The 115,343-nt window shown below is 41.4% G+C and carries 74 protein-coding genes and 6 pseudogenes (1 of these 80 running past the window's edge); 29 read left to right on the top strand and 51 right to left on the bottom strand.

Going from position 1 to position 115,343, the window contains the following annotated elements:
• Positions 1–706, bottom strand: partial view of a sulfite exporter TauE/SafE family protein gene (locus V7L05_RS06175; protein ID WP_335162778.1) — the 5' portion only. The gene continues 131 nt to the left of window position 1, outside the view; 706 of the gene's 837 nt are visible here — the first part of the coding sequence; its start codon is at positions 704–706; its stop codon lies beyond the left edge, outside the window.
• Positions 707–1,268: 562 nt separating this feature from the next.
• Here V7L05_RS06175 and V7L05_RS06170 point away from each other — a divergent pair.
• The 7 genes from V7L05_RS06170 to V7L05_RS06140 all read left to right on the top strand — a co-directional run bounded on the left by V7L05_RS06170 (position 1,269) and on the right by V7L05_RS06140 (position 13,044).
• Positions 1,269–1,979, top strand: a complete 711-nt coding sequence (locus tag V7L05_RS06170; protein ID WP_335162776.1) for a response regulator transcription factor — start codon at positions 1,269–1,271, stop codon at positions 1,977–1,979.
• A gap of 84 nt (positions 1,980–2,063) precedes the next feature.
• Positions 2,064–3,965 carry a sensor histidine kinase gene (locus V7L05_RS06165; RefSeq protein ID WP_335162774.1) on the top strand — a complete coding sequence of 634 codons (1,902 nt, stop codon included), beginning with the start codon at positions 2,064–2,066 and terminating at the stop codon, positions 3,963–3,965.
• Positions 3,966–4,017: 52 nt separating this feature from the next.
• The gene (locus V7L05_RS06160; protein WP_335162772.1) at positions 4,018–4,749 is read left to right on the top strand and encodes a DUF928 domain-containing protein; all 732 of its coding nucleotides are present in this window, start codon (positions 4,018–4,020) and stop codon (positions 4,747–4,749) included.
• A gap of 20 nt (positions 4,750–4,769) precedes the next feature.
• Entirely contained in the window at positions 4,770–8,018 is a 3,249-nt protein-coding gene (locus V7L05_RS06155) for a two-partner secretion domain-containing protein (protein WP_442937839.1), read from the top strand.
• A gap of 123 nt (positions 8,019–8,141) precedes the next feature.
• Positions 8,142–8,897: a DUF928 domain-containing protein gene (locus V7L05_RS06150; RefSeq protein WP_335162768.1), complete on the top strand. Its 756-nt coding sequence runs from the start codon at positions 8,142–8,144 to the stop codon at positions 8,895–8,897.
• Between the two features lie 5 nt (positions 8,898–8,902).
• A complete protein-coding gene (locus V7L05_RS06145) occupies positions 8,903–12,277 on the top strand; it encodes a two-partner secretion domain-containing protein (protein ID WP_335162766.1) in 3,375 nt (1,124 codons plus the stop codon).
• A 143-nt stretch (positions 12,278–12,420) separates the two neighbouring features.
• The gene (locus V7L05_RS06140; protein WP_335162764.1) at positions 12,421–13,044 is read left to right on the top strand and encodes a hypothetical protein; all 624 of its coding nucleotides are present in this window, start codon (positions 12,421–12,423) and stop codon (positions 13,042–13,044) included.
• 373 nt (positions 13,045–13,417) lie between these two features.
• Here the strand turns inward: V7L05_RS06140 and V7L05_RS06135 are convergent, their stop codons facing one another.
• Positions 13,418–16,237 (bottom strand): CHAT domain-containing protein, encoded by a 2,820-nt coding sequence (locus tag V7L05_RS06135; RefSeq protein WP_335162762.1) that lies wholly within the window; start codon positions 16,235–16,237, stop codon positions 13,418–13,420.
• A 756-nt stretch (positions 16,238–16,993) separates the two neighbouring features.
• Between V7L05_RS06135 and V7L05_RS06130 the strand changes: the two genes are divergently transcribed.
• Both V7L05_RS06130 and V7L05_RS06125 read left to right on the top strand, forming a co-directional pair.
• A complete protein-coding gene (locus tag V7L05_RS06130; protein WP_335162760.1) occupies positions 16,994–17,548 on the top strand; it encodes a hypothetical protein in 555 nt (184 codons plus the stop codon).
• A gap of 527 nt (positions 17,549–18,075) precedes the next feature.
• Positions 18,076–19,803 (top strand): ShlB/FhaC/HecB family hemolysin secretion/activation protein, encoded by a 1,728-nt coding sequence (locus V7L05_RS06125; RefSeq protein WP_335162758.1) that lies wholly within the window; start codon positions 18,076–18,078, stop codon positions 19,801–19,803.
• A gap of 354 nt (positions 19,804–20,157) precedes the next feature.
• Here V7L05_RS06125 and panP read toward each other — a convergent pair whose 3' ends face one another.
• The 23 genes and pseudogenes from panP to V7L05_RS06015 form a co-directional block, all read right to left on the bottom strand.
• Entirely contained in the window at positions 20,158–21,795 is a 1,638-nt protein-coding gene (gene panP / locus V7L05_RS06120) for a pyridoxal-dependent aspartate 1-decarboxylase PanP (RefSeq protein WP_335162756.1), read from the bottom strand.
• A gap of 433 nt (positions 21,796–22,228) precedes the next feature.
• Positions 22,229–23,605 (bottom strand): cytochrome P450, encoded by a 1,377-nt coding sequence (locus V7L05_RS06115; protein WP_335162754.1) that lies wholly within the window; start codon positions 23,603–23,605, stop codon positions 22,229–22,231.
• A 415-nt stretch (positions 23,606–24,020) separates the two neighbouring features.
• A complete protein-coding gene (locus V7L05_RS06110; RefSeq protein ID WP_335162752.1) occupies positions 24,021–24,407 on the bottom strand; it encodes a hypothetical protein in 387 nt (128 codons plus the stop codon).
• Between the two features lie 80 nt (positions 24,408–24,487).
• Positions 24,488–25,879, bottom strand: a complete 1,392-nt coding sequence (locus V7L05_RS06105; protein ID WP_335162750.1) for a cytochrome P450 — start codon at positions 25,877–25,879, stop codon at positions 24,488–24,490.
• Positions 25,880–26,058: 179 nt separating this feature from the next.
• A complete protein-coding gene (locus V7L05_RS06100) occupies positions 26,059–27,303 on the bottom strand; it encodes an MFS transporter (protein WP_335162748.1) in 1,245 nt (414 codons plus the stop codon).
• A gap of 367 nt (positions 27,304–27,670) precedes the next feature.
• A complete protein-coding gene (locus V7L05_RS06095) occupies positions 27,671–31,756 on the bottom strand; it encodes an amino acid adenylation domain-containing protein (RefSeq protein WP_335162746.1) in 4,086 nt (1,361 codons plus the stop codon).
• 81 nt (positions 31,757–31,837) lie between these two features.
• Entirely contained in the window at positions 31,838–34,879 is a 3,042-nt protein-coding gene (locus tag V7L05_RS06090) for a beta-ketoacyl synthase N-terminal-like domain-containing protein (RefSeq protein ID WP_442937837.1), read from the bottom strand.
• The gene (locus V7L05_RS34620) at positions 34,872–35,618 is read right to left on the bottom strand and encodes a phosphopantetheine-binding protein (protein ID WP_442937838.1); all 747 of its coding nucleotides are present in this window, start codon (positions 35,616–35,618) and stop codon (positions 34,872–34,874) included. The genes V7L05_RS06090 and V7L05_RS34620 overlap by 8 nt, the downstream gene beginning before the upstream one ends.
• Positions 35,595–37,412, bottom strand: a pseudogene (locus V7L05_RS06085) (zinc-binding dehydrogenase); the annotation flags it as partial. The pseudogene V7L05_RS06085 and the gene V7L05_RS34620, both read right to left, overlap by 24 nt.
• 96 nt (positions 37,413–37,508) lie before the next feature.
• Positions 37,509–42,743 (bottom strand): annotated as a pseudogene (locus tag V7L05_RS06080) (SDR family oxidoreductase); the annotation flags it as partial.
• A gap of 179 nt (positions 42,744–42,922) precedes the next feature.
• Positions 42,923–46,306 carry a non-ribosomal peptide synthetase gene (locus V7L05_RS06075; RefSeq protein ID WP_335162744.1) on the bottom strand — a complete coding sequence of 1,128 codons (3,384 nt, stop codon included), beginning with the start codon at positions 46,304–46,306 and terminating at the stop codon, positions 42,923–42,925.
• 53 nt (positions 46,307–46,359) lie between these two features.
• Positions 46,360–47,430, bottom strand: coding sequence for an HAD-IIIC family phosphatase (locus V7L05_RS06070; RefSeq protein WP_335162742.1), 1,071 nt, complete (start codon positions 47,428–47,430; stop codon positions 46,360–46,362).
• 4 nt (positions 47,431–47,434) lie between these two features.
• Entirely contained in the window at positions 47,435–48,619 is a 1,185-nt protein-coding gene (locus V7L05_RS06065) for an acyl-CoA dehydrogenase family protein (RefSeq protein ID WP_335162740.1), read from the bottom strand.
• A gap of 168 nt (positions 48,620–48,787) precedes the next feature.
• The gene (locus tag V7L05_RS06060) at positions 48,788–49,042 is read right to left on the bottom strand and encodes an acyl carrier protein (protein ID WP_335162738.1); all 255 of its coding nucleotides are present in this window, start codon (positions 49,040–49,042) and stop codon (positions 48,788–48,790) included.
• Between the two features lie 39 nt (positions 49,043–49,081).
• Positions 49,082–49,936 (bottom strand): 3-hydroxyacyl-CoA dehydrogenase family protein, encoded by an 855-nt coding sequence (locus tag V7L05_RS06055; protein WP_335162736.1) that lies wholly within the window; start codon positions 49,934–49,936, stop codon positions 49,082–49,084.
• A gap of 169 nt (positions 49,937–50,105) precedes the next feature.
• Entirely contained in the window at positions 50,106–55,913 is a 5,808-nt protein-coding gene (locus V7L05_RS06050; RefSeq protein WP_335162734.1) for an SDR family oxidoreductase, read from the bottom strand.
• 212 nt (positions 55,914–56,125) lie between these two features.
• A complete protein-coding gene (locus V7L05_RS06045) occupies positions 56,126–60,766 on the bottom strand; it encodes an amino acid adenylation domain-containing protein (RefSeq protein WP_335162732.1) in 4,641 nt (1,546 codons plus the stop codon).
• 56 nt (positions 60,767–60,822) lie between these two features.
• Entirely contained in the window at positions 60,823–62,352 is a 1,530-nt protein-coding gene (locus V7L05_RS06040) for a 3-oxoacyl-[acyl-carrier-protein] synthase III C-terminal domain-containing protein (protein WP_335162730.1), read from the bottom strand.
• A 78-nt stretch (positions 62,353–62,430) separates the two neighbouring features.
• Complete coding sequence (locus tag V7L05_RS06035; protein WP_335162728.1) at positions 62,431–62,868, bottom strand: holo-ACP synthase; 438 nt, start codon at positions 62,866–62,868, stop codon at positions 62,431–62,433.
• 14 nt (positions 62,869–62,882) lie between these two features.
• The gene (locus V7L05_RS06030; protein WP_335162726.1) at positions 62,883–64,205 is read right to left on the bottom strand and encodes an anthranilate synthase component I family protein; all 1,323 of its coding nucleotides are present in this window, start codon (positions 64,203–64,205) and stop codon (positions 62,883–62,885) included.
• Positions 64,206–64,230: 25 nt separating this feature from the next.
• A complete protein-coding gene (locus tag V7L05_RS06025) occupies positions 64,231–65,793 on the bottom strand; it encodes a benzoate-CoA ligase family protein (RefSeq protein ID WP_335162724.1) in 1,563 nt (520 codons plus the stop codon).
• A 24-nt stretch (positions 65,794–65,817) separates the two neighbouring features.
• Positions 65,818–66,216, bottom strand: coding sequence for a holo-ACP synthase (locus tag V7L05_RS06020; RefSeq protein WP_335162722.1), 399 nt, complete (start codon positions 66,214–66,216; stop codon positions 65,818–65,820).
• A 3-nt stretch (positions 66,217–66,219) separates the two neighbouring features.
• A complete protein-coding gene (locus V7L05_RS06015; protein WP_335162720.1) occupies positions 66,220–66,501 on the bottom strand; it encodes an acyl carrier protein in 282 nt (93 codons plus the stop codon).
• An 878-nt stretch (positions 66,502–67,379) separates the two neighbouring features.
• On the opposite strand from V7L05_RS06015, the gene V7L05_RS06010 reads away from it, so the two are divergent.
• The 3 genes from V7L05_RS06010 to V7L05_RS06000 are packed head-to-tail and all read left to right on the top strand — an operon-like array spanning position 67,380 to position 71,859.
• Entirely contained in the window at positions 67,380–68,096 is a 717-nt protein-coding gene (locus V7L05_RS06010; RefSeq protein WP_335162718.1) for an ABC transporter ATP-binding protein, read from the top strand.
• Positions 68,097–68,102: 6 nt separating this feature from the next.
• Positions 68,103–70,478, top strand: coding sequence for an ABC transporter permease (locus tag V7L05_RS06005; protein WP_335162716.1), 2,376 nt, complete (start codon positions 68,103–68,105; stop codon positions 70,476–70,478).
• A 52-nt stretch (positions 70,479–70,530) separates the two neighbouring features.
• The gene (locus V7L05_RS06000) at positions 70,531–71,859 is read left to right on the top strand and encodes an efflux RND transporter periplasmic adaptor subunit (RefSeq protein WP_335162714.1); all 1,329 of its coding nucleotides are present in this window, start codon (positions 70,531–70,533) and stop codon (positions 71,857–71,859) included.
• A 47-nt stretch (positions 71,860–71,906) separates the two neighbouring features.
• On the opposite strand, the gene V7L05_RS05995 is transcribed toward V7L05_RS06000, so the two are convergent.
• From V7L05_RS05995 to V7L05_RS05970, 6 genes and pseudogenes are all read right to left on the bottom strand, one after another.
• Positions 71,907–72,122, bottom strand: a complete 216-nt coding sequence (locus V7L05_RS05995; RefSeq protein ID WP_335162712.1) for a hypothetical protein — start codon at positions 72,120–72,122, stop codon at positions 71,907–71,909.
• A 355-nt stretch (positions 72,123–72,477) separates the two neighbouring features.
• Positions 72,478–75,177, bottom strand: coding sequence for a TonB-dependent siderophore receptor (locus V7L05_RS05990; protein ID WP_335162710.1), 2,700 nt, complete (start codon positions 75,175–75,177; stop codon positions 72,478–72,480).
• Between the two features lie 63 nt (positions 75,178–75,240).
• Positions 75,241–75,414: a hypothetical protein gene (locus V7L05_RS05985; protein ID WP_335162708.1), complete on the bottom strand. Its 174-nt coding sequence runs from the start codon at positions 75,412–75,414 to the stop codon at positions 75,241–75,243.
• Positions 75,399–75,578 carry a hypothetical protein gene (locus V7L05_RS05980; RefSeq protein WP_335162706.1) on the bottom strand — a complete coding sequence of 60 codons (180 nt, stop codon included), beginning with the start codon at positions 75,576–75,578 and terminating at the stop codon, positions 75,399–75,401. Before V7L05_RS05980 ends, V7L05_RS05985 begins: the two co-directional genes overlap by 16 nt.
• Before the next feature lie 92 nt (positions 75,579–75,670).
• Positions 75,671–76,103: pseudogene (locus V7L05_RS05975) on the bottom strand (IS1634 family transposase); the annotation flags it as partial.
• A gap of 126 nt (positions 76,104–76,229) precedes the next feature.
• Positions 76,230–76,439 (bottom strand): annotated as a pseudogene (locus V7L05_RS05970) (IS1634 family transposase); the annotation flags it as partial.
• Positions 76,440–76,494: 55 nt separating this feature from the next.
• Between V7L05_RS05970 and V7L05_RS05965 the strand changes: the two are divergent.
• From V7L05_RS05965 to V7L05_RS05955, 3 genes and pseudogenes are all read left to right on the top strand, one after another.
• Positions 76,495–77,347: pseudogene (locus tag V7L05_RS05965) on the top strand (IS5 family transposase).
• Positions 77,348–77,461: 114 nt separating this feature from the next.
• Positions 77,462–77,887: a GNAT family N-acetyltransferase gene (locus tag V7L05_RS05960; protein ID WP_335162701.1), complete on the top strand. Its 426-nt coding sequence runs from the start codon at positions 77,462–77,464 to the stop codon at positions 77,885–77,887.
• Positions 77,888–78,251: 364 nt separating this feature from the next.
• On the top strand, positions 78,252–78,482 hold the full coding sequence (locus V7L05_RS05955) for a hypothetical protein (protein ID WP_335162699.1): 231 nt from the start codon (positions 78,252–78,254) through the stop codon (positions 78,480–78,482).
• 103 nt (positions 78,483–78,585) lie between these two features.
• On the opposite strand, the gene V7L05_RS05950 is transcribed toward V7L05_RS05955, so the two are convergent.
• From V7L05_RS05950 to V7L05_RS05915, 8 genes are all read right to left on the bottom strand, one after another.
• Positions 78,586–79,266 (bottom strand): ABC transporter ATP-binding protein, encoded by a 681-nt coding sequence (locus V7L05_RS05950; protein WP_335162697.1) that lies wholly within the window; start codon positions 79,264–79,266, stop codon positions 78,586–78,588.
• Positions 79,267–79,365: 99 nt separating this feature from the next.
• Positions 79,366–80,655, bottom strand: coding sequence for an ABC transporter permease (locus tag V7L05_RS05945; RefSeq protein ID WP_442937112.1), 1,290 nt, complete (start codon positions 80,653–80,655; stop codon positions 79,366–79,368).
• Between the two features lie 141 nt (positions 80,656–80,796).
• Positions 80,797–82,383, bottom strand: coding sequence for an efflux RND transporter periplasmic adaptor subunit (locus V7L05_RS05940; protein WP_335162798.1), 1,587 nt, complete (start codon positions 82,381–82,383; stop codon positions 80,797–80,799).
• A 111-nt stretch (positions 82,384–82,494) separates the two neighbouring features.
• Positions 82,495–82,692: a hypothetical protein gene (locus tag V7L05_RS05935; protein ID WP_335162696.1), complete on the bottom strand. Its 198-nt coding sequence runs from the start codon at positions 82,690–82,692 to the stop codon at positions 82,495–82,497.
• Between the two features lie 274 nt (positions 82,693–82,966).
• Entirely contained in the window at positions 82,967–84,832 is a 1,866-nt protein-coding gene (locus tag V7L05_RS05930) for an ATP-binding cassette domain-containing protein (RefSeq protein WP_335162694.1), read from the bottom strand.
• Between the two features lie 58 nt (positions 84,833–84,890).
• Complete coding sequence (locus V7L05_RS05925; RefSeq protein ID WP_335162692.1) at positions 84,891–86,204, bottom strand: type III polyketide synthase; 1,314 nt, start codon at positions 86,202–86,204, stop codon at positions 84,891–84,893.
• A 91-nt stretch (positions 86,205–86,295) separates the two neighbouring features.
• Positions 86,296–88,104: a cytochrome b5 domain-containing protein gene (locus tag V7L05_RS05920; protein ID WP_335162690.1), complete on the bottom strand. Its 1,809-nt coding sequence runs from the start codon at positions 88,102–88,104 to the stop codon at positions 86,296–86,298.
• Between the two features lie 593 nt (positions 88,105–88,697).
• On the bottom strand, positions 88,698–90,110 hold the full coding sequence (locus tag V7L05_RS05915; protein ID WP_335162688.1) for a transposase: 1,413 nt from the start codon (positions 90,108–90,110) through the stop codon (positions 88,698–88,700).
• 365 nt (positions 90,111–90,475) lie between these two features.
• Here V7L05_RS05915 and V7L05_RS05910 point away from each other — a divergent pair, with 365 nt between their 5' ends.
• From V7L05_RS05910 to V7L05_RS05900, 3 genes are all read left to right on the top strand, one after another.
• Positions 90,476–90,967: a GNAT family N-acetyltransferase gene (locus V7L05_RS05910; RefSeq protein ID WP_335162686.1), complete on the top strand. Its 492-nt coding sequence runs from the start codon at positions 90,476–90,478 to the stop codon at positions 90,965–90,967.
• Positions 90,968–91,018: 51 nt separating this feature from the next.
• The gene (locus V7L05_RS05905; RefSeq protein ID WP_335162683.1) at positions 91,019–91,696 is read left to right on the top strand and encodes a ComF family protein; all 678 of its coding nucleotides are present in this window, start codon (positions 91,019–91,021) and stop codon (positions 91,694–91,696) included.
• 86 nt (positions 91,697–91,782) lie between these two features.
• Positions 91,783–92,238 carry a PPC domain-containing protein gene (locus V7L05_RS05900; RefSeq protein WP_335162681.1) on the top strand — a complete coding sequence of 152 codons (456 nt, stop codon included), beginning with the start codon at positions 91,783–91,785 and terminating at the stop codon, positions 92,236–92,238.
• Between the two features lie 111 nt (positions 92,239–92,349).
• On the opposite strand, the gene cobS is transcribed toward V7L05_RS05900, so the two are convergent.
• Positions 92,350–93,123 (bottom strand): adenosylcobinamide-GDP ribazoletransferase, encoded by a 774-nt coding sequence (gene cobS / locus V7L05_RS05895; protein ID WP_335162679.1) that lies wholly within the window; start codon positions 93,121–93,123, stop codon positions 92,350–92,352.
• 374 nt (positions 93,124–93,497) lie between these two features.
• Between cobS and V7L05_RS05890 the strand changes: the two genes are divergently transcribed.
• The 5 genes from V7L05_RS05890 to psbM all read left to right on the top strand — a co-directional run bounded on the left by V7L05_RS05890 (position 93,498) and on the right by psbM (position 96,509).
• Positions 93,498–93,950 carry a hypothetical protein gene (locus V7L05_RS05890; protein WP_335162677.1) on the top strand — a complete coding sequence of 151 codons (453 nt, stop codon included), beginning with the start codon at positions 93,498–93,500 and terminating at the stop codon, positions 93,948–93,950.
• A 225-nt stretch (positions 93,951–94,175) separates the two neighbouring features.
• Entirely contained in the window at positions 94,176–95,348 is a 1,173-nt protein-coding gene (gene tgt / locus V7L05_RS05885) for a tRNA guanosine(34) transglycosylase Tgt (RefSeq protein WP_335162675.1), read from the top strand.
• A 102-nt stretch (positions 95,349–95,450) separates the two neighbouring features.
• A complete protein-coding gene (locus V7L05_RS05880; protein ID WP_006195022.1) occupies positions 95,451–95,588 on the top strand; it encodes a photosystem II reaction center protein K in 138 nt (45 codons plus the stop codon).
• Positions 95,589–95,773: 185 nt separating this feature from the next.
• Complete coding sequence (locus V7L05_RS05875) at positions 95,774–96,070, top strand: 2Fe-2S iron-sulfur cluster-binding protein (RefSeq protein ID WP_334949661.1); 297 nt, start codon at positions 95,774–95,776, stop codon at positions 96,068–96,070.
• A gap of 322 nt (positions 96,071–96,392) precedes the next feature.
• Positions 96,393–96,509, top strand: coding sequence for a photosystem II reaction center protein PsbM (gene psbM, locus V7L05_RS05870; RefSeq protein WP_084227279.1), 117 nt, complete (start codon positions 96,393–96,395; stop codon positions 96,507–96,509).
• Between the two features lie 80 nt (positions 96,510–96,589).
• Here psbM and V7L05_RS05865 read toward each other — a convergent pair whose 3' ends face one another.
• Both V7L05_RS05865 and V7L05_RS05860 read right to left on the bottom strand, forming a co-directional pair.
• On the bottom strand, positions 96,590–97,441 hold the full coding sequence (locus V7L05_RS05865; protein ID WP_335162672.1) for a universal stress protein: 852 nt from the start codon (positions 97,439–97,441) through the stop codon (positions 96,590–96,592).
• Positions 97,442–97,693: 252 nt separating this feature from the next.
• Positions 97,694–98,027: pseudogene (locus V7L05_RS05860) on the bottom strand (hypothetical protein); the annotation flags it as partial.
• A 561-nt stretch (positions 98,028–98,588) separates the two neighbouring features.
• Between V7L05_RS05860 and V7L05_RS05855 the strand changes: the two are divergent.
• Positions 98,589–100,193 (top strand): mechanosensitive ion channel family protein, encoded by a 1,605-nt coding sequence (locus tag V7L05_RS05855; RefSeq protein ID WP_335162670.1) that lies wholly within the window; start codon positions 98,589–98,591, stop codon positions 100,191–100,193.
• A gap of 60 nt (positions 100,194–100,253) precedes the next feature.
• On the opposite strand, the gene V7L05_RS05850 is transcribed toward V7L05_RS05855, so the two are convergent.
• On the bottom strand, positions 100,254–101,027 hold the full coding sequence (locus tag V7L05_RS05850; protein WP_334947696.1) for an AIM24 family protein: 774 nt from the start codon (positions 101,025–101,027) through the stop codon (positions 100,254–100,256).
• 488 nt (positions 101,028–101,515) lie between these two features.
• Between V7L05_RS05850 and V7L05_RS05845 the strand changes: the two genes are divergently transcribed.
• Together V7L05_RS05845 and V7L05_RS05840 are read left to right on the top strand one after the other, a co-directional pair.
• On the top strand, positions 101,516–101,683 hold the full coding sequence (locus tag V7L05_RS05845; RefSeq protein WP_335162668.1) for a hypothetical protein: 168 nt from the start codon (positions 101,516–101,518) through the stop codon (positions 101,681–101,683).
• 129 nt (positions 101,684–101,812) lie between these two features.
• Positions 101,813–102,649: an LssY C-terminal domain-containing protein gene (locus V7L05_RS05840; protein WP_335162666.1), complete on the top strand. Its 837-nt coding sequence runs from the start codon at positions 101,813–101,815 to the stop codon at positions 102,647–102,649.
• Positions 102,650–102,712: 63 nt separating this feature from the next.
• Here the strand turns inward: V7L05_RS05840 and mltA are convergent, their stop codons facing one another.
• Positions 102,713–103,972, bottom strand: a complete 1,260-nt coding sequence (mltA, locus tag V7L05_RS05835) for a murein transglycosylase A (protein WP_335162796.1) — start codon at positions 103,970–103,972, stop codon at positions 102,713–102,715.
• Between the two features lie 3 nt (positions 103,973–103,975).
• Positions 103,976–104,230, bottom strand: a complete 255-nt coding sequence (locus V7L05_RS05830) for a hypothetical protein (protein ID WP_335162663.1) — start codon at positions 104,228–104,230, stop codon at positions 103,976–103,978.
• A gap of 300 nt (positions 104,231–104,530) precedes the next feature.
• On the opposite strand from V7L05_RS05830, the gene V7L05_RS05825 reads away from it, so the two are divergent.
• The 3 genes from V7L05_RS05825 to V7L05_RS05815 all read left to right on the top strand — a co-directional run bounded on the left by V7L05_RS05825 (position 104,531) and on the right by V7L05_RS05815 (position 107,003).
• Entirely contained in the window at positions 104,531–104,854 is a 324-nt protein-coding gene (locus tag V7L05_RS05825; RefSeq protein ID WP_335162661.1) for a hypothetical protein, read from the top strand.
• 593 nt (positions 104,855–105,447) lie between these two features.
• Entirely contained in the window at positions 105,448–105,771 is a 324-nt protein-coding gene (locus V7L05_RS05820) for a DUF4278 domain-containing protein (RefSeq protein WP_335162659.1), read from the top strand.
• Between the two features lie 377 nt (positions 105,772–106,148).
• Positions 106,149–107,003, top strand: coding sequence for a phosphate/phosphite/phosphonate ABC transporter substrate-binding protein (locus tag V7L05_RS05815; protein ID WP_335162657.1), 855 nt, complete (start codon positions 106,149–106,151; stop codon positions 107,001–107,003).
• A gap of 349 nt (positions 107,004–107,352) precedes the next feature.
• Here the strand turns inward: V7L05_RS05815 and V7L05_RS05810 are convergent, their stop codons facing one another.
• The 6 genes from V7L05_RS05810 to V7L05_RS05785 all read right to left on the bottom strand — a co-directional run bounded on the left by V7L05_RS05810 (position 107,353) and on the right by V7L05_RS05785 (position 115,233).
• On the bottom strand, positions 107,353–107,745 hold the full coding sequence (locus V7L05_RS05810) for a hypothetical protein (protein WP_335162655.1): 393 nt from the start codon (positions 107,743–107,745) through the stop codon (positions 107,353–107,355).
• Positions 107,746–107,799: 54 nt separating this feature from the next.
• Entirely contained in the window at positions 107,800–108,579 is a 780-nt protein-coding gene (locus V7L05_RS05805; protein WP_335162653.1) for an ABC transporter ATP-binding protein, read from the bottom strand.
• A gap of 24 nt (positions 108,580–108,603) precedes the next feature.
• Entirely contained in the window at positions 108,604–109,440 is an 837-nt protein-coding gene (locus V7L05_RS05800) for an ABC transporter permease (RefSeq protein WP_335162651.1), read from the bottom strand.
• Between the two features lie 57 nt (positions 109,441–109,497).
• A complete protein-coding gene (locus tag V7L05_RS05795) occupies positions 109,498–110,535 on the bottom strand; it encodes an ABC transporter substrate-binding protein (RefSeq protein WP_335162649.1) in 1,038 nt (345 codons plus the stop codon).
• An 89-nt stretch (positions 110,536–110,624) separates the two neighbouring features.
• Positions 110,625–112,283 carry a phosphate ABC transporter substrate-binding/OmpA family protein gene (locus tag V7L05_RS05790; RefSeq protein ID WP_335162647.1) on the bottom strand — a complete coding sequence of 553 codons (1,659 nt, stop codon included), beginning with the start codon at positions 112,281–112,283 and terminating at the stop codon, positions 110,625–110,627.
• A complete protein-coding gene (locus V7L05_RS05785) occupies positions 112,273–115,233 on the bottom strand; it encodes a tubulin-like doman-containing protein (RefSeq protein WP_335162794.1) in 2,961 nt (986 codons plus the stop codon). Before V7L05_RS05785 ends, V7L05_RS05790 begins: the two co-directional genes overlap by 11 nt.
• Between the last annotated feature and the right edge of the window lie 110 nt (positions 115,234–115,343).

The raw sequence follows: 115,343 nt of genomic DNA, 5'->3' as shown, positions 1-115,343 counted from the left end.
ATACGCCTAACATTACAGGCATTGTTAATCCGGGATCGATGTAACCTCGGTTTAAGTAGATTCCAGCGCTAGCCGCCGCCGTCACTCCAATCATGAAATTGCTGGTGGTTGTAGAAACCTTGAACGGGATACGCATAATTTGATCCATTGCCAAGACCTTGAAAGCTCCAGAACCAATGCCCAGCAATCCAGAAATTACACCAGCCACCAACATTAATCCAAATCCAGAGGTAATATTACCTACGTTGTAAGGCTGTTCTCCCGTTGGTGTCGGATATGTACTACTGAGCTTCAGTCGAATGGTTAAAGGATTAGACGGTAAACTGTTGAGGTCTTCATTCCTGGTTTGACGCGACAAATATGCCGAGTAGAGCAAAACAAACCCAAAGACAACAGTGAGCATTCCAGTAGAAATTTTTGCTGCTATAGTTGCCCCGAATATTGCGCCAAAAGTTGTAGCTATTTCTAGGAACATTCCCAACCGCAGATTTGTGTAGCCTTCCTTAACGTAGGCAGAAGCCGCTCCACTAGACGTAGCAATTACAGAGACTAAAGAAGCACCAATGGCGTAGTGAATATCTACTCCACAAACTACAGCGAGGAAGGGAACAATCACTACTCCACCACCTAGCCCGGTCAGTGCCCCCAAAAATCCGGCAATCAAAGAACCAAGCCAAACCAATAGAGAAAATTCTAGGATGTTCAAGCTACTTCCTCCGCTACAAACTTTTTAGGTTGAGACTAGAAAGGGAAACTCAAATTTTTAGTGGCTGATTTGACACCAGCATTTTAAGAACTTTTACTAATAGGAGCAAATATCTTTGTTTTTCCAATTGATAAATTAAATTGATTAATAAAAGTAAACTTACATCTCCAGATTTGCACTTTTCTGCATAGCTTTAAAATTCATCTCCTATTAAAATAAGTCATACTTCAACGAGTAAAGTTGGGGGTAACAAGGCTATGAGTCTCAAAGTAAACCTGACAATTCCGGTCATGTGGAAAAGCTAACGATTAACCTAACCCCCTTCCCAACGCTCTAACGGAGAAAATTCAAAGTCTCTCTCCTTCTAGGAGAGAGATAAAGAAGAGCGAAAAGTTTGAGCGGAGGTTTCCTCCGTTGGCGTAGCCCGCCGCAGGCATCAAAGCTTTTCAAGAGAGAGGTTTTCGAGATACGCGTGAAAAGTCAGCAAAGTAAACACCGTGGAGGACGGGATTTTTCGTGAAGGTTAAGAAAATTTTAATTTGGATGAATATTAGGTGAAAATATGGTAAGGATAAGTTTGCAAGAACATCAAGTTTATGGACGTTTACCAGTGGAAAAAAAGCTGGGTATTCTTGTTGTCGATGACCATCAATTAATTTTGACTGGTACCCTGGATGTATTAAGTCGAGAGTATCCCGAAGCTTCTATTATTAAGGCTCAGACGGGAAAAGAGACACTTTATCAACTTCAATTTCACGAGTTTGACCTGATTGTGATGGATTTATCAATTCCCGATCAGCAAGGAGAGACAGCAGAAATTGATACCGGAATTAAGCTGTTGCAAACTTTGCTTCAAGAATATCCTCGTCAGAATTTCATGGTGCAAACTAGTTATGTGAAGGCGTTAATCCGGATCAAGCACGAGATTGATAATCATCAAGGTGGGTTTGCGATCGCAGACAAAGGATTACCCGAAGATCAAATGCTAATGCGGGTTAATTTAGCACTTCATGGTGCAACTCACACGAAAGACATCAAAAAGGGGATCGAACTCAAACCGGAATGGTTGGAGGTGTTGCGGTTGGCTTTTGAAGAGAGTTTGACAGATAAGGCGATCGCTGACCGAATGTATAAATCAGAACGAGCAGTGCGAACTTACTGGACGAAGATTCAGGATGTTTTGGGGGTATATCCTGAAGACTGCAAGCAAGGTGGTAAGAATATGCGAATCCAAACCGAAGTTCGTTCCCGTGAAGAAGGCTTAATTGATTAAAGAATTCAGGAGTCAGAATTCAGTATTGATTCTGAATTCTGATTGTTAATATGGACGGGGAAAATTAATGCAGAAAAAAACTAGATGAGAAGGAGAATCTGGAATCGCATTTATCAAGAATTTGGGTTGTGGTCTGTTGCTGCACCTCCGGGAATACTGGTATTGGTGTTGGTGATCTTGATCCGTATAGTTGGAGGAATCCAATCTTTAGAATGGATGTTTCTCGATACGATGTTACGTCTGCGTCCCCCAGAAAAACTCGATGAACGTGTAGTAATTGTGGGGATAGACGAAAAAGATATTGAATGGGTTAAGCAATATCCGGTTCCAGATGGAAAGATTGCAGAGTTACTCACCAAGCTGGAAAGCTATAAACCGCTAGCAATTGGGCTGGATATATTCAAAAATGTTCCCGTTGAACCTGGTGGCGAACAACTCGCCAAGGTATGGCGAGAAAATACTAATATTATTAGTATTGAAAAAATATTACCACCAAAAGAGATTTCTCCAGCCCTAAATTTGCCACCAGAACAAATTGGATTTGTTGATTTATTGAATGATGCAGATAGTAAAAATCGACGCTATTTGTTATATACAACGAACCCGAAGAATGACAAAGAAGATAAATATTCTCTAGCGCTACAGTTAGTTACTAGATACTTAAAAACGAAAGGAATTGAGTTAGAAACAGGGAAAAATGACCCGAATACAATCATGATTCAGGGGGCTGAATTGCCCCGAATCACTGATAACTTTGGTGGATATGTGGACATTAATCATGGGGATGGGGGATTGTCAATTTTGATGAACTTCCGCAACAATTATCAGCCTTTTCATGTTATTTCGCTGCGCGATATTCTCAATGATAAAAATAAGAACGTTTATGCAAAATTGTTGCGCGATCGCATTGTCTTAGTTGGCAATCGAAATCTGAGCGTCGGTGATATTTTTTATACATCTGCTTTGCCAACATTAGAATTAAAGGGTCAAATTTACGGTGTTGACTATCATGCTCACGTCATCAGTCAAATTCTGAGTACTGTAATCGATGGTCGCCCAATGTTGCACAGTTGGGGAGATATGGGAGAATATATATGGATAGTTATTTGGGGTTTTCTGCCGATCATTATTGGACGCCTGACCCAATCTGTCTGGAAAAATCTATTTAGTGTTTGTCTAGCGGGAGTTTGTCTATTTAGCTACGGCTATGTGATGCTGTGGTTGTGGGGTATATGGATTCCTGTAGCACCCAGCTTGATGATATTAGCTGTGAATGGGGTTGGCTTGAGTGCTTTTACATTTTACCAACACGATAAATTCTTGCGATCACAAATTAACGAACGTCAAAACACAATTCAACACACTTTTACCGTAATTCATAATGGCCCTCTGCAAACCCTCGCCTATGGATTAAAGCATATGCGTGCTAAAGATGTACCCTATGAACAACTGCTTGGACAATTTGAAAAACTCGATCGAGAAATTCGGGAAATTGGCGAATTTCTCAAACTCGAAACATTAACAAAGGAAGAGAGTTTGCGTTTAGGAAGCGGATTGATCCTTGAATTGAACCGACCGCTTCATGATTTGTTATATGAAGTTTATTCAAGTACATTAGAACGTCACGATTTTGAATATTTTAAAACATTAAAAGTCAAGATTCGCAATTTTGAACCAATTGATGGTAAGTATTTAAGTATGGAACGAAAACGTGAAATCTGTCTTTTTCTGGAAGAAGCTTTGTGTAATGTTGGCAAACATGCCCAAGGAGTAAAACGTGTTCAAGCAACAGGTGTTTATGCTGAAAATAAATATAAGTTGTGCGTCAAAGATAACGGTTCAGGGATTCAATCAAAGCTCGAAAATAAAGGAACAAAACATTCTAAACTACTAGCCAGACAATTAGGAGGAGAGTTCCGACGGGAATCACTTTCTCCTCGCGGAACAATATGCGAACTTAGTTGGAAACCTACGAAGGAAGTTTAGATTTTAAAACTGTTCTTATTAGTAGATAACCATACAATCACCAGCATTTACCATGAGTCATCAACATTTTGGATTTTGGCTACATAGTCGCAGATCTACAAGTTTGATTGTGGGAGTGTTTTTTTTAATTAGCGCAGTCCCCGCCTATGCTGAGTTTAAACCACGCGATCGCAAACCTGCCAGTGGATATTCTCGTGCGGGTGGTTCGCGTGGATGTTCGAGTAACGGTATCCCTGTGACGCAGCTTGCACCTGTGACATTTGTCGGTAAAACCGCTTCCACACGTCCAATGTTTGCTTGGTATATGTCAAGTTCTCAAACCGTGCGATTCCGACTCTTTGAATTTGATTCACCGAAAACCGTTAAACAAATCAGCAAAGTTAAAGAAATATCAACAAGAGTCGGGATCAACAAATTAAAACTTCCCACCGATTATCCTGAACTAACTGTAGGTAAAACATATTTCTGGCAAATCGCAATTGACTGCGAAGTGAGTCCAATTGTGAGCAATGCAGAATTTACCGTCATCAATCCTCAATCACTAGCTAAGAACCGATTTTCTAGCATCCCAGAAAGCGCAAATTATTATGCGGAAAATGAACTGTGGTATGAAGCATTTGAAGAAGCATTGAAAGCAAGTAGTAATGGGAAATTGGGTAAAACTGGATCAATTTTAGTTCAAGAACTCGCACAATCTGAAATCCCCGCAGGAAGCAAAGGCGATATCCAAATCATCAAACAACGCATCGAAGATATCCAGAGAATTTCCAGCGAAAGAATATAGAGGGAGTGGGGAGAATAGAAATGGTGGAAATTTTGCGGTTTGGTGTAGTGGGATTGCTAGGGTGCGTGGGTGCATTAGCGGTTTCTATTCCCCCTACTTTAGCTCAGTTAACTCCTGATAATACCCTTGGAAAAGAGCGATCGCAAGTCATTCCGATTAATACAAACAATGACCGCATCGAGGGCGGTGCGGCTCGTGGCATTAACCTATTTCACAGTTTTCAAGATTTTAACGTCGGTGTTGGGAGAGGTGTTTATTTCGCCAATCCACAGGGGATAACAAATATCTTTTCTCGCGTTACTGGTAGTAACTCATCGAATATTTTCGGGAAATTGGGGGTATTAGGTGATGCGAATTTGTTTTTGCTCAATCCCAATGGGATTTTATTTGGGAAGAATGCCCAGTTAGATATTCGGGGATCATTTATGGGGACGACAGCAAATAGCTTAGTCTTTCCCAATGGCGTAGAATTTAGCGCTACAAATCCCCAAGCGCCGCCGTTGTTGAGTATCAATGTACCAATTGGCTTGCTGTTTGGTTCGCAACCAGGAAGTATTACTAGCCTTGCAGTGATTCGGAATTCTCAGGGAAATGCTGTTAGTGGTTTGAGTGTTGGTACTGGCAGCACTTTAGCACTTATGGGCGGTGAAATTGCCTTGGATGGTAGTTATTTGTCTACTCAAAATGGACAAGTGAAATTGGGAGCAGTCGGGGGAGATACAACCGTTGGGTTGAATGTCAATGGCTCCTCATTGGGTTTTAATTTCCCAGAAAATTTCGGACGCGCACCCATCAACTTAACGAATGCAAGAATTGGCGCTACAGGTGGAAATAGTGGAATTGAGCTATTTGGCGGAAAAATGGGGCTAAACGGAAAGGGTTCGTATATATTGAGTGTGAATGGCGGCTCAATTGTTGTTGATGCAACTCAATTTAATTTAGACAATGGCTTTACCGTTGCGAGCGTTACTTCTGGTGCAGCGAAGGGTGGTGATGTTACTATCAATGGCGGGAAAATCACAATTACCGGAGATGGAACAGTAGAAAATAGTGGCAAAATTGGCACATTGACCAATGGTAAAGGTAATGGAGGGAACCTCATCTTCAATGCTACGGAGTCGGTTAACGTCAATGGTGGCTTGATCGGTGTTAACTCTGGAGATGCAGGCAATGCAGGAAACTTAACCGTGCGAGCAACAGATGCTGTCAATATCACTAACCAAGGTGATTTGGCACTCTACAGCAATAGTTCGGGTTCAACAGGTAATTTGCGGATTGAAACGGGCACTTTGCGAGTTAAAAATAGTTTCTTAACGAATGGAGGGAAATTTGCATCTGATGGTGGAAGTGTCGGTTCTATTTCCATTCAGGCTCGGAATGCGGTTGAGGTGACTCAAGGTGAAATATTTACAGGTGTTTTACCACTCGGAGGTACAACTCCAGCAACAGCAGGAGATATCACCATTCAAACCCAGCGACTCAATCTCAAAGATGGGGGTTCTATCAGAACGGATACTTATAGCAATGTAAATGCAGCCAACATTTTTATTAAAGCTAGTGAATACGTAGACATTAGCGGTACTAGTCAGGTATCAAGCGGCACTTATTTAGGAACAGGAAATGGTGGCAATGTAACAATTGAAACGCCTCGACTCTCCCTAACTCAAGGAGGATATATAAGCACCACATCCACTCAAAGCAGTGGTAATGCCGGGAATATTACTATCCGCGCCAAAGATGTAGAATTGGACGGGTTTGTTTTCGTACCCAATAAACAGTTGACTATACCAAATGATCCTGTTTTAGAAGAAAATTTGTCTCGGTCAGGGGGTATTACTTATACGAGTGACTTATCCTCGGATGTGTTGGGAAGTAATGCAGATGTGCGGGGTGGCACGATAACTATTGACACGGAACGGTTGCGGTTGAGTAATGGTGGAAACATTTCAACCTCAGTGATGGTGGGGCGAGGACAAGGGGGTAATTTGGTGGTTCATGCCACTGATTCTATTGATATTACTGGGGTTGGTGGAGAACGACTAGATGGTTCATTTGCACCATCAGGTTTATTTGCCGAATTGCAAACGGGAGGAATTGGTTCTGGGGGAAGCATTGACGTTACAACAGGACGCTTAAACCTCAGCAATGGCGGAGAAATTTCTGCCTCCACATTCAATCAAGGTAATGCGGGAGATATTGGGATTAATGCCGAGCAAATTGATTTACGCGGAAGTAGTAATATCAGAACTCAGGTTAACCATGAAGCTAAGGGTAACGGAGGCAATATCAGCATCAAAACTCAACTATTAAATGTACAAGAAGAATCGGAGATATCATCAGGAACTTTCGGAAATGGAAACGCGGGTAATTTAACGGTACAAGCTGATAATATTATCCTGACTGGTTCAGACAGTGAGTTTTTAACTGGTATAACATCATCAGTTCAGAAAGGGGCTAACGGTAAAGGTGGTGATATAGATATTACTACCAATAATTTTAATATACGTGATAATGCTGAAATTTTTTCTGGCAGTTTAGCTACGGGTGAGGCTGGAAATATTAGAATTAATGCTAATTTTCTGGAAATTCTTGGTAAAGGCAGTGGAATAGGTTCTTCAACGAATGCGGGTAATGGTGGTAGCATTACCCTCAATATCGCTGATTTATTACTTTTGCGCCGTGGCGGTTTAATTTCAACCACCGCAGGTAGAAGCGAAGCTGGTGGCGATGGCGGTAATATCAATATCAACTCTAAATTCATCGTCGCCATCCCTGAAGAAAACAGCGACATCAGCGCCAACGCATACACCGGCACAGGTGGAAAAGTCCAAATCAACTCGCAAGGTATATTCGGTATCGAGCCGCGTCCAAAGCCAACCGATAAAAGCGATATTACTGCAAGTTCCGCATTAGGCGTTTCAGGTGTAATTAAAATTAATGCACCCGATACCAGTTCTATTCAAAACAGCTTCACCGGATTATCTCCAAACGTCATCGATACTAATGCCCTTATTGCTAATAGTTGCGTTGTTCGCAGTCCGAAGCAAGACGGTACATTCTTCATCACGGGTTCTGGTGCTTTACGTAACAGCCCTAACGATGCTTCAATCTCAATCTATTCGACTGGTGAGGTGCGAAATGTCAATGATAACACATCGCCGACTTGGAAAAAAGGCGATGCCTACGGCGCCAAGCTACGCATAGTTGAACCACAAGGGGTTTATCGACTTGCTGATGGACGCTTAGTACTTAGTCGAGAATGTCATTAAAATAATTTTCAGCTAATTAAACCATAGGTAAGTGAAGATTTCAGTAAATAACCATAGGATGTCTCCAAAAGAGTAATATTCTATGGTAAAAGAATATTAATCATGGGTTTTTGATCCGAAAATATGAGTTCAATACTGAATCACATTGAAGACAATCCTAATTTGGGATTTTGGCTACATAGCCGCAGACTTACAAGTTTGGTTGTGGGGGTGGTGTTTTTAATTAGCGCAGTTCCCGCCTATGCTGAGTTTAAACCACGCGATCGCAAACCTGCCAGTGGATATTCTCGTGCGGGTGGTTCGCGTGGATGTTCGACTCGCGGTATCCCTCTGACGCAGCTTGCACCTAAGACATTTGTCGGTAAAACCGCTTCCACACGTCCAATGCTTGCTTGGTATATGTCAAGTTCCCAAACCGTGCGATTCCGACTCTTTGAATTCGATTCAGAGAAAACCGTTAAACAAATCGGCAAAGTTCAAGAAATACCAACAACAGTCGGGATCAACAAACTAAAACTTCCCAGCGATTATCCTGAACTAACTGTAGGTAAAACATATTTCTGGCAAATCGCAATTAACTGCGAAGATCATCCAATTGTTAGCAATGCAGAATTTACCGTCATCAATCCTCAATCACTAGCTAAGAACCGATTTTCTAGCATCCCAGAAAGCGCAAATTATTATGCGGAAAATGAACTGTGGTATGAAGCATTTGAAGAAGCATTGAAAGCAAGTAGTAATGGGAAATTGGGTAAAACTGGATCAATTTTAGTTCAAGAACTCGCACAGTCTGAAATCCCCACAGGAAACGAAGTCGATATCCAAATCATCAAACAACGCATCGAAGATATCCAGAGAATTTTAAGCGAAAGAATATAAAGGGAATGGGGAGAATAGAAATGGTAGAAATTTTGCGGTTTGGTGTAGTGGGATTGCTAGGGTGCGTGGGTGCGATCGCAGTTTCTATTAGCCCTACTTTAGCTCAGTTAACTCCCGATAACACTCTTGGGATAGAGCGATCGCAAGTCATTCCGATTAATACAAACAATGACCGCATCGGGGGCGGTGCGGCTCGTGGCACTAACCTATTTCACAGTTTTAAAGATTTTAACGTCGGTGTTGGTAGAGGCGTTTATTTCGCCAATCCAGAGGGGATAACAAATATCTTTTCTCGCGTTACTGGTGGGAACTCATCAAATATTTTCGGGAGATTAGGTGTATTAGGTGATGCAAATTTGTTTTTGCTAAATCCAAATGGCATTGTGTTTGGTAAAAATGCCAGTTTAGATATACAAGGTTCTTTTTTGGGAACAACAGCAAATAGTTTAGTCTTTCCCAATGGGGTAGAGTTTAGCGCCATAAATCCCCAAGCACCGCCGTTATTGGCTATCAATGTACCAATTGGTTTACAGTTTGGTTCACAACCTGGAAGTATTACGAGCCTTGCAGCGATTCGGGATTCCCAGGGAAATATTGTTGATGCTTTACGTGTTGGCTCTGGTAGCACACTAGCACTTATGGGGGGTGAAATCACCTTGGATGGTAGTTATTTGTTTAGTCAAAATGGACAAGTGAAATTGGGAGCAGTCACTGGAGACACAACTGTTGGGCTAAATGTCAATGGCTCCTCATTGGGTTTTAAATTACCAGAAAATTTCGGACGCGCACCCATCAACTTAACCAATAGTAGCTTCATCCTTGCAAGTGGCAATAGTGCAATTGAACTATTTGGGGGCGAGATTGGGCTAAATGGTTCGTCTATTTTCGGTAGTAATGGCGGCTCAATTGTTGTTGATGCGACTCAACTTAATTTAGATAACAGTGCTACAATTCTCAGCGCTACTTCTGGTGCAGCAAAGGGTGGTGATATTCAAATTCAAGCCAGCGATGCAGTAACTCTCACTAACGGCAATCAGATTTCATCTGTTAGCACGGCTTCAGCTACAGGTGCGGGCGGTGATCTTACTATCAATGCTGGAAAAATCACAATTACTGGAGATGGAAGAGCAGAAAATAGTGGTATTATCTCTGCATCTAGTCGTGGTAAAGGCAATGGAGGGAACCTTACTTTCAATGCTAGGGAGTCGGTTAACATCAATGGTGGCTTTGTCTCTGTTATATCTACAGATGCAGGTAATGCGGGGAACTTGACAGTGCAAGCCACAGATGCCGTCAATATCACTAACCGAGCTTCTTTAGGACTCGGAAGCTTTGGTTCAGGTTCAACAGGTAATCTGCGGATTGAAACGGGTACTTTCCGAGTCCAAAATAATTTCCCAACAGGGGGAGTGACAGCAAATTCAGCTGGTGGTGGAAATGTCGGTTCTATTTCGATTCAGGCTCGCAATGCGGTTGAGGTGACTCAAAGCAATATATCTACAGGTATTGTTACACCACGAGGAAGTACAACTCAAGCAACAGCAGGGGATATCACCATTGAAACCCAGCGACTCAATCTCAAAGATGCGGGTTATATCAGTACGGATACATTTAGTAGTTCAAATGCAGCTAACATTTTTATTAAAGCTAATGAATACGTAGAGATTAGCGGTTTCTCTAGCTATGTATCAACCAGTACATTTTCTGGCTCAGGAAATGGAGGTAATGTAACGATTGAAACACCGCGAGTCACTGTCAGTCAAGGAGGACATATAGACACTACATCCACTCAAAGCAGTGGTAATGCCGGGAATATTAACATCCGCGCCAAAGATGTACAATTCGATGGGTTTGTTTTGGTACCTAAAGAACAGTTTTTGGCTAGACTAGATCAAGCTGATGCAGAAGAGATTTTGTCTGACCCTCTAACACAAGAATTTCTGTCTCGCTTCGGGGGTGTTCCTTATAGGAGTAACTTATCCTCGGATGTGTTGAAAAGTAATGCAGATGTGCGGGGTGGCACGATAACTATTGACACAGAACGGTTGCGGTTGAGTAATGGTGGAAATATATCAGCCTCAGTTTTAATAGGGGGTAAAGGACAAGGGGGTAATTTGGTGGTTCGTGCCACTAATTCTATTGATATTACTGGGGTTGGTGGAGAACTACTAGATGGCTCATTTGCACCATCAGGTTTATTTGCAGAATTACAAACGGGGGGAATTGGTTCTGGGGGCAGCATTGACGTGACAACCGGACGTTTAAACCTCAGCAATCAGGGAGGAATTTCTGCCTCTACATTCGGTCAAGGTAATGCGGGAAATATTGGGATTAATGCCAGTCAAATTGATTTACGTGGAAGTAGCAGCGTTAGAACTCAGGTTGACGATGAAGCTAAAGGTAACGCAGGTAATATTAGCATCAAAACTCAACTATTAAATTTACAAGAAGAATCCCAGATATCATCAGGAACTCGAGGAAATGGAAACGCGGGGAATTTAACGGTACAAGCTGATAACATTATCTTGACTGGTTCCGACAGTGAGGCTGCAACTGGATTACTATCATCAGTTAACGAAGGGGCTAATGGTAAAGGTGGTGATATAGATATTACTACCAATCGCCTAACTGTACGTGATAATGCCGAAATCGTCTCTGGCAGCCTCGGTACAGGTGACGCTGGAAATATTAGAATTAAGGCTAATTTTCTGGAAATTATTGGAAAAGGCAGCGGAATCGCTTCTTTCACAAATGCAGGTAATGGTGGTGACATCACCCTCGATATCGGTGATTTATTATTTTTGCGCGATCGCGGTTTAATTTCAACCACCGCAGGTAGGGCAAAAGCTGGTGGCAATGGCGGTAATATCAATATCAACTCTAAATTCATCGTCGCCATCCCCGAAGAAAACAGCGACATCAGCGCCAACGCATACACTGGTTCAGGTGGAAAAGTTCAAATCAACTCGCAAGGTATCTTTGGTATCGAATCGCGTCCAAAACTAACCGAAAAAAGCGATATCACTGCAAGTTCCGAATTAGGCATTTCAGGTATAACAAATATTAACGCACCCGATACCACTTCCATTCAAAACAGCTTCACAGGATTATCCCCAAACGTCATCGACACTAACGCCCTGATCGCCAATAGTTGCATTTCTCGCAGTTCCAAGCAAGACGGTACATTCTTGATCACGGGTTCTGGTGCTTTACGTAACAGCCGTAACGATGCTTCAACCTCAATCTATTCGACTGGTGAGGTGCGAAATGTCAATGACAGCACATCGCGGACTTGGAAAAAAGGCGATCTAATTATCGAACCTAATGCTGTTTATCGACTTGCTGATGGACGCTTGGTACTCAGTCGAGAATGTCAGTGAAGGGTATGATTTATTTGTTAGAAACAATATAGGCATAAAAGAGCGCCCTTAAAATGAATCAACATACTTATAATTAAGCTAAGTTGGCTTCATTGTGTGGAAGAGTTAGGACGCTTTCTTATTAGCTATATGTTGAATTTATTATGTCTAAACCAAAAATTTTGCAAGAAGGACAGAGTTACACATTTCGTTCTTACTTCGAGTTACCTTATGAAACAGAAGATATTTTAGCTGAATTGGGTTATAGCTTTTCACGTGCGCGTATGACCTTACCCTCTTCTCAACGTATACCACAACGTTTACCTGAATTACGTCAGCAAATTGAGGAGTTGTTACCACTAGTAACTTTATCTAGCGAAACTGCACGTCGAGAAATTATGGTGGCACCAGTACTTTCGGAACTAGCGCGTTTTTGTAAGTGTCAAATGCGTTTAGAATATCCTCTTCAGGTAAGTTCTCGACTCAAAGGTAATCTAGATTATTTACTGCGAAATATGAACACAGATAAAAGAGGTAAAAATTTTCTGGTAGTTGAGGCTAAAAACGATGATTTGTCAAGAGGTTTTACTCAACTATCAGCAGAGTTAATCGCTTTGGCAATAGCAGAAGAACAAGATATTCTTTATGGTGCAGTCACAGTAGGTGATACTTGGCGTTTTGGTTTATTAGAACAACAGCTTCTTCATATTACTCAAGACATTACTTTGTATCGTGTGCCTGATGATTTAGATGTTTTAATGCAAATATTGATTGGAATTATTGAATAATAGTTACCTTTCGCATAGTTAGCGCAAAAAACCTCACCCTGGTTATGCTACGCAAAACCTGTCCCTCTCCTTACTAAGGAGAGGGATATCTGCTAGGACAGGGTGCAATACGCTTGGGTTAAGCATTTTTTTCTTCTCTCTGTTTCCTCTGCGCCTCTGCGGTACCCTGCGGGAAGCACTCCGGGTTCAGCAGTCGCTCATGGGGGAAACCCCCAAGACCGCGCTGCTTCACCGCTGTCTACTTTAAAAAAATTGACTTTGATAAAGAGTTTTAGCCTTAACCCAAGCGTATTGGGACAGGGTGAAGTTTTCCAAGATCCGAAACGGAGAGAGATTTTTCAGACCCATGAAAAGTCAGGGGGATTTGTGAGTTTCAAAGCCAATTACCGATCGCAATCATTGGCGCCCAATATACTGGGTTATCATACTTGATATTTATACCTTCAGATGACGGTAATTTCTTCGCATTAATCATTCTAATTTGGGCTTTTTGTAGTGCTTCTGCAATACTCATGCCTGCGTTGCGGTAATTGGTGTAAAATGTTTTGACTAGTTCGGCTGTCGATGCATCTGTGACACTCCACAAAGATGCGATCGCACTTTTAACGCCAACTTGTAATGCAACTCCAGCTAATCCTAGTGTGGCCCGGTCGTCGCCAACTGCGGTTTCACATGCAGTAAGTACGAGAAGTTCGACGCTATCTAATTTGCTGTTAAGGTTTCGCAGTGAGTTTTCTAATTGATTGATGGTAAGTTTTTGGCTTTTGCCTGTGACAATGAAGGTGTCTTCGGGAATAATGCCAAATTGAGCGTGACTAGCTATATGGACGATGGGGTATGTTGTTTTCTCAAGTTTTTGTTTAAAACTTTCGGGGACAAAGTTATCGTCGATCAGGTCGGTATAATTGGGAAATAGACTTTTAATTGCACTGACTTCTTCGGGAACTGAAAAAAGCTTATCAAAAGATTTTCCATCAATTGTGGCTTGTTGTGTCAAACCCAAAATTAACGCCTTTTGCGTACTGCGATCGCGTACTTTGGGTGTAGTAAGTCGTAAACTAGGAGTTGTGGCAATTGCGTAGGTTTCAACTAAGTATTTCTGTTGTTGGCGATCGTAAAGTGCTGCCATTGGTACACTACGCAAAAACCCATCCTGAATAAACACAAGGGTTTTGACTGTCTCAGGTTTAATATTTTCAGCAAAGGGGCGAATTATCCAATCATAAAGCTCTGCCGCAATTGTTGTATCGTAGTTAACTTCTTCTTCTCCTCTAACTAATCCAGTACGAAACTCGGCAATTTTTTTCTGTAGCTTATCGCTGCTAACTATCTTACTTGTATCTTTTTGATTGGGGTCTTCAATCCACTTAAATTTGGTTGTCTGATTGGGTAATTGCAATAATATCCCGGTTTTGCCATCTAAAATTATCGAACTCAAAAACCCAGTATTCTTAAACGCTGCACTATTATCTTCGAGAAGTTCGCCCACCTGTTTGGGATTCAACCCACTCAAAATGCAATCATTACCAAAATAATTCTGTAATTCTGCGAGTTTCAACGCATCGATGGTTTCGACTACTTGCGATAATTCCTTCGCACGTTGCTTGTTTGCAATTGCCCCAACTTCCAACAGATCGAGCCGCGATCGCGCCAATGTGCGATACAATGGTCGAACGACATCGCGGAAGTCAAACTGCACATCACGTTCTGCGGTCAAAATATCCTGCCGAATATCTTCCAAGATTTCAAATGCTCTTTGATAGGATGCGATCGCTTCTTCTTTGTGATTTTCCTGATCTAAAATCCGTCCAGCTTGCCATTCCCACAAATACAAGCTATCTTTTGCACTCAGCTTTTTGTCTGCGGCGATGATTGCAGCTTGGGTATATTTTAATGCTTCCTTACTATCTTTGTGGCATTCCCAAAAATGTCCTAAAGCACCATTAGCATAAGATTGTAGACGATTGTCTTGTAAGTTATTACTAGTTAATACTGAGCTTTGGAGTAAATTTAATGCTTCGTTCTTCGATGAAAGCATCTGAGTTTGACAGTAAGTAAAAGGCGAACTTCCTTGAGAATGGCGCTGCAAGTATGCTAAATCAATTGCCCCATAAACTTTTGTTGCTGAATTGGGTAAATCTTCGAGAAGCTTCAAAGCATCCTCATGGGCATTATTAAAGGTTTCATCGCTGATAACTTTCGTCTCATTTGTCTGGGAACCCAACTGAATTAAATTTAATAATCCTCGCATTTCTGCTAAAGGTTCTTTTTGGTTGTGAGCAAGTTTGATACTATTCTGAAAATATTCGCGGGCTTGGTTGTAATCTGCCGCAGACTTGTTGGTAAATTCGTTTTCTTTACTGAAAATACCAGCTTCCTTTGCAGAATTGGCTTCCAACTCATGCAATTGAGCGCGACTTCTGTAAGCGTTACCCAAACTATTTAACACCAAAAAGTCATATTCTGGAGAGACTTGTTGCGCCGCGTGTAAATATTTAATTGCTTGGTCATAATTTCCCATTAACCGATATGCTTCACCGAGAATTCCCAAAGCCGCAATCTTACCGCGTTTGTCGTTGTGTTTGGTGGCGATTTGTTCGGCACTTTCGGGAGTGCATTCTATTTGCTGACTCCCTTGATTTTTTGAGATTTTCGACTTATCAACCAGTTTTCCACATAAAAGTGCGATCGCCTTGCGAGGTTGTCCCAAATTGCTGTAAACTTGGGCGAGTTCTGATTGCATTCGTCCGACTTGCTGGATATTTTCCACCGCCCCATAGTCACGAATTGCCGCCGATAACGACTCAATAGCTTCTTTGTTTTGTCCTAGTTGTTGGTAGACACGCCCCAAATTTTCATTGACAACCGCCGCATCTGACGGATTATTTTTATACTGATTTAATGCCTCTTGCCAGTGTTTTACCGCATTGGTAAAATTTCCGTCATTATAGTCTTTAATTCCTTGTTCAACGAGTAAACTAGCATTTGGAGTTTGTGCGGATACGACTTGTCCAAACAATAAACAGATTAGGAGAGTTGCTAAAAATAATACTTTGATAAATTGATGACGATTTAGCTTTTGGTATTGCTGAGTAAAGAGATGAATTAGCGTCTTGCCAAGATTTCCAACCTTCAGCAAGATGTGCATCAGGCGAGGCACAGAGAGTAATATCTTTTTATTTTTGGTTTTCATATTTAAAATGCGATCGTAACAGTTATTCTTATTCAAATTAATTAAAATCTCACCCCCAGCCCCTCTCCTTAGTAAGGAGAGGGGAGATAAAGCACAGCTTTATCGGGGTGAGGTTAAGCTGTACCTGACTAGATTAGGAAACGCTATAGCTTTTATTGTTTAAATTACCATAAATCAGCAGAAAAAACTGAAAGTTTCAAAAGTGTGCAGTTTTGTGCAATTTATCTAACCTGCTATCTGCTGGTATTATTGAATGATGATCTAACCTGGACTTCTCACAACTGATAAAAAACATTTGCATAAGCAATATCGTGGATTTGATTTTAATTGAGCCAAGGTAAATTATTTATGAATCAAGCACATCATTTGGAAAAAGCTAGTATTAAAAGTATTCTTTATTTATTATGCCTCATATCCACTGCATTCAGCCTTTATTTACTAGCCCAGGCAGAAATCACACCGGATAACAGTTCTATTCAAAACAGCTTCATTGAATTATCACCAAAGGTCATCGATACCACATGGAAAAATATTATGTGCAGTTTTCTGCAAAATGGGATGCACAATCATGCGATCGCACCATACAAATCATGCAACTATATTTGCATAAATGGTGAATGCATTACCTAGTCGTTTCCCTTAATCTGAGTATTAAAGAAACGGTTAATGAATCGAAAAACAACAAAAATCATCAATTTATCAACCGTTCCTGATGAAAATATCATTATTCTTTTAACTTAGATTCAGAGGTTGATTATGTTTGATCAAGTAGTTCGCAACACAGTTTTAAGAACATCTTTGGCATTACCTAATTTTAAACAAACCACTTCGATTGCAATTTTAGTAGCTGGAATTGGATTGTTTAGTATCAAGTCAGTAGAAGCAAGAAATGCCTTAGTCCAAACACCAGATGTTTCTCAATCTTCATCATATACGATCGCGCAACTCTTAGAAGCCAATTCTCCAATTTATGGAACTTGGAATCTCAGATATAGCATTGATGGAATCGTTTATCAAAGCGTGCTAGTGATGGAGGGATATTCAGGAATGATGAGAACTAGATATTTTGACCCTGGGATAAATAAGAAGCAGGTTATAGACCAGGAAATTAGCCTCAAGTCTTCTTCTGAAGGATTAGTTTTTTTGGGATATAACCCTGTCTATGCTGGGACTTCCACAAGACACCCTACTTATATTGCTGATAATTTTTTGTTTTCTGTTGAGCCTGATGGTTCACTAGCAGCGTATACTTGCGACAGTCTCCGACGATGCTCGGCTGTAGATGTGGAAAGAATAGTGTCCCAATCTTAAATAAAGATAGCGTAAATTATCTGTTTTTCAAGTTCCCTGGTGATTAGCGAACTGAGAAGTCAGCGTTTGCGCGATCGCACATTCTTTTTATACTGCATCTATTGTCTTATTTATCAATGCGTAAGTTCTAAATATTAGTATAGCCGACTCGGATCTTGATGATTGCATAAAGGTGCAATCATCAAGCAAACTATTATGGTATTTTAATTAAGTAATAATACTTGTTAAATATCTAATTATTAGTGCAATCGCGCTTCTTTGTTGGTGAGAATAAATAAAAATATGTTACGAAGCATAAATATATCTCAAACCTTATCAATGAAAAATAAGGGAATTCCAAATAAAAAAATATCCCCAAACTGACGCAAAAATCCTCTCTATTTCTCTTCTCTCTGTGTTACGCCAGTTGCTACAAACTCCTCCACCCCCCGCAAGGCACTGGCTTCTCTGTGTCTGGAGTGGTTCGTTTCTTTGAATAATTTATTTCTTGGAAGTCCCTAATGACCATTACATATCATATATAAACAATGGGTTCCTACCTTCGGTTTCAAAAGCTTTTTTTCATATTACTTACCTGCATCAGCATCACTCCACTTGCAGTATTTGCACAATCGACACCCCCACCTGGAGTCACAATTCCCCCTAATACACCGGGGAAAGTCGAAGAAACTCTACCGCAACCATCACCATCGCCAACTCTTCCTCCCACACCAGCGACACCAACTGTTCCCATACTTCCATCATCCTCACAGGAAAATTTACCCAAAACAACCTTTCCTAGTGGTGAAAGTTTCTTTGTCAAAGAAATTCAAGTCAAAGGATACACTGTTTTAGAAGCTGAAATCATCAAGTTAAAACAGCCCTTAGAAAATAAAAAAATCACATTTGAGCAGTTATTGCAACTGCGATCGCAAATCACTGAACTCTATGTTAAAAAGGGCTATATCACCAGTGGTGCATTTATTCCCAACAATCAAAATGTCGCTAGCGGTGTCGTGCAAATTCAAGTTGTGGAAGGCGAACTCGAAGGAATTTCCATTTTAGGGTTACAAAGATTGCAGCCTGTATACGTGCGTTCCCGGATTGAACGGCTTACAGGGAAACCTTTAAACCAAAAACGCATTGAACAAGCACTGCAATTATTACAACTTGACCCTCTAATTAAACGAGTCAATGCCGAGTTAACCGCAGGTAGCACCCCAGGTAGTAATATTTTACAGGTGACAATTACCGAATCACCAGCATTTCACGCTGGTGTGATCTTTGCAAATGACCAATCAACTAGCGTTGGTTCAGAACAAGCGAGTGTTTTTGTTGCTCACGATAATTTATTCGGCTTTGGAGATAAATTCAGTGCCGAATATGGTAGTACTGAAGGTTTAGACAGTTACAATATCAGCTATTCTGTTCCCTTTAACGCTCTAGATGGAACTTTTGGTGTCCGCTACAGCAATAGTGGTAGCCGGATTATTCAAAGCGAATTTCGTGATTTGCACATCCGTAGCGAAGCCGAAACCCTTTCTTTTAACGTCCGTCAACCGCTAATCCATACGCCAAATAGCGAATTTGCTCTCGGTTTAGCATTCGATTTACGGCGCAGTCAAACCTTCATCCTCAATGATATCCCCTTCTCTTTTACCGAAGGTCCCGAAGATGGGAAATCAAAAGTTACAGTAATTCGCTTTTCCCAAGATTGGTTACAACGTAATGCTAACAGTGTTTTAGCGGCGCGATCGCAATTTAGTTTTGGGCTTGATGCAATTGATGCAACCGTCAACAATAGTGGTACTGATGGGCGTTTTTTTAGCTGGCTAGGACAATTTCAATGGGTACAACGGCTATCTCCCCGCATCTTAATGCTAGCCAAAGTTAACACTCAACTTACTCCTGATTCCTTACTTTCGCTAGAAAAAATTACCATTGGGGGAGTTGATACAGTGCGCGGTTATGGTCAAAATCAAATTGTTGCTGACAATGGGGTAGTTGGAGGTGTGGAAGTTCGTATTCCTTTGGCATCAAATGTGGAAACATTACAGCTAATACCCTTTTTTGACATCGGTACAGCTTGGAACAATCGCGGTATTAGTGCTGACCCGCAAACCCTCGCCAGCTTGGGTTTGGGTTTGCACTGGCAACCTTTTAACGGTTTAGTATTGCGTGCAGACTACGGTGTACCATTGATCGGAACAAGCGATCGCGGTAGTTCACTACAAGATAATGGCTTTAATTTTTCAGTGCTATATCAGCCGTTCTGATTTACGTCCGGTCAAAGATTTTTGAAGTAGGTTCTCCTAAACATTAATTATGCCGGGTTGGGGGGACGTGATTTTATTGGGAACCCCAAACAACCTGCTTTTTTTGTGTGTGAAATGTTAAAAATGCTTCCACAACCACCAGAGCCTATTTTATTAACCCAGATTTTTGCCAAGCTTACCTCTCTTGGTCGTATTCATAATGCTTCTACAGCCATTGAACCCTCGTAATTTGGCTAAGGTATTGTCAAACACGAGCGTTTTTTGACTTCGCCAACAGCATCGGTTGCTCATTTGACCCCCTCTACTGAATTTAATTCACTAAAACTGGTCTAGCGTCTCAGTGAAATCTATAAATTATCCTATTGTAATTTCAGAAGCAATCTGAATTTGATCGCTTAAAACCGCCTCAATATCTTCTTTAGTAGTGAGTGGATTAGAGATTACTGCACGCAGAGCAATAATCGGAATTTGCCGATCAAAACAGATAGTAGTTTTTGTTGTTCGTGAGATAAAAGTTCGACCATTTTGGCGCTGGATTTTCTGGATATTTTCATTAACTTGATTAATTAGTTGATTATCGATTTCGGTCAAATTATTTTTAACTACAAGCTCTCTCAATGACTCTGGAATGTAACGATATACCAGTAAATTAGTATCAGGTTTAGCTAACAACTCAAATTCAGGCATAGTACAAATCCTATCTGCCATATATTGAGTTTTCCGAATTCCTTCATCAATCAAAAATTCATATCCCTTAAGTCCAATCAGATTTAGCCCAGCATGTAAGAATAAAGCCATACCTGGTCGAGAACCTTCTAAAGCACGTTTACCTAAATCAAATGACCCTTTACGCATGGTGTAGCTTGCTTGCTTTTCGATTGCTTTCGCCAGATCAGGATCGCGGAAAAAAACCATCCCAATGCCCATCGGCAGATACATTTGTTTATGTCCATCAATGGTTACTGAATCAGCCCGTTCGATACCAGCAAGTTTATGTCGATGTTGTTCAGAAAAAATGAGTGGTCCACCCCAGGCAGCATCTACATGAAAATGAACTTTAGCGGCTTGTGCAATCTCTGCAATCTCCGCGATCGAATCTACTCCACCTGAGTCTGTGGTGCCAGCAACGCCTATAATACCAATAATCAGCAATTTCTGAGCATGACATTCTGTAACAGCTTCGCGTAGTGCTTGTATGTCAACTTGATTATTAGAGTTAGTAGGGATTCTGATCAAACCTTGTATACCAATGCCCATCAAATCCGCAGCTTTATCAAAAGAGAAATGCATCAACTCAGAGCCAATAATTACTGCTCCTTTGTAGCCGTAGAAATCTAGGGCTGCTGTTAAGCCTTCTTTTTCTATGCCACCAAAACTATCTTTTGCTCCCAAAGAAGTATTTCTGGCACACCAGAGGGCTGTAATGTTAGCAGTTGTACCACCAGAAAGCAAGATTCCTAAAGTACTCTGGCTATTTTGAATATGTTGAGCATAGAAATTATCAGAAAAGTTGTAAATCAGTCGATGCATCATTGCTAAAGCCTCTCGTTCACAGAAGCTGAGGGATTTAGCTGTCTCTATTTTAACTGCATTTTGATTCATTGCCGTCATCAGTTTGGCAATAGGAAGTACAAAGCTGGGAAGTGCAGAGGTCATATGACCAATAAATCGAGGCGAAGATGTGTGTATTGAATGATCAATAACATTGTTAGTTAAGTATTTGAGATAGCTTTGAAAATTAGCAGGTTGAGCAGGTATTTTGCTATTAGAAAACCTACCTAATAAAGAATCTATTTCAATATCAGTGTTTGCATCACTTGTGGTTAAGAATTTTTGGGATATTTTATCAACTAAACCATCTATATCGTGAGGATTTGCTTTGCCAGATGAAGTAAATACTTCTATTATTTGTTCTTCAATTTCATATTGCAAAGATTGCTCATTTTCCCAAAAGTAATTTTGTTTTTGGATCTTTTGTTTGCTTATTGTCATTGTTTTACTTAGATTATTTTGGCTTTTTATGGCATTTTTTAGTGAATGCTGTCATTTATTTTTTGAACGATCAATGACTAATTGATAAACTTGCTACAGCTGATTCACTTTATTGAAATTAAGTGTCTTTTGGCTTTGTTACTGCTCGATGTTGTTGGCTGACTTGTTTTCGGCGATATATGCTTGCCTACTTTCAGGTCGATGAGAATATTCTGCAAGATATCCTGGTGTGTAAAAGTTAATCGGAAAATAGGATCATCGGTGACATTCTACTACATAATTATTGGTTCGGAATGGAAGTACTTTAAATTTAGACAAGCTAATCGCCATTCATCTTTTTAGACCTATTCTTTTGTAGTAATTGTTTCAGGACTGGTTTTATGCAACTTAAATGCTCATTAGCTTATGTCAATTAGATAGATGTGTTCGCACACTAAATTAAGTTGGCGAGTAACTCTGGCGATCGCTCTTGTTTTTGACGCTGACCAAGCATTATCATCTTCAACGAAGCCGGAGGAAAATTAGCACCGCGACGTTGTGGTTTTACTGGTTTTTGTGAAGCTATAGATAGTTGATAATGTGACAATATTGTTGCCAATACTAGCTTCATTTCAAACATAGCTAAAGCTTCACCAGGACAGCGACGAGTACCTCCACCAAAAGGTAGAAATTCATAAGCAGAGAATTGTTTTTCTAAGAAGCGTTCGGGCTTAAATTCCTGAGGTTGTGGATACAAGTCTTCGCGTTGATGCGTTGAATAAATACCAACTCTTAACAATGTACCTGAACTTAACTCATAGCCCATTACTTCAATTGGAGATTCCACTAGCCTTGGTAATGTAACTAGCTGAGTGGGATAAAGTCGTAGTACTTCATTACAGACAGCATTTAAGTAAGGCAATTGAACAATGCTCATCGGATCTGGAGATTCACCAAGGCTATCTAGTTCTTGGAGCAATTTCTCACGGACTGTAGGCAGATGATGAGTCCAGTATAATAACCAAGAAATTCCCGTGGCTGCTGCATCTCGGCCACCGAGTAGTAATGTGAGAAAGAGATCCCGCATATCTTGATTTGTTAGCTGTTCACCCGTTTCATCACGAGCCAATATAAGTTCTGAAAGCAGGTTAGTGGGAAGCAGGTCTGATTTTTGGCGACGTTCGTTAATTTCTCCATAGACCAAATCATCCAATTGTCGTTGGAGACTAAGAAAGTATCCCCACGGACTCCATCGACCTAAATCCCGTTGTAGTGAGGGTAAAGATGCAAAGATTTCCCATAAAGGAGTTCTGGCGAAATTTAGCAAAGCTGGAATTGCTTGTGTAAGTTGTTGGTAACGTTCTCCTTCATGCAAACCAGACCAAACTTTTATCAGTACTTCTAGGGTAATATTTTGGATGGTAGGGAATAGTAAAAAAGATTGACCAATAGTTTGCTCTTTAATGATTATTTTTGTTAGTTCACAGATTTGCTGTCCGTAGGAATGGATACGCGCACCATGAAAGGCAGGCATTATCAGTTTCCGTCGATGTTGGTGGCGCAGTCCATCAAGCAGGAGTAATCCATTGTTCCCTATTAAGGGAGCTACAATTTGTTGTAACTTGCCAGGAGCTGTAATCTCTTTCGTTTTGGTAAAAATCTGCTTATTTCCGTCTGGGTTGCTCACTAAAACTGTCGGTGTATGACCAAAATTTATAGTGCAGATATCGCCATAATCCTTGGCAAGAGTATCCATATAGCCTAAAGGATCAGATGCGAATTTAATATTGTTTAAGAAAGCTGAAGTTTTCGGCCCTTGAGGTAGTTTCATGAGTATTCTGAATTGGTAATTTTTTGTAAACTAAGCTGGTGCAAGGTCAATTATTGTTATCTTGAAGCTTACAGAGAGAAAGTTAATACTTTGGCGTTCAGGATTCAGACTAAAGAGAAGACTGAGTGGTAATAGAAAAATAAATCGATATATTCAAACAAAAATAATCTAGAAATAAAATTAGGCATATTAAAACCAGGCTTGGGCAAAATAAAACCTAAAGATTTATAAATTTACATAGATATGCTGGAAATAAATTAGCCTAACTTTTTTCAGTTAATCGCTCATGTAAAAATCCTCTAACCAAAGATGTAATTTTTTTTCTAAACACATACATTTTCAAGCTAGAAATTTGCGCTAACAATCACATAATAATAGCCTGAAAATATCCCTTTCCCAATCCCTATGATTTACTTTAGCTACGAGTCCTAAACCACTCTTCTGCTTTATCCATACTATAGAAAAGTTCGCAATCACATCCAAATAAACGCTTTCCCGCTCCTTTCAAAATTATTCGTTTTAGCAGGGATTCTATACTAGGAGAAGTAACCATAGCTATACCCAAGCAATATTTCTCAAGTTCTTTCTTATGTACACGCAGCCATTCACCCTCCATTTTTTCACCAGCTTTTGATTTTCGAGGTTTACCACCCAGGTATTGAAAAGCAAAGCCTATGCGCTCTTGATGATTGATGAGATTTGTAAAGCAAGCCAGATAATTCTGAGTATCTTGTTCAGTCACTTCCTCACCAATTTGGATTACACAATATGACTGTTCTAGGTTTTCGATGATATTGACCATAGAGTTTTTCTCTTTTATCTTACTGTTGATGGCAATCTAATACTCATAGTAAAATATTAGATGAAAAATGTATTCTCAGGTTAATGATTGACGTTAGTAGCAAACTCTATTGGTAATGAATTGCTATTGCTTCCTGAGCGCTGACCCAGCAAAACCATTTTCAAGCCACTGGCAGGAGGAAAGTTAAGAGTATCGCGCTTGGGTCGTTCTGGTTGCCGAGTCGCTAGTTCTAGTTGGTATCCTAAAAGAATCTTTGCCAATACTAGTTTCATTTCAAATATGACCAAAGCAGCACCCATACAGTAACGCTCACCAACACCAAAGGGTAAAAATTCGTAGGGAGAGAATTGTTTTTCTAGAAATCGCTCTGGTCTAAATTGCTTGGGATCTGGGTATAAATCCTCTCTTTGATGAGTCAGATAAATATTGCCAATTACCACTGTACCAGGACTCAATTCATAGCCCATCAACTCGACTGTTGATTCTACCCGTCGAGGAAAAGTAAATACCTGAGTCGGGTAGAGTCTCAGGGCTTCATTGCAGACAGCACTGAGGTAAGGTAATCGGACGATACTCATAATATCTGGTGACTCTCCCAGGCTATCGAGTTCTTGGAGCAATTTCTCACGAACTGCGGGCAGATGATGAGTCCAGTACAAAGACCAGCTAATTGCTGTTGCGGCTGCATCGCGTCCAGCAAACAGAGGTGCAAGAATGAGGTCGTGTATCTCCTCATTGCTCAGAGGTTCATTGGCTTCATCCTTAGCTGAAACTAGTAATGAGAGGAGATTGTTGCTAGAAAGATTTTCTTGTTGGCGGCATCTATCAATTTCAGCATAAAGCAGTTCCTGTAATCGCTGCTTGATCCGGAGAAAGTATCCCCAAGGACTCCATGAACCAAAATCACGTCGCAGAAACGGTATAGATGCAGATAACTCCCAGAAGGGATACTGTGGACAATTCAGCAAAGAGTGCAGTTCCTTCTCTATTTTTTCGTATTGTTCCCCTTCACGCAAGCCCAACACAGCTGACAAAATTACCTTTAAGGTAAAAATTTTCATCATGTTGTACGCTGAGAAGGGTTTGCCAATTATCTGTTTACTCATAACCTCATCTGTTAGGTCATAAATACGTTGTCCATAAGCTTGTATTCGCGTACCATGAAAGGCAGGCAACATGATCTGACGTCGATTTTTGTGTTTTAAGCCATCGAGTTGAAGTATTCCTTTTTCTCCTGATGTATGAGCCGCATTTCTGTTTAACTCTCCTGGGGATGCAATATTTTTATTGGTGTAAATCTCTTTAATTCCGTCTGGATGGCTAACAAAGACTGTGGGTGCATCAAAAATAAATGACGAGGTGAAGATGTCACCATAAAGTTTACTTGTAGCTTCTAGATACCCAAGAGGGTCAGACATCAATCGAATAATCTGTAATATAGGAGGAATTTTTGGCCCTTGAGGTGGTTTCATGACTATGATGATTTGGTGATTGGTTTTAGATAAAATCTGGTTGATATTGGATGTATCTTCAACAAGATGTCAAATTTACAAAGAGCAATCAAGCATTCAAGTCATACTAATTATTCTTGTTGAATATTTGTTTGATTGAGATTTAAGTAAAAAATCATAAGAAAAACTAAATATAATTTTTATTTAAATACAAGTGGCGATCGCTGTTTAATTTCGTTACTGATAAAGACTTGATTAATTAGGATGATATCGAGGAGAGTAATGCCGATGCCGATGGCAAACACTCCCTTGTAGCTAACTATCTGCGCTAGCAAACCACTAATAGCTGAAGCACCGATGGTACCAAAATAAATGAATGAAGTTTGCACAGTAAAATCTGTGCCAGCAGTTGCTAACTGGCTCTTATCCATGATGATAGTAAACAAAGTAGTACCTGCTGCACCAAGAGTTATTTGCACGCTGATAGCTACCAGGTGAAGTATCGGTAAATTGGTGATGCCAAAGGCTGGTAAAAAGTAAGCGGTCATTGCGATCGCATAAAGTAAGCCAAATAAAATCAGCGATCGCTTCCTTCCTAAAGGTGCAATCAAAAAACCAGCAGCGATCGCACCAATGATTCCCGCACCATGACTCACAACTCCCATTAACCAACCGATATCTGCCAAAGACAGCCCAATATCCACTAATAATGGACGAAACATGGTGTTTGCCATATTGCCACCAGCCAAATACAGCGACAAAATCAGCAACCAACTCCATGTTCTGCGATCGCGGTAGGGGTTGATTAGAGTCCTAAAATAACTCTTAACGATCCCTGAAGTCTGCAATTCTTTCACATCCGGTATTTGTTGCTCTTGATGACGCAGTACAGGAATCAGTGCTAACACCACTATTCCCGCCAAAATCAGCAGACTCGTTCTCCATCCCCAGTAATTGAGCAAGATCAGCATTCCACCACTGCCGATGATTGCACCAAGATAGTGGCCTGAAGTTTGTATTGCATTCCCCAAACCTCGCTCTTGTGGTTCCAACAATCCCACAGCTAAGGCATCTGTAGCGATATCTTGACTAGAACAAAACAGACACATTAGTAATACACAAACTAACAAACCAGTAAAGTTTGTCTCAATATCAAAAAAGGCACAAACAACCGTCAGAGCAGCAACTAAGAGTTGAAAGCAGATAATCCAAAATCGGTAATGTCCCCAACGAGTAAAGCCATAACGATCAATCAGAGGAGACCACAGAAATTTCAGAATCAACGGTAGAGCTATTAGTGAGAGTAAACCGATGGCATCAAGATTCACTCCCTGCTGACGCAGGAACACTGGCAAAGCTTGCAAAAGAAACATAATCGGAATGTACTGTGATATGTACAAACAGGCGAGTAATCCCAGCTTATTCAGACTTTGAGTGTTCTTCATTGGGTGAGATGTATGGTGATGGCTGGGAAAACTGTTGGATAAGATTCTCTTTAGTAGACTCTCTTTGTTGAAAACAGTGTAGGGGAATGACATTTTTATAACCCAGCATGACAATCTCCTTCGCCTATAGCCCTTCTCGTTTGTATTCAATACACTCTGACCTCACTTCTATTCCTCTCTCCTTTTAGGAGAGAGACTTTGAATCTTACCCCTCTTCCCTTGTAGGGAAGGGGCTGGGGGTTAGGTCTGCATTTTACTCAACTGAGAAGCGCTATATTTTCAACACAGGAAAGTAGATATCTGGCAGCCAAAGTCTGATGAGTGCCAAAATTTAAATTTAGTCAACCTTAAGTAAATATCATACAGCTTAAGTGAGCTTATTGATAGCTTTTCTCAATTTTTTCCTCAATTCTTGAATATAAGTGTCATTAAACATCGAAAAATGGTTGCCAGGAACCTCAATCACCTCAATTGGTTGGACAGAACATTTGCCCCAACCTAACAACGGGTCATCACTGTACAACTCTGGACTTTGAAAATCGTGTGGAATTGTCTCTTTAGCTTTAAACAGAGTAATTTTATTGGCATAGACTTGCGGGACATAATCTCGCATAGCTTGGGCATGATTCCGGAAAAGTCTGTAACTACAAAAGTGTTGCTGCATTTCTGTATCACTGATGATCTGAAGTCGTTTTAACAAAAGCTTGAATTGTTCATCTGGTGACAGTGGTAGGACTTCTTCATAGGAGATTCCCAAATCTATGCCAAATAAGTATTTTATCGACTCGGCTGCACGAACTATGTATTTGGCATCATCATCATCTGCTGGTTGGATTGGACTGTCTGGTACTATGGCATCAAACACGGCAAGTAAACTTATTGTCTGGCCTTGCCTTTGTAGTTGTTGCGCCATCTCGAAGGCAACGATCGCACCGTAACACCAACCCCCTAAAAGATAAGGCCCTTCTGGCTGTACGGTACGAATTGCTTCTAAATAATCACTAGCTGTCTGTTCTATAGAAATAACTTCTGGCTGCTGCTGGACAGGGTTTTGTTCCAGAGCGTAAAATGGCTGTTCTGCATCCAGTCCACTGGCTAAGTTTGGATAGGTGATGATAGTACCTCCAGCTGGATGTACGCAAAAGAAAGGATTTTTGCTACCTGAAGACCGAATTGTGACTAGAGGAGAACCGGAACCTGAGCCAAATTGTTGTCGGATAGTCTTAGCCAACTGCTCAATTGTTGCACCTTGGAAAAGGGCAGACAAAGAAAGTTTTTGCCCAAAACGCTCGTTAACTTGAGCCATTAAACGTGCTGCTAACAGCGAATGACCACCCAAGTCAAAAAAGTTGGCTGTGACGCCGATCGGATTTATCTGGAGGAGATTTTCCCAAATCTGCGCCAGAGTAAATTCCCAATGATCGCGGGGAGCAACGAAGGATGCAGTAGAGTTGGGTTGAACATCATCTAGGGATAAAAGCGATCGCCTATCCACTTTCCCACTCGGTGTTAGTGGGAGTGCATCTAAAATCGCTAAGGCTGACGGGATCATGTAATCTGGCAAGTTCTCTTTCAGGTAGCTTTGCAGCGAGGGGATTAAGTTTTGTTCGGTTGTCACCACATATGCCACAAGATAGTCACCACCTTGGGCATGATTGCGGACAATGACAGCCGCTTGTTGAACAGCAGGATGTTGAGCGATCGCCGCTTCAATTTCCCCTAGTTCAATCCGAAAGCCTCTAATTTTTACTTGATTGTCGCTGCGTCCCAAATACTCAAGTTCACCATTATTTAGATAACGTACTAAATCACCAGTTTTGTAGAGCTTACTTCCTGGTATAAAAGGGTGATCGATAAACCGTTCTTGGTTAAGTTCTGGACGCTGCCAATAACCTCTTGATAAAGGAACTCCACTAATATATAGTTCACCGAAAACTCCTACCGGAGTAGGCTGTAAATGACGATCTAACACATAAACCTGTGTATTATTTATCGGACGACCAATGAAGACGCTAGTTGCTTTCTCTGGTAATAAACTTGTGTCACAGCAAATTACATTGGCTGAAACTTCAGATAAACCATAAAAGTTGAGTAGTTTCGCCGACGGCATCAATTGATAGAAAGTTTGTGTTAAGTCCAGAGGTAGTGCTTCTCCACTGATAGTCCAAATTTTGAGGTGCGACAGATTTTTAGTTTGCTCACTGTAAGTCTCTAAAAATAGCCGCAGCAATGATGGCACAAGTATGATGCGCGTCACTTTATATTGAGCAAGGGTTTCTAGAAAAAAGCGAGTATCTTTGACAATCGCATCAGGGATAATTACTGCTGGCAGCCCTTGGATTAAAGGGCTGAAAATCTCCCAAAGAGAATCTGCAAAACTAATGGCAGTCTTATGACAAGCAATTTCATCAGCTGCGGGTGGGTAAGTTTCCCATAGCCAATTCAAACCATTGACTGTACCTCTATGAATGCCAAGGACACCTTTGGGAGTTCCCGTAGAACCTGAAGTATAGAGTATGTATGCTAGATGATCTGGTGTTGTATTGCTAACAGGATTTTCAAGAGATTCTTGTGCCAGAATATCTTGATAAACATCTAGACAAACAGTTCTAGTCGGTATTACAGCAGATTTAGTCAGCTTTTCTAATATTTTTTGTTGAGTTATTAATAGATTTGCTTGGCAATCAGCAAGCATGAAAGCTAGACGGTTACTAGGATAATTTGGGTCAAGGGGAACGTAAGCACCTCCAGCTTTAAAAATAGCTAAAATTCCAATAACAAATTCGATGGAACGTTCTAGGGAAATGGCGACGCGGGTTTCTGTAGTGACTCCTAACTTTTGTAAGTAATGTGCAAGTTGGTTGGCTCTTTGGTTTAGCTGTTCAAAGGTTATCTGTTCTGATTGCTCGATTAACGCCAAAGCATGAGGTGATTGTTGGACTTGCTGTTCAAATAATTCATGCAGAGTCGCTTGAGGATAATTTCTTATAGTATTATTCCACCTGATTAATATTTGCTCTTGTTCATTAGCAGTTAATAAAGGTAGTTCAGAAATCCCCTGATTTGGTTCGAGAACAATGTTTTCTAATAAAGTTTCAAAATTAGCGACTAATCGGGCAATAGTTGCCGAGTCAAATAAATCAGTATTGTACTCTAAAAATCCACTTAATTCCTGCTCATATTCGACTATTGACAACAGTATGTCAAGCATTGCCGTGCCATTATCCACATCCAAAGGACTCAAGGTTAAACCCGAAACCTCGTGTGCTGGCATTGGGATATTTTGCAGGACAAACATCACCTGAAACAGGGGATTTATTCTTAAATCTCGCTTTGGTCGTAATTCCTCCACCAGTTTCTCGAAAGGTAAATCTTGATGGCCATAAGCACCAAGAGTCACTTCGCGTACCCGACTTAAAAGTTCACGAAAGTTAGGGTTATCACTTAAGTCAGTACGTATAATTAATGTATTGATAAAAAAGCCAAGCATCCCTTCTAATTCAGGACGATTGCGGTTAGCAATTGGCGTACCGATGAGGATCTCTTCTTGTTCTGTATAGCGGTAAAGTAATGTGTTAAAAGCTGCCAGCAGAGTCATGAATAAAGAAGCTTCTTCTTCTTTGCTAAATTTGTTGAGTGCTTCTGTTAATTTTTTAGAAAGTTTAAAGTAGTGTTTTTTACCTGCAAAAGTAGCGACATTAGGTCGTGGATGATCCGTTGGCAACCGAAGTACAGGTAGTTCTCCTCCTAGTTGTTGCTTCCAGTAACTCAGTTGCGTTCTCAACAGTTCACCTTGCAAGCGATCGCGCTGCCAAATTGCAAAGTCCCCATACTGAATCGGAAGTTCCGGCAACGGTGAGGGTAAACCTTTAGTAAATGCAGCATACAGCGTTGCTAATTCCTGCACAAATACACCAATAGACCAGCCATCTGAAACAGTGTGGTGCATATTTAACAGGAAAATATGCTCTTGTTCATTAACACGCAGTAAAGTTGCTCTGACAAGTGGTACTTTAGTTAAATCAAAAGATTTTTGAGTTTCTTCAACTGCTAGTCGCTGAACTTCTGCTTCCCAATCTTTGTTAGAGAAATGCTCAAGACTAATAATAGGTAAATCCCAGGTTAATTCAGCTACAATTACCTGCATTGGCTCCTGATCTATTTCGACAAAAATCGTGCGCCATGCTTCATGTCGCCTGAGAATTTCGTTGAGACTTTGTTGGAAAGCTGTGATATTCAGTTCACCTCTTAAATGAATAGCACCTACTAAATTGTAGAAATAACTACCGTAATAAAGTTGGTCAATAAACCATAATCGCTGCTGGCAAAAAGACAATGGAGCGGAGTCTGAATTAGAGCGTTTAGGAATAGTCTGTACTTTAAATTGTCCTGCCTTCAATTTTTGTAGCAGGGCTTGTTTAGCAGATGATAAATTAGAGTATTGCTTATCCATATTTTGACTCCTGAATTTTGATTCTCTGAAGTTTTGATCTAACTAAACCTGATTTAAAAGTTTTTTCGGAATGACGTTCAATTAATTAGCTAAAAGAGATTTTATTTCTTCTTCAGATAACTCTGTAATTTTTTCGAGGAGAAGTTGGTCTAACATTTCTGCTTGTTGAGCTACAGTGGCAGCTTGAAATAAAATTTTTCCCATTGATAACTCTACAGGAAAAGTTGTTTGCAAACGTGAAAATATTCTCGTGGCAATTAAAGAATCTCCTCCCAATTCAAAGAAATCATCATTAATACCAACTTCTTTCACACCAAGAACTTCTTGCCAAATTTCGACAATTTGAATTTCTAACTCGCTATTTGGTGCAACATAAGGATTACCAAGGTTTAATCGAGAGTAGAGTTGACGAGAAGATGTTTTGTCAGTTTCAGTAATATCTGGTTTTTGATCGTCGAGGGCAGACAAGGATCGTGGTTTGCTATCAATCCAATAACGCTGACGCTCAAAGGGATAAGTGGGTAGAGGCAGACGATTACGCTTTTCGTGGGCATAAAAACCCGACCAATCTATCTCTACGCCAGCCATCCAAAGTCGCCCCAATGTATTTAATAAAAAGGCAACATCTGAGTGTTGTTCTTTAGGATGATGCAAGGAAGAAAGCACAAGCTGTTTCGCACCAGGCTCTAAATGCCGTTTGGTCAACGTACTTAGCGATCGCCCTGGGCCAACTTCTATTAAAATGCTTTCAGACTGTTGCAACAATTCGGAAACTCCCAAAGAAAACCTCACGGGTTGGCGTAGATGCTGTGCCCAGTAATCGGGATTGCTAGCTTCATCAGCAGTAATCCACGTACCAGTCAGGTTGGAGATGTAAGGAATTTGCGGTGGCTGAAGCTGTACCTGTTGCAAACGCTGTGTAAATTTTTGCACAATTGGCTCCATCATCGCCGAATGGAAGGCATGAGAGGTGAAAAGAGGCTGAGTATCTATGCCTTGTGCCGCTAATTGCTGTTGTAGTGTTTCAATTGCCGATGTGGAACCGGAAACGATGCAGGATGACAAACTGTTGACAGCAGCTAGAGAAAGTTGTTGACCCAACAATGGTTGTACTTGCTGCTCTGTTAGGGGTACTGCCAACATACTCCCAGTTGGCATCTGTTGCATCAATTTACCCCTCATGGTGACTACAGCCAAAGCATCTTCTAGGGAGAAGACACCTGCAATGGTCGCCGCGACATATTCCCCGATACTATGACCAATCATCGCCACAGGACGGATTCCCCATTCCAGCCATAACTGCGCCAGGGCATATTCAATCACAAACAGTGCGGGTTGAGCAAGTGCAGTTTGTTGTAGTTGTTGTGTGGCAAGTTCAGTTTGGGCAACGCTAGGGTAAAGAATATGACGTAGGTCAACTCCTAAGTGAGGTTGCAGAATCTCTGCACATTTGTCTATTTGGTGTTGGAATGTTGGCTCCAGTTGATAGAGTTCTCGCCCCATATTCACATACTGCGAACCTTGCCCAGAAAACATAAAGGCGATCGGGTGCAGGATGGGCTTTTGGTAGTGAGTCAATACTCGTTGTGAGTTTGCTGCCAGCGCTGACACCGCATCTTTTATGTCTTGACAGACTACGAAGCGATGGTAATCGAAAGTTCGGCGACCTAGTTGAAGGGTATAAGCCACATCAGCTAAATCTAAGCGAGGATATTGCTGGAGGTGGCTTTTCAAATTTTCAGTTGCCACTTCTAGGGCTGAGTCGGTTTTGGCTGAAATGACTAACAATTGCCAAGGTCGAGACTTTTCCGACAGCTTTTGTGCTGGTGCTTCTTCCAGAACGACATGAGCATTAGTACCGCCAAAGCCAAAGGAACTAACACCAGCCCGGCGCGGTGTACCATTGGTTTTCCACTCAGAAAGTTTGGTATTGACGTAGAAAGGGCTGTCCTCAAAGCCAATTTCCGGATTGGGTGTTTCAAAGTGTAGGTTAGGCGGAATAACTTGATGTTTGAGTGCCATAACAGTCTTAATTAGACCCGCTACACCCGAAGCTGTATTTAAATGACCAACATTTGTCTTAACTGAACCAATGGCACAAAAACCCCTTTTTTGAGTACTAGCATTAAATACTTTCTTCAGGGCACTAATTTCTATGGGATCGCCCAAGATAGTACCAGTTCCGTGGGTTTCGATATAGCTAATTGTTTCTGGGTTAACATTAGCGATCGCCTGAGCTTCAGAAATGACTTTCGCTTGTCCACTACTACTAGGAGCGGTAAAGCCTACTTTTGCTGAACCATCATTATTTACAGCTGAACCTTTGATGACAGCATAAATACAGTCTCCCTCTGCTAGAGCATCTTCTAGTCTTTTGAGTACAACAATACCGACTCCGTTACCCATAATTGTTCCTTGGGCATTAGCATCAAAAGCACGGCAGTGACCGTCAGGAGAAGCCATACCTTCTTTTATATACAAATAACCTAGTTGCTGTGGAACTTGGATCGAAACCCCGCCCGCGAGTGCCATATCACACTCATAGTTCAATAATCCTCGACAGGCTATGTGGACTGCTACTAATGAGGTAGAGCAAGTTGTACTAACGTTGAGACTCGGCCCTTTCAGATTTAACTTGTAGGAAACTCGTGTAGGTATATAGTCTTTGTCATTACTAGCAGGAAATTGCCTACTCAAAGATTCTAGGGTGTAAAAATTGGTTAATAACAAGTTTTCTATTAGGTATGTACTGAGGCTCCCCCCTGCATAAACACCTATCCATCCTTTGTAGGCTTCAGAATCATAGCCTGCATTTTCTAGGGCTTCCCAAGCACACTCCAAAAAAATACGTTGTTGTGGATCTGTCGCCTCAGCTTCCTTGGGTGAGAAACCGAAAAAGGAAGCATCAAACATTTCAATATCAGAAATTGGTGCGCCAGCTTTCACATAGCTAGGATTATTTACTAAAGCTTGGTCTACACCCAAAGCCAGCAATTCCTCATCACTGAAAAAGGAAATACACTCCCGTCCAGCGCACAAATTCTGCCAATATTCATCGACATTTTTAGCTCCTGGAAAACGACCAGCCATGCCAACAATAGCTATGCCTTTGGGGTTATTCACGGGCTTTTCTCCTTTTTTCAATCAGTTGTGCGTCTTGGGCGATCGCTTTTTGCAGCTTTTCGGCACGTTCATTAATTGGTTGAGATACTAATTCTTGAGTCTGGTCTTTGCTGAGATATTGAGCTAAGGCACTAATTGTTGAATACTCGAAGGCATCATTAATTGAGAAGTTGATGTTTAATCTTTTTTGGAGTTTGCTACGAACTTGGACTATCAAAAGAGAATCTCCACCCAACTCAAAGAAATTGTCATAGCGTCCAACTTCATTAATACCCAGAACCTCTTGCCAAACTTCAGCGATCGCCTGTTCAATTTCATTTTTAGGTGCGACATATTCATTTTTCAGCTTAGGTCGTGAATATGTCTGTTGAACTGGTTGAGGTAAATTAGCTTTCTCGAAAATCTCGATTAAATTTTCTTGATTATAAGTATTATGTCGCTCGCGCCAACTCAGAAAATCATTAGTCCATATTAAAACTTGTGGTAGTGTACTTCCTAATATTCTGCTAAAAATCTCAATAGTTTCTGATGGTGATAACCCATCTTCCCTAAAAAAGTCTATGTTAAGTTTGTTATTTAGTGGAAGCAAGTCAACACTATTCAAGTCAGGAGTTGCCAGAAAAGCCGCAGTTTTTCTAGCTGTTAGTTCTACTTTGCTTTCTTTAGACACAAGTGTTTTTAAAGATTCTCTTTCCTGTAAAGAAACTACAATCTTACCGATATGTTTCCCTCCAGCCATATATTCAAAAGCATCAGCTACCTTTGTAATGGGAAACACTCGATGGGGAAGATTCGGGAAATTTCCTTGCTCGAAGAATTCTACAACTTCCCTACACCAATCAATGTGTTTAAAGTCTTCCATATCTGGGTGGATAGCAAAGAAGCTTAAATTTTTCTCAAAAGGTCTTAGTCCTAATTGAGTATTATTCAAGATATCCTTTTGACCAATTTCTAAAAAGCGTCCATTGCGTGCCAAAATAGCAAGACTCTTAGGGATGAATTCTCCACCTAATGAATTCAAAACTACGTTTACTCCCTTACCATCAGTAAGTCGCATGACTTCATCAGCAAAAGCAACAGACCTGGAATCCATAACGTGCTTAATACCCTTTGAGCGCAGAAATTCCCGTTTTTCTGCGTTACCTGCTGTGGCAAAGATTTCTGCACCAACCCACTGGGCAATCTCAACAGCTGCCATTCCCACACCACCAGCAGCAGAATGAATCAAAATACTTTCACCCTTGCACAGTCTGCCCACTTTTATCAAAGAATAGTAGGCTGTCCCAAAAGCAACGGGAATTGTTGCTGCTTCTTGTAAAGTGAGATGTTTTGGTTTGAGTGCCACTAAATTAGCAGTAGTTGTCATAAATCGGCTTAAACTAGAACTGCCAATGGCAATTACTTCATCTCCAATTTCAAAACCCTTAACTCCTTCTCCAAGAGAGACTATTTTGCCAGCACATTCAAGACCGAATTCGTAAACAAAATCAGTTGGAGTTGGAAACAAACCCATCGCTACCAACACTTCTTGGAAGTTAAGACCAACCGCAGCTACTTCAATCTCAACTTCGCTAGGTTTTGGTTTTTTACGAGTGGTAGGTTGAAATTTCAAGGTTTCTAAAACCCCAGGAGAGAAAATTCTTAACTGAAAATTCTCACTTTCTGAGATAGCTGGCATGATTTCTCTAGAGACTTGAGATTGCTCAATTTCTGGATTGATTTTCTTAAGGGTATATTCTTCAATTTCAACTAGTTCATTTCCTTGAATATCTAAGATAGAGATATTGAAGCTGAGAGTATCTTGTTCTGAATTAGTCTTTTCTACTAATCTAGCATAACTATATACTCTAGAGGAAATTGAGTTATGAATTGTCAGTCTTTTGTATGAGAATGGGAGGTAATGATTTTGATTTGATAATTGCCTGGTTAAAAAACCAGTAGCTGCATCTAATAGTGCTGGATGTAACTTATAATTATTCAGGTCATTTAGAAAAATTGTTGACAATTCTAAGACTGCTAATCCCTGATTATTTCCGAAGTTTATTTGCTGTAAGTTTTGCCATCTTAATCCAAATTCTAGATTTTCTGATTGAGTTTGATAATTTAGCTGAGAAACAATTATTTCCTGTTGATGGCAGTTATCTAAAATTTCAGAAATTGCATATTTTTTAGGTGATTCTGGCTGAGTCCAGACGATTTCTCCTCTGGCGTGTTCTGTCCATTGCTCTATGGTTGAGTCTACTCGGCTAACAATTACGAATTCAAAGCCATCTTCTTGCTTATTTAAGAGAGTACGAACTTCCTTTTCTGTGTGTTCTTCTACTACTAATGGTTTGAAGAAAGTAACTTCCCGCAGTTCTATTGTTCTATTTTGAGTGTGGTTTTCGCAAGCAGCTACGGCCAACTCTAGATAAGCTGTTCCTGGAAGTGTAGCTTTGCCCATAAGCTTGTGTTCATTAAGAACCCAGTGCTTACTAGCACTCAAGTGAGAAATATATATCTCTTGGTTTGAGTCTTTGATTAAACAGCTATCTATCAGAGGGTGGCTAACTGCTTTTGATTGAGCTTGGAAAATCTTTTGGATATGTTTTGTACCTTCAAAACCCATCCCACCTTCCTGCCAACCATACAAGTTGATAGAAACAGTAAATTGTTTATCTGTGGAGGTTTTGTAATGAGCAAAACTATCAATAAAGTTATTAGCACCAGTATATGCTACTTGACCAGGTAATGGTGCGATCGCAGCCATTGAAGAACAAAGAATTAAGAAATCTAACTCAGCATCTTTGAAGAGGATATCGAGAACTAGTGTACCCTTAACTTTCGCCTCCAAAACACTTTTTACCTGCTCGATAGTTTTTCGCTGAATCGAGCTATCACCCAGAATTCCTGCGGTGTGAATTACACCATTGATTTGTCCAAATTGCCCTTGAGCTTGAGCAATTAATTCTTGCATCTGTTGGAGGTTAGCAACATCAGCACTAGCTACTAAAACCTCAGAGCCTAATTTTTCTAGTTCCTGGACTTTACGAATCTTCCGGCTAATGTCGTCATTATCATCGTGGGTTGCTAGCCATTCAGGCCAATCTTGTCGAAGAGGAAAAGCTGAACGCCCTATCAGTATCAGTTTAGCTTGAAAAGTTTTGGCTAAATGTGGTGCCAGCAATTCTAATCCCAGATATCCGAGTCCACCACTAATCAAGTAAACTCCACCTTGTTTTAAGCGTGGTATTTCTTTGACATCTTTATCTAAACGGACAGACTCAAAAGTTTGTGCCCAACGATGAATACCACGATAAGCAATAATTTCATCAGAAGTGTTAGCACTAGTTTCGTTGAGCAATTGCTCTATAAGTTTTTCTTCTTTCCAACTACCTGAAACTGGGAGGACAATATCAATACTACGGCAACGGATATTAGGATACTCACGCGGAATCACCTTAACGGCTCCGAGTAAAGTTGCCTTTTCTGGGTTGAGCATTTCTTCTCCAGTTAATGCTTGCATCCCATTAGAAATCACCACGATTTCCAACTCATTTGTGAGATTTTGTTTGCCTAGTCCCTGCACAAGAAGTATTAGACTACATAAACCTTGTTCTTGAGCTTTTTCATAGTTATCAAGTCTTGATTCTGAGTAACTTGGCGGTGTAATACTCCATAAATGAGCAATTGTTTTGGGAATTAAACCTAGTGTGCGAAGTTCATTGAGTAAAGCGTCGTAATCATCCCGATTTTGCGGGTTGATAGTATACAGATGTTGTCCAGATTCGCTATTTTTACTAAATCGTTTCCCAAGTTTGATAGTAACTACATCTTGTCCTACTAATGCCAGTTGCTTCACCAATTCGCTACCTATGCCACACTCATCAACAAACACTAACGAGCATCCCAACTGAGCAACCCCTAACTGAGAATTTTTAGGCAGCGGTGAACGTTTCCACGAAGGAATGTAGAACCAATCGGCAATGTCTGCCTTTTTGTCTAATGAGACTTGAGCTTCTTGTTTTAGAGTTGTGGTAAATGCAGCTGGTGCAGTTTTATTCTCTAAAGTTGCAGCCTGAGCTACTATTACATGATGTCCAAAAACTTCAGTTGCAGAAAAAGCTTCCACTTCGATAAATCCATGAGAACTTAGTGCTTCTTGCCACTGTTGTTTAGATAAAAATGGATTCCCCTGGTTGCGTTGTTCATCTTCTGGAGGATTCATCAAAAGACCCCAGGTAATATCGAAATCGAAGCGAGGTTCAGTACATTCCCAAAGCAAGAGTATACCCCCACGAGCTAACAAAGAGCGCACATACTCTAAAGTTGCTTCCATGTTTTTGGTAACGTGTAGCACGTTCGCCGCTACTACTACATCAAAGCTATGAGCCGAATAACCTTGTTCTTGAGGAGGCTTTTCAATATCGAATAAACGATAATCAATAAATGGATAATCGCTAAATTTCTTTTTAGCTGCTTTCAAGAACAAACCACCCACATCAGTAAAGGTGTAATTAGTTTGTTTGGCAGGCAATAAGGGTAACAATTCGCTGGTGGCTAAACCCATTCCCCCACCTACTTCCAAAACTCTTAAATTAACTGCTGACGGCAAGGACTTAACTACTTGCTCCAGACTTGCCCGCATAATATTGTTGTAGTAAGCAATCCAGCGAGGGTAAATATTTAGCTTTTCTGCTTGTTCTTCATCATATATTAAAGTATTAAAAAACTCTAGTGGTGGTTTTTTTCCAGTCAGTATATCAACTAAGTTTTCACCACAAAGCTGGACTAAATCTACCTGTTGAGGTGTATCTGTACATTGCGCTTTGACTGCTGCTAACACTGTGTCAAAAGATTCTGATGAAAATGGCAGTAACTTAGTAAAAATTCCTCCATTTTGTTGCAAGTGACCTTGCTCTACTAATACTTGTAACCACCTAGCAAACAACTGCCGATAGCGAGGAATAACTTGGCATTTCTCGAATAATTCCTCAAAAGTATACTTGTCGTCAGGATTGCTAAAAGCACCATTATGCCTAAGAGTTTTATTGATGTATGCAATACATAAACGATCCAGCCATTGTCTGCTCTCCAGACAGGTTTGCTGATCAAATTCCAAAATACCGCTACTTGCTTGGTACTGACCAGCCTGCACTACAGTTTTCCAAAGCTGTGTAGATGATGAAGAGGGGTTTTCTGGCTCAATCCAATAGCGCTGGCGCTCAAAAGGATATGTAGGTAAGGGAAGGCGACAGCGTTGTTCATGGGCATAAAATCCTGACCAATCTACTTGTGCCCCATTCAGCCAAAGATGACCTAATGTGTTTAACAATAACTCTAAGTCAGATTGAGGCGATGTCTGCGACGGGTTATGCCTACGCGGATGGTGTAATGAAGTTAATACCACCTGTTCAGAATTTTTATTTGGATGTTGCTTAGTTAATTTACTCAACGTCCAACCAGGGCCAACCTCTAATAAAATTTGAGCGGGTTCTTGCAATAACTTTTCTAAACCTTCAGCAAAGCGTACAGTTTGCCGTAGATGCTGTGCCCAGTAATCGGGATTGGTGGCTTCATCAGCAGTAATCCACGTACCAGTCAGGTTGGAGATGTAAGGAATTTGCGCTGGCTGGAGATGTACCTGTTGCAAACGCTGTGTAAATTTTTGCACAACTGGCTCCATCATCGCCGAATGGAAGGCATGAGAGGTGAAAAGAGGCTTAGTATCTATGCCTTGTGCTGCCAATTGCTGTTGTAGTGTTTCAATTGCCGATGTTGGGCCAGAAACGACGCAGGATGACAAACTGTTGACAGCAGCTAGAAAAAGTTGTTGACCCAACAGTGGTTGTACTTGCTGCTCTGTTAGAGGTACTGCCAACATACCCCCAGTTGGCATCTGTTGCATCAATTGACCTCTCATGGCGACTACAGCCAAAGCATCTTCTAGGGAAAATACACCTGCAATCGCCGCAGCCACATATTCCCCGATACTGTGACCAATCATCGCCACAGGGCGGATTCCCCATTCCATCCATAACTGCGCCAGGGCATATTCAATCACAAACAGTGCGGGTTGAGCAAGTGCAGTTTGTTGTAGTTGCTGTGTGGCAAGTTCAGTTTGTTCGGTATTGGGGTAGAGGATATGACGTAGGTCAACTCCTAAGTACGGTTGCAAAATCTCTGCACATTTGTCTATCTGCTCCCGGAATGTTGGCTCTAGCTGATAGAGTTCTCGCCCCATATTCACGTACTGCGAACCTTGTCCAGAAAACATGAAGGTGATTGAGCGATCGCCTGATTCATGAAATTTGCTAGGCTCGACCTCACTCAGTAAGGGCTGTGTCTGTGCAATATCCTGACAAACGAGCATCCGTCTATAGTTGAAAGCCTTACGACCTTTGCTTAAGGTGTAAGCAACATCAGCTAGGTTAAGTTCGGGGTGCTGCTGCAAGTGTTGAGTTAAATTGGCGATCGCTAACTCCAGCGCTGAACTAGTTTTCGCTGAAATGGTTAACAACTGGTAGGGACGGGATTTTCCAGATGCCTGTTGTGGTGGGGCTTCTTCCAACACCACATGAGCATTTGTGCCCCCAATGCCAAAAGAACTGACACCAGCACGACGGGGTGTACTTTTAGTTTGCCACTCAGAAAGTTTGGTATTGACGTAAAAGGGGCTGTTAGCAAAGTCTATTTTGGGATTAGGGCTTTCAAAGTGTAAGCTTGGGGGGATTTGCTGGTGTTTGAGTGCCAAAACGGTTTTAATCAGACCTGCGACACCAGCCGCTGCATCTAAATGACCGACATTGGTTTTAACGGAACCAATCGCGCAAAATCCCTTGTTTTGGGTATTAGTAGAAAAAGCTTGTGTAAGTGCAGTAATTTCAATCGGGTCTCCCAAAGGCGTACCGGTTCCATGCGCCTCCATATAGGTGATTGTTTCTGGAGCAATTCCAGCTACGGTTTGAGCCTCTAAGATCACTGCTGTCTGACCATCTACACTGGGCGCTGTATAACCAACTTTCACCGCACCGTCATTATTTATGGCAGAACCTTTAATCACCGCATGAATAAAATCGCCATCTGCAAGAGCATCTTCTAATCTTTTTAAGACAACAAGACCAACACCGCTACCACTAATCGTCCCCGCTGCTTTGATATCAAAGGCTCGGCAATGTCCATCGGGAGATAAAATCATCCCTTCTTGATACAGATAGCCGGTTTTTTGGGGCACCCTGACTGCAACACCACCAGCCAAGGCAATATCGCACTCACCATTTAACAAACTTTGACTAGCTAAATGTACGGCGACTAATGAAGTAGAACAAGCAGTTTGAACAGTAATACTCGGCCCTTTAAGGTTTAATTGGTAAGAGACGCGAGTAGATAAAAAATCTTTATCATTGCCAATTAGCAGTCTATATTTGTAATCATCTATCGGGTTAGATGTATCAAACTTTTTATAAAGGTTATTAAGTAAATAAGTATTAATACCAGAACCAGCGTAGACACCAATGGAACCCTTGTAAGTTTGAGGGTCATAGCCTGCATTCTCAATCGCTTCCCAAGCTTGTTCTAAGAAAAGCCGATGTTGCGGATCGATCGTTTCAGCTTCTCTAGCGCTGATGTCAAAAAAGAAAGCATCAAACATATCTATGTCTGATAGCACGCTATTACCTTTAACGTAGTTGGGGTTATTCAATAACTCAGGATCTACACCAGAAGAAACTAGTTCTTGAGAGTTAAAAAAGGAAATACACTCTACACCTTCTTGGAGGTTTTGCCAAAATTCTGCGATATTTTTGGCTTTAGGGAAACGACAAGATATGCCAATAATGGCAATTTCTGAATCATTATCTAAATTAGGTAAAGGCTGTTTATTCATGATTATTAAAAAAATGGAGGAATATTTTAAAGCAAGAATTTTAACGTCAGTTCGACAAGTCTTATTTGATCTCTCCCCGACACCCAGAGGGGAGCAAAAAGCTTAATTTTTCGTTGCTCCTCACTTTCCGTTTCGGAGAGGGAGGCTGTCCGGGAGAGGTTCATCGAACTCACGTAATTTTAAGGATTATTTGCTCGATGTTTTTGCCTGAGTTGTCTTTTTTGGATTGTCATAGCTTTGCGAGAGTTGCGATTCTCCGCTTTTTCGTATGCTTGCTGAGAATAAGTGGACTCATTATTATTTTCAGTTAAATATTCAGCTAAAGATTTGATAGTTGGATATTTAAATAATTCTACAATAGGTATTTCTTTATCAAAGATTTCATTTAATTCTACTTGTAATTTGACAATGAGTAATGAATGTCCTCCTAGATGAAAGAAATTATCCTCAACTCCCACCTTTTCGATTTGCAACAACTGTTGCCAAATATTAGTAATAAGTCGCTCTACTTTAGTTTGGGGTCTGATATATGGTGTTTCTAACTGACGGCTTTCTGGTACAGGCAAAGCACGATGGTCGATTTTACCGTTGGGCGTTAGTGGCATTCTTTCTAAGAATACAAAAGCTGATGGCATCATATATTCAGGTAGCTTTTCTTGGAGAAAGTTTCGGAGTTCACTTATGGTTACAACTTTCTCCTGATTGAAGATTTCACTTGTTTTTTGATCGGCGACAACGTAAGCTAATAAACGCTTTTCGCCGAGTTTATCTTCTCTAGCTAAGACCAGAGTTTCTTTGATTTTTGGATGAGTAACGAGTACGGCTTCAATTTCTCCGAGTTCAATGCGATAGCCGCGAATCTTGATTTGATGATCGATACGACCGAGAAATTCAATGTTACCATCTGGTAGATAACGGGCGCGATCGCCAGTTTTGTAAAGACGATCTCCTAATTTATCGCTAAAAGGATTACGGATAAATTTATCTGCTGTCAACTCTGGACGATTCAGGTAGCCGCGAGCAATACCGACACCACCAATGTGTAATTCTCCAGCGACACCGACAGGAACGCGTTGCAGATATTCGTCTAGGATATAAACTTGAGTATTCGCAATTGGGCGACCGATAGGCAGTTGACTAATATCTGGCGTAGATTCAGCTATGGTGGCGCAGACAGTTGATTCAGTTGGCCCGTAAGCGTTGAAAAAACGGCGACCATTAGACCATTGTACCACTAAATCCGATCCACAAGCCTCACCCGCAACTATGATAATTTGCAACGCTGGTAATTCTTTATTGGGTAGAACAGCTAATGCTGATGGAGGGAGTGTTACGTGTGTAATCGCCTGCTCATCCAACAGTTTAAGTAAAGCTGACCCTGGCAGCAACTCCTCTGGAGTTCCCAAAACAATCCTCGCTCCAGAACCCAGAGCCATGAAAATTTCCCAGACAGCAGCATCAAAACTAAAAGATGCGAATTGCAGAATACGGCTGTTTGGCTGCACATCAAAGCTATCAATTTGTGCTTGCGCTAGATTGCACAATCCCTGGTGGGCAATTAAAACTCCTTTCGGTTTTCCTGTAGAACCTGAAGTATAAATCACATAGGCTAAATTCTCAGGTTTAACCCCACTAAGTAAATTTTCTTCACTTTCACGAGAAATTTCTCTATCCAAGTAGACTACAGATGCTTTATGCTCAGGTAGGTTTGCTGCTAACTTCTCTGTAGTTAATAGCACCTTCACCTGTGAATCTGACAACATGTAGGCTAGGCGTTCTTGGGGATAAGCTGAGTCTAGGGGTACATAAGCACCACCAGCTTTCAGAATGCCCAACAGTCCTACGATCATCTCTAGGGAGCGTTCAACACAGATACCCACCAGTACTTCTGGGCCAACCCCTAGCCTTTGCAAGTGATGTGCTAACTGGTTAGCGCGGCTATTCAGTTCTCGATAGGTTAGTTGCTCATCTTTAAACACCACTGCTACAGCATTTGGGGTTTTTTGTACCCATTGTTCAAACACCTGATGAACACACAAATCTTGGGGATAATTTACTTGAGTCTGATTCCACTCTAAAAGCTGCTGTTTTTCTGGGATGGTTAACAGTGGCAAATCATAGAAGTGTTGATCGGGATTGAGGACGATCGCTGTTAATAAAGTTTGGAAATGATTTGCCATTCTAGCGATCGTACTTGGTGCGAACAAGTCGGTGTTGTACTCCCAAGCGCCGATTAATTTCCCATCTGTTTCTCTCACCGCCAGAGTTAAATCAAACTTGGCTGTACTTGTGTCAGTTTCCCAAAGACTGGTATTCAAGCCCAACACCTCTAAAGCCGACAGTGCTGATGTCAACTCATTTTGCAGGAGAAACACCACTTGAAATATAGGTGAATGGCTCAAGTCTCGATGTGGTTGTAGTTCTTTGACAAGTTGTTCAAAGGGCAAATCTTGATAAGTCTGCGCCTCTAACACCATTTGGCGGACTCGACTTAACAGTTCCCGAAAAGTGGGATTACCAGAAAAATCTGTTTGCATAGCGATCGTGTTGGCAAAAAATCCCACGATGCCTTCTGTATTCTTGTCTCGGTTCCGATTGGCAATGGGTGAACCAATGACAATCTTCTCAACCGAAGTATAGCGATACAGCAGTGTTTTGAAGGCTGCTAGCAAAGTAATAAAGAGAGTGAGATTCTCCTGTTTATTCAGATCCTTGAGGGCTTGAGTCAGGTTAGCGCCAAGAGAAAAGTGTTGCCTAGCGCCACGAAAGCTTTGCACTGATGGCCGAGGATAATCTGTTGGTAACTGTAATACAGGTGGATAATTACTTAACTGCTGTTTCCAATAAGTCAGTTGAGACTCTAGCACTTTTCCCTGTAACCACTCCCGTTGCCAAATAGCAAAATCTCCATATTCAAGAGGCATTTCGGGAAGTGGAGCAGGTTTACCTTGAGAAAAAGCTGCATATAATGCTGCCAATTCCCGAAACATCACACCCAATGACCAACCATCAATAATAATATGGTGCATGGTTAGTAACAACACATAATCCTTTTTCCCTAGCTGTAGAAGCATCCATCGCAGCAGAGGGCCTTGAACAAAATTGAAGGAGGGTAGGCGGTGTTCGGCTGACAACCGCAGAATTTCCAGTTTCTGTGCAGCTTGGGGTAACTCACTCAAGTTGACTACAGATAGAGGTACATCCATAGAAGCGGCGATAACTTGTACTGGTTGTCCCGCAACTGTATCAAAGGTAGTCCGCAATGACTCATGGCGGCTTACAAGTTCTCGTAAACACTGTTCTAGTATGCCTATGTCAAGCACACCTTGAAGTTGGATAGCTCCATGTTCATTGTAGAAAGCACTATCGGGGTTTAACTTATGGAGAAACCAAAGACGTTCTTGAGCAAAAGATAAAGGAACAGGGGAAATTGTCGCTCGTCGAGGGACAACATTTAATTTTTGGTCAGATTGAACTTTACCTTGCAAGCGTTTTGCCAAGAGTGCTTGTTTTGCCGGTGAAAGTTGAGACTTTATTTTTAAAATATCTTGCTCTAAAGACATGAATATTATTTTCCATTACTGAATAATTAAGGCTATAAAATGAGCATTCATCGTTAATCGATAATTTCTAGTTTGATATATTCTGGCAAAGGCTGAATTTGGTTGAGCTGATTTTCTAAAATTACTATTTCGCCTTGCTTTTCAACTTCTTTAAACCCTGCAAATTTATAGGCGATATACATCATACGATTACGATTATTAGAAAGAAATTCAGCACACAGACGCACTTTGTTTTCTTGAGCCAGCTTCATGATGTAGTTAAGCATAACTGAACCCACGCCTCTGGACATGACGCGACAAGACATTAGTAAAAGTTTAATTGTCCATATATCATCACGGCATTCCACAAGAGCCAAACCAATTTTTCCGTAACTGCCATATTTATCTTCTAAAGTGGCAATTAGTAGTTTATGTTGCTCTGATTGCCGAAATTGATTGAGGTCATCATAAGAATAAGTGTAACCTGTAGTATTTAACTGGTTGGTTCTAACTGTTAATTCTTCGGCTCGTTGTAAATCATCTTCTTGGGCTGAAGCTAGAGTAAAGTGCATATTCAGAGTTTTTAAGAACTCTTCTTGAACACCGATAAATTTTTCTTCTGCTTGTTTGCGTTCTATATCGCTAATATACATTTGCCTTCTCTTTTGAGAATCCTCTGTAATAAACCGAGGATTCAACTCTGGCATATCTAACAAATGCTCTATTTTAGTTACATTGATACAAAGAACATCGGTAAGGGAAAAATGTACTTCTTCTAGTTCAAATGGCTGATCGTCAATAAAGGCGATCGCATCTAAACCAATATTAATTAATTTAGCAATTTCTTGAATAGAAGCAACTTTAGAATTCCAATTAATTTGGGAGTAGATAAAATACTCAGATAACCCTAGCTCTTGAAGTTTAGCGATCGCTGTATTGTGGTCATTCTTACTGGCGATCGATTGCAAAATACCTCTAGCGTCTAAAGTTTTGATAATCTCAACTATATTTTCTCGCAAATCCACGCGATCGTCTTCTAATAATACACCATGCCAGAGAGTATTATCTAAATCCCAAACAACACATTTAATTGGTTTTTTTGTATCTTGGCTGTTCCGGGTTTGCTCCAAATTTAGACCAATCATGTTTTCATATCCTTGTAACTAATTGTTGAGATATTGCCAAGCGATCGCCCGGAAATATATACTCCTGATAACCATATTCAGCAATGGTCATTTGTTGAATTTGAGTACTACCTTCGATGATTTCCATAATTTTTGCATCTCGCAAATACCTTTCAACGGAGTACTCGCTACTACAACCGTTTGCACCATGAATTTGTACAGCATCATTTGCTACTTGAGTAGCCATTGTGGATGCAAAATACTTGGCAATTGAAGTCTCAATCAGAGAATTAGGATGTCCAATATTTTTTAAATAACCTGCTTGATAGCATAACAATCTTGCTGCTTTCACATTGACAATCATGTTAGTTATCATTTGCCGAATCAATTGATGTTCTTTTAAATAAACACCAAACTGTTGACGTTGACTTGTATACTGAATACAGGCTTCTAAACAAGCTTGGGCAATACCTATACATCCCCATGCGACACTGTATCTGCCGTAATCTAGTGCAGTAGAAGCGACATAAGAGAAACCAAAACCCAATCTCCCTACAAGATTTTCTTGGGGAATCCGACAATCGACTAGGTGTAATTCTGCTAACATCGAAGCCTTAACACCTAACATCCCAACAATCGGTTTGATTGAGAGTCCTGGGCTATCTTTTTCAACTAAAAAAGCAGAAGGTTTACCTTCACACAAACCAAAAACTAAGAAAATATCAGCGATTTGTCCATAAGTAATCCATTTCTTTTGCCCATTTAATACATAAGAATCTCCAGCCAGTTTTGCTGTTGTCTCAACACTTTTAGCATCACTACCTACATTAGGTTCACTCAAACCAAAAGCAGCAATCACCTCACCAGTTGCCAATTTAGGTATCCAATACTGTTTTTGAGATTTACTCCCCCACTTAAGTAGAGCATGAGTAACCATATTATGTACGGTTAGTAAACTCCGCAGCGAAGAACATCCCCGGCCAATTTCTTCATTTAAGAGTCCATAGGTGATGATATCTATAGCATCACCACCATGTTCTTTAGGTACTAAAGCACCTAAGTATCCTTTTTTAGCTAGTTTTTCAATTATCTTTTTTGGAGTAGATTGTTGTTGATCGTATTCATTGGTGAAAGGAATAATTTCTTCATCTACAAAGGCTCGAAACGTAGCTTGAGCATTTTTTTGCTCAGTAGTTAATTCTATCTGCATTGTGATTACTAAATTTGATTTTTTCGAAGTTATGACTCATTAATTATCTAATTAATACCGTGTTAATAAGTACAGGGTTGCAGAAAATAGGGGCGAATTTAAGGTTGGAGTTTAAACGCAGAGGGGCGCAGAGGTAAGCGCAAAAGTACGCGGGGAATTTGCTAGAAATTAATGATAATTAAATGTTTTACTAAGCTTGCGATCGAGGAAACTTGCCATAGCATTGATTGTTCTGAAGTTGTCGAAATCTAGGTCTTCATTTTCAATATTGATTTGAAATTCTTGCTCTAAAAACAAAACAAGTTGCATAGCAAACATAGAATTTACAAAGCCTAAATTGAAGATATCTTCATCTTCTTGCAAGTCATGGATTGTAATAAACCGCGAGATAAAATTTTTGATTTTAGTTTTAGCTTGGTTCATTTTTATGTATTTATTGTGGAGTATCTAATTGAGAATTTTTCAATTGTAGTTATAAAAACCCTTACCGCTTTTACAACCATACAAACCTGCATCTACCATCTTTTTCAGCAAAGAACATGGTCTGTATTTGCTGTCGTTAAAGCTTTCATATAGAACTTCAATGGAGAATAGAATAGTATCTAAACCAATTAAGTCAGCAGTTTCTAAAGGCCCCATTTTATGACCAAAACAGGTTTTAAAGATTCTATCTACATCTGATGCTGAAGCGACTTGATCTTGTAGTAAAAAAATAGCTTCGTTGATAGTTAACATGAGTACCCGATTAGAAACAAAACCAGGTGAATCATTAACTATGATGGCTTCCTTGCCCATTTGAGCTAACAGCTTTTTGGCTATCTCAATTGTTTCCTCAGAAGTATGATAACCACGAATTGTTTCTACTACTGGCTTCATTGGCACTGGGTTCATGAAATGCATTCCAATGACTTGTGCAGCACGTTTTGTTGCTGAAGCTATACGAGTAATGGGAATCGCCGATGTATTGGCAGCAAACACCGTTACTGGCGGACAAATAACATCTATTTTTTCATAAACCCTATTTTTAATTTCCCATTTTTCTGTGACATTTTCAATCACAAATTCTGCTGATTCTAACGATTGGTAATCTGTAGAAATCTTAATTTTTTGGAGGAGGTTTTCAATATTGTCCAATTTATCAGATTTCTGGAGCATTTTTTGAAACCGAAGATTATTTTTAATCTTTTCTTTTGCCTCCTCCAAAATTTTCTCTGACACATCTACTAAAATGACCTGATGACCAGTTTGGGCTAAGTTTTGTGCTAAACCACTCCCCATTACCCCAGCCCCAATAACACCAACTACTTCGATGTTCATGATTGATATCTTCAACTAAATGAGCTTTACTACCAGAGAAAAAATATATGACAAGCCAGACATACCACAATACGGTTTGGTTAAGAATATTTGTAGGTTGGGTTGAGCGTAAGCGTTAACCAACAAAGCCTTGATTGATAATGTTGGGTTTCGTTATTACGAATTGAGATTACCCAACTTTTTCTAAAGTTGCTTGAACTTCTTCATCAGTTAATTCTTCTAACTCCTCTAGAATAATTTTTTCGATAAACAGAGATAATTCAGCAACAGTAGGGGCTTCAAAGAGGGCGCGGACTGGTACTTCTATTTGGAAGTCATCACGCAATTGGTTAATCATTACACTTCCTGTTAATGAGTCTCCTCCTAAAGCAAAGAAACTATCATAAATACCCACTTTATCAAAACCTAAAAACTTTTTAAAGCTTTCAGCAATCTTATTTTCAAGTTCGTTAGTAGGTGCAATGAATTCATTCTTTAAATTTGGTCTGGGACGCAGATAAGAGAAGTCAGCTTCTTGGATATTTACTTTCTGTTTGACGGACTTTAACCTAGTTGCTTGTTCTAACCTAGTGGTGAGATTTCCAGTGGAGACAAATACTTGATTTAATTCCTTCCAAGATAAAATCCGTTCGAGGACATCGATACCTTCTTGTGGTGTCAAAATAAATTCAGCTAAACTGGCATCAACAGATAAAAGCTGTTGTTGAACTTTTCCAACTTGCCAAGTATCCCAATCGACGCTTACCCAAGGAACAGAACTAGTTTGATTGTGTTGATGAACAAAAGCATCCATGAAGAGATTTGCTGCTGAATAAGCTATCAGTCCTCTTCCTCCTAAAACTGAGGATAAAGAAGACATCAATAAGCAAAAATCTAGCTCTTTCGATTCTAAAACTTTTGCCAAAACTAAAAGTCCATGTACTTTAGCTGCAAATTGCTGCTCACACTCGGTTTTAGTTGCTTGTTCGATGGTACACAGTTTGCCAGAAATTCCCGCAGCATGGATGACACCGTTGATTTTACCAAATATTGTTTCAGCTTGGGCGATCGCACTTTGCATTTGTTCCTGGTTGGTGACATCAGCGCCAACTAGTAAAACCTCAGCGCCTAGTGCTTCTAGTTTCAACACTTTTTCTAACAGACTATTTGACCAATCATCACGGTTAGGTAAGATTGAACGTCCTATTAAGATTAGTTTGCCCTTGACAGTCCGTGCTAAATATTCTGCTAAGAGTAGTCCTAAATTTCCTAAGCCACCTGTAATTAAATAAACTCCTCCATCTCGCAATTGTGGTGTTACCGTTGCTACATCCCACTGAATTTTCTCAAAATTTTGTACCCAGCGATGATGATTACGATAGGCAATAATTTGCTCAGTCGATGGTGCAGATATTTCTTTGAGCAAGCTGTCTACAAGTTTATCAACTGTTCCACTAGGAACTACAACATCAATACTACGACAACTAATGTTTGGGTATTCTTGGGGAATGACTTTACAAGCTGCTAATACAGTTGCTTTTTGTGGAGAAAGTATTTCATCTCCTGTCACAGACTGCATATTATTGGAGATTACCATGATTTGCAACTGTTCAGCCAAATTCTGTTGTTCCAGAACTTGAGCTATAAATAGCAAGCTGTAAAATCCTACATCTTGAGCTTGGTTAACTTCATCTACTTCTAATATTGTTTCATTGGGCGGTGTGACACTCCATAAATGAACAATCGTTTTTGGTGTCAAATTTAAGGTAGAAAGCTCTTGAAATAGGGTATGGTAATCATTTTGTTGTTGAGGATTGATTGTATATCCATGCTGTTTTTCATCTACCGCAAATTGCTCTCCAATTCTGACGGTAATCACCTTTTTATCTTGGAGTTCCAATCTTTGAACGATTTGCTCACCCAAGCTACTCTCATCAACAAATATCAAATAACATTCCTGTTGATTTGTCTGCTTTGCTGTCACAGGTGGCAACATTGAACGTTTCCATGATGGAACGTAAAACCAGTCTGCAATTTCAGGCTTTTTACCCGATGGAACTTGACTTGCATCTTCTTGATGAATCAATGCCATCAATGCTGCTGGAACTGATTTTAATGGTGATGCAGAAGCCTGAGCTAAAATAATATGTTCTCCGAATACATCAAATTCCGAGAAAGCTGCAACATTGACAAACCCATGCTCAGTTAAAGCTTCTTGCCACTGCTCTTTTGATAAAAAGGGATTACCCATATTGCGGATACCTGTTTCATCCTCAATGGGATTCATTAGCACTGCATCCATGATGTCAGCTTCTAATCTGGCTTCGGTGATTTCCCAGAGGATTAAAAAACCTCCTGGAGCCAATAAAGAACGAACATGTTCTAAAGTTGCTCCAATATTCCGAGCTACATGCAGCACATTAAAGGCAATAATGACATCAAAATTGTGGGTAGAATATCCTTGCTCTTGTGGCGATTTCTCTATGTCTAGCAAACCGTATTCAACAAATGGATAAGCGCTAAATTTATTTTTGGCTGCTTTCAGGAACAAACTACCTAAATCAGTAAAGGTATATTTGGTTTGCTGTTGCGGTAACAAAGGTAACAATTCCTCTGTGGCCGTACCAGTTCCCGCCCCCAGTTCGAGAATTCTGAGGTTGACATTTGCTGGCAAGGGTTTGACCACCTGTTCAACGATCGCCCGCAAGATGGGTTTATAGTAAGTTTGGGTGGGATAGGTTGGCACTGTATAGTCTTCTTCTTGAAGTTTCACCGAAAAGTGAAATTCTAATGCCCCCCTAGCACCAGTCAAGATGGCTGGTAAGTTTTCGCCATAACGCTGGTAAATATCTACCCATTCAATTATCTCTTGCGATCGCAATCTGGCCTCTTGCAAAAACGTATTCATTGAGTCTGGGGAAACTGGCAGGAGGTTGGTATAAATTCCTGCCTCATCTCGTTGTATATGACCTGCTTCTAGTAGTACATTCAACCAGCGAGTCAACAGTTCTCGATAGCGAGGAATAATTTGGCACTGCTCAAACAATTCTGCAAAAGTATACTTTTCCTCTGGATTGTTAAAAGCACCTAACTGTCTGATGGTCTGATTCATGTACCCAGCACATAAACGAGTCAGCCACAGTTTCCGTTCTTGCTCAAGTTGAGTGTCAATTCCTTTTACACCCTCAACCGCCTGATTTTGACCAGCTTCTACCATAGATTGCCAAAGTGCAGGTAATGTCGGCAATTTTTTGCTAGTAGTTGAAGGTTTTAGTCTGTCAATCCAGTAACGTTGGCGCTCAAAGGGATAGGTTGGTAAAGGAATCCGATGACGACGTTCATGTGCGTAAAATGCCGACCAGTTTATCTGGACTCCTGAGAGCCAGAGTTGCCCTAAAGTGTTCAGCAAGAATGCTAAATCTGATTGTTGCTCGTAGGAATAACGCAGAGATGGCAGCACAACTTTATCTACAACCTGCTCGCTCTCTAAATATTGCAAAGCGAGGCTACTCAAAGTTTGTCCCGGGCCAACTTCCAACAAAATGGGATTCTGCTTTCTCCACAATTGTTTCACTCCTTCACCAAAGCGCACAGGCTGACACAGATGCTTTGTCCAATAGTTGGCATCGGTTGCTTGGTCGGCTGTAATCCATGTACCTGTAACATTAGACAGATAGGGGATTTGCACAGGCTGGCGCTTTACAGTTTTGACTAACTCAGTGAATGGATCTGCGATCGCTTCCATCATGTAAGAATGGAAAGCATGAGAAGTTTGCAAACGGCGACAAGCCAAACCTTTCTCAGTCAATTGACCTGCTAATTCATCAATTGCATCTATATCTCCAGCTACCACACAAAGTTTTGCTCCATTAATAGCTGATAAGGAAAGTTTTTCACTCAACAAAGGACGCACTTCTGCTTCCGAAAGAGGTACAGCCAGCATTGCCCCGCTTGGCAACTCTTGAATCATTTGCGCCCTTTTCGCCACCAGAGTTAGGGCATCTTCTAAAGATAATACCCCGGCTAAAGTCGCAGCCACATATTCCCCAATGCTATAGCCAATCATGGCGACAGGACGAATCCCCCAGGAAATCCACAACTGAGCTAGAGCATATTCAATGACAAAAATAGCTGGTTGCGTGAGATAAGTTTGATTTAGTTTTTCGGCAGCTGCATCGGGTTGTTCAAGGGTACGACCAAGCATTTTACGCAAATCGAAACCCGATTGAGATGAACCGTTTATGGGATTGGGTTGTGAAGAATTTTTGGGATAAATGACATCTCTTAAATCAAGATTTAGTATGGGTTTGAGGATTTCACAACATTGAGCAACTGTTTTTTGAAATGTCGGCTCTAGTTGGTAAAGTTCCTCGGTCATGTTCACGTAGTGTGTACCCAATCCCGTAAACATGAAAGCGACGGGGCGATCGCTAATTTCTTGAATACTGCTCAAAACTCTTTTAGAATCTTGAAGCGCGCTCACAGCATCTGTAAGGTTTTGGCAAACAACCGCTCGGCGATGCTTAAAAGCCTGACGACCAAGTTGGAGTGTGGAAGCGACATCAGCTAGGTTGATATCGGGATGCTGCTTGAGGTGTGCAGCTAAATTCGCCGTTGCTGTGTTTAAGGCAGAGCTAGTTTTCGCAGATAGCAACAATAACTGCCAAGGACGCGAGTTACCAGAAGGTTGGAAACGAGGCGCTTCTTCTAAAATAACGTGGGCGTTAGTTCCCCCCAAACCGAAGGAACTGACACCAGCGCGACGGGGTTTGTCGTTAGTTAGCCATTCAGCAAGCTCTGTGTTGACGTAAAAGGGGCTATTCTCAAAATTAATTTGTGGATTGGGTTCGGCAAAGTTCAGGCTGGGTGGTAATAATTTATGTTTGAGTGACAAGACTGTTTTGATTAACCCAGCCATCCCGGCTGCTACTCCCAAATGTCCAACATTTGTTTTGACTGAGCCGACTGCACAGTACCCTTTTTTATCTGTACTAGCTCGAAAAGCTTGTATCATCGCAGTCATTTCAATTGGGTCGCCCAAGGTAGTACCGCTACCATGAGCCTCGATATAGCTGATTGTATCCGGCTCAACTTCGGCCATTATTTGAGCAGCACGAATAACTTTAGCTTGGGCAATTTCACTAGGTGCAGTGTAGCCAATTTTCCAAGAACCATCATTGTTGATTGCAGAGCCTTTGATTACAGCATAAATCTGATCGCCATCTGCGATCGCACTCTCCAACCGCTTGAGAACAACAACACCCAAACCGTTACCAAAAACTGTACCTTGAGCCTTTGCATCAAAAGCTCGGCAATGTCCATCAGGAGACACCATTCCATCAGCTGGAAATGGGACAAATCCATCTCTGGTGACTGTAATAGTAATGCCACCAGCCAAGGCTATATTACATTCCCCACTCAACAAACTTTGACAAGCTAAATGAGTTGCAACGAGTGAAGTAGAACAAGCTGTGCCAACATTAATACTCGGACCGTTAAGATTTAATTTATATGAAACGCGGGTAGCAACAAAGTCTTTATCATTACCAATGATCGCTTGCAAAGGACTTATTGCTTTTGCTGCCATCAATTCCTCATCAGCATCAAGGTTGAAAGGCAAATAACTGCTTGACCCGGAACCAGCGTAAACTCCTATAGGCTTTTCTTCCTTTTCAGGATCATAGCCAGCATTTTCTAGAGCCTCCCAAGCACACTCTAAAAATAGCCTTTGTTGTGGGTCAATAGTTTCCGCTTCTCTAGGAGTATAACCGAAGAATGAAGCGTCAAATAGCTCTACACCCTCTAGAACAGCAGCAGCTTTAATTGTCTTGTTGGGCTGATTAGATTCATCAAGCCCCATATCTACTTGTGGCAGTTCTGAAACTAACTCCACACCGTTGACGAGATTTTTCCAGAAATCATCAATATTTTTTCCCCCAGGAAAACGCCCAGCCATGCCAATTATTGCTACTTCTAAACCAGTGGGTTCAAGATTCATCGCCTTTATCCTTCCTAAAAAATGTAGTTATTGATTGTTACTCATAACGCAATACAGTTCAGTTAAGCATTTCTTCCTTCTCTTCCTTCTCTCTCTTCCTTCGCGTCCTTTGCGGTTCGTTCAAAAATTGACTTTGACAAAGAGTTAAGCCTTAACTGTCAAAGTCATTAGTAGTTATAACTAGTAAAGACTTGTACAAATTCAATTACGAATTATTTGTTCATAATTGATTTTTTTAACCGTTGTTTTAACCGATTTTTTCCTGCCATTAATTCCTTCTCTAATTCCGGACTTTGTTGCTGTAAAGAAATTCTTGGTTTCTCTTGGCTTAAGTGATTAGCCAAACTCTTAATTGTTGAGTATTTAAACAAATCTATCATCGAAATATTTAGCATTTCTTGAGGTAAAACTTCTTTCAGTTGACTGTAAACTTTTGTGATCAGTAAAGAATCACCACCCACATCAAAAAAGTTATCGTTAACGCCAAATTTTTCTAATTCCAATACTTTTTGCCAAACACCAGCAACAGTTTGCTCAATCTCAGTCTCTGGTGCTATATAACTATCTGAAGTTTGCAGCAAACTTTTTTGCGTTTGCAGTTTACTCCGGTCTATTTTACCATTTGCAGACAGAGGTAAATTTTCTAAAAGCATATATGCAGAAGGTACCATATAATTTGGTAATTTCTGCTGTAAGTAGTTTTGTAACTTACTCGCTTTAAACTTCTTCACAGATAACGGTGCTTGAGCAAGCACAACTTCAAAACCAATGCATTCAGATACAGAATTAGGTCTAGTTAGAAGTACACTATCTTGAAATCCTGAATGAGATAACATTGTTTGCCATTCTGACCCTGAAATCAACGGATGAACTTGCCGCAAATCATGATCTTCAAAGACATCAAACCCTTGCTGCAATCCCATATTTAAATCGAAAAACTGTTGAAATTTAGTTATTTCGACTATTACCAATAAACCCGCAGGAGCCAACAAAGATTTGATATTATCTAAAGTTTGAGTAATGTAACGAGTGTCGTGCAACACAGCTGATGCAATCACTACATCAAAACTATGAAGCTCATAACCTTGTTCTTGAGGAGTTTTTTCTAAATCATATAAATTGTAGCTGACAAATGGATATTGAGCAAGATGATTTTTAGCATTTTGCAAAAAATAATTGGAAATGTCAGTAAATATGTAAGTTGTATCTAATGGTAATTCCGGTAAGACATGAATCGTCGTTACACCCAGACCTGCACCAACTTCTAAAATCCGCAGTGGTTTTTCTGGTAACCGATTTTGCACCACTGATTTCATGATTTTCCCAACAATGTAATTACAGTAAGGAAATAGCTTTTGGTAAATTAATGGCAAGTATTTACTAGCATAAATCTCGGCTGCTTTAATTTTCTCAGTAATGATATCTGCCAAATTTTCTGAGGCAAAATCAAGCCAACTACTTTCAGATTCATTAAACAACAAAACTTCAGCTAGTTTTGCTCGTCCTTCGATTTGTAACTCTGATAAACTTATTTCTGGCAAGGCAACATAACTGGTAAATACTTCACCTTGTTGCTCTAAACAACCTGCTTTTACTAGTGCTGTTAATGCTCGATACAACCAATGTCGATAGCGAGGCGCAATTCCACACTGAGAAATTAATTGATCTAGATCGTATTTCTCGCCAACAGAGTTAAAAACTCCTAGTTTTTGAAATGCTTGACAGACAGAATTAGTATGCAAATGTCCTAAAGTTTGCAATAAATCTAAGACATTTTCAACACTTGCTTGCCAGATAACTTGTTGAGCTTGTTTTTGACCGGCTTCCACAACAGATTGCCAAATTTGCTGAGATTTGGCTGGCTGTGCCTCTTCCACCTCAAAAATATCTGCTGCCTGATTTTGTTCTGGAACTAAATAAGCTAATAATTGCCTTTTCTCCTGTTGTTCTCCCACGGCGGTAACAACAGCAGCACGTACTGCTGGATGCTGTGACAAAGCTGCTTCAATTTCTCCGGTTTCGATGCGGTGTCCCCGAATTTTGATTTGGAAATCTACTCTTCCTAAAAATTGAATATTGCCGTCTGGTAGATAGCAACCAAGGTCTCCTGTTTGGTAGATACGTTCGCCTGTGCGAGGATGAGAAATAAAGTTGGCGGTGGTCTTTTCTTCATTGCACCAGTAACCTTTGGACAACTGCACGCCAGCACAGTACATCTGACCTGGAACCCAAACAGGACAATCTTCTAGGCTTTCTTTCAAAATGTAGTATTTTGAGTTAGCCATTGGTTGACCATAGGGAATACTCTTCCAAGTTGGATCAACTTCTTCTATGAGATAACCAATATTCCAAATCGTAGTTTCAGTAGGGCCGCCAATACTGAGTATTTGTACTTCTGGGACTAAAGCTCTAATTCGTTGGGGAAGAGAAACTGGTAGCCAATCTCCGCCTAAAATTGCCAAACGCAAGCTTTTAGGTAGTTCTACAGATTCCTGTTCGACATAGTTGACCAACATCTCCATCATTGCTGGTACAGTATTCCAAAGTGTCACTTGCGATCGCACCATCAAAGCAGCCCAGTGGCCGGGGTCTTTAATAGCAGAGGCTTCAGGCATGACAATTGCACCGCCAGCACTCAGAAGACCAAATATGTCATAAACAGACAAGTCATGTGCTAGAGAAGTGAGAGCCAAAATCCGGTCTGTGGAACTAACATTAAAGCGTTTGTTTGTATGAATCACGACATTCACAACATTCCGATGAGTAATCATCACCCCTTTGGGTAAACCAGTGGAGCCAGAGGTATAGATGACATAGGCTAAATCATCGGGTGTCTGAACTGGCTGTAATGGTTGTTGACTTTCAACAGCGAGTTCTTCTGTATCGATGCACAATCGTTGAATGTTCGATGGCCACTCCAGTTTTTCATTCAGCCACGATTGCGTCAGAACAATCTGAACCTCACCATTTTCTAGCAGATATTCCCGACGTTGTTGAGGCAATCCTGAATCGATGGGTAAATAGGCGGCTCCGGCAGCTAAAACTCCCAGTACTGCGACGATTTGCTCCCATCCTTTCTCCATAACTATGGCGACAAGCTGGTTCGGACGAATTCCCAAACGGCGCAACCGATGACCCAGTTGATTGGATAGGTTGTATAGTTCTTGGTAAGTCAAGATACCCTGAGATGAAATAACAGCAGGTTCTAATCTGCGATTCTGCACTTGGGCTGCAAATAAAGTGTGCAACATCTCATCAGGAAGTGGTGCTGTGGTGGCGTTGACGGCATCCCGCAGAGCTAATTGGGTAGGAGGTAACAATTGTCTAGTCTTCTCCAACCAGATAGAATCAGAAGTCGCCAACTGTTTGAGGAAAAGACAATAAGCCTCAAACATATCGTTGACAAGATTTTCTGGAAAGAGTTCTTCCACCACATCCCAGTTAAATGTCAATTCCTCTTTTTCTTCCCAGACTTGTATATCCATCCAAGCCTGAGAAGCTTGACTGATGCCATAGACTAGTTCGCCAAAATGGCTGAATGTTAAGGTTTCTTGACCAAGGGAGCTAAAGCCGAGAGTACTGGTAAAGACAATTGGCATGGCGCTGGGGCCTGTGCCTTTTTGCCGAGCTAGTTCTCGTACCACACGCACACCACTATAGTAGCGGTGTTCTAAATCTTGCCAAAGTTGCTTTTGTAAGTGCAGAGAGCGGTCAGTAAATGCTTCGGGGGTGGAGTTATCTACTGTCAACAGAGTAACGGAGGTGAAGTCTCCTAAAATGTCATTTACTTGTTGGTGTAGTGGCAGGCGATTAAACAGGGCTAGATTAATCGTAAATTGGGGGTTCTTACTCCAAAGTGTCAATATTTCGGCAAAAGCAGCCAGTAAGACACCAGACGGAGTTAAACCGATTTGAGAGGCTCGCTGCTTTAATTGCTGCCAAAGGGTTTGTTCTAGTTGGGAATGATAACGTTTACAACGATGTTGTTTGAGTTCTTTGGGATTTTTAGCTAGAGGTAAATCTGGGGCTGGAGGTATGTTTTCTAGACGGTTGAGCCAATATTTTTGCGATCGCTTGTATAATTCTGTTTCTTGCAAAGACTGTTCTGCTAAGGCATAATCCCGAAAGGAAAGCTCTAGCGGTGGCAAGATAATATCAGGATTTTGGTAGAGTTGAAACCACTCATCAAACAGACGAAATAGACTCCAAGCATCAAATACTTGCAAATCGTAGCTGATGTGTAGTCGGACGTGTCCTTCATCCAAACGTGTAGCGCTAAATTCAAATAGGGGCCACTGGTCAGATGGTAGCACTTGATGAGAAAGGCGATCGCGCTGTTCTTCTAGCTGTGCATTGACAATTTCCTCATTCTGTCCCCGCAAATCTAAAACGTTCATTTCATAAGGAGGCACTTTCTCTAAAATCTGCTGCTGTCCGTTTGGCTGCACCACAGCACGCAACATATCATGGCGTTCTATTAACTTTTGCAGTCCCCAGTTCAAGCGTTCTAGGTTGATATCATTACCGGCAATTTCGTAGTAACCATGATTGGATACACTACCTAACTCCAATGCCCCATTGCGCCCTACCCAAAAAGCGTGCTGCATATCAGTCAGGGGAAAAGGTTCGTAGCGATCGCTTGGTGCTGGTACAATTTTCGGTAAATCCGTGAAACTCCCACTGATACTGTTTTCTTGCAGAAATCGCAGAATCTCTAATTTATGTTCAGCTAATGAGTTACGTAATTCTGAGGTTAGTACTCCCTTAGGCGCATCAATATCTAGTAAATCTCCATTAGCAGCTAGTTTTACGCCTTTGTCAGAGAGAGTGGTTAAAAGTGAACGCAAATCCATGATTTTATACCAATTCGTAATTCTAATTCGTAATTAAGAAAATCAGACTTCCTTTTTTATAAACTCAATTTTTCTCTTTCTTTTAGATTGAGGTCAGCAGAGGCGATCGCTTCTGATACAGTTAGGCTGGCTAAGGTTAATTGGTTCAGCAATAGTTCGGCTAGTTGAGCTATATTGTTAACTAAAAATTTTTCTATGGGTACTTGCACTTGTAGATTGGCCTCTATTTTGCGCCTGAGTTCAATAGCCATTAAAGAATCAAGTAATGAAGCAGTAGACTGCTGAGTGTTAAGGCTGGCTAAAGGCAGCTGTAGTGAGGTAGCTAACCATTCCAGAAGATAAGTTTCTACCATTTGCTGTTGTTGCTCTGGTTTAGCAGCCAAGAGTTTTGCTTTTGAAAAAGCGGTTTGTGTTGTAGTGAAGACTTTTTCTTGCGAAAGATGATCTTGTGTTGTTGGTTCAGACCTTTGTTTCTCCTGGGTAATGCTAATTGGAGGGGCTGGAACTTGTCCAAGGGCCACATCACCCCAACGCATAACAACTGCTGCGGCAGTAGCTGCGGCACCGTTAGTATAAACCAGAACTAAATTATTTCCGCTAATTTTTCCCTCTGCTGCTGCATGGTACAAATTGGCGATGGGAAGTACTGGCCCGATATTTGCATATCGCGGGTAGAGATTAATTGTCCGCTCTTTATCGATACCTAATGCTCGTGTACAAACATCGACATACCAAGCAGTAGGAGTATTAAATGCAAAAAAGTCAATATCATTAAGGGTGACACCAGCAGCAGTAGTTGCACCGTAGCAGCAGTTACGGACAAAATCTACTGCTGTTTCTGCAAGCATACTGGCATTGTTTCCCGTGCTAGTACAAATTCGGGGCTTGCCTTGTGCATCTGTTGTCAGTTTATGTGAGTAAGCACCATGTGTGGCGATCGTATTAACGATTTTAGTACCCAGAATTCCCTGGTTAGGTTTAAGCAAATCAACCACAAAGGCTCCAGCACCATCACCCATTGACCATGAGAGTGTGTCTGCTTCCTCTACAGCATTAGATCCAATCTGAGAGATAACTACTAGTACGTTACGGTAGGTTCCAGTTTGTACGAGAGCCTGAGCATTTTGAAGTGCCACTAAAGCACTTGAGCAAGTTGACTCCAAATTCCATGCAGGGCAGCATAGTTTTAATTGTTCAGCTAAGTAGGTTGCATTTCCAGACCCGACTTGTTCGGAGAAAAGCGAAGCGACAATCATGAGTTCGACTTCACTGGGAGAGAGTTTTGCAGCCTCCAGAGCATCTTTAGCGGCGCGATATTCTAACGTTAGGGATGACTCTTGAGAACTAAGTACCCGTCGTTCAACATTACCTCGAAAGGGGTCTGATAAGTATGGTGCTACTGCTATTGACCAAATGTCCAACCCATTGTTGTCGGTAGTGAAGTCATCAGACTTAGACCTCCTTGGGTTTCTGAGTTTTGTTTGTGTAAATAGGTCGGGATACTGGCAAAACCAGTACTCGTTTGTCCGAATGATACTGGGAAAGCTAACTGCAAGTGCGCGAATCCCTACTGGAAGGTTAATCATTTGAAAAAAGGAATAGGGAACAAATCAATTCAAAATTCAAAATTAAAGAACTTCTGCCTCCTGCCTTCTGCCTCTTACTTAGAGAGCGATCGCACTCGCAGTTGCATAAGATGATACATGGCTGATGCTAACTAACCATTTGGTAATCCCAAGTGCTACTGCAATTTCTTGACATTTGCCATCTAGTACTATTGCTGGTTTACCTGTTGGTAATCGTTGTACTTCCAAATCCAGCCAGTAACGATCTCGGTTATATTCAACCCCAAGGATTTGAAGTACAGCTTTTTTGACGCAAAAACGACCGCCTAAATACTGGATACGATCATTACCAAATCCAGATTCACTCAACTCACGTTCTGTAAACCATTGCATCTCAAAAGACTTACCTGCTGATTCTATAAGTTTTTTAATAGAACTTATAGCCACGATATCAATACTATAGCCAATGACTTCGAGAGCATCAGGCTCAAAGGTGAGCAGGTTTACAGGTAAACTTTCAGACTCAATTGCAAACATCAGATTAACTTGGTTTAAGACTGTAAAACTAAATTGGTCAACATCGTATTCATTTTGTTGACAGACTCGATATACTCTTTTTCTGGAACTGATTCAGCCACAATACCAGCGCCAGCATTTAAGTGAATATTATTTCCGTATTGATAAACTGAGCGAATAGCGATCGCAATATCTGATGAACCATTGCTATCTACCCAACCAATACCACCAGCATAAATTCCTCTTGGCTCGTCTTCCAAGCGATTAATCCATTCTAAAGCTTTTTCTTTATCAATCCCAGAGACTGTAATTCCGGGAAACAATACTTTCAATGCATCCCATAGGGTATTTCCGATTTTGAGTTTACCACCTACTCGTGATGATAGATGTTGTACACAACGGTACTTTTTAACTTCCATAAAGTCAAAAATGTGTACAGTTTCTGGTAAACACAAGGAAGCAATCTCACTTTGTGCTAACCAGGCTGAGAGTGAGTGTTCTTTAACTTCTTTAGCATCAGTAAATAATTCATCACTTAAGCGTGTATCTTCTTTGAGATTTTCACTACGAGGGCGAGTTGCAGCTAGGGGATTGGTGATCACAGACCCCTCTCCATTGGTTTCCATCAGAATTTCTGGACTAAAGCCAACTGCACGCACATCTCCGATATCTAAACAATAAGAACGTGCTGCATTATTGGCTCTAGCTCCTACGACATAAGTTCCGATGGCATCTAAATCACCTGGTACTTTGACTGAGCGAGAAATTATCGCTTTGTGCAAATCACCTTCTTTAATTGCTTTGATCAGAGTCTCAATGCGATTTTGATAAACTTCGCGATCGCTAAAATCTAATTCCAAAGATACTGGTGTATAGTTTGGCAGTTGATTATCAATAAATAATTGATTTTTTATTTGTTCTAATGACTTAGTTGTTTTGATATGCACTCCTTCTACTGTACAGCGAAGTTCAGTTTCGGGAATCATAAAATAAAGCAGTTCTTGCTGGATTGCTTTAGAGTATGAAGAGTAAAACCGAGCTATATCAAATGCTACATAACCATAAGCTGTCCAATTTTCAACATTCAAAGACTTAAGTAAATTCTCTACTTGCTTTAAAGGATCGCTGACTGGCTCACAGTCAGAATTCCCTGAACCGTTAATGGAGACAAAATCTTGGTTTACTGCTACCCTAAATAACTCATTACCAGCAATCCGAACCTCATTTTTGCCTTCATACATGACATATTTTGTAATAATACCAGCTTGTAGTAGGTTCTTTAGGATAACGATGGGTTCTCTTTGTCCAGGTACAAATGTTTCTTGATACTTTATTTCGGTCTTTAACTCCGTTACCATCTATTTAATCCTTGTGAATAATTGTTTAGTCAATTGCTTTTGTCGCTAAACTATGCTTTTTTACTAATACTTTGCGGTTAATTTTACCAGTCGAGGTGCGTGGTAAATTTTCTAAAAAGTAAACTTTTTTTGGAGCCTTAAAATGAGTTAATCGCCGTTTAGCAAACTTCCGAATACTATCCTCAACTTCCGGCGAAGGCTTTTCTCCAGGTTTGAGGCTAACATAAACAACTACCTGAATCAATTCTTCCCCATTGTTTGACTCTGGTACTGCTGCTACCTCAAAAATTTGCGGATGCTGATGCAAAATGTCTTCAATTTCTAAAGGTGATAGCCATTGACCATTAACCTTAAAAAGGTCATCCTGACGACCCATAAACCAGAAATATCCTTCTGCGTCGCATAAATATTTATCTCCGGTTCGCATAGTCTTACCATAGATAACTTTTCGCGTTTGTTGCAGTCGGTTCCAGTACCCTAACATGAGGCTTTCTCCACTCACTTGCAGGTCGCCAATGTCGCCAGCACTACAAGGAAAACCATCTTCGTCAATCACCTGAACATCGTAACCAGGAACCGGCCTACCAGAACTACCTGGCTTACATTTTCCTAATTGATTAGTTAGAAAAATGTGCAAAAATTCAGTCGTGCCAATACCTTCACAAATTTCATGATTGTAAGTCAAAAGCCATTTATGCCAGATACTTTTAGGCAATTGTTCAGCAGCTGATACACATAAACGTATAGAAGAAACATCTAGAGGAGAAATATCATGTGCGCTGAGAATACTTGCATAAGCGCTGGGTATACCAAACAAGACTGTAGGTCGATAGTGGTGGATATCAGTAATGATGTCAAAAGCATTATTGGCATCAGATAGTATAGATGCTGCACCAACAGCCATTGGCATATAGAGAGTATTACCTAAACCGTAGGCAAAGGGCATCTTAGCAACTGAATAGATGATGTCATCTTGATGCAAGCCCAGCATGATTTTACTGTACTGCTCTGCACATACCACCATACTTTGATGAAGATGAATCACACCTTTAGGCTGGCCTGTACTCCCAGAGGTGTAAAGCCAGAAAGCTGGTTCATCACGGGATGTTTCAGCGCAAGGTAATGTTTCCTCTTGTTGAGTGAGTAGAGAAATTAAGGGATTTTCACCATCTGCTAACAGAATATGGCGTAAGAACTGAGACTGAATAGGAGCTAGTTTCCCTTGCCATTCTTGGGTAGTTACTAAAAGCTTGGCGCGGGAATTTTGCAGAATATACTGAATTTCATCCAAACTACAAGCAGTATTAATCGGAACTGGTATAGCTCCTAACCAGATCGCACCCCAAAAAGTAAATAGAAATTCTGGAGTGTCGGATAAGAGAATGGCTATGCGATTTTCCCGCTCTAAATCGAGATGAGAAAGTAGTTTAGCTGTGCGTTGGACGAAGTTGTTCAGCTGGACGTAAGTGTATGTTTCACCTTGATAGTAAAAGGCTGTTTTCTCCCTACGTCCTTGTACTAGGTTGCCTTCTAAGAAGTAAGCTGCAACGTTAAAGACCTCTGGTAAGTTTTCTGAAATACTATCCATCCAATTTTCCTGTGAGGCTGATATTTATTGAGCGACGACTTGAACTAGTATGTGTTGATCCCAATAGCACCAAGTAGCCAAGAATTCTCTGATGCCTTGTTGTTTTGCTTGGATACTTGCTTCTCCTTGCAAATTAATTATTAATTTGCTGTGTGTGATATCTACTTCAATTTCATTCCAACCAATGCCAGCTAATCCGGTTCCCAAGGCTTTACCTACGGCTTCTTTGGTGGCAAAGCAGATTGCATAATCCTGGTGGGGATTATTAGCTGCTTGACAACGGTCGATCTCACCAAGAGTAAACAGTAAATTTAAGGTTTGGCGATCGTGTCGGTCAATCAGTCTAGCAATTCTTTGGATAGGTGTGATGTCAATACCAAGACCTTTAATACTGAGAGTTTTACTAGAGAAAAAGGAAGCCATTGCCTAGCCAAAATTTTTCGGTATAGTTGCGCTGTACTCATTTGGACTTACAAGCATTGCAGTCTGTACCAGATGACAAAATTGATCTAGCGTCATATCTTGCCGACCTTGAAGTTTGACACTAACTCCCAACTGACGTTTGAGTTCTAAGGATACTTCTACTGTTTCAGTGGAATCAAGCTGTAAATCTTTACGCAGTAAAGCATCTGGATAAAGTAACTCTTCGGTAATACCTAAATCAGTAAGTATTTTATTGATAGTTTCCATCACTTTTAGAGTATCCATAAAGCAAAATTTCTCAATGCATTTGAACTACAGGATTTATGGCAGTTCTTAATTACCTGCAAAATACTCTCATATCAAGTTTGGCTCATTACTAAGTAATGAGAACTCTTTGCATTAGTTTTAACGACAAGTCTTTGAACTCAACTGTCACTCAGAGGTTGTTTTAAAAGTCATGATTTCATTCAGTTTTACAAATATTTCATGCCCTTGTTTGTGCAAATTTGCACGTTATTGGCTTGAGTGCCGTTACTGAGTCATGGAATGCGCCCTATTTGGAACGAATTTTCAATGGTTTTAACCGTCAATTCATCCCGCATTTATGCAACGCCGTTCAAGTTTGTCTTGAAACTCCTTTTTTAGAACATATATGGTTGGAAAACTAAATCAAATTTCGCTTTATATTAGGAAATATTTTCATTAGCTGTGAGTACTTTATTACAGAAATCATCATCTTAGCAAGTCCTAATTTAAAGTTTTATGTAGTGAAAAAACTTCTCTGACAAGCAAAAAGGTATAAGAATAGGCTGTTTCAGCAGTATATAGCTGGTGAAAATATAATTAAATACATGGCAGAGGTAAGAATACTATAGAAATTATTTATTAATAAGTTAGGGCAGGCGATCGCTAGCCTGGGTTTTGTCCAGTGGTGAGAGATGAGCTACAACTCCCAAATTCTGAAGTTTCCTTGCTTTGCACTGCATCATGCTTCACAAAAACCCCAAGTTTCAGTATACTGCTGGAAATAAATGATAATTTTTATCGTTTATCTGGAAATAAAGATATTTCTATTGCCTATTGTCTTCAGCACTAACAAGCCCCGTCCAAGACAATGAGCAATCTACCCAGTCGTTGACTCAATTCGATTTGGAGTTTTTTAAGTGACAGTCAGACAACCACCAATATTTCAGGTGCGTGAAGTGACTAAAAAGTACCGTATGGGAGAAGTAGAGGTGCAAGCCCTTCGCTCCATAGACCTCGACCTTGACGAAAAAGAGTTTATGGTCATACTCGGTTCTTCTGGCAGTGGTAAGTCAACCTTACTGAATATCTTGGGAGGACTAGACGTGCCCTCAAGTGGCAGTGTGTATTTTCGCGATCGCAACCTAACCAACGCTAATGAGCAAGTCTTGACTCGTTTTCGGCGCGATTGTATCGGCTTTGTCTTCCAATTTTACAACCTGATACCCAGCCTAACGGCGCGGGAGAATGTTTCTCTGGTTACAGAAATTGCGGTTCATCCGATGCGTCCGAGGGAAGCTTTAGAATTGGTAGATTTAGGCGATCGTCTCGACCACTTCCCATCTCAATTATCGGGTGGAGAACAACAACGAGTCGCAATTGCTCGTGCCATTGCCAAGCGACCACAAGTATTGTTGTGTGATGAACCAACAGGGGCACTCGACTTTCAAACAGCTAAGCGGATACTAGAGGTAATTGAGCGAGTTAACCGAGAATTGGGAACAACAATTGCTATAATCACCCACAACGTGGGAATTGCAGCTATGGCCGATCGCGTGCTGACCATGCGTAGCGGTGAGATTATTCAAGAGCATCGTAACCAAACCAAGTTGTCTCCGGCTGAATTAGAGTGGTAAGTCTTAATGTTTAACTCGTCTCTAGATCGAAAACTGTGGCGCGATCTTCTGGGCTTGCGAGGTCAGGTTTTGGCGATCGCTTTAATTGTCGCTTGCGGTATTTCTAGCTTGATCATGATTCAGAGTACTCATGCTTCCCTCGCACTCACCAAGTCCATCTATTACGATAGCTATCGCTTTGCCCATGTTTTTGCTCAGATGAAGCGGGCACCAGAAACTTTAGCTAGTCAGATTGCGGAAATTCCCGGAGTTGCACAGACCCAAACGCGGATTGTAGTTGATGTCACTCTCGATATCCCTAACTTTGATGAACCAGTCATCGGTCGATTAATATCCATACCCCAAGAGCGCGTCCCCATACTGAATGACCTTTATATCCGTAAGGGTCGTTATATCGAGTCAGAACGAGGTGATGAGGTTTTAGTGAGTGAAGCTTTTGCTGAAGCTCACCAACTGGATCTCGGTGACTCTATCGGAGCTGTAATTAATAGTCGCTGGCAGCAGTTACGGATTGTCGGTATCGCTCTCTCACCCGAATATGTTTATGAAGTTCGAGGCGAAGGATCTCTGTTTCCCGATCACAAGCGATTTGGTGTCATCTGGATGGGGCGAAAAGCACTAGCGACGGCCTTCGATCTCGACGATGCCTTTAACAATGTCACTCTCAGACTCATGCCAAGAGTCTTTGAGGAGGATGTGATTGAGCGTCTTGACCAACTTTTAGAGCGCTACGGTAGTTTGGGTGCTTATGGACGGAAAAATCAGCTATCTAACAAGGTTTTCTCTAATGATGTAGACCAACTCAAAGTATCGGGGACGATGATGCCTTGCCTGTTTCTGGCGATCGCAGCTTTTTTGTTAAACTTCGTAATTTCCCGGCTGGTGGGGACACAACGGGAGCAGATTGCTGTACTCAAAGCTTTAGGTTATGGCAATATTGCCATTGGTGGACATTATCTAAAACTTGTTTTGAGCATTGTCAGTTGGGGGACAGTAATTGGTATTGTTGGTGGGTTTTGGTTAGGTAGTGGATATACCCATGTCTACACGGAGATTTTCCGTTTACCAATACTTCACTATGAAGCGAGAACAGATTTAGCGATCGCAGTTATTTGCATCAGTGTTGGCGCAGCTTGCTTGGGAGGCTTTGGATCTGTTCGCAAAGCTATTTCCTTACCCCCTGCTGAAGCTATGCGACCGGAGCCACCAGCTAAGTTTCGACCATCAATCATTGAGCGCCTGAGTATTGGCCGCTTTTTATCGCCAACCGGTCGGATTATTTGCCGTAACTTCGAACGCAAGTCAGTTCAGGCAGGCTTTTCTATTTTGGGGATTGCGATTGCGATCGCCTTACTAGTGGTGGGTCGTTACTTTGAAGATGCCTTAGCTTATTTAATTGATTTTCAATTCAATATTGTCCAACGACAAGATATCACCATTATTTTTAATGAACCGCGTCCTAACCGTGTGCGGTACGAAATCACTCACTTTCCTGGAGTCCTCTCTGCCGAACCATTTCGGACAGTACCTGTAAACCTGATGTTTGAACATCACAAACGCCAAGGTATGGCCATAACCGGAATTGACCCAGCAGGTAGACTTCAGCATTTAGTCGATCGCAACCTCTACCCAGTGAATCTCCCCACCGATGGAGTTGTGCTAACAACTAAGCTGGCACAAATTCTGGGTGTTATTCCAGGGGAAAAGCTCACAGTAGAAGTACTTGAAGGCAGTCATGCTGTGCATCAGGTTGCTGTGATGGGGCTGGTAGATGAATTGATGGGTTTCAATGTCTATATGGACATCTATGCTCTCAACCGACTCATGGAAGAAGGGCAAACAGTATCAGGTGTTTACGCAGCGATCGATTTGAATGCTAGTAGTCAATTGTACTCCTATCTCAAAAAGATTCCCGATGTGACTAACGTCTTTCTCCGAAAGGCATCCATAGAGAGTTTTCAGGAGTCTATGGGTAAAAATATGCAAGTAGCCACTAAGGTACTGCTAGTTTTTGCCACTATTATCACGGTCAGTGTAGTTTATAATGGAGCACAAATTTCTTTGTCAGAACGGCAGAGAGAGTTAGCTAGTCTGCGAATTATCGGTTTCACCCGTGCCGAAATTGCTTTCATCCTACTAGGAGAGCAGGGGATTATCACCTTGGTAGCAATTCCTCTAGGCTTAGTTTTGGGGTCTGGGTTGGCTGCCTTAATGAGTGTTGGTTATGATTCAGAACTTTATCGTTTGCCCTTAATTGTCACTAAGGCAAACTATACTTTCGCCATTATGGTCGTTATCGCAGCAGCAATTAGTTGTGGGCTGATTGTCCAGCGCCAGCTAAATCGTCTCGATCTGATTGCTGTTCTTAAAACCAGGGAATGATCGACAGAGTTGATGGCGGCTACTTAGTAACTTGTAACTGTTAATTTGTTTTATGAAGCATTTACCTAAGCGGATCATTTATATAATCAGTGGGCTAGGACTAATTACACTGACATTCCTAGCATTGCGCCCAAACCCAATTCGGGTTGAGATCAAACAGGTTAAACGCGCTTCTTTGCTAGTTACTGTCGATGCGGAAGCTAAAACCCGTATCCGTTCCCGCTTCGTGATTTCAAATACTGTAGCAGGTAGATTAGCTCGTATCCAACTCAAGGAAGGTGATACTGTTAAGCGTGGTGCAGTGGTTGGTCACATTGACCCTTTACCTCTAGACACTCAGTTAAAAACAGCCCAAGCAAATCTCAAGGAGTTACAAGCACAACGTTCAGGGATCGTAATTCAACGACCAAAACAAGAAGCATTGTCACAAGCCCAAGCGAAGATCGAAGCAGCTAAAGCAGCAGAAAATCAGACTCAGGCAATGGTTCAGCAAGCCAAGGCGGCACTTGAACAGGCAGAACGCGATCGCCTCCGTGCCCAGAAATTAGTAGAAGATGGTGCAATTTCCCGTCAAAATCTCGAAAGTGCCCAGTTATTGCAAACCACCCGCCTTAGAGAATTAGAGGCACAACAACGCCAGGTTGAAAGTGCTGCTGCTGAGGTAGTAGCTGCCAGAAAATCCTTTGATCTGTTACGCGCACAGCAGCGCGATCCCGACTACCTATTCAATGTCTATGATGCCCGGATTGCCAGTGTCAAAGCTGAACTTGCTAATCTAGCTGATAATGCTGCTCGTAGCGATATCCGCTCTCCTTCAGATGGAAGTGTTCTGCGAGTACTGCAAGAGAGTGCCCGATACGTGGAGGCTGGAACTCCTTTGTTAGAGTTAGGTAATCCCTCAAAACTAGAATTGGTAGCTGACATCCTTTCTAGCGATGCTGTCAAGGTAAAGCCAGGAACGAAAATCTTAATTGAACGTTGGGGCGGTGACAAAACTTTAGAAGCAACAGTACGAAAAATTGAGCCTTCAGCATTTACTAAGGTTTCTGCTCTTGGCGTTGAAGAACAACGGGTTAACATCATCGGTGACTTTGTAGATTCTTCAGTGCCCTTGGGTGACAACTACCGTGTAGAAACAAGAATTGTGGTTTGGCAAGGAGAAAATGTTCTCACCGTTCCTCTGAGCGCCCTTTTTCGCTGTCAGCAGTCTTGGTGTACCTTTGTGGTAGAAAAGGGTAGAGCAAAAACACGTGTAGTTGAGATTGACCAGCGCAATAATTTTGAAGCTGCCATCAAAGGTGGGTTGAAGGAAGGAGAAATGGTCATTCTCCATCCAACAGAGGAAATTAAAGAAGGGAGCCAGATTGCAGATCCTGGTTAAGAATTTAGGAGCCAAGCTTTAGAAAGCTCCGCCTTTGCTCAGAATAGCTAGCCTTGTTTTGCCATCAGCGTTGGCATCGCCTGCGTTGCCAAGTGTATCATGCCAGTGATTAATAAAACGGTGGGCATTAAGCCGATGAGCATATAGAGGAGTTCTTCATGGAAAACGATGCTGGCACCACTAAAACTAATCACCATTAGTAGCAATCCCATCACAATGCCAATAGAACTATGCAGCTTTAACACCAAATTACGGAATTTCATGGCTAACCTCAACAATAATTACTAATTCGTAATTCGTAATTCATAATTAAATCAATAGGACAGCTCTCTGACTTTTCACGTTATGTGGAAAAGCTACGAAACACCTAACCCCCTAACCCCCTTCCCGACGCGGGAAGGGGGAAAATTTAAAGTCTCTCTCCTCTTAGGAGAGAGATTTAGAGAGAGGTTTTCCAGATACCGTGAAAAGTCAGGACAGCCTCTTCTCTTCTTAGGCTACGCCAAGGAATAAGCGTGCCATTTAAGAGTAAGAGACCTCTGTCGTACCGTTACAGGTGGGGTCTAAATCCCCCATCCGTAACGTAATTACTAATTGTTAATTCATGAGAGCTTTCAATCAAAATTGAAATGTTACCGAACCAATCACAGTAAATGGTTCGCCGAAATCATTGCCTCTGACTGGGTTATCACTAACGGTTCCAATGTAATTGACATCGAACAGATTCTTAAAATTCAAACCAAATCGCCAATTATTGCGGCGATAAAACAGTCCTGCATTGGTGACAAAGTAACTATCAGCTTGAAAAGTATTTGGTAATCCACCCTCTCGTTCGCCTACATAGTTAAATCCCAGTCCAAAGCCTAACCCCTGCAAATTGCCAGCTTGAATTTCATAAGTTGTCCACAAACCTGCGCTGTGCCTGGGAATACCTGGTAATCTGCTGCCAACGGAATTGAGATTTGTGTCTTTTGTAACTTCAGCATCCGTGTACGCATAGGAGGCAATGATATTCCATCCGGGTAAAATTTCCCCAGTAATATCCAGTTCTACCCCTCGGCTTTGTTGTTCGCCGGTAGCAAGAGAGGAGCCAAAATTAGCGGGATCGGCAACAGCAACATTTTGCTTTTTTATATCAAAGTATGACAAAGTTGCAAAGAGTTTGCTTCTCAGCAAATCTGCTTTCACACCCACTTCGTAACCTTCTCCTGTTTCAGGTTCTAGAGGAGAACCACTTGCTGTTGTTCCTGTGTTGGGATTGAACGATCGCGAATAGCTAGCGTAGAGTGAAAATTCTGGGATCACTCGATAAAGAATTCCGAATCGAGGTGATATGGCATCATTGCTTTGCGATTGCTCGCTACCATTTGTATTATCAGTTACTGTCTGCTCTACGGTGTCATAGCGAAATCCTGCTAGTAAAAACAAGTTATCGAGTAGCGTTATCTGATCTTGTGCGTAGACACCGAGTCTCTTGGTGTTGGTACTAGTGTCACTCAAAACAGCTAATGTACTCGGATCGGGTTCAGGGCCATAAACAGGATTGAAAATATTAATAGTATCCGGGGTACCAAAATTAAACTTAGTCGTACCGCTCTCGTCACTATTATTAAGGTCAACACCTACCACAAGAGTATGCTTAATGGAACCTGTAGTTAATTTTCCAACTACATTCGTCTGAAGTGAGTAATCTTTTATGGTGTCGTCTTGGTCAGCAAAGAAACGAGTCAATAATCCTGTTGTGGCATCAAAATTTAAAGGCAGTGCTAAAGGACTGTAATCGTAGCTGTAAGACATATACCGAAAGGCGTTGCGGATTGTCCAATTGTCGCTAAATTTATGCTCTAAATTGTAACCAACGCTGAGGTAAGTATTCTCGATAGTGTCGTTAGGATTATTACTGACGCGGCTACGAGGAACATCAACAATTCCGTTGTTCGAGGCAACGATACCAAAGTCGGCAGGCCCTGTATCTTTGGTGTATTCCAAGTTGAAAGTTAAATTAGTGCGCTCGCCTATTTTCCAGGTAACAACCGGTGCTATGGAGAAGTGGTCGAGATTGTTGTCGTAGTTCCGAAAGCTCTCACTATATTGGTACAAAGCATTCAGTCGATAAAGAACCTTACCATCGGTTGTTAATGGGCCGGAAATATCAAAGCGAGGACGCACAAATGGTTGACTACCTACTTGCAGTTCAGCTTCATAAAATGGTTCAGCTAGTGGTTGCTTGGAAACTAGGTTAACTACACCCCCTGGATCAATCTCGCCGTAGAGAATAGAAGCTGGCCCTTTGAGAACTTCAACACGCTCCAAATTGGAAAGTTCTGGAAACCCCTGACTTCCATATACCCTAAAGCCATCTCGCAATACAGGAACACTACCTGAATATGCCTGTGCGCCAAACCCTCGCAAACTAAACCGAATACCTCGATTGTCATTATTTCCCGCAAATGTGACACCACTCACATTACGAAGTGCCTCATCCAAGCGAGTAACTTGCTGGTCTTTAATCACCTGTTGGGGAATTACTTGAATAGATGCCGGAATATCCCGGATTGGGGTATCAGTTCTGGTTGCAGAGGTAGCATCGGGGACACGATAACCGTCTTGCTCACCTGTCACTACCAGTTCAATCGGTTCATCAGTTTGTCCCGATGGTTTCTCTGATGGGGTTTGATTTTCTGGTTGTGGTGGAGTGGGTGGCATTTGTGCCGAAGATGTAACAGGTCTCAATCCGAATATCAAGCCTTCATCACTATCAAATAACTCTACAACTGGCACACCCGTTTCACCTGTAACCGTCAGTCGGATAGTATTACTATCTTGATTACTAACTGTTATTTCACTAATCCCAACAACAGGTTTTTGGGAGCGGAATGTGAATGCATCACCATTGGGTAGACGTAGTTGTGCGTTAGGGATATCAGCAATAAAACTATTTCCCTCATTGCGATTCGATACTTGCAACTGCTGACCTTTGGAAGTGACTAAAATCACTTCCACACCTTTATCTGTGCCATTGGCCTTGACCGATGTCACTTCGATGATTTCATTTGCAGGCGGTGAGTTTAGTGTTGGTGACTGCACAAGTGTATCTGCACTCTTGAGCGGCAGATTGACTTCACTCAGTTGCCGAATCTCTCTAGTGGGCTCAATGGGCTGTCCTGCACTCAATAAGCTTGATTGTTGATTAATATTTGCAATTGTACTATTGGTGTGACTAGATATCTGTCTCTCTTCTGCATTAGCAAAATGTGTCAACAAGCTCCAAAAAGAGCCTGTAAGTAAGAAAAATTGAAGTAATAGCCTTAGCTTCATCTGTTCACCCACACGCCTTTTGCCCGTCTGCTGTAATCAAGCGGGCAAGATTTAGTTAAATTCTCAATATTTATACTTTATATGTTCTAGGTTATTAAGAATATCTTTTATTAAAATTCGGTCGGTTTGCATTTCCAAAAATTCGGGTAAGTCCAAATGCCAAACATCCAGACTCACGGTGACAGCACCTGCTCTGCGTCCACCTTGATTAACTGCGTAGTTTACCGCCGTAGGCATTCCTGTATCGATAGTGGGTCTGAGACTACTATTACTTTTCCTGGTAAAGCTTTAGCTGCAAATCGACGAATTGCCTCCAAACGATGGTCTGTGGCAGCCAAACAAGTCCTATCGACTATTCTGAGTTGATATCCTGGTAGTGGATTTGCTTGTTCTCCACCCATTCAAAATGGCGCAAGAGCTACAAAATACAATTTTTTTAACTTTTGACTGATGACTCCCGGTTCGCCCATTTTTTTGGGAGATAGAAAAAAGCCTACTCAGGAGTAAAAGATTGACCACCAAGTTGAGTGTAAATAGTAGTCGGGAACCCAAGCGAAACAAGAATACGCTGCTGTAATGGTGAAAGAGCAGTCAAATGGGCATAAACTTCATTTTTCACCTCAATCAACAGCAGCGTAATTTCTTTAAATGCCGCAAGAACAAGTTCAGCAGTGGGACGTGCAGTTTCTCGTTTAGGATTGCCAACATAAAGTCCAGCAAGCTTTTCTTGATTTTTCTCCAGATGGCGACGAACCTGAAATTCTAAAAGGGTCAACACTCGCTTTCCCAATTGAAAGTAATCGAATCAAACCAGTAACATGGTCTTCACGTTGTAAATAAATCGGTGTCAACGATAGAGGAAAGCCTTTAAGTCGGGCAAATCCTCGCTCGGTTAAATATTCATCTCTATAGGTACGAACAGCTTGCTTTAAGTAGGTGGGCGTTAAAAAGCACAACTAGATTAAGAAGTGTAAATCGCTTAAAAGCCTATATTGCAAGCATTTCTGGTACTTTACATAAGTTCACGTAGTTCAGTTTAATTGTGTCTACTTACTTAAAGAAAGTTGAGCCTGATTTTGATTGGTAACATATACTCGCCAGCCTAATAGTTGAATTTCTCGTGAAACTGCATCTTCATCGATTTTAAAATCTGGGTAGAACGAAATTTCTTCTACTGTTTGAGATGCTCGTTCGAGATATCGTCGTTTCACTTTTTGGACTCGTTTGGTTTGAATATCAATTTGAAATAAACCACTAGGGCGTGTTTTCAAACTGGTTGTATCCTAAAAAATAGGCGATCGCAGGCATAGTGTGTTAATGAATCGAGGCGAGTTAAGTAACGAACAGTGGGAGAAGTTAAAACCGTTACTTCCACCCCAAAAACCCCAAACTGGTAAACCAAATCATGACCACCGCTTGGTTGTCAATGGCATCCTATGGATACTCAGAACTGGGGCACCGTGGCGAGACCCGCCAGAACGCTATGGAAAATGGGAAAGCGTGGCTACACGGTTTTATCGATGGCAAAAAGCTGGGGTTTGGAATCAAATCTTAGAACAGCTTCAAGCGATGCCTGCGGCGGGCTGCGCCTACGCTGATCAGCAAGGAATGCTTGATTGGGAGATTCATTATGTCGATGGAACAGTTGTACGCGCCCACCAACACGCCGCAGGTGGAAAAAAAGGGGCGATGAAGACGAAGCTCTAGGACGAACACGCGAGTGGATTTAGTACAAAAATACACATACGTTGCGAGGGTCAAGGCAAACCAATAACTTTTATTCTTACTCCAGGTCAGCGTAACGAGTCGATTTTTCACAGAAATTTTGATGGAACAAGGAGCAGTCAAGCGTTCTGGTCGGGGTCGCCCACGCATTCGCCCTTTTAGATTAGTCGGAGATAAAGGTTACACAGGTCGTCGAATACGCAATTATTTACGTCGTCGCGGTATCCGTTTGACAATTCCACGACTCTCGAATGAACCACGTCGCGGTTCGTTTAACCGTGAAATCTATCGACAACGCAACATTGTTGAGAGAGCTATCAACCGACTCAAACAATTCCGCCGCATTGCCACCCGATATGAAAAACTTGCAGCAAATTATACAGCTATGATTACGATCGCTCCATTATTTTGTGGTTATAGTTTGAAAACACGCCCTAGGGGATAACAAGATCAGCCCTAGTAATTTAGAAAATAGCCCTAGTAAAGTTGATTTATCCCCTAGTAAAACTAGAAGCCGTGATGTGACTGACTTAGGTTAAATTCTTCTACAACGTAACCCATGACAACTCCTTTTGAACAAATGGAATTAATCTCATACAGTTCCGAATTCCAGGCTAGTTTGGAAGAATTTTTGGAAATAATGTATTCGTACAGAGGATATAAATTTGAGCCAACTGGCTTACAATCGGATATAAGGAATATTGAAAATATCTACCAAATTCAAGGGGGAAATTTCTGGATTATGAGGAAAAATGCCATAGTAATTGGAAGTATTGGATTAAAGATATTAAACAAAATAGATAAAATAGGAGAGATTAAAAGGTACTTTGTTTTACCTTCATATCAGGGTAAAGGAATAGGTACATTATTAATGGAACATTTATTATTGAATGCCAACAAAAACGAATTACATATATTAAGATTGGATACGATGAGAAAATCTATTGTAGCCAGAAAGATTTTTGAAAAATATGGATTTCAATAAATTAATAAATATAATGACAATGAAATAGCCGAAATATTTATGGAACTCAAATTAAAAACTCCCGGTTAGCCCATTTTTTGAGGAGTTAGGAAAAATAGGGAGTCAGAAGTATAGGGAGCGAGATATTCCCAAAAACGCACAGTAGGTATATGTTCAATGTTATGCCTATTTGACTGCTCTTTCACTATTACAGCAGCGTATTCTTGTTTCGCTTGGGTTCCCGACTACTATTTACACTCAACTTGGTGGTCAATCTTTTACTCCTGAGTAGGCTTTTTTCTATCTCCCAAAAAAATGGGCGAACCGGGAGTGATGAACCTGACCCTAAAAGTAAAATAAAACTATTCTCGACTTAAACTCGATCATGGTTATCCAAGAACTCGAACAACAACTCCTTCAGCTTTCACCCAACGATAAACTGTATATTATCCAACTCCTGGCCCAAAGCTTGACTATACACAATAACACCACCCACCTAGAGCAACCCACCAAACTTTCAGAGTTCTTCCGTCAATCTCCCCTGGCTGAACTCACCGAAGAATTAGTAGACCTGAGCCGAGATCGCAACTTACCCCGCGATGCCTTCATCCCATGATCTACCTCCTTGATACTTGCCTGATTTTCGAACTTGTTGCCAAACAACCAAATCAACAAGTTTTAAATTGGCTAGATACCCAAATTCAACACCGGGGCAAAACTCAGGATTGATAGTTCTGAATTAAACCATCTTGAACTCGAATCACTCGTTTTGTTTGGGCAGCGATCGCCGGATCGTGGGTGACAATCATGATCGTCATGCCTTGTTGGTTGAGTTCGGTGAATGAATTCATTAACTGCTGGGATGTTTCAGTATCTAACGCGCCCGTTGGTTCATCTGCTAGCATCAGTGCGGGTCGGTTAACTAGCGATCGAGCGATCGCTACTCTTTGTTGTTGTCCTCCAGAAAGTTGGCTGGGAAAATTGCACAAGCGATCGGCTAATCCCACCCGTGTCAGTGCTTGAATTGCCTGCTGGCGGCGTTTTTGCTTCGGCACATTGGCGTAAATCATCGGCAGCATGACATTCTGAAGCGCGGTGGCACCTGGTAACAGATTGAATTGCTGAAATATAAAGCCAATGCGCTGATTGCGGATATGCGCCAGTTCGTCATTGCCGAAAGTAGTCAAGTTTCTGCCCTCTAAAACGTAGTTTCCGGCGGTTGGACGATCTAGGCAGCCAATAATGTTCATCAGTGTAGACTTTCCTGAACCAGATGTGCCCATAATGGCAACATACTCTCCTTGCTCAATTGCTAAATCAATCCGCTTCAACACGGGTACTGTCACTTCACCCAGGCGATAAGTTTTGGTAATCGCCTGCATCCAGATCATGGTTGCCATATCAAAATAATTCGTAATTCGTAATTCGTAATTCAGTTTTGCAACGTTCGCCGAACGTCTTGATAGTTGCGGGGGACTGTAATGTACCCACGGAACTTGTTAATCACTCCGTAAGGCGGCAATTGGGTCTAACTGAGCGGCATTCCGAGCCGGAATCACCCCAGCTAGCAAGCCGACAATGAACGATAATCCAAACCCACACACAACTGACCACACAGAGACGACAAAGGGAAAATGGAAAATCATGGCAGCGCCAAAGGCAATGCCAATGCCAATGCCCATACCAATGCCGCCTCCGGCGGTAGAAATCACAACGGATTCGGCTAAAAACTGATTCAAAATGGCGGAATTAGTTGCGCCAACGGCTTTGCGAATGCCAATCTCTCGTGTTCGCTCAACAACGGAAACCAGCATAATATTAGCGATGCCAATGCCTCCCACTAACAGAGAAATACTAGCGATCGCTACTACCATCATCGTAAACAAGCCCACCACAGTTGTGAAGGTATTAACAACATCTGTCTGATTTCTAATGCTAAAATCATCAGATTGAGATGAGTTAAGATTGTGACGCAGACGTAGAAGATTGACAACCTGAAATTGAGCCGTTGCTGACTGTTCTTGATTGGCTAGTTTTACATAAATGCCATTGATAGCAAAACCTTTTAAAGCATTATTCCCCACGATTCGACTTGACATATTAGTTAGGGGAATGAAAACTTGATCGTCCCGATCCATCGGGCCTTCTGAACCTTTATTTTCAAATACGCCAATGACTTCGTAAATGTTACGTTGAATCCGAATCTGTTCACCGACCGGATTTTTACCAGTGCCAAATAGTTCATCCCGCACTGTCGGCCCCAGAATAACCACTGATTTAGCGCTGTCCATTTCTTCCTGGGTAAAAAACCTGCCTTGTGTAAGGGAAGTGTTTCTGGCTTCAGGATAGTTCAAATCGGTTCCGACAATGTTGGTGGAATTATTCAACTTCTCATAAACGATCTGTCCCGGACGCTGGAGGTAAGCAGAAACGACTTTAGCAGCCGGAGCTTCTTCCTGGATAGCTTTGGCATCCTCCCAAGTGAGTGTTGAACTAGAACCCATCCCTTGACTGATACCACCAGAACGGGCGGCACCTGCAAAAACCTGCAAAACATCAGTTCCTAAGGACTGAATTTGCTGTTCTGTCGCTTTTTGTACACCCTGTCCAACGGAGGTAATTGCAATTACAGAAGCAATGCCAATAATTACACCCAACATCGTCAAGCCGGTGCGGAGTTTATTGCGCCATAGTGCCTCCATTGCCATTGATAAGATTTCGATTAATGATACAGTATGGGCACGACGAGAAGTTGCTATTCTGCGAGGTAAGCGAAAGGAAATAGCCATTTTTTTGTACCTTGAATTAAGGGATTTCCAAGAAATAAATTATCCAAATAAACGAACCACAGAGACGCAGAGAACACAGAGAGAGGAGAAATAGAGTGGGTTTTTGCGTCAGTTTTGGGATATTTTTTTATTTGGAAGTCCCTAATGAGCGGGAGGAGCGCCACCAGGTGGAGGTTCTTGTTGAGAACTGCCCGCTTGAGAGCTTCCTGGTAAACCTGGAAAAGAAATACCAGATTGATTTTGAGGTTGGGGCGGGAAGCTAATCAATATCTTTTCTGTGCCGTTTAGTCCAGCCTTTACTTGAGTACGATTATTAACTGTGGCTCCAGTTGTAATGGGAGTAAATACGGGTGGTTGATTTTTACGCGCCACAAAAACACCTGTCACCTTTTGTTGACGTGTGACTGCGATCGTTGGTACAGTCAAGGCGTTTTGCAACTGACCAACATTGAACTCTAGAGATACATTCATTCCAGAGCGCAACAACTTCTTAGAATCTGAGAACAGAGCAACTTTCACTTCAAAGCTAGTAACATTTTGCTCTACTGTTGCCTGAGCCGCGATTTGTGATACTCGTCCCGCAAATGTTTTTCCGGGGTAAGCATCAGCCTTAATTACCACCTGTTGATTGACACGAATTTCAGAAATGTTGCTTTCCGAGATATTTGCCACCACCTGATTTGTATCAGCTAATGCCAGAATCGATGATGAGGTTGCAGAAGAAACCGAACTACCTGCCGTCATTGGCGTGACAAAGGCACCTGGGTCGGCATACTTGCGAATGACAACCCCATCAAAGGGTGCGCGAATCAGTGTATCATCAATCTGGGTTTGGATGTTTTGTAACGCTCCGCTAGCAGATATCACCTCTGCACGAGCTTGGTCAATATCTTCTTGACGGGTTCCGGCTTTTTGCAGAGATAGTGCTTGTTGTTGCTGCTTTACTTCTGCACGGGCTTGGTCAATATCTTCTTGACGGGTTCCGGCTTTTTGCAGAGATAGTGCTTGTTGCGCTTCCGCTACTTGGGCTTGGGCGCTGTCAAAGTCTGCACGTTTTTGGTTTAAGGCTTGCCGAGAAATTGCTCCAGCATCGTGAAGTTTCTGATTGCGCTGAAAGTCGTCTTTTGCTTGGCTCAAAGTAGCTTGATATCTCTCCAAGCGGGCTTGCGCTTGAGCAATATCCTGAAAGCGATTACCTGTGATGAGTTTGCGTAATTTTGCTTTTAGTTCCTCCAGTTTGGCCTGCGCCTGAGCAATATCTTGAGGGCGATTGCCTGTTATGAGTTTGCGTAGATTTGCCTTTGCTTGTGCCAGTCTCCCCTGCTCTTGGGTTAATTGTCCCTGCAAATTGGAATCATCCATATAAGCCAACACCTGCTTTTCTTTGACATAATCACCTTCCTTAACTAACAGCCTTTTCAAAGTACCTGCCGTTTTGGGACTAAGGTTGATTGACCGCTCAGGTTTAACAGTCCCATTGGCTGAGACAGTCATAGAAAAGTTTGTCCGTTTTAAAGGCACCACCGCCAAGCGTAGATTTGCTTGCTGTTGTTGTTTAACAAGCTGGTGATGAACAAGATAACTAACACCCACAAGTAGGAATAGGGAGAGAAATCCAACTAACCATTTTGTTATCCTTTGTTTCTTTATGGGTGGGAGTGAAGATGTGGAGTCAGTTAGCTTGGGTAGATTCGGGTAATTGACTTTTTCGAGAGGATTAAATGCCATGTTCACTCCTTGAATAAAAACCAGACCCGCCTCTGTTTGGCTGAGTTTATGTAACCATAAGTAGCTGAGATTTGTAATGGCTTTTCCCACACAATTATTTCCTAGAATCTTTCAAGCATACTTACTCTTGAAACGTTCAATAATTTGCTTAGTACCTTCAATCTCTTTCTTAAATTCCTCTTGTTTATCTGGTTTAATTTTGCTCCCAGCTTGTTCAAGGATATTTTTTAAGGCTCTCTCTAAATCAATTTGAATTTGAGTCATTTCATCACGAATTCTATGATTGGTTTCCTGTTCATTGGCGCTCATATTTTTTACCTAGTTGATATAATTCCGACATAAATTATCGCAAATCTAAGGGTTTGAAACCCGCAATATCAACACATAGTTTCAGAGTCAGTCGGGTAATATTACTCTGATGTAATACCAATCCTTTATGAAGATGTGCTAAACCATGTTTAAGTACAAGAAAGAGAAACGAACCGCAAAGGACGCAAAGGACGCAAAGAAAGAAATTAAAAGGGTTTGTGGCAGCCTCATAAAAAAATGGTACAACTCTCTTAAATCCAAAAGTTTGAAATTGTTAATCCGATGATTTTATTTCATCAAGCCTGCCTGAAGTTAGGTGGCTATTTGTCGGAGCATAGTCAGGTTGAACCTTACCATAATCGAGCTTAATAATTTGGTCTGCGAGGTGAAAGTAACGGTCATCATGGGTGATTACTATAACTACTTTCCCACGCTCCTTGAGTTTGACAAGACTTTGCCTATAAAAGACGTCTCGAAAGTGTGGCTCTTGGTCAGATGCCCATTCATCGAATAAATAAATAGGGCGATCTTCTAGATAAGCTGTTAGCAATGCGAGGCGCTTTCTCTGCCCTTGGGATAGGTTAGTTGTTGATAAAACACCATCTCTCACTTTAACTTTATGGTCTAAGTGCAATTGCTTCAGATAACTTTCAACTTCTTGATCAAGACCCCGATGATTGAATCCCAAACAGCTGTCGAAAAGGTAAAAATCAGAGAAGATGGCAGAGAAATGCTGGCGATACCATTCCCGGTTTTCCTCTGTAATCAGTACTCCATCGAGATAAATTGACCCATTTTTCGGTGGATACAATCCCGTAATCAATTTAGCTAGCGTTGACTTGCCACTACCATTGCCACCCACAATATATGTTATTTGTCCCGGCTGCAAAGTTAGACTAATTGGGCCTAGGAGAAACCCCTTTTCATCGTCAGCAGGGGAATGCATATCTCTGGGCTGATGTCCCGGCGGTAAAGATGGACTATTTGGCCCGAAGAGAAACTCTCTCTCATTGCCACGAGGCGGATGGATATCTCTGGGCTTACGTTTTTGTCCCGATTTATGTTTTGGGGGCAAAGATGGACTGTTTGGCCCGAAGAGAAACTCTCTCTCATCACTATTGGGGTGATATATATAGCTGACGCGATCGAGTTCAAGTTTCAGTTCAATTTGACTAGGTTGTTTGACGCTGTAGGAGTTCATTGTTGTGTCAACTTCTGCTTGGTTTGTTAATGAAAGCTTCATCATGTTAATTTTCTGCAACGCAACATTACCTTGCAAGAGATCGGGTAATCTGCGTAATAGATTCTGGAGTGGAAGGGATAGATAGGTAGTAGTGAGAACATAGGTTGACAGCATTGGGATTGGGATATGAAGAAACCAGGGCAATATGAAAAGAATCAAGCCTAAACTAGAAAGCTGTGAAAATTGCCCTAACCCATTAGCGATCGCAAAACTTTGCATTGCGGTAGTATTTTTCTGACGCAGTTTTGTGGCACTACCTTGCAGGTTCTTAGAGGAAAAATCTTCTCGTCTGGTTCTGTGCAGTTTTAGTTCTTTAGTTCCTCTAGTGATAGCTTGAAAATGCTTGAATAAGTTATCCTCCTCTTGACGTGCTATGGAGAACAAATTCTGTGCTTTGCCGAGTCTGGTTTGGACACACCACATAGCAACAGCAGATGTGGCGATTGTCAATGCAAATATAATGTTTGAAATCAAAGACAAGTAGAATAAACATCCCAGAACAGTAGCGAGATCGATACAGATACTAGGAATTGCAGATACAGCGTGTGAAAGGACTCGAACATCATCAGTTAGTATTGCAAGTAAACGATTTTCTCCAAGTCTTTCTAGATGTTCTAAAGGTGAAGATAAGATATTTTGACCTAACCTAACTCGCAATTGGTAAATTGCATTTTGCGAGAGATTAATCAGCATGAATTGCGCGATAGTACTTGTAAAGAGAGTACAAAGACCTAATGCCGCAAAATATAACAGTGCATTGGGAAGTGATGCTTGACTGACAGCCCGATTTATGAGTGAAATCAGCATCGCATTACTACCACCGCTAATTAAGCCTGTGATAGTTGCAATCAAGATACTCCGCCATGATATTTCCCAAAGAAATCGAATAAATCTCATGCTTATGTCCTTTTAGATTGCTCAAAACTGTGGTGCTTATAATATCAGGATGGTTCTTTTAAACTTTTTGAAATAGAATTCCTTCTACTCCAACTCCTGGTGAAAATGAAAAGGCAATTCCAGTTAATGCTTTCGTTTGTTCAGTTGCATCTTTCCAATTTTTATTTGGGTTGTCTAACCCTACGTATTCTTTGTCAGCAGCAGGAGAATTATTTTCACTTCTAAACAGCATACGTTCCATGACAAATAGTACTGAGGGACTAAGCATATTGCCATACTGACGAAGTATCTCCCAACTATCAGCAACTTGACTATCACTGAGTCCCAAAGAATCCTGTGAATTCTGAATAATGCGTGTGCCACCAGGATGAACAGCCCAAAGATCGATACTCTTTTTAGTAAGCTTATGGCTTGCTAAAAAACGTTCGATAATTGGATTAACACCAGTCTTAATATAGTCAGGCAACTGACGCGAAAGCTGACAAGTAATCCCATTATCTTTTATGCCAAGAACGATGCCGTCTTCGGTATTTTCAACAAGATAACTTAGGTGATCTCTAATGATGACTTTACCTTGACCGATTGCTTGCTCTGGTTGACAAGCTCCGATAACTACTGCGGCACACCCATCGCCAAAAATGCTATGAATAACAACATCATTCATTTCATCTTCAAACACTGCATTGATTGAACTTAGTTCAAGGCATACTAAAAGGACTTTGTGTGTGGGATTAGCTCGGACATGATCGCAAGCAACACGCAGTCCATTCATTGCGGCTGCACAACCCATAAAATTCACTGTTACTCGAGCTGTGTCTCGCCTGAGTCCAAGGCTTTTAATCAATTCTGTATCTATTCCCGGTGCTATGAAGCCTGTACTCGATACAAAAACAATCAGGCGGATATGATCTTTGATGTTCATATCTGAGTACAAATGATTGCTAGTCTCCATACTTTCAGAGGCAGTTAAGAGTGCTTTTTTAGCAACCCGTTCCGCTAGGGGTACAGCAAACTCTTGATACATCTGCATTCGAGATTGAATAGTCTTACTGTAGTTGTGAGCGATCGCTTCATCGGATAATAAGTTGACGGCCAGGTGTCTTGTATCAATTCGAGTATTTTTATAAAGCTTATCGATCCGGCATCGATTTTGCTCTAAGCTAGGAATCTTCGCAACTAATCCAGCCGCGTCAGATTGTCGAACGATATTGTTGGGGGTACCAGTTGCTATACTCTCAATGATCGGTAAAAACTGCTTTAACTTAATCGTACCAAGTTCAGAAGAGCTATATTTATCTTTAATTTCGGTTAGCTGAACAGCAGGTAAACTATCTCTTTTGTTGTGTATTGCTAGAGTCTTTTTGGGATTCATACAGTTTTTATCCTTTTCCTGGTTGCAATTTGTCTGATCAATTTTAGGATTCTAACAACACAGTTACTATTAATAGCAACTGTGTTGATTATTAGATTGAACCGATACCAAGAAAACCTTGGATAACATATTTCACCGATCTGATTAATTCTTGTGGGTGAAAGTGTTCTTTCAACAATCCAAAGTTATTTTCTTTTGCCGTTCTTGATGGGCCTAACAAGTAATGTTTTACCAAGATTGGCAGACGATCAAAGAAGAAGTTCTTTGGTTTTGACCAGACAACGTTAAATTTCTCTGCCTCTTCTCGGACGATATCTTCGCTGATAATATTTGCAAAACCACTTTTTTGGTATGGAAGCACATGGTGTACACGATGTGGACTAAGACCTGCTGATAGAAAGCAGTCAATGTACTTGTTGCCAATCATAGTCAAATCATAGGAGTTTCTAATTTGGGATACTGCCCAATCTTCTGACGGATCGGCTTCTTCTTCTTCAAAATCGTGACTAGCGACAATCATGAAGGTACTGATCCATAGAGTTAGAACAAATTGTGCAAGCCAAGCTCCAAGGTCGCCATGCATCCAAAACAAAATCAACTCGCCAACAAGAATTACCCGCATACCAAAGGTGCCGACATAATGGGGAAAACCTCGTTGCCAAGAGCCATACATATCTTTTACACCAAACTTTATTCCTAATGCACATATCTCAATAAGTCGCACGAACATACCAGTGAGAACGTGACCAAGTTTATGTACAGTATGAACCGGAATTCGATAGTAACGAGGAAGTTCCAGCATGGCTGTGAAAACATTTCTCTTGATATCAACTTGACTCTGAGTAAATGGATGATGCATTAAAGTATGACCATCGGTTACGACAAAAGCCATTGGAACGTAGCTGATATCAAAAATATGTGCGAATACTTTATTGAGGCGAACTTGTGCGCGATGGATTAAATAGTGACCCGCACCTGTGAGCGAGATTCTGAGAGCCGCCATGAGGGGAACAAAGAGATAAATTGGCATATACTGCATGAAATTTAACCGCAGCACTTGCACAAGGATATAGACAATGAGCAAAATGATTGTTACCACATCAAAAATGAAGTCCATTTGCTCAATCTTTTTTTTCATTTTTGGCTCGTTTAGCCTTGTTTTAATTCGATTCAGCAGTTGCTCTTTGTTTTGGAAGTTAAACTTCGGTGTATCTCTCCAACCATCAAATCCTTCACGAAACAAGAATGGTGGAGCATTGTATTTGGGATGAACGTCTTCAGGTCTAGCTTCTCGTCCCAAAGCATATTTCTTGAGGACTCTTTTGGACTTTTCGGGATTAGGATGAAAAATATTAACCAGTGTCGTGATATCTCTATTCTTCATACGTCCAATGAAGAACTCACCGCCGGGATGCCGCTTGATAAAGTCGGATAGATCGTATACTTCGCCGTCGTAAATCCATATATTAGGCAAATTAGGTGGAGGCTCTTTCCCAATTTCACCAGGAGGTCGTTGTGGTTTTTCCTCGCTGTTGACATTAGGCATAATAGCTGGAGGCTCTTTGCCAATTTCACCAGGAGGTAGTTGTGGCTTTTCCTCGCTATTGACATTAGGCATAATAGCTGGAGGCTCTTTGGCGTAGGCGTAGCCCGCACTTCGGCTTGGCTCAGTGACCTCCGCAGGCATTGCATCAGCAGGTAGTTGTGGTTTTTCCTGGTTCTTGACACGGCTAATATCTTCAGCAATGCTTGCATCATGAGCAAGAACAAACTCGGAAAGCTTTTGATTTTTCTCCCGATGTCTGAAGATTTGTATGTGCTTAAAAGCCTGTACTATTGCATTCATAATACCTGAGACTCCTGAATATTTTTGAATGTGTTTATCCTGCTCATGACGCATCCTTTCTGAAGCGTGAGTGCAGTTTTTCATCACTTGATGTATCAAATCTAAACTTGAGAAAAAATCTAAACTTATGCATGCATCTAGCCCGGATGCAAGCAAACACAGAAATTAAGTTTGAAAGCTCTTATTTAACCTGGGGAACTCAGTAGGGTAAAATATCGATAGTTACTTTTGACCGCTTTTTGCAGAACATGGCTAATTTTTGCAATATTACTCATTGAATTACAATACAGTTTTCTGCAATCTTGCATACATGATGATACACAGGATAACCGCATCTAAATTTGAGTGTTAAATGTGTTAGGCAGGGAGTAGGGAGTGGGGAGTAGGGAATGGGGAATCAGCCCTTTCGAGTTGTACGGAGTTTTTTCAAAAATCAAATAGGAGTCTAGGACTTACGCACTGTACAAATTAATCGTGATCTGCGTTAACAAAAATAGGTTGTTTCAGGCTTTTCTTATTATCCTTTGATCGTAAATAGACGATGCTGTAGGGGTAAAGCATGCTTTACCCCTACGAAAGATGTGATTTTTCACCTTATACATATTTGGTATTTCTTGTCAATACGTAAGTCCTAGAGTCTAGCCCTTTCAAGGTGTGTTAATGTTCTGTGTTTTCTGGGCTAGAATCTTAGCAGTTGAGACATGGGGCTTGTTCTTAAGATAAGTTCGTTTTGGTTGAGCAATCTTTGGACCTCTTGGGTGGCGGCGAAAAGCTCTCAGCTTGGCAAGACCTGCCAGATGTTTGAGAATTTGCGATAATTCTATGAAGGTCATGTTGTGAAAAACACGCCATTCTTCAGAGGGAATCGCAATCATCATCCCCCGGTAAGTACCCCTGATTTCGTCGGCTAAATAGTAGCTAGAAATTTCGGCTTCTATCTTTTCGGTTCCATGAACACTTCTGAGGGCTGCCTTAACGGTAGACAGGACGTTATAAGCAACTAAAGCCACGCAAAAGGTAAACAAAGCAGCTTTTGGATAGCCTAGCGTATTAATCTCGCAGCAGAGATTTTCTGTCAGGACTTGAAACAAGGTTTCGAGTTTCCAACGTTTGCGGTACAGTTGGGCTATCAAAAGTGCATCTATGACCGTTGCGCGAGTACCCGCGCCGGCCACGCTATCAGACAAGAAATTAGTGACAAGAAAAATTTCTCTGTCCCCGTCACGATTAGGCTGCTCTAAGCAAACCTTCACACGACGTGCCTTTAACAGTTGACCATCATCGGCACTCAAAATGATGTTTTGCTCAAATACAGTACCACTATCGCTTTGACCTACTAGCCGGAAATCATCAGTTGCTTGCCAAGGCATAGTTTGATGCTGTCGAATAATAAAGTAGCCTTTGTGAGTAGCAACACCGAATAAAAACTTGAGTGTGCAAAAATTACGGTCTGCAATCCAAACGTCATCTTCTTCAACAGTTGGTAGTACCTCGTCAAATAGAGAACGCTCCTGAGCATGACCATCTTCACAAGGAAATACGTCCACTGCTAGCATCAAACTCGGGTCAAGTACGACTAAGGATTGGCCCGGCAATGGGGCGCTACTAATGTCGCGTAACGCTTTGAGACGGTGTTCAGTCGCAGCGATCGCGTTCCCATCAAGAATCTTGACTCGATAACCTGGTAGCAAATCAGGCACTGTAGCGTTGAGATGCCGAATCGTCGCTTCCATTTGTCCTGCAACTTCTCTGACTAACTCCGCACTGATAATCGGTTCAATGCCATTTATTTTGTTGTAGATCGAGGTCACTGAAACACTTATTTCTTCTGAGGATGCTTGGTGGGCTGCATGTACTGATGGGTGAACTCCACTGACGACAAGGCTCATTAAATTTACTACTGTGGAAAACAATAACTCACGGGTGTACTGAGTTTTTGCACTCCGTTCAAATAGTTCATCCAGGGTTTGGGGACATAGTGCTTTCTCTAAAAGCCCCCGAACCATCACTGATACTGGACTCTCTTTTACAAACCGCTCAAACACCTGCCCTAGCAACATTTCTTTTCTCCACCCTGAGATTTTCACCTCTCTTAACCAAACTACAAATTAGTCCATTACACAACACCTTGAAAGGGCTAGTCCTAGAGTCCTATAGTCGGATTAATAACTGCTTATTGACACATATTTAGCGTCACCGAACAGCCAGCACTTCGGCATAGTTCGATTTTGCTACTTCGGCTGCGCTCAGTACCCTTCGGCAGAGCTACGGGCAGGCAAAGTCAGTAGAAGAGACTCTGTTACCACCGTAGAGATCGCCTTGAGAGTACCGCCTGAAATCGACTCTGCAAGAATTGCTATTTGCTGGGTAAATTGGGATATAGATGCGGAAAAATTTTTTGTGTAAACTTGACCAGCAAATGGTAATGAAAAACTATTATCAAGATTTTATAATTCGTGATTGGGTGGAAAGCGATCGCACTAGAGCCGCCGAAGTCATCAGTTATGTATTATCAGAATACGGTCTGGGTTGGGAACCAAAGGGCGCTGACCGAGATGTACTGCGAGTAGAGGAATATTATTTAGCGACTGGGGGAGAGTTTTGGGTAATTGAACACCAAAGCCAGTTAGTAGGTACTGGAGCTTACTACCCGATACACCGTGGCAAAAAAGCTGTAGAAATCCGCAAAATGTATCTTTTGCCGAGCATCAGGGGTTTGGGATTAGGGAAATATTTGTTACAACAGCTAGAAGCCGCGATCGCACAGCGTGGATTTGGGCAAATTTGGATTGAAACCGCCAGCGTTTTGGTGGAAGCAGTCAAGCTGTATGAAAGTAACGGCTACACTCCAGCAACGGGAGTCGAAACTACAAGGTGCGATCGCGTGTATGTTAAGTCATTGGTCAATGGTCATTAGTCAAGAGTTACTAGCTAAGGACAAATGACAAAGGACAAAGGACAATTCTAAATGCACGCTTGGACTAAAAATCTCACAGGTTTACTCAATCTTTTTCTCCAATCCCATTGCCCCCTATGTCAACGCGCAACTTCCCAAGAATTCTGTCACAACTGCACCAGACAACTGCAAAAATGTCAACGTCAAGACCCGATTTCTTTATGGCAAGAGACTATACCAGTGTTTGGTTGGGGGGAGTATGGTGGCCCGGTGAAACGAGCGATCGCGGCGATGAAATACGAAAATCAACCCCAAATAGCTCGTCCTTTGGGTCAATGGTTAGGAGAAGCATGGTTGTTAAATTCACCGAGGCGAGATAGCCAGCCTGTGGTAGTTCCGATCCCACTCCACGCTAGCAAGCAAAAGCAACGTAAATACAATCAAGCCGCACTGATAGCACAAAGCTTCTGCGAAATCACTGGATTAAAATTGAAACTAAACGGTTTAGCAAGAGTGCGAGAAACTGAAGCGCAGTTTGGTTTGTCTCTATCGAAACGAGAAAAAAACTTGGATAAAGCTTTTGCTGTTGGCCAAGAATTTCGCGATCGTCCTCCAAATGTCCCAGTGCTGTTAGTGGACGATATTTATACTACTGGTGCTACTGCCAGGTCTGCTGTGCAAACACTTCGTCAGCATGGAATTGTAGTCTTAGGATTAGTAGCAGTAGCCACTACGGTCAAAGAGGGATAAATTAAGAATTAATGGGCAAGCTTTGACAGATAAGTGCAGAAATTGACCAAATTACCCTATTTTTGTGGAAAAATTGTTTGAAATGTATGAATAAAGTTTTTGCGGTGGGTTTAAAACAACTCATCATCATTCCTGCCACATTGCTGACAATCGGTATAAGTACAAGTGCAGCTTTTGCTCAAAATAAGTTGTATAGTCCAATCCCTTTATCTAACAGTACTGAAATTAATGATACCCTCACAGACAAAGACATTCCCACAGGTCAAGGTGGGTTTGCCCGTGATTACACAGTGAGGTTAGCGAAGGGCGATAATTTAGCAGTTGACCTGTCATCTGAAAACTTTGACACCATCATCACACTGCTGGCACCTGATGGTTCGACTGTGGCAGAAAATGATGATGGTCCTGATGGTACTAGCAATTCCCTACTATTTACTCGCATTGTAGAGACAGGGAATTATGTTATTCGTGTCCGGTCTTTTGGGGAAACTGGGGTTGGGGCTTTTAAACTCAAAGTGACAAAGTTGCAGCCGATTAAATGAAGGGCATTGGGCATGGGGCATTGGGCATGGGGCATTGGGCATGGGGCATGGGTTATTTTCCTCATCTCCCTCATCCCCCTCATCCCCCTCATCCCCCTCATCCCCCTCATCTTAAAAAACGGTCAGCACGCAGAGAAATAAGGCTTCAGTCCACTCAACGACTGCGCCGTAGGTATCTCCAGTGTGTCCGCCTAATTTGTGGTTGAACCATGCACCAGTTAAAGTAGCGATCGCACTCCCAGCAACAATCATTCCCACTGCAAGAAATAGCTGCTGTTGATCTATCAGCCAAAGTAAACCACTCAAACTAAACAACAACAACAATCCTGGTAACAAATCTTTGTAAGAACGAATGGCTTGTTTGTGAAATGCACCTTTACCAGTTGGTTTCAGATAAGGATATCGCGCGATCGCCAGCTGTTGCCCCCAGCGTCCCCAGCCACAAGCAGCCATCAGCAATAACCAACGGTTTTCTGGCATATCCGTTAAAGCTGTTATTTTCAGTATCACCAAGGCGATCGCTGCCATTGCCCCAAATGCACCCGTAGCACTATCTGTCATCACCTCCAGTCGCCGATTTGGGTCGCCCACTGCCAAACCATCGGCAGTATCCATTGCCCCATCTAAGTGCAGTCCTCCAGTCATGGCAATCCAAACACTTACTACCAAAGCACTACGAGTTAAAACTGGTATACCAATATAATTCATGCCCGTATCTAGTAACCCTAAAATTCCCCCAATCACCAACCCTACAAGCGAAGCAAGATGTGCTACTCCTCGAAAATCCAATCCGTTCAAATACGGGAGTGGAATAACAGTGTAAAATATAATACTAGCTGCTAGCTTTAACAACAGCTTTTTCCACCACTGTTGCTGTTTCGTCATCAGGATTACATTAATATTTGGTTAATTGCTGGATAATAGTCATAATTTCGGTACAACCGACATGACCAGACTTTAAAGCTTTAGATAAGATTTACTTCTATTAGAAATTATCCCTGAAAATTTTGTTATGCTGGTCTAGGTGATAGACAGATATAAGAGTGCTATCTTATACAAAAAATCCAGGATTCAGGAAATTAAAATTCCATCAGGGATCAAAATTTGTGTTTTGTATACGTTAACCAAAAACTTACTCCAATTTGTTAGACGATTGCCCCACAAAATTGATATTTTTTTAAATGTGGGAGTAAACAAGCTATTCAATTATGACAGTTTAGCTATGTTGCCACTCTCGTTAGCTCAATCGCTATTTTCCTATGAGTCACCATCTACCCGACATCAGGATACCAGCTCCGTGCATTATTAACACGGGCATCATTGTGAATAAGATCGACATCCGGCGATTGCTGGCAGATTTAGGTCGAGTCCACTACATCTACACCCAAGAAGATAAGGTACTGAGCGAGGGTGAAGGGGATGTGATGGAAGTTTTTGCTAATCCGCAAAGGTCTACTTTAGTGGCTAACCACGCGCTATATCTGAATGTTTGTAGTTTTGATTACTTGGAACTAAAACAGTCGTCGCAACAAGAAACCTACTTCGATTTAATGCAAGAAGGAGTTTGTCTGCGGTTGATTCCCCGCTCAACCCCTTTACAAGAGCGACGAGAGCGAAACTTCAATCTCAGCGCCATAGAAGCGATGATGGAGCAAGTATTCTCAGCCAGGTTGGATGCAGAAATTGACGATGACTGTTGTGATTCTTTCTAGTATTACAGTATATACTCGTAAAGTTGGTAACTAAGTTAGTAGTGAGTCCTTAAGTGTTGACTAAAACTCAATTACCAATTTTGATGTTTGTCCATAATTTAGCCAAATAATATTAATTTTGCCCTAATACCATTTGGTTTTATGGCTGCTAGTTATGGATTTCTGAAACTCTTTACTGATTAGGGTTTCACAATCCAAAATCTAAAATCTAAAATCCAAAATGGCATGAGTGCGAATTTTTCCTTTGAATGTCTTGCTTGCTGTAGCCAAACCAAAGCTAGAGCCGGAGTGTTTTTCACGCCTCACGGTGTTGTAGAAACCCCCAGATTTATGCCAGTGGGAACGCTGGCAAATGTAAAAACTATTACCCCAGCCCAGCTACGAGATACTGGGGCGCAAATGATTTTATCCAATACTTATCATCTTCACCTACAACCAGGGGAAGCGATCGTGGCTGGGGCTGGTGGGTTACACAAATTTATGGGGTGGAACGGGCCGATGCTCACAGATTCGGGTGGGTTTCAGGTGTTCAGCTTAAGCGAGATGCGAAAAATTACTGAAGAAGGCGTAACTTTTCGATCGCCCCATGATGGACGAATTATTAATTTGACACCAGAGCTATCCATTGAGATTCAAAATACTTTGGGGGCAGATGTGATTATGGCCTTTGATGAGTGTCCGCCCTACCCAGCGACTCGCCAAGAGGTAGAAACTGCAACTGAGCGCACTTATCGCTGGTTAGAACGCTGCATAACGGCTCATAAAAGTAGTGAGCAGGCGTTGTTTGGGATTGTGCAAGGGGGCGTGTATTTGGATTTGCGTTGCCGTGCGGCTGAAGCTTTGGCTAAATTGGATTTGCCGGGATATGCCATTGGTGGGGTGAGTGTCGGAGAACCGCCAGAATTGATGGCTGAGATTGTAAAAGTCACAGCACCGCTTCTCCCCCCCGAAAAACCGCGTTACTTGATGGGTGTGGGTACTTATCGGGAAATGGCGATCGCGATCGCATCTGGTATAGATTTATTTGATTGCGTAATTCCCACACGCTGGGCCAGACATGGGACGGCAATAGTCCAGGGCGGACGCTGGAATTTAAAAAATGCTAAGTTTCGTGAAGATTTTACGCCATTAGATGGAACTTGTGCATGCTACACTTGTCAAAATTTTAGCCGTGCTTATATATCTCATTTAGTGCGATCGCAGGAAATTTTAGCTTATACCTTGTTGAGCATTCACAACATTACCGAACTAATTCGCTTTACGCAGCATATTAGAGAAGCTATATTGAGCGATCGCTTCATCACAGAATTTGGTCACTGGCTTAATCAAGAAAGGGGAGATGAGGAAGATGAGGGAGATAGGGGGGTAAGAGGAGCAGAGGAAACAAGGGAAGAATAATAATTTTTAACTCCTAACTCCTAACTCCTAACTCCTGACCAAACCATGTTAAGATATTTCTCAATTATGAAAGCTGTGTTGAATAGGTGGATTTAAACAAACATGGAAGCAGCACTTTTATTAGCAAAACTGCCTGAAGCTTACCAAATCTTTGATCCCTTAGTGGACGTTCTCCCTGTTATTCCCGTATTTTTCTTGTTACTTGCTTTCGTTTGGCAAGCAGCCGTGGGATTTAGGTAAGTTAATCTATTTTTCAATTTATAGGACAGGTACTCCACCTGTCCTATTTTTTTGTGACGACATATTTTATAAAATTAATATTTATTAATATTTTGTGATGAATTAAGATAATAATTAAGATGTGAATCAAGCCATGTCAATATGAAGCCTTGCAAGCCAAGCTTAGAGTCAAGGAGGAATCGGTTATGGGTAATATCAAATTCGTTAAAGAGAATAAAGAAGTAGTAGCGGCGGATGGTGCAAATCTTCGGCTCAAGGCAATCCAAAATGGTATTGATATATATACATTGATTGGCAAGATGACTAATTGCGGTGGTAATGGTCAATGTGGCACTTGCGTTGTCCAGATAGTGGAAGGACTAGAAAATCTTTCCCCCCGCACAGACGTAGAAAACCGGAAATTCAAGAAAAAGCCGGAAAATTACCGCCTTGCCTGTCAAACCTTAGTGAATGGATCAGTCAGTGTAGTCACAAAGCCTTAAAATAATTCGTAATTCGTAATTCGTAATAGAGCCTCCGGCACGCACTCGCGTTCGTAATTAAGTTTTGTAACGGGGATTTTAATTAGGCATGAAAACGTGCTGCCGTCGTTAGGCAGGGGAATTAAACCCCTAAACTTTGTTAAATACTCAAATCTGCCATTGCTCGAATTTGTATCCAGTCAGTAGTCAAAATACTTACCAAAATTGAATTTCCTAATTTTAGTAAGTATTTTGAATTTTGAATTTTGAATTGGTATAACTCTGTCATCAATAATGCTATCCTAATGTTGTTGACTGGAAATTTAAGAGAGGTTTTCTTGCCATGCAAGTTAATGACCTGGGATTCATAGCGAGCATTTTGTTCGTACTGGTTCCCGCTGTGTTTTTACTAATTCTGTACATCCAAACTGCTAGCCGCGAAGGTGGAAAAGATAGTTAAGAATTTGTGTATAAAATAAATAACCCCTGCACCAGTAGTGTAGGGGTTTTTATTTATCAACTACTAACTTTATTTTGACTTTAAGCAATTGTCCGCGCCAACAATACTGGACAAGTGGCATTGACTCGAACATAGTCAGACAAAGAAGTACCGATGAGTCGGTCTATATCAACAAAACTCTTAGCGATTGATGGACGACGATCTGGAGAACCAAGCAATAATAAGTCTATATTCAACTCCTCTGCCAACCGACAAATTTCTTCACCAGGTTTACCACTGCTGATATAAGAACGAGATTGGATACCCTGTTTTTCAGCTTCTGCAACTGCGGCTGCTAAAACTGGATTTTTATCTGAGTTAACCTCGGTTATTTCCGATTTCTTACCGCCTAAATCTGTACTAATATTTGCTAAAATTAACTGGCCGCCCTGAATATCTCGCAACAAGAATAGAGCTAATTTTAAGCAATTTTTTGCTGAATCAGAGTTGTCTATTGCCACCATAATCCGCTTAATTCTTTTTACATAAATGTCATCCTTTACTAGCAACATGGGGCGAGAAGATAGTTGGAAAACATACTGACTGACTGAGTTCGATAAAATCGATTGCAGCCGCTTCAGTCCCCGTGAACCCATAATAATCAAGTCAGCGTCGATTTCATCAGCTACTTGGCAAACTACATCTTTGGGGTCGCCTTCACGCAAAATTGAAGAAACCTGACTAGGATCTAAGTTCAAAGTTTGAATGGCATTCGCCAGAATTTTACCACCATTTTCCCATTTAGCTGTCATGGTAGCAGCAGCATTTTGTGCTTGAACAACATGCAAAATTGTAACTTTCGCAGATTGAATTGAAGGGATTTCTTTCAGGGTTTTGAGCATTTCTTCTGCGTGTCCCAATCCCGATACAGCCAGCAAAATTCTTCTGATCATCTTACGCAATTTTTGTGAAGTTTACTTTGGTTTTCGCTGTTAGTACTTGGCTTAGGTCGGATTTTTACCGCCTTGCTTGACAACCTAGTTAGTAAGTTGGCACAAATAAACTTTGTTTTTTAGTATTTAACACTCAACCAAATGGCAAAGTATAAACAACTCAACAAATGTTTAAGTTTATTTGCACTTAGTTACTTAAATTCTCAACTAGACTTCAATTATTAAGCATACTCTCAATTTAGCCTAAAGAACTTAATAAATTATGATGTTAGTTGGGGTAAAAGTAGCGAAGCTGTCACCAGCCGCCACGCAATGGTTCTGTACGCCACTATATTGCCGCCCTTTGATAACCCAAGTGGGAACAACTGGGACTTTTGCCGCGTTGCACAAGTCTGGGTGGGGATTGATGCCTCTGCGATCGCCTGTTTTGATAATCTGCTAGGCTTCTTTGCCAAAGAGTAGCTTCTATTCGTGGGTGGCAATGAGGACAGCACCACGCGACATATTCTTTTGCACCTATGTTCACCAGATGCCGTGTTAGGGCTATCTCTGCCTCCCCAGAAGTAGTAGTGATTTCCCAGCCTACTCTTAAAGAGTAGTGGCTCAAAGCAAATCGTCCTCCACAGCCTACCATCGCTAATCCAGGGTTTCAAAGCAAGCTTTGTGTTAAAAGCTTAAGTAGTCAAATGAAAGTCGTAATAGTTTGTTAACAATGTGTGCAGATTTTTTTCTACCTTCAACTATTCGCTATATAAATCTTTCAGCTTGTTTGATGCGAGTTTTTTCCTAACTAAATTATCCGAGAACTATTGGATTATCTACCAAAGTTAAGATAAAAATTAATAATTATGTAACTCAAAATTTAAAATCTATCTATTGGGCAATACGCTTGGGTTAAGGCTTAACTCTTTGTCAAAGTCAATTTTTTTAACGAACCGCGAACGCGAGTGCGTCTCCCCTTGGGAGAAGGACGCGAACGCGAGTGCGTCTCCAAGAGTTGGACGCGAAGGAAGAGAAGAAAGAGAAGGAAGAAATGCTTAACTGAACTGTATTGATCTATTGGGTTGATTTTATGGGAATAATTTGATTGTGACAAAATCTAGTTAGTATTAATTAGCTGGAGTAAAATTATCTGGTTAGAATCCTTATGTTTTATTCTCAACGTTTGCGACTGCCATCAAAATATTTCAATATTCTCATTGCAGTACTAACTTTTGTTTTGTTTCTCTGGCTAACTCCTGTCGTTGCTCAAGGATTAACTAAAGCTCCGGTTATTTTGGATGGGCAACAGCTTTTTCAGATTAGCGATTCTGGTGAGTATAGCGCTCAAGAACGGGCAAATTTAATCAACTCACAACTAAAAAATGTGATTTCAGCTTCTGAATCTATTCAAGTTAAAATTGAAAAACGCAATCAGCTACCTATTATTTTGCTAAATGACCGCTATCTGTTAACAGTTACACAACAAGATACTGTTCTAGGTAGCACACTTGATGAGCAGGCAAGCATTTGGGTGCAACAAATTGAAGAAGCCTTACAGCAAGCTCACTTAGAGCGAACTAAAACCTATCTCCAACAAACAACTTTTGTAGCAGCAGCAATTTTACTCATAACTGCTGGATTCAGTTGGCTATTAGGATGGATTAAGCATCACTTTTTGCAAGCAGCATCACAACGTTTAACTACTACTATCAAGTCCATACCTAACTCGGAACCACTTAAAGTATTGGAATTATTTCTCAAATTAGTGCTGGCGAGTATACGGTTCGGACTTTGGGTAAGTGCTGTTCTTTATATCACTAATCTCTTTCCTTTTACTCGTCAATGGAGCTACCAAATTTCAAATATTCTGATTACCAGTTTCACATCGCCTATTCTGACATTAGGGAAGAATCCTTACTCTATTACTGAATTAATAATTTTGATTGGCTTGTTATTCGGCTTAGTGATCTTTGCTGGAACTGTAACCAATTTTTTACGTTCTCGCATTCTAGATTTTACTGGAATCAATCGTGGCGCTCAAGAAGCGATTGTAATACTTTTCAAATATGGTCTGATTTTTATTGGTACACTGGTACTGCTACAAATCTGGGGGCTTGATATTAGCTCTTTGACAATCTTAGCAAGTGCTTTAAGTGTTGGTATTGGCTTTGGCTTACAGGATATTGCTAAGAATTTTGGCAGTGGTTTAGTACTAGTATTTGAGCGCCCGATTCAAGTTGGAGATTTTGTAGAAGTTGGGGAATATACAGGTATCGTCGAGCGAATGGGTGCAAGAAGTACCGAGATTCGTACTCTTGACCACGTTTCAATCATTGTACCCAACTCTCGTTTCTTGGAAAAAGAAGTAATCAACTGGAGCCATCGCAACCCGATTTCTCGCCTTCATCTTCCCGTTGGCGTTGCTTATAGTTCAGATCCCAAAGCAGTACAAGCTGCTCTGCTAGAGGCAGCGTCTAAACATCCCAATGTATTGCAGTCTCCTTCTCCTCTAGTGCTGTTTAAAGAGTTTGGTAACAACGGCTTAAATTTTGAGCTATTAGTATGGACTGCGGAACCTAATAAACAATTTTTGCTCAAAAGTGATTTATACTACAATATCTACGAAGTATTACAGCAGCGAAAAATTGAAATTCCTTTTGCTCAGTTAGATTTACATCTGCGTTCTGGCACGTTGGAATTTACGCCAGAAATGCAGTTAGCTTTCATACAAATGTTTGAACGATTGTCAAAAAACAAACAACGCATATAGCCAATCAAATGTAAATTCGGAATTGCCTCGAACTCTTGAGGTTGACAACGTACTTATACTTTAACCGAGATTGGCGCTGCCACCGACTTGAGTTGCGCCCTCAGATACAGGAGGGTGATAAGTCATAGACTGCAACCCTAAGCGACCAGGGCCAGTAAAACGGTTAAGAGTGAATGAAATGCCGCCAAGCATTACGCCAATTGCTCCGAAGATGCCACCACTAGATTGCAGCGCCGTTACTGTCTCCATCTTCACTGATGAGTCTTTCCACAACCATGCGCCTGGCTCTACATCTAACATCTCTCCAGGAGCGAGGTACTTTTCAAAAACATTGCCGTAACCGTGAATCAAAAGTAGTCCCCCTTGTTGCTGACCAATGAAGCGATCGATGAATAACCCGCCACTGCGGCTGAAAAAGAGGTTCGCCAGTCCTCGCTGGAAAAAGAAACTGTACTCAACATTGCTGGTAGCTAGCAAAAACTGATGTTCGCGCACGTCCACTGTCTGTCCACGCTCTAATTGCAGCACCACAATCTGTCCTGGGGCCTCACGGGAGAAAGCAATATTCCCTGGCCCATGTGCTTCACTGATAAAAATTTGCAGTCCGGCAAAGAAACGCTTGGCTGCCCCTTTTAAACCTTTGACACCGAGGCGAACATTGGGATGTTTCCACAGTAGGATATGATGCTCAAAGTAAATTGATTGCTGTTGTCCCAGATGGACATCTACTACAGGTACTACTTCTCCTTCGACTCTTAAATTTAAGTCACCGGAATGAAAGGTTTGTTGGGGATTTCTCAATTCTGGTATCGGTTCACTGCTGAAGTCAGACATGGTATAGTATAATCTCACAGATGGTTTAAAAGAAAATCACTTAGCTTAACTATAGTGATGCTCTTACGCTCAAGCAACTTAAACCCACGGAATTGATTAAGTGAAGTACCCCTTTTTGCTTCGCTGAAAAAGGAGCTTCCAATTTCAACTACAACAATGACGGTCTTATTCGTCGCTTGGGTTTCCCGTCTCATCCGCCGATGCCTCCTCAAGCTCGTGCAAGATGAAGGTCTTACTCCGCGTCCACAGGCAGACACCCGCCTCCCGCAGGTATATAGCTTTACGTACATTCCTGTATGGCTTATCTTTTACCGCCTTAGCAAATAGGCGAACCAGTGACCGGAATCTTTCCCCCTTTCTCACGCTCTTAGACTTGGTAAGCGTATAATCGCTACTGTGACCGTTTGTTATGAGCCGTGTGGGTGGGTCAGCAACCATCTATATAATATCATTGATGTAGATGTTGTGTAGATGTTGTGTAGATGAGCATGACCAAAAAAGGATTGAATTTACGTATATCTGAACGTCGGCTAGATAAGCTTAGACTATATGCTGCTAGCAAAGAGAAGACAATGACTCAACTGGTTGAAGACTGGATTGACCGGCTGCCTGCATCAGGGATTGCAGACTCCTCTACCACCCCTGGCACTAAATAACCTGCGGTTATTGTCGTTTAGGGGTGTTTCGTCGTCTCCCCTTGTCCATCCCCACCTTATGAGTACATTGAAGGTGGGGACTTTCGCGTTACGTTAAAAAAGGAAATATAGCTTTGTCACCGGGTTCAAATGCAACAAGCCTCTAACTCAAATAGTGACGCACGCCCAAAACATCGACATTGGTTTTGGTACATTTTTGGGACGTTAGTTGGTTTATTCGGCTTATATGGACTGGTGAGTTATGTCGTTTTACCAGCACTGTGGCGTCACTATGAACATAACCCAAAGCTGGAACATTCTCCGAAAACAACGCAAACCGCAGAAGGGATCTCTGGAGATCCTCTGAATATTGGATTTGTAGGTACAACAGCAGAAGTGGTGCAGACGCTACTGGCAGCAGGTTGGTATCCAGCAGACCCGATCACCTTACGCTCAAGTGCTGGGATAGCTAAAAGTGTTCTCCTCAAGGATTCTTACCCAACTGCACCTGTGAGTAATTTATATTTGTGGGGACGCAAACAGGACGTGTCTTTTGAACTACCCGTGGGCAATAATGCCAAAGCTAGACATCATGTGCGCTTGTGGCAATCGAACGACTTAAGTAGCGATCGCAGACCTATATGGTTAGGTTCAGCGACATTTGATCAAAGCGTCGAACTTAGCCACCGCACAGGACAGATTACTCACCACATTGATGCAAACATTGATCTTGAAAGAGATAACCTGATTAAAAGTATTGGAAATACACACCAGATTGCCCAATTATATCAAGTCACAGGTATTGGAGCCACATGGCAAGGTCGGAATGGAGGAGGCGACGGCTATTACACAGATGGGGAATTAACTATTTGTGTACTTTCGATGAACAGTATTGCCCAAACAAAACCATTAACTCTTTTGCCTAATCCAGAGCCTGTTAATCTCAAAAATGAAGTATGGTCATGGCTGCGACACTATTTAAAATAGTTTGCCTTCAAGTGATTGGGTATTGGGTGAATGCCCAATATCCAATGCCCCAATGCCCAATACCTATTCTTTGAGCAGCAAATAATATAGTGAACCATTACCGCCTGTGATGCCAGCGCGATCGCCTGCTAGTTTACCAGACCCCATGAAATAATCCACCCGACCCGGGCCTTTGATGGCGCTTCCGGTATCTTGGTCTAGCACAAAGCGGCTGACAGTACGATTCTCTAGTTTGCCACGACTGGCGGGATAGGGAAATGAGTTGTAAATCAGCGCTAGCGCTCCCGGTGGCATGAGAGACTTATCTGTAGCAATGGAACGTTCTGCTGTCACTGGTACGTGAATACTGCCTGTAGCTGCGGTCCCACCAGTTTCTTGGAAGAAAATAAATCGTTCCCAGCGTGGCAGATAATTGTTTAACTCCTGGGGTTTTTGCCGGAAGTAAGCAATCATCCGTGGTAGCGTCAATCCATTCAGTGGAAGTTTGCCATCTTTGGCTAGTTCTTTGCCGATACTAGTCCAAGGGTAATCAGTTCCACCTGCATAGCCAATTGATGTTGTTTTGCCATTAGTTAATTTAATTTGGGCAGAACCTTGGATATGTACCATGTATGCGTCTAGGCGATCGCGGAACCAAAGCAATTCTAAACCGCGCAACTTGCTCTTATTCCCTTGTAAACCATCCTTCCCTTCCAAATCAATTCGTTTTGGGTGGGGTTTCGGCCATTGGCTGAAATCAGGTGGTAGCCGATAAACAGGATACTTATATATTGCAGTCCTGACACGGCTAGCGGTATAAACAGGTTCGTAGTAAGCAGTGAACTTAACAGCACCCTTGCCATCGTTGCCCACGGACTGGTAGAAGACAAACTCTCGGCGGACAGAGGCTTGTAGTTGCGCTGCTGACTTAGAACTGACAACCAGTTGGCGGAAACGTACCAAACTCCGACGGACACGATTAAGAGTAATTTCCTTAACTGGATAATTTTGATATGCTGCGATCGCGTCACTCTTTGTTAGGTAAAGCAGACTATTGTCAATGGCAGCCAACAACGCATTGCGGTCGCCTGTTTTGCCTATTTGACCCCAAATTTGGTCATCCCAACCCAAGCAAACCGGTCTGAGTGTACAATAGCTTCCGATAGTGATTGGTTTTAGCGGTGGCGTTAACTCAGGAATAATTGGTACTGGCAGAGGTGGGAGATCAGGAGTTGTGGGTACTGGCAACGGCAGTAAGTTAGGAACCTGAGCAACAGCCACCCAGAGAGGGTTTACAAGGGCAATTCCCAGACTCAAGGAAAGCAAAGCGAGGGTTTTTCTGATCATTTAGTTGAATCTTTCAACACTGGAACTAAAAATGGGTTCTACCCGGATTGCCACGATCCGAGAGGGTCTTACTACCATGTACTCACCTTGAATATTTTTGATCGGGACACTAATAAAGTCATTAGAAGCAGACTTTGGCACAAGTTCGCCACTATACCATTTCTGAAACTCTTGAATAGTCGGAAAACGTACTTCTTCCCGGTGGCCGGTTTCCAGTAGGAGGAATACGGCATATTCACTTGCAGTTCTAGTCATAAGGTGGAATCATTTGAAAAACATTCAACCCATTGTTAACCACCTAACCTCCGAATGAAAAGGGTAAGCATACGGGAGCAGGCGATTTAGAGGACATCTTTAAGAGGTTAAGGTCATAAACAATTTGTCAATAAGTAATAGTGCTTACAAATTTCCGAAAAAAGGGGTAATGAACTCAAAGAAGCAAGCCCTAGACGAAAGTTCCCCTGGCAGTTCTAGCTTGCTACCTGACGTTGATGTTCTTGATCCAGAAATACGCTCGGCTGAAATTTGGTAATCTTCTCGTCAATAATAAAAGATTTGACATATTCAATCATCATCGGATGGACAGAGAACAGACCTGATTTGGCATCAATCCACGATCGCGCTTGCAGAGAAGGTAATGACATCCTTTATGGCGGTTCTAATCCAACATACTCTGGCAATGACAGCCTCTATGGTGGATCTGGTGATGATCTCCTCTATGGCGGAGCCGGTAACGATCGCCTTGACGGCTATTCAACTAGTGGCACAGAATATGACACTCTGGTTGGTGGTGATGGTTCTGATACTTTCGTTCTTGGCGGTTCCTGGGGTGTTTCATACCAATCCCCTATGGTTCTGATCCCCCCTAACCCCCCTTAAAAAAGGGGGAACTAGAATCAAAGTCCCCCTTTTGAAGGGGGATTTAGGGGGATCAAACCACATTTTGCACTCAGCATAGAGATGTGTGTACACCGTAGCCCCGTGAACGGGGAGGGGATTAAGGGGAGCCAGTGCGGTCTTGGGGTCTCCCCAAGTGGAGCATCTGGCGTGTGGGGTAAAACGCCTGTGGGATAAGCGTTTTAACTTAAGTTGACACCAATGAGCAATGCTGTGTCCCTACGAGAAATCTATATGTATAGGACTCGTATTTGATTTTTGAAAAAAATCAGTACACCCCGAAAAGGCTTCTTCCCCACTCCCTAGTACAGACGCGATTAATCGCGTCTCTGCCTACTCTCTACTCCCTGTCTACGCAAATAATTATGGCTACGCCACGCTGCGCGAACAAAAATCAAAGCAGACTGCTATATCAGGGTTTGTGCGAAATGGTATCAGGAGTCAGGGCAAACCATGCGATCATTGCTTTCTATAGTTAAAAAATGTAAGTTTTTTTAGCTCTTGCATAACTCTCCAATTAAGCTCTGATAACTCATTGGCATTGTTGAACAACAGTTATTCAGGAAGTGAAAATTATGAAACTTTACTATCGTGGTCTAAACTACGAATACGACCGAAGCAAGGTTAGCAATAAAGCAGAACAGCCCTTTGAGCCAGTTCTTGAACTTGGGCTAACTTATAATCTAATGTACCGTGGCGTTACTTATTGTGTTGATCCGAATTCCAAACCGCCGGAAGTTCCTCTAGCACCACTAGCCTATAAATTAAGCTTTAGAGGAATCACCTACTTTGTAAATAAAACTGCACAGGAAGAAGTTACCGTAGTCTCTCAACCAGCAAGCACTTCAAAAGTTGGGGCACTGCCGATTTCTGAGGAATTATTAAAGCTTCAACAATAATATAGCAGCAAGCCGATCTGAAATTTAGGTAGTCATGAACTTCTAGTACAATCCTCAAAAACGTTAAAATTTCAGCACTACCTACTTCCTGTGTCAATATTTAATCATTAGAGCTTTCTTCAAAATCAACGCTCATATCACCAACGCTAACTTTTTGGGCGATGTTTTTATACTCAGACTTTTTACGAAAATTTTCAAAAACGCTTGAGAAGCCATTTCATTTTGCGCTCTCCCTTGGAGTACACTGGATAAGGCAATGCGACTTCCCAAAATCCTGACTATGAAAACTAATATTAAATTAAAAGGAAGTTAAATTTAGCACCTGTTTTGAAAATTAGTTCTGAAAACCAAGTTATTTCCTCAACCATAAATTAGTGATGTTTTTGCGATTTCCCCGGCGTTTATTTCTGTTTAATCTGCTAGGTTTGACATTTGCTGCTTGCCAATCAACAAAAGAGTTTGAGGGCACGTTAACTATTGGTGTTATCAACTATGGTGGAGGCGAACAGATAATTAACCAATATGCTAAATTTAATAGTTACTTGGGTGAAAAGACAAATGCATATATTCAGCTAGAGCCTGCTTTTAATGAAAATAGAGCGGTTGAGCGCCTTGAGGCTCGTGCTTGGTCATTGGTATTTGCTCCACCGGGTTTAGCGGCTATTGCGATCGCACACTACCAATATGTTCCTCTATTTCCTTTAATAGGTATTAGTAATCTGCGTTCAATTTTCGTTGTTCGCAAAGACAATCCAATATCCGACTTGAAACAGCTAGAAGGTAAAATAGTGGCTTTAGGCCAGTTAGGTTCCGCAACCGGATATTATTTTCCTCTTTACAATCTTTATGGTACAACACTGGCAGAGATACTATTTGCACCCACACCGAAAGCCGCGCTACAATTGGTCGCTGAAGGAAAAGCGATCGCCTGTGCTGTCTCAGAGGCGGAATTGAGCCTCTACGGTTCACAGTTAGACCGAACCGAATTCCGCATACTATTTAAAGACCCTCACTATGTACCATTAGGTGTGGTCTTAATAGGGCCTAGTATAGAACGTAACCGTCAAGAGTTTATCCGCAAAGTGATGAGTAATTCGCCTTCAAGTTTAGCTCAAGAAGTGGGGTATGTACCCAATGGACAAGTACCAGATTACAAATACATGATTTCTCTGGTTGATCGGGTAAGCTCGATTAGTTCCAAGCTGCAAAAAAAGCCTGTTCGTTTATTTTGAGTCAATTAACGTGAGTCTCCAACGGAGGCTCACGTTAATAAAAGCAAATATTCTTTTTGATCCAAATCCTGAAAGGGCTGTTCTGATTAAGAGTGAGAGAGTCTAAGGTTTAATCTTCAAAGGTATAGAGTAAAGTAACATTTAGACTCTCTGGCGATCGCGGCGATGAAAAAAACATTTATGATTCACTCTTATTGAGCAATCAGTTTCTGAAGAACTTTGTTATTTTCCCCAAGTTGTTGCTCACTAACAAAGGGTTTATTACTGGAAGTTTATTTGGGCAATTTGGCGCAACAAAAATCGGCTCGTTTTGGCTGTTCCAATGCTTCTCACGGGCGATATGTTACTCTTACGGACCGCCTGAAAGGTCATAGCCAATGTAGCAGTTACTGCCAGTGCGAACAAATATACCTGTGGCTGTCCATTGCTTTATCTGTTTGATAGAAGGAGCATCTAGGAACAGTCGATAGGGTTCACCCAACAAGGTAGGTATTTGTCCAACTTGGGTAAGCGGCCACGACTTCTTATCTATCAAATCTAACTCTGTCCTACAGGGAAGTTGTATCCCGTAGGAAAAAACTCCAATGCACTTATTTGAAGCAATATAGACCCGATGACCGTATGAAACTCGGCAAGGTAATCCTCCTTTTCCTGGTAGTGCGTAGCCAAAGAAGTTAAAGCTCCACGGTAGAAATACAAGCAAAAGTACAGAAAATATGATGAAGCCTACTGTACCTAGCACTATGGTAGATTTCCGAATGGGATTCATTGGTTGAAATAGGATAATTTATTGTGATTACGCTAGTGTAAATACATCTTTTCCATTTTCAAAACGCATTAGCTCTAGCACAGTTTCTTTATACTCTTTAAAATTAGAATTTATTTTGATCTGGTAGGTTCGCTCAATGGGTAAATCTATAGTTAGTTCAGTTTTAATGCTTCCAGGATGTGAGGTGAGGATATAAATTCGCTGTGATACAAAAACTGCTTCCTCAACATCATGAGTAATCATAAAAATAGTTGTACCTGTATTTCTCCACAACTCCAGAAGAAATTGTTGCATCATCTCTTTTGTTTGGGCATCCAAAGCACCAAATGGTTCATCCATGAGGAGAATTTTCGGCTGAGATATTAGGACACGAGCGATCGCTACTCGCTGTTGCATACCTCCTGATAGTTCTTTAGGTAGTGCCTTAGCAAATTCAGTTAAGCCTACCATATCTAGGTAGTAAGAAACCTGCTGTTGTCTTTTGACCTTGGGTACGCCCCTCAGCTTTAACCCAAAGCCAATGTTATCTGCTACAGTCATCCAGGGGTAGAGAGAATAGTTTTGAAACACCAGACCCCGGTCTGCTCCTGGGCCTGTGACTTTCACTCCATCAACCCGTATTTCCCCAGCCGTGAGAGTATCAAGTCCCGCAATCAGGCGTAATAAAGTCGTTTTCCCTGAGCCAGATGCCCCGACAGCACAGACAAATTCACCTTCTTTGATATGGATATTGATGTCTTTAAGGGCAACAATTATACCGTTGCGGGTTTGAAATTGTTTGTGAAGATTAGCAACTTCTAGATGCATAAACGTATAGTTATAGAAGACAAATTATTTCGTTGCCCACCGACAGGAAACTCTCAGTAATAATCGGAATAGCAAGTCAATTCCTAAACCAATCAAACCGATTACAATTAGTCCAGCAAAGATTTCATCAGTTCTTAGAAAACGTTGAGCAATACTAATTCTTTTTCCCAATCCTTCGGTCGCTGCTACTAGTTCCGCTACGATAACTAAGTTCCATGCTGCTGCCATATTCACTCGACAGGCATCAATAATTGCAGGCAGGAGGTAGGGAAAAATTACCTGTAATAAAACTTGACTGCGCCTTCCTCCCAAGGTATATGTAGTTTCAATTAATTCTTTGGGAATAAACTTCACCCCATCCATAATCATCAACGTATTAAAGAAAAGAGTGCCAATAAAAATCAGCAGAATCTTTGGCAATTCATCCAAGCCAAAATATAAAATTAACAGTGGGATGAAGGCAGGCGCTGGCATATAGCGAATGATGCCAATGATCGGTTCTAAGAGCGATCGCACACTAGCAAATGTTCCCATGAGTGTCCCCAGAGGAATTGAAATCACTGCTGCTAGGAAAAAACCAGTTAGCACCCGAAACATACTGAACTCAATGTCTTTCAGCAATGTTCCATCTGACCAGAGTGTCTGAATTGCCGCTAAAACTTGTACAGGGGTTGGTAGGAACATAGAATTAGTTCCAGGCATAGTGGCAACCCAGCTAGAGACAATCCACCACAAGCAGATCGGCATGACAAGAGACAGAATGACCAAAATCGCAGTCAATCTTTTAGGAATATCTTCTGCAATTCGCCAAAATACTGTTGGTGGTAACATTTGCGGCTGAACATCAGTAGATTGACTCATGCGTAGGCGTAGCCCGTCGTAGACATCGCTCCTCCATATCCCTTACCCATAACATCCTCAAACCTTTCCAGCTTTATCAGCGTAGGCTTTGACAAAGCGGTTATCAAACATTTTGCTTAAGTCTGGTTCCTGCTTAATCAGACCACTTTTCAACAGAGACTTACTAATTTCCTTAGCGGTGAAGGATAAGGAAGTCCTGTCATTACCAGGAGCAAAGGCTTTCAGATTTTGTTCTAAGGTGAAAATAGCAGTACCTGCTTCGTATTGCTGATATTCCTTGATATTAGTACCCGCTCGTTTGGCAATAATTTCTGTTGCCTTCTGTTTATTAGCTGCGATAAATTTGAGAGTTTCAAACCATGTATTCACTAAAGCTTGTACATCCTGCGGTCGTTCTTGAATCATCTTGCGTGTAACTACCAAGTGATCGGAAATCGCACCGGGAAAGTCAGCAGAAGAGAATAAAGCCTTACTTTTAGGAAGTAATAATGCTTTGCTAATAAAGGGAGCAAACACGCCAACTGCATCCAATTTACCAGCAGCAAAAGCCGCCGCCGCCGCACCCGTCTCCAAAGGTTGAAACTGAATATCCGCTTGAGTCAAACCTGCTTTTTCTAATCCTAGTAGTAATAAAAAGTGGTCTACTGTTCCCTCTTCTGCTGCCACCTTTTTACCCTTCAAGTCTTTGATAGAATTAATTCCTGGTCGCACAATAATTTGGTCATTGCCTTGAGAATTATCATTCGTCAGCACAATTACCAAATCTGCTCCAGCCGCCACTGAACTGATGGTGTCATTGAGAGTCTGGCTATTACCATCAAGTTGAGTTGTCGCTAAGGCATTAATCGAATCTAAATAGCCATCAAACCACTTTAAATTGGCTTTGACTTTATTAGCTGTAAATAAATCTTGTTCTTGAGCCACCTGCCAGGGAAACCAACCAGGCCAAGCACTAAACCCTATTTTAACTGGCTGAGTTGCCGATGGAGTAGAAGCAGTGTTAGAAGTAGGAATTTGCGAAGGAGTACAACTGACAGTAACTATTAAACTGACCAAAAAAATACAAAACCAAGATAGTATGGTGCGAACTTTCATTAAGTCTCCTCTCTATAATTTGCAACCTCAACTGAACAACTCAATTAGACTCTCTCTGCGACTCTGCATGAGGAGGTTATTGACTTCAGCTAATTGATCCGAACTAGGCGAATTTCCGTGCGTTGATTGCGGGGGTCATTTGGAGGTATGCCGGGTAGCAGTTGGCTAAAGCCTTGACCCTCAACCACAATATTGTGCTTGATATTTTGCAAACGTAGATAATTACCTACTACCTGCGCTCGTTGTTGGCTAAGTTTTTGGTTAAAGTCAGCAGAGCCAATCTGAGACGTATGCCCAATTACTCTTACAGCTACAGTTTGTAGGTTGAATTCTGAAATTTCCTGAGCTAACTGATTGAGTGTTTGCTTACCCTCATCCTCAAGTTGAGCAGAGCCAATACCAAATTTTACATCTCCTCGGACTTGCAAATTGCCTATATTAGGAGCAACTTTAATTTGGTTAGCATTGAGTTTGTTATTCGAGGCAAGCACCTTTACTTTTCCTGTTAGTCTGTCTGCTAGTTCTGGGTTATCGGCACGCACCAAATCAATCAAATTTTGGCTGTTAGTCGCAGCCTTAGTGATGAACTCAGAGGTAAACAAATCTTTGGGATTCTCAGGAACCTGATTCAATTTACCTGCCAATGTCAAAACCGCAGCCGTAGAGCCAATTCGTTTCTCTAACGTCCCATTTGTTAACCAGTCTTTAGCTTCAATAGCGGGAAAAAAGTCAATACCTTGTAAAACAGAATTTGCATCGCTGGGTGATAGTTTGCCATCCTCAGCAATCTGATTTTGAAACTGTGAAGTATCACGAAGATTGCTATCAATGCGACGATAGTAAGCTGCCAGAAATTCGGAAATTTTCTCAGGTTGAGATTGAATAAGTTGGTTGGAGGCAACAATCACATCTACAATTGCCCCAGGTACATCTTTACTAGATAAGACAACTGTATACCCCTGCTGTCGAGCTTTGGTGATATAAGGCTCCCAGAGAACAGCAACTGCTACATTTTGATTGGGGTCTTGCAAAAGCTTCCAAGCAACAGATGCATCTGCTACCTTATTCACTTGAAAATCTGACAACTTAAACTGATCGAATTTAGTACTTAACATCAGAGCTAGATATTCACTGGGGGTATCACCAGCAAAAGTAATGCTCAACTGCTTTCCCTGCGATCGCATTTGCTGTATTAATACATTAAGATCCAGAAGTGACTTCAAGTTGGAATACTTTTTTGTATTCAAAACAACCGCATCTGCACCGATTGTGCGGTCAATTAGCCCGACAATTTTCCCTTGAGGTTTTTGTTTGAGAAATTGATCCAGTGTCGTTACTAATAAGTTAGCTTTCCCCTGGTTCAAAAGTTCAGATCGTTTAGCCTGATCGAATTCATCTTCATAATGTAGGTTAACTCCCGGTTCTTTGCTAGATTGAAACTCTTTACCGCGAAAGGTACTGTAGCCACTAAAGGTGTCACCTAGAAGAGTTAATTGTTCAGTTTTATTAATGTTGTTTGCGACATTCGGAATTAAGTTGAATGACTTTTGACTTACTAGCCAAAAACCACCTATACCCAAACCAGCAGTAATAGCAAGAGCTAAAGTCAATATTACTGGATTATTAAGCTTATCTGGTGGATTCTTCTGAACTAGCCTCTCTCCGCAAATTTCGCACTTTTTTAGAGTTGAGGCGTTTTTATCATGACCACATTTAGAGCAAGTAATATAGTTCTGTTCATTTAGCATCTTTTGATCTCGCTTCTGTTAATCCCAGTTCTTCTTGTATATTGGCTTCCATAGTGGAAACTTGTTTGTTAGTCAGCCCTAATTCTTCTTGAAGTTCAAGCAACTGTGTCTGTTGCTCAAAATCAATTTCAGTATTGCTTTCTAGAAAAGCTCGATACATCAAACCATACTCATAGAGAGCTTGTTGCTGAGAATGCCCACAGGAGAATTTAGCAATAATTTGGTCAGAATTTGCTTGAGAAATGCCATACTTTTGGCGAAAATGCTCTAGCATTTGTACTTGATTTTCAGCAGGATTGCCGCGACGGTAACAGGTTTCTACTAACTTCGTGAACTTTTCTAAATTACTGTTCAGGTCTTCCGATGTTCTAGAATTGGCTGGTGAAGTTTTGGGAAGTTCAGCAGATTTTTGCGCAGATGCAGATATAGTCTCAGCAGGAATAAACAAGCTGTAAGTCTTTACATAACCCTCGATCGCTACTTCCTGCTTACGGTAGTTAGCATTGTCCTTACCACCCGCAAGAGTCTTTTCTAGTTCTTTGAGATGCGCCATAAGTTTTTGGTAAAGCCCCTGTTTTTCGGCTTTTGTAACCGCTTGTTGACCGACATTTTGGAGTACATCTTCCAAAATCTCCCGGACTCTGCGATTATGGTCACTAACAAGGTATTCTTCGGCTTCTTGCCAGTCATTTCCCAGAACCTGGATCTTTTTCAACCCTGTCAATTTGTCTTGATAGTGAAAACGTATTTCCGAGTATTTAGTAATTAAATTTTCTTCCTCAACCACTAATCCAAAAATTTCAGCCAGAATCAAGTTTTGTTTAGCCTGGACTTCAGCTTGAGTTGCCGGCATGTGGTCATGAAACTGGCGATAATCCTGATGGGTATGCAAAGGATTCTTATCTGACTGAGACACAGACCGATAAACTGTCCGCATCCGATCCATCCCCTCGATCAGCCTGAGAGGAAATGCTCCAATTTCTTGAACAAAGTAAATGTGGTGAGAGTCACCTAAAGGACGAATATCTTTATCAGTAAGTGTGCTGGTCTTACGAATCATCGGGAGTATTAAACTTACAGCCGGATCTGTAGGTTTATTACCGCCTTGAATACCGACTATAGTTTGCCGCTTTTCGGCTCTATCTTCCCAACCTAATCGAGCCTGTTCTTGACTGAAGCGTAAGAAAGGCTCACTTTTTTCAAAGATAGTCTTAATCTGAGCTTCCTGCTGTTCTACAGTTGGGTATTCTTCCAGGAACTTGCGAGCCGTGGAGATTTGGATCTTACCATTGCCGACAAATTCATCCAGAGAGCGATTCAAAATCCGCTCAAACAAATCCTTGAGCCTCAAGTTGTCGAAAGTGTATAAATCAAAGAGTTTTGTCCCTAACTCTCCCAATATCTGCTGCGAAATTGCCTGACAGATATTCTCCTGCTTTTCGGCAATGGTCTTGTTATAAATTTGGTCTACATCTTTGCTGTGATAAATTAAAATTCCGTTAACTGTTAGTACTCCAGTTTCACCAATATAAGCTTGTTCTTGGTCGAGAAATCGAGCTTTCAATATCTCGCAGTTGCGTTCTAGAGCAGCCAAATCTACCAGCAAACGCTCAATTTCTTCCTTCAAACTATCCAACAGATGTACTGCCAATGTCCGGGCTTTTACTTCTACTTTTGATATATACAGCGACTCAAAAGCGTGTGTAATTCCCCTGAAGTCTTCATCAATCAAATTTTTGCGATTCAGGGCATAAATGAGTTGTTTAGCATGGTCATCTATCTGCTTCAGTAGAACTTGTAAAGTATTTGTTGCAGAATGCTCTTTAGGCAACCAGTTTTTTTGTCTGTCTTGGTCAAACTGGCTACGATATTCTGTAAAAATGTCTAGAAGTACTTCTAGGAAATGACGAGCAAACTTTGGCCCGCGAAAACGGTCTTCAATGATTTTGTAGACAACCTGACGCAGTTCTTGGCGCTTTTGGGGAATCAGTTGGTTCAGGTTATCCCACATCTTCTGAAAGTAATCACTCCAGCGCCTTGGGTCTGTATCACTGTCGTAAAAGTGAGACTTGTATTTGTCCTGTTCTACTGAGATGAAGCGCTGTAGGTTCTCGAAGGGAATATTTAGGTCGTTGCGACGTTTGCGTAAGCCTGCTACCCAATCAGCCACTTCTTTGCTGTAGGGTTTCATATTATCGCCAAGGCTAATACTGTTGAGTAACTGATGCTCATTTTCAGATTCCGCTAATCGTAAATTAGGCAGGATTTCTGTTTTAATCACATCACGCATCGCCGCCGGGGTGGGAGTAGGGTTAGACCACCAAGTAATTAACTGACCTCCTAATCGTAAGGCGCAAGCATTGAGAACCCGCTCTACAGGAAATTGAATACTCGAAAGCCCGAAACTAATAAAATTCTGAGGATAACCTTTGGAATCAGGACTAGCCCAATGTTTGCGAATATTGTCACGGACAAGTTTTTTGTATTGACTAAACCCAGAACTGAAGTCCAAAAAAATGTTTTGGGAAACCATTTCCAAAACAGAGTTGAGGCTAGGAAAAGTTACTTTATCGTTGCTGTTACCAACCAGGTAACAGAAGTTAAAAGGTACATCCTGACTACTTTGGGAACTGATGCGATCGCTCGGATTCGGGCTATATTGAGTTTCAAAACGAGTATCGTTGCGCGAATAGTGGTTTAACTCCATTAGGGCACTATAGGCATTAGCTATTACCCTGTCACCAAGCCCTGCAAAGGCTCCTGGAAGCACTAAATAAGCTGAGGATTGGGGCAAATCCGCAGGAGGAACCCAGTCTCGCAAGTTATAGGCAATGTCAAGTACCATACCAGAGCCAGTCCCCCCTGAAAGAGAGCAGACGATGAAAATGTTGACACCTTTATCTAGCTGAACTCCCCAACGATCCAGCATAAATTTTTCATGGCCAACAATCCTGGATCTAACATTGTTGGCTCTCCCAGACTAAATATGTTAAATTAACAACAGAAATGCCAGTTTAGTAAAATCCTTCTCCTAAAACTATTAAAGTTAGTTAAGCCATA

The organism is Nostoc sp. (assembly GCF_036917755.1).
In the GTDB taxonomy this organism is placed as follows: Bacteria; Cyanobacteriota; Cyanobacteriia; order Cyanobacteriales; family Nostocaceae; genus Nostoc.
Note: the sequence above shows the minus strand (reverse complement) of the source record. Positions and strands in the feature narration are given on the sequence as shown.

Coding starts and splice junctions, on each gene's coding strand:
- V7L05_RS05910 (WP_335162686.1), top strand. CDS start 90,476: ATGAAAAACTATTATCAAGATTTTATAATTCGTGATTGGGTGGAAAGC.
- V7L05_RS05915 (WP_335162688.1), bottom strand. CDS start 90,110: ATGTTGCTAGGGCAGGTGTTTGAGCGGTTTGTAAAAGAGAGTCCAGTA.
- V7L05_RS05920 (WP_335162690.1), bottom strand. CDS start 88,104: ATGCGTCATGAGCAGGATAAACACATTCAAAAATATTCAGGAGTCTCA.
- cobS (WP_335162679.1), bottom strand. CDS start 93,123: ATGACGAAACAGCAACAGTGGTGGAAAAAGCTGTTGTTAAAGCTAGCA.
- V7L05_RS05950 (WP_335162697.1), bottom strand. CDS start 79,266: ATGGCAACCATGATCTGGATGCAGGCGATTACCAAAACTTATCGCCTG.
- V7L05_RS05930 (WP_335162694.1), bottom strand. CDS start 84,832: ATGAGATTTATTCGATTTCTTTGGGAAATATCATGGCGGAGTATCTTG.
- V7L05_RS05815 (WP_335162657.1), top strand. CDS start 106,149: ATGTTTTTGCGATTTCCCCGGCGTTTATTTCTGTTTAATCTGCTAGGT.
- V7L05_RS06125 (WP_335162758.1), top strand. CDS start 18,076: ATGGGTTCCTACCTTCGGTTTCAAAAGCTTTTTTTCATATTACTTACC.
- V7L05_RS05800 (WP_335162651.1), bottom strand. CDS start 109,440: ATGAGTCAATCTACTGATGTTCAGCCGCAAATGTTACCACCAACAGTA.
- V7L05_RS05990 (WP_335162710.1), bottom strand. CDS start 75,177: ATGAAGCTAAGGCTATTACTTCAATTTTTCTTACTTACAGGCTCTTTT.
- V7L05_RS05795 (WP_335162649.1), bottom strand. CDS start 110,535: ATGAAAGTTCGCACCATACTATCTTGGTTTTGTATTTTTTTGGTCAGT.
- V7L05_RS06155 (WP_442937839.1), top strand. CDS start 4,770: ATGGTGGAAATTTTGCGGTTTGGTGTAGTGGGATTGCTAGGGTGCGTG.
- V7L05_RS05845 (WP_335162668.1), top strand. CDS start 101,516: ATGACCAAAAAAGGATTGAATTTACGTATATCTGAACGTCGGCTAGAT.
- V7L05_RS05980 (WP_335162706.1), bottom strand. CDS start 75,578: ATGGGTGGAGAACAAGCAAATCCACTACCAGGATATCAACTCAGAATA.
- V7L05_RS05865 (WP_335162672.1), bottom strand. CDS start 97,441: ATGATCAGAAGAATTTTGCTGGCTGTATCGGGATTGGGACACGCAGAA.
- V7L05_RS34620 (WP_442937838.1), bottom strand. CDS start 35,618: ATGGCTGGAGGGAAACATATCGGTAAGATTGTAGTTTCTTTACAGGAA.
- V7L05_RS05960 (WP_335162701.1), top strand. CDS start 77,462: ATGACAACTCCTTTTGAACAAATGGAATTAATCTCATACAGTTCCGAA.
- V7L05_RS05905 (WP_335162683.1), top strand. CDS start 91,019: ATGCACGCTTGGACTAAAAATCTCACAGGTTTACTCAATCTTTTTCTC.
- V7L05_RS05875 (WP_334949661.1), top strand. CDS start 95,774: ATGGGTAATATCAAATTCGTTAAAGAGAATAAAGAAGTAGTAGCGGCG.
- V7L05_RS05925 (WP_335162692.1), bottom strand. CDS start 86,204: ATGAATCCCAAAAAGACTCTAGCAATACACAACAAAAGAGATAGTTTA.
- V7L05_RS05855 (WP_335162670.1), top strand. CDS start 98,589: ATGTTTTATTCTCAACGTTTGCGACTGCCATCAAAATATTTCAATATT.
- V7L05_RS06045 (WP_335162732.1), bottom strand. CDS start 60,766: ATGGATTTGCGTTCACTTTTAACCACTCTCTCTGACAAAGGCGTAAAA.
- V7L05_RS05890 (WP_335162677.1), top strand. CDS start 93,498: ATGAGTCACCATCTACCCGACATCAGGATACCAGCTCCGTGCATTATT.
- V7L05_RS06135 (WP_335162762.1), bottom strand. CDS start 16,237: ATGAAAACCAAAAATAAAAAGATATTACTCTCTGTGCCTCGCCTGATG.
- V7L05_RS06030 (WP_335162726.1), bottom strand. CDS start 64,205: ATGGTAACGGAGTTAAAGACCGAAATAAAGTATCAAGAAACATTTGTA.
- V7L05_RS05900 (WP_335162681.1), top strand. CDS start 91,783: ATGAATAAAGTTTTTGCGGTGGGTTTAAAACAACTCATCATCATTCCT.
- V7L05_RS05820 (WP_335162659.1), top strand. CDS start 105,448: ATGAAACTTTACTATCGTGGTCTAAACTACGAATACGACCGAAGCAAG.
- V7L05_RS05840 (WP_335162666.1), top strand. CDS start 101,813: ATGCAACAAGCCTCTAACTCAAATAGTGACGCACGCCCAAAACATCGA.
- V7L05_RS06075 (WP_335162744.1), bottom strand. CDS start 46,306: ATGTCTTTAGAGCAAGATATTTTAAAAATAAAGTCTCAACTTTCACCG.
- V7L05_RS06070 (WP_335162742.1), bottom strand. CDS start 47,430: ATGATTGGTCTAAATTTGGAGCAAACCCGGAACAGCCAAGATACAAAA.
- psbM (WP_084227279.1), top strand. CDS start 96,393: ATGCAAGTTAATGACCTGGGATTCATAGCGAGCATTTTGTTCGTACTG.
- V7L05_RS06115 (WP_335162754.1), bottom strand. CDS start 23,605: ATGAAACTACCTCAAGGGCCGAAAACTTCAGCTTTCTTAAACAATATT.
- V7L05_RS06055 (WP_335162736.1), bottom strand. CDS start 49,936: ATGAACATCGAAGTAGTTGGTGTTATTGGGGCTGGGGTAATGGGGAGT.
- V7L05_RS05985 (WP_335162708.1), bottom strand. CDS start 75,414: ATGCCTACGGCGGTAAACTACGCAGTTAATCAAGGTGGACGCAGAGCA.
- V7L05_RS06100 (WP_335162748.1), bottom strand. CDS start 27,303: ATGAAGAACACTCAAAGTCTGAATAAGCTGGGATTACTCGCCTGTTTG.
- V7L05_RS06025 (WP_335162724.1), bottom strand. CDS start 65,793: ATGGATAGTATTTCAGAAAACTTACCAGAGGTCTTTAACGTTGCAGCT.
- V7L05_RS06050 (WP_335162734.1), bottom strand. CDS start 55,913: ATGAATCTTGAACCCACTGGTTTAGAAGTAGCAATAATTGGCATGGCT.
- V7L05_RS06095 (WP_335162746.1), bottom strand. CDS start 31,756: ATGGATAAGCAATACTCTAATTTATCATCTGCTAAACAAGCCCTGCTA.
- V7L05_RS05790 (WP_335162647.1), bottom strand. CDS start 112,283: ATGCTAAATGAACAGAACTATATTACTTGCTCTAAATGTGGTCATGAT.
- V7L05_RS05830 (WP_335162663.1), bottom strand. CDS start 104,230: ATGACTAGAACTGCAAGTGAATATGCCGTATTCCTCCTACTGGAAACC.
- panP (WP_335162756.1), bottom strand. CDS start 21,795: ATGACAATAAGCAAACAAAAGATCCAAAAACAAAATTACTTTTGGGAA.
- V7L05_RS06105 (WP_335162750.1), bottom strand. CDS start 25,879: ATGAAACCACCTCAAGGGCCAAAAATTCCTCCTATATTACAGATTATT.
- V7L05_RS06065 (WP_335162740.1), bottom strand. CDS start 48,619: ATGCAGATAGAATTAACTACTGAGCAAAAAAATGCTCAAGCTACGTTT.
- V7L05_RS05850 (WP_334947696.1), bottom strand. CDS start 101,027: ATGTCTGACTTCAGCAGTGAACCGATACCAGAATTGAGAAATCCCCAA.
- V7L05_RS06060 (WP_335162738.1), bottom strand. CDS start 49,042: ATGAACCAAGCTAAAACTAAAATCAAAAATTTTATCTCGCGGTTTATT.
- V7L05_RS05805 (WP_335162653.1), bottom strand. CDS start 108,579: ATGCATCTAGAAGTTGCTAATCTTCACAAACAATTTCAAACCCGCAAC.
- V7L05_RS06145 (WP_335162766.1), top strand. CDS start 8,903: ATGGGGAGAATAGAAATGGTAGAAATTTTGCGGTTTGGTGTAGTGGGA.
- V7L05_RS06020 (WP_335162722.1), bottom strand. CDS start 66,216: ATGGCTTCCTTTTTCTCTAGTAAAACTCTCAGTATTAAAGGTCTTGGT.
- V7L05_RS06110 (WP_335162752.1), bottom strand. CDS start 24,407: ATGGTCAATATCATCGAAAACCTAGAACAGTCATATTGTGTAATCCAA.
- V7L05_RS05945 (WP_442937112.1), bottom strand. CDS start 80,655: ATGGCTATTTCCTTTCGCTTACCTCGCAGAATAGCAACTTCTCGTCGT.
- V7L05_RS05935 (WP_335162696.1), bottom strand. CDS start 82,692: ATGAGCGCCAATGAACAGGAAACCAATCATAGAATTCGTGATGAAATG.
- V7L05_RS06150 (WP_335162768.1), top strand. CDS start 8,142: ATGAGTTCAATACTGAATCACATTGAAGACAATCCTAATTTGGGATTT.
- V7L05_RS05940 (WP_335162798.1), bottom strand. CDS start 82,383: ATGGCATTTAATCCTCTCGAAAAAGTCAATTACCCGAATCTACCCAAG.
- V7L05_RS06005 (WP_335162716.1), top strand. CDS start 68,103: ATGTTTAACTCGTCTCTAGATCGAAAACTGTGGCGCGATCTTCTGGGC.
- V7L05_RS06035 (WP_335162728.1), bottom strand. CDS start 62,868: ATGTTTGCAATTGAGTCTGAAAGTTTACCTGTAAACCTGCTCACCTTT.
- V7L05_RS06170 (WP_335162776.1), top strand. CDS start 1,269: ATGGTAAGGATAAGTTTGCAAGAACATCAAGTTTATGGACGTTTACCA.
- V7L05_RS05995 (WP_335162712.1), bottom strand. CDS start 72,122: ATGAAATTCCGTAATTTGGTGTTAAAGCTGCATAGTTCTATTGGCATT.
- V7L05_RS05955 (WP_335162699.1), top strand. CDS start 78,252: ATGGTTATCCAAGAACTCGAACAACAACTCCTTCAGCTTTCACCCAAC.
- tgt (WP_335162675.1), top strand. CDS start 94,176: ATGAGTGCGAATTTTTCCTTTGAATGTCTTGCTTGCTGTAGCCAAACC.
- V7L05_RS06130 (WP_335162760.1), top strand. CDS start 16,994: ATGTTTGATCAAGTAGTTCGCAACACAGTTTTAAGAACATCTTTGGCA.
- V7L05_RS05880 (WP_006195022.1), top strand. CDS start 95,451: ATGGAAGCAGCACTTTTATTAGCAAAACTGCCTGAAGCTTACCAAATC.
- V7L05_RS06140 (WP_335162764.1), top strand. CDS start 12,421: ATGTCTAAACCAAAAATTTTGCAAGAAGGACAGAGTTACACATTTCGT.
- V7L05_RS06015 (WP_335162720.1), bottom strand. CDS start 66,501: ATGGATACTCTAAAAGTGATGGAAACTATCAATAAAATACTTACTGAT.
- V7L05_RS06160 (WP_335162772.1), top strand. CDS start 4,018: ATGAGTCATCAACATTTTGGATTTTGGCTACATAGTCGCAGATCTACA.
- V7L05_RS06040 (WP_335162730.1), bottom strand. CDS start 62,352: ATGATTAACCTTCCAGTAGGGATTCGCGCACTTGCAGTTAGCTTTCCC.
- V7L05_RS06165 (WP_335162774.1), top strand. CDS start 2,064: ATGAGAAGGAGAATCTGGAATCGCATTTATCAAGAATTTGGGTTGTGG.
- V7L05_RS06000 (WP_335162714.1), top strand. CDS start 70,531: ATGAAGCATTTACCTAAGCGGATCATTTATATAATCAGTGGGCTAGGA.